The following is a 115,343-nucleotide window of genomic DNA, read 5'->3' as shown; positions in this document are numbered from 1 at the left end:
CTATCCAAATTTACAGCACAATAACTGTGCATACTTATACAGCCAAATATAATGATAAATGTTAGTTTCATATCAAACGCTTATACTATCTAATTTACAAAGGTTAAAAACTTATGACTCTTGACATAGAGTTAAAGAATTAATATTACAAAAAAATCTAAATTATAATTCTGGAATTTCTTTAAAATAAACTTTTTCCTTATCAGTACAAACACCATAGAACATCCCAGAAAGATTATTTTTTGGATCTAGATCTTGCATATAGCTCTTACAATCAAGTAAAAGTTGCTTATTTTTCTTTATAAAAGTTAATTTTTGATATTGTCTAAAAGAATATCGATCATAGAAGTCATTAAGCACATACATATTACTTCTATAATTTTTTGATGGAATGTACTCAAAATTATCACCATCACCTATAGAATTATAATTTCCTAAAGTCTGAAATATCTTATTAGTTTCCATAACCAGCTTTTTTTCATTATTAGTAATTACTTTCATTTGTGCCCAGCCTACTTCAACACCTTCCATAAAGATATTTTTATATATCACATAATATTTATCATCTTTTATTTTAATATAGAACTCATCGACAGGAGGTTCATATGCATGTAAAACATAACTCCCCTGATTCAATGTGTATTTCAGTTCTTTACATTTATTCTGAATAGTACAATACTTATAAGAATAAAATGCAGCATTCGATATATTTGAGCACACTAAAAGGCTAAAGCTCAGAAAGATAAAGGAGGCAATTTTCATTTATTAAACTCTATATTCAATATATTTTCAAAATTCTTATAAATAGTTAGTTATATTATAGGAAACTCTTATTAACTGCCAATTTAAAGAAGATTAAAAAACACCCATTTAGATATTAGTAAAACCATTACTATTCAATTTAGAGAAGTACATGAAAGAAATTGTTATTTTTGACTTAGATGGAACATTACTATCAGGTGACTCTACAAAGGCATGGTTAACAGATAAATTGAAATCTAATATTTTTAGATTTATCGCTGCACTTATTGTTACGCCCATCGCTTTACCTCTTATGAAATTTAAGAAATATAAATCTAAAGGTGCTTCATTGTATTTATGGATTGCAACGTATAGCTTGAACGAAGAAGAATTAGAATACAGCTTTAAAAATTTCTCTAAGAATATCAATGAAATTACTTCCGGTTCATTATATTGGTTTGAGCAAGGTATAGCCGAAGTTAAAGATCATTTAGACAATGGAAGAATTGTGTTTATTGCCACGGCTGCACCAGAAAAGTTAGCGAATGTTTTACTCGAGTCTATCAATCTAGATGTACGAATTATTGGTACTCCTCTACAAAACAAGCTGGGAGGATGGATAAGTGGGATACATTGCAGGTCAGAAGAAAAAGTAAGAAGATTGAATAAGCTTGATATCAAACAACCTTGGTTTGCAACATACAGTGATGATATTGATGATGACTTACCTATTTTAATTGGTGCTAAACTTCCCTATTTAATTAACGGGAATAACAACAAAATTAAAAATATAAAAATCAACAATTTAAAAATATTAAATTGGGTTTAAAAGTTATGATATGAATATAGTTTATATAACCGTCTAACAACTAAATAAAAATGGTATAGGCTAATATAGGCACTTTTATCAATAAAAGTGCCTATATTACTCAAATCTTACTAATAATCTTTATACTTATTTCTTAAATCCAACAAACCTTTACTATATATTTCTTCATTTTCAGTACATGAGGCTTGTAAATTCATATCTAGGTAGGTATAACGATGTAATAATTTTTCTTCATTATTATACCCTCCAAAAATATTAAAATGAGCACCTTCATTTGAAAAACATTCAGTTACAATATTAGGGATTCCATTCCCTATCAAATCAACGCCTCTAATTTTATTATTTTTATATAGAATCTGATCCTTATTTAATTCAAAACCATAACCACGAACTAACTCCTTACTTCTTTTATTAATATTATAAAAATAATTAGGCTCATCTGTAACAAAAGCTAATTCTGAAACACAATCACTACTATCTTTTTTCAATATTGGATTCACAATATCATATTTAAATTTTTCGTCCTCTTTATAGATAATTACGATATCCTTATTAAGAGGTTTTTCACTTACTATACAGCCCTCATCAGAATCTAATAATAAATAAATTTTATTATCTAAACTCTTTTTTATTTTTTTAATTTTTTCAGTAGATTCAATAAATTGGCTATTATTTACTTTCTTTATTTCAAAAGAATTTGCATAAGCTCCTTCAATTAGATATTGAATAGTACATACGTTTAAACCTAATAAACATACAAAAATTAATTTTTTATAAATCACTCGTATTTTCTCGCATCACTAATGAAATTAATATTTATAGCCATTCATAACTTTACTATATTAATTTTATCAAATTTCAACTTTCCAAGCGTTATTAGAAACTAATTTTCCATTCTTTACATTTAAAACAATATTGTAAGCTGCTGTACCACCATCGTTAAAAGTATTTAAAATAAAAATATTATTATTTAAGTAATATATTTTAAAATCAGCAAGCTCATTCTTGCCCCCATCGATACCATCTTTAGGGAAAAAATATTGCTCGAGCTCAGCCCTACTAATTTCTATTCTGTTATCTTTGTCTTTAACAATAATTTTATCAAGTTGTAAAAAATTATTGTCAGGTAGACTACCATCTGTACCAAAGAATTTTTTATCATTAAAATACTTATATTCACCTTTAAAAGTTTTATAAAGTTTAGGATCTAAAATAGCCTTTTTTGCATACGCTTCTACTATTATATTTTTATCCCTATAGATAACCTTTTCTCTAGAATATTGAGATAGCTTAATAGAAATATAACCACTGAAATTATTTATTCTATTTTTATAGACAAATCCTGTTACACCATTGCTTGCATTAACTAAACAAAAATTATTAGTTTCTTCATCCATCACACAAGAAACAATTTCATTATTATTTAATTTGGATGTAACTTTCGAACTTAAACTTGAATTTTCCCTTACATTCACATACCCATCTTTATCTTGAATAAAACCAAAATCAGCATATGAAGTCTCAATAGATCCAATCATGAAAGAAGTAAAAACTATAAATTTAAGATATTTATTCATTTAAGCTAAGCTCATTATTTACTTTGAATGATCTCTTTTATAATAATATCATCTTTCAAAATGATATTATTATAAAATATAATCAAAATTTAAAAATTCATAGTTATTCTTTATCACAATGACAATCATTTTCATATTTCTACCAAGCCGTAATTTATGTACTACATTGACATAATCACTAAATAAAAAAATTATTGCTGCAAGATCTTAATCAAATTAGTATTATTATCGTATTTTATATTCTTAATAAGCTTGCATTTTCCTTTATTTTCTATCAAAAAATCAATAAACTCACCATGTGTAGGCGTATTAAATTTAACAGTAACAATATTATCTGTGGCTTGTAATATACTAAATTTACCTATATCATCTTGTGCATTACTTAAAATATTAAAATCTATACTGCATACACCATTTAAATTACTTCTACAAGCATAATCTTTTACTAACATATTTGTTAATTGATTAGAAAAAAACCTAGAAATAGTTTTTCTATCAGCACTCTCAATAATTTTATTTCCATCTACAGGATAATTTTTATACAAGTTTGTGATTAATTTTTTTGAGTCTTTAAAACATTTCTCATCATTACTTGCATTTGTAACACTACATAAAATAGATAGAAAAATAAATGTAAATAATTTGTATTTCATAAATTATACCTAAGCTGATAGCCTATTTTACAAGAAAAAATTATAAAAAACTTCGCAACATTTTTATTTTTCATTTACATTTTTTTGAAACTAATAGGGAAAGCATTTGCTATTTAAATATCTTCCTTGTGAAAAATACTTTTATATTTATGTAACAATAAAAAATATTACTAATTTTTCAAAAGGTTCATTAAAAATTTCTCTCTGTACCCCAACTATTGGGGTACAATCAAAGTATATATTAGTCTAATTTAAGTCCTTTTTTTATTTTAAATTTTTCTTTAAAATTTTACCATTTTTATCTCTATAACTTATTACGCCTGAACTATCAATTGAGTAGTAATCTCCTATTTTTTCCACTTTTAAATCAGGCTTTATTTTTATTAAATAAAATTCAGAACTAGAACTTTCATCTGTATCAATATATTTTTCAGCAATAGAATAAAAGCTATCTTTGAATTGAGGAAGGAATCTAAATGTATTTACATTTAACGAATCCACTTTTGTGTCATTAAGTACATTTATAAAATCAGGAGATATTTTTTCTAATTCAGAGAAAGAGTAAGCCCGATTATTAGAATTTTCAAGTTGCGTGCATTTCTTAGCTGAGTTCTTCTCTCTACATTTAGAGAAAAAATCTGAGGAAATTGGTAAATTGAGTTTTTTTATCACATTATTAGAATTATTTATATCCTTATCTAATTCAACTCTAGATTTAAAATCAAAACTTCCATTATTATATGTATAACAAGTTTTTACTGCTCTATAAGAGTTTTGATATTGATTAAAGTTACCATTTAAACAAAATGAATTACTATCAGATGAGAATTCTATAGGTTTAATATTTGACATTACACTTAATGAAGCTGGGAATGTGAAAACCTTAAGCTTTTCTAAATCAATAACTGCAAAATATAAATAGTTTTTTTCTTTAAAATTCATTAAAAACTTGTTTTTATCAAAATTTGATACTTTGTTTTTTAAAGTATTATTATAATCTTTTAATCTTTCTTTGGAACAAAAATCTACCTCATCATAGTCAATTGAGCAGTCCTTGACATCTATTTTATTGATACCCTTAGCTATAGATGTATTACTTGAGCATCCTAAAATTGATAAAACTATAAGTATAGTTGAGCTAACAGACGTATTTTTCATTTTTTCACCACTTAATCTATTTACCATCTTTATGAAATTTATGAATTTTCTCTAAAATTTCTAAAACCATTTTAGTCGACTCTGGAGAAGAAGAATTTTGTCCAGGTTTTTCATAATAAGATTTATTTCCATCGGATATCTTCCCATTTTTTAAAGGAAGGCCTTTTGGTACTGCTACTGATGCCCATTCTTGAGCAGCATCATATTGAGCATCTCTTAAACTACCGATACCCTTTCTCACAAATTGAGAAAGTTTTGTTCGTTTACTAATTAGAAATTCTCGAAATACCTGTTCTTGCATATTTGCATCATATACTTCACTTCCAGTAAAATATCCCTGTTTAATCCCTTCCTGAAGAGTATAGTAGGTCGTCTGATATTTACCTGTTGCAAATAGACGATTTTTATCATTACCATCTTTTGCTTCTGCATTATCAATAATTTGCTGAATTCTTTTGCTTGTTACGGTGCCTTTCCCAGGGTTTTTAAATGAATAGCCAACTTTATCACCTTTAACATTTTTTGTTCCAGTATTATAAGATTCATAATTACCTTCACCATGAGAGATAACACTACCCAACTGCCTAATCAGATCCTCTAAAGAACTATCATTTAGATTAGGATTTTTATTTGGGGAAACAACTATTCCGGAACATCCTAATATTTTATTAGCTTTCTCATCAGCTTTAAATAAATTTATTAGATAATCTCCATTTAACCCATCTTTACTAGTGCTAAATAACTTGTCAATTTTATATTTTTTATTAAATTCACGAACATCTAAATGAACCCATGTTTTTGCACCGTCTGAGATACGTTCTAAACCAAATTTATCTGGTGACCATCCTAGACTAGTATTTAAATACTTACCAAACCATTTTATTCTTACTTGATTCTCAAGTTCGCTCATACTAACCACTTGATTATTCTTATTATGAACTACAATATCTAAAGCACACCCCATATGATTAGTCGTTGGACGTCTATTTTTCCAATTATTATTAATACAACGATATCCTGAAGAAATTTTTACAATTTTATATCCTGCTGAGTTAGGCATTTTTTTAAAATAAAATAGCATTGCTTTAAGTGCCCAGATCAAACTTCTATGCATGCCATTATATTCTTTCGCATCTCGATAGACCTCAACGTATTGTCTCGTAGTTTTGTTATACATCTCAAATCTGAAATTACCACTTCTGCTACGACCAAAACCCGAACATTCCCCACAAGGACATTTCATTGAATCAAAGAAAGAAGCTATTCCATATTCATCTCTGAATCTATCTAAAGCAGCTAAAACAGAACCACAAATCTTTCCAGTGTCTGAAACTCCCATATAATCCCGTTGGAATTGTTTAATACATGTTGCAGTTAGTTCTGTAAATTCATCTGTTGGTAATGCTCCACCAAAACCTGCTAAGCGAATATTAACTTCTCTGATTAACTCACTTTTACCACTGGAAATACATTGAGGATTGGTTTTACAAATATTTGTAGTATTTGCTTTAGGAGTACCTCCATCTTGACTACGATCATCAATAGTCAAAATTTTAGAAACTGAACTTGCAGCTTCATTCAGTGCTTTTTTAGTATCTTCATAAAGTTGATGTGCTTTTTCTGGAAGCCCATTTTCTTTTTTTGTTTGAGAAGCAGGATTAGCTGGCCTTTTTGCTGCTGGAGCTGGGGTAGTTTTTGTACTGCTCGCAGTAGGTTTATTTATAGCTTGAGCTGAGTGCTTGTGCTTAGGTTTGTCTTGGTGTGAATGATTTCCAGAAGCAGGAATATGAACAGGTAATTTAATGACTTGTCCAATACTAATCTTATTTGGATCGTCTATTTTATTTAAACGTTCTAGTGCTCGAACGGTCGTATGATTTTTTTGTGCTATTTCAAAAAGCGTATCACCCTTTTTAACAATATGTGTTTTTCTTTTATATTGCCCATTATTACCTTGATTTGTTAATGTTTTTAAATCTAAAAGGACTTTAGGACTTGTAATTTTTACGACCATTCGGTCTTTAGACATTACAAAACTTTGTACTTTAACCATTGAACCCTTAAACATACTTTTAATATATACATCTAAAGTAGTTCCTTTATCTTGGCTGATTTCAACAATACATCCAGATGAGTTTGTTGGTCCCGCCGCGATAACTTTTCCAGTTCTCTGATTTTTTACTTCATATTGTGCTTTTGAAATTGGGCTGCCAAATAAATCTAAAATTTGTATTGTAACTAATGATTTTTTATTCATTTTCAGCCCCTATCTTCAGTATTATTATCAATTCCAGAGTTACTACCATTTATGCTTTGATCTTCTAAAAAGTCATCTTCATCAAAGCTATCAATTAACAGCCCCCATTCATCATCAGAACCAATTAAAACTTGAACATTTGTTGGATCAGCACTACTGATTTTTCCTGTACGTCCATGCTCATCTACAGCCCCTGAAGTAAATGAATTTGTCTCTGGAATGAATGCCTTATAGCTAAGCTTACTAAAGTCACTTTCCCAAAATAGATCATATATATCTAAACGATTACTAAAACTTGGTGTATTAGGCATCTTAGGAACCTCATAAGAAACCTTGGCGCCACTCGTAAACAAATGCTGCCCAGCTTTACTTTCAAACTTACCGCCTGTTGTTGAAAACACGCCATTGGCATTAATTTTGAGCTGTGACCCACCAGCTGTTAATACAATTTCTTTTGGACTCGTAAGCTCGATTTTATCTTCAGTAGAAATGAGCTTGATGACTTTCTTGGCAATTGCTTCAATAGCATCATCTTGTGCTTGTAGTTCGAGCTTTCCTTTTGCTGCATAAGCACGCAAACCTTTTTGCGCAGCGAACAAACTAATTTTGTCTTGTGCATGCCCAATAATATTTTTCTGTGCACTTAAATTAATAGAACCGCTGGCACTTTCAGCAATATCTTGCGACGCTTGCAGAATAATATTTTCAGGTGTCGTCAAGGCAATGCCATTTGGTGAAGCTAATAACATCAAGGCTTGTCTAAAGATTTTGCCTTGTTCTTGCTGTTTAGTATCGGAACTACTTTCTAAACCTTGGGTATAGCCCTCCATAAAGCCTTGCAAAGAGCTCAATGCTTTAGAAGGTGATATTTCTAATTTGCTGCCTTTACTAAAAGTTCCGCATACACTCATCATGTCAAAGTCTTTAGTCTCAACATTGGCTAAGACTTTTCCGACCTCTTTAATACTCTCAAATGGATTTTTATGAATGCGATCTTTAATGCTGGCAAGTTTACCTTTAACGATGTCGGCACCATGTTCTTCAACGTTTTCGATGAACGCTTTTAAGTTTTCCACTGCATCTTTGGCATCGGTAAAGAAAGCATTAAATTCATCTACAACGCCTTTTGCATTGCCGCCTAGTGCACCAATGTCTTGAATAAAGCCGCCACAGTCTTTTAAAGCATGAATAGGGTCGTTATTAATACCTTCTTTAAATAGGTTCACCGTACTATCTAATGCCTGTCCTGTGGTTTTTAGCTCAAGCGACTGGATGAATTTGGGTAAGCGATTAATTACGTTCAAAGCATCAGTTTGTTGCTTAGCTGCAACTTCACTGAGCATTTTCATGCTTTCATAGCCTTGTGAAAGTAAAGATTGTGCTTGTGCAGCCTCTAAATGGTCTGCAATCGCCTGCTCTTGTGCATAGGTACTAATCAGCATACCTTTACCCGCACGCACAGCACCCCAAGCGTCTGTTCTCAGCTCAAAGCCTTCACCACGGCCTTGGCTCGTCTCTTGTTCTTTCGGATGGCTTAAATTACCCAAATTCAGCTGTGTTGCTGCATGGCTACTTTGGAGCTGGGTACTAATTTGTCCGGTTGTGTCATCAAAGCGTAATTGGTTGAAGCCGCTACCATTGATTTCCTGACTGCGAATCCCGCTCAGTTTTTTAGTTGCAGGAAGTTGCCCTTTTACATCGAACTTGGTTGGTGAGCGCTGCGCTTCATGGATGCGCCCAGTCACAAATGGACGGTCAATATTGCCGTCAAAGAAGTCAATGACAACCACTTCACCAATACGTGGCAAGAAACGTGCGCCATAGCCTTCTCCTGCCCAAGGAGTCAGCACATCCACCCAAGCCGAGTCGGTATCGTTATCATTACTACCTGCGCCACCATCATGGCCATGATCATCACTACGGGTAAATAAAAAACGTACTTTAATGCGCCCCCATTCATCGACATGAATGGTTTCTCCTTGTGGTCCCACGACTTTCGCTCTTTGTGGGTAGGCAATTGGTCGATGCTGCTCTGGATTATATTCAGGCGCAGTTTTAATTTGACGGCGTATTAGAGTCAGTTCATTACCTTGACGCTCTATATCATCATAACCCTGTTGATCCCAACGGCTTTGGGTTAATAACTGGCTAACCTGCTGATGTAAATCTTTAGGTAAGTTATTTTGGTTATAGAAGTTTTTAGCAATGATCAGGAACTCTTGATCTGCCCCTTCATGCTGATCAATTTCAGGGTGCTCGCGTAGATTAAACCAATAGCCGACTTGGCTATCGCGGACACTACTATAGGCTTTAAAGTATTTAGCCCGACTCGCATGCATGTCGGTGAAGTGTTGATTTAATTTTTCTAACTGACTACTGCCCGAAGCTGTTGCCTGATCTTCCCCTTTTAAATCTTGCATCCAAGCGGGGCTTACGTGCCATGCTTGCTCAAGACTTAAAGTGGCGGAGTCAAAGTTATCTGAGTGTGTATGCGTCGTAACAACCGAACCATTACCCTCTTCTTGTGCTAACGCATCGGGTTGCCAGCGCTGCACATGTACCGCTGTCGGTTGTAAACTTCGCACTGCAACAAAACCAGTAATACTATCTTGATATTCGGTTGCGCTACTTCTGTGATAGCGAATACTACGACGCTCTAAAGCCTGATACTGGCTATTGTCATCAATGAGTCTTAGTTTTTGAGCTTGTATTGGCGCAGTAAAATGCGTAGCAAAAAGCTCTGACTCATCAATGAGCCAACTAATGCCTTCACTTCGCCATAAACGCGTAAGAAAGTCATAGTCAGACTCATTGTGCTGCATGGTGAAAGGTCGAATATCATAGTTTTGACTTAACCCACCCAAGTCTAGACTTAAACTCGCAGCAAACAGTGGACTTTTTTCTTGCCACTCTTTAAATAAAACTTCGGTAATTTCTACGATACTTTTATTCATAAAAACACGACTATTACGGCGTTTGTGCCATAAATTTGTCGCATCTTCTATAGTCAGCTTATAAAGCGTTAAAGCACCATCACTTTGTCCATAACTGGCTTCAGTCACAATACCTGTTGTTCGGAACAATTGTCCCGAATCTGTGACCTGATCAATAGCGACTTGAACACCAATAAATTGCTTCAATGCAATTTGGGCATTGGTTGAAAGGCAAATCAACTCTGCCATTAGGCCACCATTCAGCTGATGTTGGCCTTCTATACGTTGTAAGAATATTTGGTTATTGAGTAGTTCATTAGAGAACTGTACATGGATAGCACGTTTCTGAGCATTTAGCCCTATTTTTTCCAAGACACTAAATATATTAAAAAGCATTTTTTTATAATCGTAAGGATATATAAACGGGTGCACTTTATAAAAAACAGAACTATCTGTCTACAAAATTATGCGCTATTTTTATCAATTTTTCTTATATTCTCACTTATTCTAAAGTGATTAAAAAAAACCCAACTTGAGTTGGGCTTTTTTTAATCATATTAAACTTAGTTTTTAGCCGTCTTAAATACTGGATAAAAACGGAATAATTGCCATAAACAAACCAGTAATAGCAAAACAAAATACACTAATGACCAAACTGGCAAAGACTGACCTAAAAAGGTCCAATCAATAGCAGCACATTCACCTGAACCAGAAAGCACTTCTTGTAAAACAGCTTTCATCGGTAAAGCATCAATCAGGTAATTTAAACCCGGTCCACAGCTTGGTACTTGGTCTGGTGGTAAATGTTGTATCCAAACATGACGGCCTGCCACGCCTACAGACCATAAAATTGCAATGCCTGCTAAAAATGCGTAGAAGCGTTTAATCGCATTGGAAACTGGGTTATGCAAAAATGCAATGAGCGCCACAAAACCCATTGCCATTAAGCCAACACGTTGAAAAATACAGAGCGGACATGGCTCTAAGCCTTTTACATGTTCCAAATATAACGCAAAAGACATGCCGACAATGCTTGCCAGTACAAGCAGTCCACTCACCAAACGGTAACTTAATCGCATGTAAAACCTCGTTTTTATCTATATTGTTCAAGATACTGATCAAAACTGATGTGACTATCTTGTTCAAGTTGTTCTTGCTGCTGTAAAGATTGTGCAGCCAATTGTTCAAAATATTGTAAAGTCTCTGCACTGATTTCATGCTTTTCATAACTTTCAGCATGCATCTGTGCCATATGACTGCCAAAGCTCCAAGTTCCACCATGCTTTAACGTGTCATCAATCACATGTGCAGATAATGTTTCATCTACTTCATCAATGCGTTCTTGCATTACGGTCAAAGCCGAGCTGTACAGATTTGTCACATAGGTCTGATCGAGTAACTTGGCACAAGCCTGCATGTTTGAAATATGCTGACGTGCCCAGTCCTCAATATGATAAGACCCGTTTAAATCAGTAATGGTTGCGTTTGGCGCTCGACCACGGTTAACCACTTCTGTCTGGTTCTTCTCAATCAAATCTTGCTCAGCACATAACAACTCAGGGCTATCACTGAGTAAGCAATAAAGCGCCAATGCCTCAAGGAAACCAGCCGTTGTTTCATTTACACCAATTGGTGAATATGGATTTACATCTACTGCACGGAGTTCAACATAACCCACGCCTCGATTTTGCAAGGCTTGAGATGGTGTTTCACCCGCATGCGGTACCTGTTTTGGACGCACGAGACTGTAATATTCATTCTCGATTTGTAAAACATGGTCATTAATTTGCAACGGTTCACCAGAGGCATCATTTAACCCTAAACGGCTAAATGGCGGGTAAGGAGAATGTACTGCTTTTTGTAAACCAGCCAGATAACCAGATAGGTTGTTGTAGTGAATACCTAAACTTTTTTGTGCCGAGTTTTGGTAGCCTAAACGTCCCATACGGAGTGCTGTAGCATACGGTAAATAGTATGACCCTTTGATTAAAGGCAATAAATGATGTTGATGTCCGGTCAAAAAACAACGACAAACCGAAGGACTTGCCCCGACTAGGAACATTACCAGTGGCGTTAAACGAATAAAGTTACGAATAAGTCCAAAATAACGGTGACTACGATAATCTTGCAGACTGAGTGATTTTAATTTTTCGTCAGTTTCATGTGCCTGCAAAGCAGAAAAAAGAGAATCTGGAAAAGATAAATTATAGTGTACACCCGAAATCGTCTGCATACGGCGACCATAACGGATCCCCAAACCACGGCGATAAAGCGTTTTAAAGCGACCAATATTAGAAGTACCGTATTGAGCTAAACGAATACGCTCTTCGTTGTCATCTAGCATACATGGCATAGACAACGGCCATAGCTTTTCACCATTTTCTAAATGACGGTGTACAACCGCATGAATATCGGTGAGTTCATGCAAGGCATCACCAATCGTTGGCTGTGGTGAAGTAATAAACTCCATCAACGCTTCTGAATAATCAGTTGTAATTTTTGGATGTGTTAAAGCTGAACCTAATGCCTTTGGATGTAACTCTTGTGATAAGAACCCATTACTTTGCATACGTAGGCTTTCACGTTCTATTCCACGTAACATGCCTTGTAGTAGCGACGAATCCACCCAAGCAGGAATAACTGATTGAGATGGTGTAGTGGGTTGACTCATGCATTTGCTCGCTTATAAAAGATCACTATATACAAAATCGTGACATGATATGGATGTTGATATGATCACATCATTTCAGTTTGGCAATTTTTATCACAATCTTGTTATTTAAGACACGAAAGAATTGTGATTTTATTGAAGAATAATTGCTAAAGAGTTGTCAATATCATGAACGATCAAGACATTTTAAACTTCTGGTTTTCACCTGAACACCGTTCACTTTGGTTTGCAAAAAGTGATGATTTTGACAAAAAAATCCGTGATCAATTTGCAGACATTCATCGTCAGGCGACTCAAGCAGAACTTTGGTCTTGGCGAAAAACAGCAGAAGGTCGTCTTGCAGAGATTATTGTGCTAGATCAGTTTTCTCGCAACATTTATCGTGATCAACCTGAATCTTTTGCTTATGACAGCCTCGCTTTAGCTTTGTCACAAGAAGCTATTAGCTTACAACTCGATGCACAGCTTAATCCTGACCAACGCTCATTTTTATATATGCCATTTATGCATAGTGAATCAAAATTGATCCATGAGTTTGCTTTAAAGTTATTTCAACGCCTCGGCAATGAAATTAATTTAAGCTTTGAGAAAAAGCATAAAGTGATTATTGATCGCTTTGGACGTTATCCTCATCGCAATGCCATCCTCGGACGTGTTTCAACACCAGAGGAAACCGAATTTTTATTAGAACCGAACAGTAGTTTTTAAGACTGCTCTATTTTTTAATGCTGAGTTATCCATTCTTCCATGCTCAGCTGGGAGTTCACCATGAAATATCTCTCTCTTTTTTTAGCTTTAGGCACTGCCTTAACTCTAGGTGCTTGTTCTACCATACCTAGCAAACCAAAAACTTTCGATCAACTTGGCCAGTTTTCAGCCTATCCGTTAAATGCACAAACGTTCCGAATCAGCTTCCAAGCTGACTCAAACATGAGCTATGGAACAGCTGAAGAAATTACCTTGGTGAAATCAGCACAAACGACTGTACAAAAAGGCTTCCGCTTTTTTAAAGTACAAAATGACCCAAGTAATCAAAGCCAAAAACCACCTCGTCAGGCTGTGGTTTATCCAGCTGCACCGAGTTTTTATCCGTATGGTTATGGGCGTCGTTATCCAGGTTTCTGGCATGACCCGTTCTATGATTTCCCTCAAGTGGTCAATATCGACCCTGTTCAAGTGTCGTATACTATTGAATGTTATCGGGATCAAAAGCAGGCTCCGCAAGACGCTTTTGATGCAACATTAATCCTCAAATCTATCGGACAAAAATATGGCTTAAGTCCGACAGGAGAATTGTTGCCACCGCCTGAGCCGCCAGTAAAACAAAAATGAATAGGATGACCGTATGAATATGGCAGAAGAAGTACACCATGCACCCAATCTGAAGCGCAGCAAATACTTTGCGACGATGGCGCTGGTTATTGTTGTAGTGTTGTGGATTGGGTTATTGGTTGCCAATCGCTTTCTGCCAGAGTACACCAACTTAATTCATATTTTAATGTTAGGTGCGGAAGCTGGCGTAGTGGGTGGACTCGCAGACTGGTATGCCATTACCGTTCTGTTTCGAAACCCATTTGGTAAGCTTCCTATCCCTAAATTTTTGCGCGATCATACCGAAATTATTCCGCGCAATAAGGCTCGTATTGCAGAGTCAATGGGTCGATTTGTGCAGGAAAACTTCCTGTCACCTCAAGTGGTTGAACGAAGCTTAGAAAAAACCGACCTAAGCCTTGCCATTGGTCAATGGCTAGCAAGCCCACAAAACAACACACAAGTGGTACAGCTCATTCAACAAACGGTACCGAAAATTTTTGAGTTTGTGAGCCAAGAGCAAATTGCTAATTTCGTGCAAAACAACAGCGTGCAATGGGTACGCAATACGCAAGTCAATAAACTTGCCAGCGAAATGTTACGTGCAGTCTTGGAAAATGACTTCCACCAAGACGTATTGCAGCGTGGTCTCGATATCGCGCATGAGTGGGTCGTACAGAACCCTGATAAAACTCGTGAATTGACCCGAAAAATGTTTAAAGCGCTGGGAGTCTGGTCACTGGCAAAGGGTGCAAGCTGGATTGGTATTGATGTTCAGCAGCGCACCATCGACTCACTGATTGAAAAAGTAGAATCAATGCTAGCTGACCCTGAACACCCATGGCGGCAAGAAATTGAAACTGTTGCTCACTCTCTCATGCTTGAGCTGGCAAAACCAGATAGTGTTGCGAGCCAACGTCTAAATAGCGGTAAAGATGCACTGTTAGATAGTCCTCAAGTCCTGAACTTCATTAGCGGTGCTGTCACAATTTTATGTGATGCCATTAAAGAAGATTTAATGAAAGAAGACTCTGGCATTGCAATGAACCTACGTGCAGCAATCCAGCAACTCGGTGAAAACCTTGTTCAAAATACCAAAGTACGTGAAGTTCTCAATAAAGAAATGACAGGGCTTGCATTGACTTTTACCGATCAGTATAGCCATAAAATCATACGCTATGTGAGTGAACGCATTCATGAATGGGACTCACGTGAAATGATTGGAAAAATTGAAAATGAAGTCGGTGGCGACTTACACATGATTCGCGTAAACGGCGTTGTAGTTGGCGCATTTATCGGTTTAACTCTAGGTGTAATCCGCGCAGCGATTGAATCAATTTTATAACCCTAATCATTTCTTTAAGAGAACAACATGCTACAGCTTCAGTCAAAATTGCCCGCACAAGGGGTAACTATTTTTAGTACCATGACGGCAATGGCACAGCGCTTGGGTGCACTTAACCTTTCACAAGGTTTCCCTGACTTTCCTGCACCTCCTGCTTTGCTCGAAGCCCTCTCACAGGCAACTTTAGCTGGACATAATCAGTACCCACCTGGTGATGGCATTCTCGCTCTGCGTGAACAACTTGCTTTACAGTTTCAACAGCGCGACCAACTTCAACTTGATCCTGTCACACAAATCACGATTACACCTGGCGCGACCATCGCTATTTTCTGTGCCATACAGGCATGTATTAATGCAGGTGATGAAGTCATTATTTTTGACCCGAGTTATGACAGCTACAGCCCTTCTGTTCAGCTAGCAGGTGGCAAAGCTGTTCGTATTGCCCTGCAAGCACCTGACTTTAAGGTTGACTGGCAGCAAGTTAAAGATTTGATTAATGACAAAACCCGTATGATTGTGGTGAACACGCCCCACAATCCAACTGGCACCATATGGGAAAAACAGGACTGGTTAGAGCTTATTGAACTGATTCGAGATAAAAATATTGTGGTTTTATCTGATGAAGTGTATGAACACTTAGTTTTTGACGGTCAGCAACACTTTAGTGCGTTGCATTTTCCAGAGCTTAGAGAACGTAGTTTTGTGATTGGTTCTTTTGGGAAAACCTTTCATGTGACAGGTTGGAAAACAGGTTACTGTGTGGCTTCACCCGAATTAATGCGTTTATTCCGTCAGATTTACCAATATGCGAATTTCTGTGGCACGACACCTTGTCAGATTGCCCTAGCGCAATATATGCAACAGCATCCGGAACATATTCGGGAACTTTCACAGTTTTATCAAACTAAGCGGGATCGATTTAATCAGGCAATTCACAATAGCCGTTTTTTACTTAAGCCATCTCAAGGCACTTATTTCCAAAACCTTGACTACAGCCAGATTAGACCCGATTTAAACGATGTTGAAATGTGCCAGTTTCTTGCCGAGCAACATAAAATTGTGGCTATTCCAGTTTCGGTGTTTTACCAACAAGCGCCTGAGTCTTTACGCCTCATTCGTTTCTGCTTTGCTAAAAATGATGAAACATTGCAAAAAGCAGGAGAAATCTTGAATGAATGTTAATAAATTTAGAAACTTAGCATAGCAAAACACTACAAGAAATTTCCTCTAAATATGCTAAGTTGAATATCTGCCCCGCTCATCAAAGAGATGGGCGATGGAGAATACATGCCACCAAGACAGTCTTTAATTCATCAGCAAAATCTATGGAAAACATTTTTTGTTTTCTTATTACCACTCATTGCAACCAATATTTTGCAGAACTTGTCTGGCACCATTAACACCATTTTTGTTGGCCAAATGATGGGGGTCGATGCAATTGCCGCAGTTTCTGTATATTTCCCCATTTTGTTTTTACTGCTGGCTTTTATTATCGGAATTTCAACTGGTACGACTATTTTAGTCGGGCAAGCATGGGGTGCGCAGGATATAGAAAAAGTTCAAAGTGTCGTAGGGTCTACTCTGTTTATGACCATTATTGGCGGTATCATTACTGCAATTATTGGTGTGTTTTTTGCCCACGATATTTTAGAACTTTTAGGCACCGACCCAAAGGTCATGCATCTCTCATTGCCTTATGTGCAGTGGATGTTGGCAGGTAGTCCACTTCTCTTTGTCTATATTATCTATACCTCAATTTTACGCGGTGTAGGTGACAGTACGACACCTTTACTGGCTCTTGCTTTAACTAGTGTAATTGGCGTAATTATTACCCCTATATTGCTTAAGGGTTATTTTGGTTTTCCTGCTCTCGGTATTATTGCACCGGCTATAGCGTCTATTATTAGTTATATTGCGATTCTAATTTTTCTGGCAATTTACCTAAACAAGAAAAAGCATCCGCTTCGACCGAACCGCCAACTTTTGCAGCATATTCGTCATAACCCAGACTTAAGCAAAATCATTTTGCGCCTAGGTGTGCCAACTGGTATTCAAATGATTACCACCTCTATGGCAGGACTCGTGATTGTAGGTTTAGTCAACCGTTTTGGCGCTCATGCGACAGCTGCATATGGTGCTGTGAACCAAGTACTCAACTATATTCAGTTTCCTGCTTTATCAATCTCAATTGCAGCTTCAATTTTTGCAGCACAAGCCATTGGTGCAGGTAAATCAGACCTACTTGCACGTGTTACCCGCACGGCTCTAGGTATGAACTTTTTATTTACAGGTACCCTAATCGCACTGGGCTATCTATTTTCAAAATATTTAATGGCTTTATTCATTACCGACCCAACTGTGGTGGTGTTAGGGCAGCAACTTTTATTTATTGTACTTTGGGCAATTTTGTTCTTTGGTGCAGGTGCCATTTTTGCATCCATAATGCGTGCCAGTGGTACCGTAACAGCCCCAATGCTATTAAACATATCGGCTATTTTATTTATTGAAATTCCATGTGCTTACTGGTTTAGCTCAATGTGGGGACTTAAAGGGATTTGGTTTGCTTATGCCTTGGCATTTGTCAGCCTCTGTATTGTTCAAGGCTTGTATTATCAGTTTATTTGGAAGAAAAAGAAGATCAAAGTTCTTATTTAGAATGCATTAAGCCTTATAAAAAAAGCCATCAAATGATGGCTTTTTTTACATTAAAAGTTATTTCATTAATTTGGTCACAATGGTTGAAGCACGTTGGTACCCTGTCGGGAATAAACGTTGGAATGCATCCAGAATTTTTGCATCACTACCAATGAGTAAACGACGCTTATTTTTCAAAACTGCATCCAAAATTTGACGAGCCGCTTCTTCTGGTGGGGTACGCAATAACTTGTCAAAATTTTGAATCGATTTTGTCGGATCCATACCCAAGGTGTTCAAGCTATCACTCATTTTTGCAGCTTTAGCAATATTGGTGCGGATACCACCCGGATGTACGCACAACGAGCTTACGCCACATTTTTCAATATCTAGCTCTTGGCGTAATGACTCGGTAAAACCACGCACCGCAAATTTAGTGGCATTATAGCCAGACTGAGTAGGTTGAGCAGTTAAACCAAATAAGCTCGAAATATTAATAATATGACCATCTTGAGTTTGCTTAATAAACGGTAAAAATTCTTTAGTACCGTAAACCACACCCCAGAAGTTAATTCCAACGATCCACTCTAAATCTTCATAGGTCGCGCCTTCTACAGTTGAACCTAAGGCAACGCCGGCATTGTTAAAAATGAGATTAACAGAACCATGATCTTGCACAGTTTCCTGTGCCCACTGTTTTACCGCTTCACGGTTAGAAACGTCTAACTTTTTAGTTGTTACGCTAATGTTGCTGTAGGGTTTTAACAGCTCAACAGTTTTCTCTAAGCCCTTTTCATTAATATCACTCAAAGAAAGATGGCAGCCTTGTTTTGCCAAGAGAATTGCTAGTTGTTGCCCAATGCCAGAACCTGCGCCCGTAATTGCAGCGACTTTGTTTTTAAAATTTTTCATTGTCCATCCTTTGTTTTTCGATTTGCACAATCGGTTCATTGCATGTGCACTTTAGACTCTTTTAATATAATTTTGACAATATTCATTGTCAATATAGTACACTGTAATTTCAGATAGATTGGCACAATTCTGCTGACGGCTTTATCATAGGCCCATATTTGCCGAAAAACCGATAAATCAGGAAACCATTTTTTATGGCGACAAACGACTCAACCAGTAAAAAGAAAACAAAAACTGTGAGTAAAGAACGTCAGTTCAAAGGGTTATCTCTTACTGAGCGTAAAGAGGCACGCCGCGAAAAACTGATTGAAGCAGGTATTGCAACTTATGGAACTCTCGGCTTTTTTTCAGTGACGGTAAAAGATGTTTGCCAAGAAGCAAAACTCACCGAGCGCTATTTTTATGAATCTTTTAAAAAGAGTGAGGATTTATTCCAAACTATCTTTTTAAAAATGATTGAAGAGTTACAACAAAACTTAATGCAGGCTGTGATTAAAGCTGCGCCAGATCCAGAAAAAATGGTCGATGCGGGCTTAAGAGCACTGCTGACAACCTTAAAAGATGACCCGAGACTAGCTCGTATCATCTATGTTGATGCAGTTCTGGTTCAAGAATTACATAATCAGGCCACCATTCAGGAAACACTTGCTCAGTTTGACCGTATGATTCAAGCTTTCGTTATGCTGACCATGCCGCAAATTCAACATCATGAAAATGAGCTATCTTTAATCGCAACTGGCTTAAACGGATACGTGACACAAATTGCGATTCGCTGGGTGATGGGAGGCTTTGAGCAGTCTCTAGAGCAAGTTTTGACAGCTTGCCGTATTGTTTTCTTATCTTTATTGGCACAAGTTTCAAAATAATATTAAAGTTTTTTGACACGACTTTGACCTAAGAAACCTATAGGAAAGCAAACTGGTAACACCTTGAATGATTTTAAGAAAATTTATGTTTTCCTGTCATCATTCGGTCATGTGCTTGCCGTATTTTTGTCACAAATTATTGCTAAATTCGATTTTATAGACTTTTCTGCAATGAAATTGTCATAATTAATCTTTGTAATAAGCCTGTCATAACTACAAAACGGTTCACCGTTAAAATCTACAAGGTATTACGCTGTGAAAGATGACTACATTTTAATTGTCGATGATGAGCTTCCTATTCGTGAAATGATCCATACTTCTTTGGACATGGCAGGCTTTCAATGTTTACAGGCTGAAGATGCTAAACAGGCTCATCAAATTATCGTCGACCAACGTCCGGCGCTTATCTTGCTCGATTGGATGTTACCTGGAGGGGTGAGTGGTGTCGACTTATGCCGCCGCTTAAAACGCGATGAAAATTTAGCAGAAATTCCAGTCATTATGCTCACCGCTCGCGGAGAAGAAGACCACAAAGTACAAGGTCTAGATGCCGGTGCAGACGACTATATGACGAAGCCATTTTCAACACGTGAACTGGTTTCTCGTATTAAAGCAGTTCTACGCCGTGCAAATGCATTAAGCGGTGAAAAAACGATTGATGCCAATGGTTTAATTCTTGATCCTGTAAGCCAGCGTGTAAGCTTTGGCAACAGTATTTTAGATATGGGACCAACTGAATATCGCTTGCTTGCATTTTTTATGACCCATCCAGAGCGTGCATATACACGTGCGCAGTTGCTCGATCAGGTATGGGGCGGTAATGTATACATCGAAGATCGTACCATCGATGTACATATTCGTCGTTTACGTAAAGTCTTAGAACCTTTTGGTGTTGACCGATTTGTTCAGACAGTACGTGGTACAGGTTATCGTTTCTCAACACGTGCAGATTTAGCCGCAGGTTAACCAAAATTTATGTATGAACCCTACCCCGTCCCTGAACAGGTACGTGAACAAAAACTTTCTCGTTACAGTAGTTTATGGACGTTTGCTAAACAAGATTTACGGCTTTTATTATTTTTCCTGATTATTGCGGGTTTAGTCGGTTTAGGGGTTGGGTATTTCTGGAGCTGTATTTTTATCGCCTTCGTGGTGTTTTTTGCACTCCAGTTACGTTCTTTATATTTGGTCAATGATTGGATTGCCAACAATCCTTACGATGTTCCTCCCAACTTAAGTGGTATTTGGGGGGCACTATTGTTTAATGTGTATCGTGCTCAGCGTCAGGAACGTATTGTTCAAGCCGAAATGGTTGGGCTGATTGACCGCGCTCAATCCTCTTTAGTTGCGCTAGCTGAAGCCGTTGTACTCATTGATGATCAACATCAAATTGAATGGTGGAACCCTGCCGCAGAGCGTTTATTGGGTATTAGCCCACTCGACCGTGGTCGCAACTTATTAACGATTTTGCGCCAGCCTACTTTTATTGAATATTTTAACAACATTGATCAGGCACCTGACGGCATTAAGCTACATTCCAACTTTGATGATGATCGTTATGTGCAAGTCAAACTCACACGGTTTGGTGGTGAAAGCCGCTTACTTGTCGCTTATGACGTGACTCGTATGCATAACCTTGAGCAAATGCGTAAAGACTTCGTCGACAATATTTCGCATGAACTACGTACTCCATTAACTGTACTCAGTGGCTACATCGAAACATTTACCGATCAAGAAGATATTAGCCCACGCTGGAAACGTGCATTTGACCAAATGCAATCACAAACCAAACGTATGAATGCGTTAGTGAATGATTTATTGCTGTTATCGAATTTAGAAAACAACAAAAAAATTGCAAAAAATCAGATTATTGAAATGCCGAGTTTAATGAATCAACTCTTTGATGATGCTCAGGCTTACAATGCCGATTATGGACACACGCTCAATTTACATATTGATAGCCACTGTGACCTCATTGGTTCAGACATGGAAATTGCTAGTGCATTTAGTAATTTAATTACCAATGCCATTAAGTACACACCAAAAGGTGGAACGATTACCATTGGTTGGCACGACGATGGTGAACATGCTTACTTTAGCGTACAAGATACAGGCATTGGGATTAACCCAAAACATTTGCCGCGACTGACTGAACGCTTTTACCGTGTAGACAGCGACCGTAGTCGTCAAACAGGTGGAACGGGTTTAGGTTTGGCGATTGTAAAACACGTATTGATGCAACACGGCGCTTATTTAGACGTGCAATCTAAAGAAAATGAAGGGTCAACATTTACCGCAGTTTTTCCAAAAGAAAGACTATATAACATGACCTAAAATTACCCCTCATATATAAAAAGCCGACTTATGAAAAGTCGGCTTTTTTGTGAAAATCACACTCTGTCTATTTAGAAGTCGAGCAATACGACTTACTTTGGTTTTTCTGTATAACATTTAAGAAATTAGTGGCAAAAGTATTACTTTGACGCAGTGCATCACGATGATCTCCACCATCAATCGTTTGATAAATCGTTGGTTTTTTTAATTTACATAACTGTTGGTAATAAGCATATGTTCCTCTCGGGTCAACTAAATGGTCTTTAGAACCCTGCACGATCATTAACGGTACAGTCGGCACCATATTTTCAATGGACTGCTGTTTTAGATAAGCCAAAAGAGGTTTTAAGTCTGCATCAGCTTTAAATATGCTCGAAGGAGATTTCTTCAAATCAGATTGAAGTTCAGATAAACAGTGGCTACGTCCTTGAGTCAGCACAGCGTTCATTTCAGGACTGACTAAGTTTTCAGGAACAATGCTTGGTTCAGCTGCTTGTGCGCCTAATAATACAATCGGGAAAAAAGCAGCCACACTAGGTTCTGGGTTCGGATTAGTTTTCACATATTCTGCAATACCTTCATATTGATAACCGCCTGGCGCAAGCGCAATCGCTCCTTTTAAATCCAGTTCAGGCGCATCTTTTTGGCCATAAGCAGATACTGCAATTGCCGCAGCCCCACCTTGGCTATGTCCCATGACTAACCACTGTTTATTGAAATCTTTTGGCTTCAACACATGTAATGCTCGTACGGCATCGACCACCGTATGCAGTTGGCTTTTTGCATTCATATAAGGATGCCCACCCGGTGTACCTAAACCCTGATAATCAGGTGCAACAACTGCGTAGCCTCGTGCAAGCCAACTATCTAAAGCTTTAGAAGCAACTTCTTGATATGAATGAACTGGGCCACCTACATAGTCACCCGAAGGTGCGCAGGTGTCAGCAACTCCTGTCGTACCATGTGCCCAAGCAAGTATAGGCCAGCCATTTTTAGGCGGTGTTCCTTTCGGTAGTAAAATAAATGCTGAGGTAACGATAGGTTCACCGTTCACACCTCGACTACGATAATTTATTAACAAACGCTGATCGGCGTGAGGAAATAAATTCGTTACATCTTGCTGTGCTATAGACAGTATTGAACCTGGTTTATCGTTCACAATTTGCTTGTTCAAATCTGTAATTGACGCAGCCATAGCAGAGCCAGACACTAAACAAGCACTACTAAATAAAATTTTAAAAAACGAATTACTTTTTTTAATCAAGGGATTACTCCTCTACTTTCTAATCAATTCAAGTTGAACTTATAAAAAATATGCCCCTATTGCATATAACGAACCCAACAAGAGGCAAATGAAAGAACTTATATACCAAAATAGATCACTATTCCCACTAAATCTAGCCTTTAACCACGGAAATGCCAAACCACGCAAAATAAATATAATCGCAACGAGAGAAATAATAATTTTTTCAAACGGCAAACTGATAAAGACACTTGCTGCACAAAAAGCATAAAAAGAAAAAATACAAAGAATAAAACCAACCGAAATTGCCATAAAATTCGGATACCAATCACCTCTTTCAACCATCTGGACAATACTTTTTCCGGCCCCTAAAAACCGAAAACCATTTGCTCCCCAGAACACACAAATAAAATGAAGTAATGCAGCGCAGAATGTTAATATCGCAGCAAGATATAGTGAGACGTTCGGAAGTAAGTTCATTAGATTTTATAGTAATAAATATATGTGAGACTTATTATACTCAACTATAAAATATATAAAACTTATTAATAGTTGAAATGAGATTTAGCTTGATATTTAAAATATTAAATACCAAGCACAGATCATATAATTATTTGCTCTCAAACTCTTTAAAATCAGCTTTTCTGATTTTTGCGTGAATACCTTTAGTTTTATCTACAACTTGTGAAACTTCAAAATCTGTTGCAGCACTTAAATACGCATATGCCGTCGCTTCATCAATACCATATTCTTGGTTTAAGAAACGAATAGCTTCACGTGTAGATTTCCTCATCGCCTCATCTAGATCTTCGTCAAGTCCCGGCGTAATCCAAAACTCAGCATTTTCAGCTAAAGGTTGTTTTAGCTCCTTGCCCGGTATTTTGTCTTTACCAGCTTTAAGCAAGGTAAATTTTAGTGTTGCACGTGCTGAAGCTTCGAGTGCAGTTAATGCGACTTCACCATCCCCTTGCGCGAAATGGCTATCACCCGTATAGAATAATGCGCCTTTGACCTGAACAGGATAATAGGCTGTTGAACCTGCACCTAGTTCATTAATATCAATATTTCCGCCATACATTGCAGGTGGTACAGAGTGAACAGGCTCAGACGTATTGGCTGCTACCCCCATAATTCCCATAAAAGGATACAGCGGGAAACGTATTGATTTACCCGATTCTGTTTTTAATACACCTTCGTACTCACCTTTAGCATTTTTTTCAATTGGGGTGAAAATCGATACATTTCCATAACGTTCAGGATGCTCAGCCGATGCATTTTCTTGCTTTGCTTTCTTAGGAAACTCACCCACTAAAGCACCTTTACCATGTCGATTTGAAATAACACCGTAAGGTACACGCGGCTCAACTTTAAGTACTTCAACTTTTAAAATATCGCCAGGCTGTGCACCTTCAATTGCAACAGGACCTGTCACAATATGTGGCCCATCTTTATGAAAATCATGCTTTAAATTTGACTGGGTAATTGTTTGTGCTTCTTCCAATATTTCATTAGATTTTACACCTTTCGATTTAAAGAACTTTTCAGCATTACGCCCTTGGTCTTCAAGCAAACCTTCATGAGAAACCGTATCAAACGTTACAACACTACCCGACGGAACAGTAAGCACAGGTTTAGCATCTCGATTTGGTAAATATCCCCATGTAATCGTATTTAAAGTAGAAGGAACATAATAATTACCTTTATATTCTCCAGTTTGAATTTGAGTAGGCTGTTTTGAAATTTGGTTTAAAACTTTAAAATCATCTGCATGAGTGAGTGAAATGCAAAGTACAGATAAAACCGAAGCTGTCAGCTGTTTAACATTTAACATGATTTCAGAACCTAAATATATGAAAGTTAGAGTAAAGTCCTGAATAGTTAGCAAACATTATGCCAAAGCTAATTTTTTTATAATATGTAAAAGAAACTTAATGTTTATAAAAAAATAAATAATTTTTAGATTTAAACACTTATCTTCAAATAAAATTAAAAGTACGACTTAAGTCTAAATCAAATATCTATTTTCATTTCTATTTACTAACGTTGAATATTCTTGATCATTTCAATCATACATAAATATATCTAGTGCATATAATGTCCTAATTTAGACCACTTAATAATATTATTTCAAAATAATATAAACAAGAACATAATAATATATTATATTTTTACATCACTTAAATTTAAAAACCCTGAATAACTTTATTCAGGGTTCATATTTTATATAAGTTATATAGCTTATTAAACTGTATGACCCATACGCTCGCCCATCACAACAACAGACTCAGCTTTAAAACGCTTTTCCCACTCGACCTTATCTTTTTCAAATAAGATAACCGCAGTAGAACCTAAATAAAAACGGCCAAGCTCAGCACCTTTTTCTAGCTTTAACTGATGATGTTGTAATTCGATACGACCTGAAGGCTTTACCTTGCCTGTTGCTACAGTTTCAATACCAGCAACAATCATAGCGCCGACTAAAACAACAGCCATACGTCCAAGTTCAGTATCAAACAAACACACCATGCGTTCATTACGGGCAAATAATCCCGGTACATTTTCAGCGGTCACCTGATTTACTGAAAATAGCTCACCCGGTACATACAACGTTTCAGTTAATGTACCTGCAAATGGCATATGAACACGGTGATAGTCGCGTGGTGAGAGGTAAACTGTTGCAAACTCACCTTCTTGGAAAGGTTGAGCAAGTTGTGGGTCGCCAATGAGTTTCTCTACAGAGAAGCTTTGGCCTTTTGCCTGAAAAACTTCGCCAGCAGTAATTTTACCAATTTGTGAAATAGCGCCATCTGCTGGTGAAACAATGCTATCTGCATTTTCGTCGACCAAACGTACGCCATCTTTTAAAGCACGGGTAAAAAAGTCATTAAAAGATTTATATTTCAATGCATTGCCTTGTTCAGCAATCGATAAATCAATCCCATACTTAGTTTTAAATGCTTGAATAACAGCAGTTTTTATAACTGGATTTTCACTCGCAGCAACTTTACCCACTACACGGCTCAATTGATGTTGAGGAACAAGATTTTGTGCCTTAATAAATAATTCTTTTTTTAATCGAGATGTGAAACTCACGACGGTGATTCTCCAGTAATAATAGGACTATCGAGGCGATTGCCCCATTCACTCCACGCACCATCATAGGCTTTTGCTTCCCACCCCAAAAGTCTAGTCAAAATGTAGGCCAGACCGGAACGGTGATGTGACTGGCAGTACACGACTACAGGTTGCTGTAAATCGAACCCAAGTTGTTCAAGGCGCTGCCGCGTGCGTTCAAGCGGATGCAATTTTAGATGATTTTGACGATTAAGTGCAGTACTCCACTCAAAATGAAGGGCATTTGGAATGTGACCACCGCGTCGCGCTGCTAAGCGGATACCACTATATTCATCAATTGTTCTACAATCCCATAACTGAATACTTTCTTGCTCGACTTGCTTTCTTAGTTCCTCATAGTTCACTCGGTACTGAGCAGCGTGCGATAAATCAATTTGAATTAAATCGGCAACAGGAGAAACTTTTTCGACTTCTGCCGTTGTGGGTAAGCCTGCTCCTAACCATGCATGAATACCGCCATTAATTAAACTGGTACGCGTAAATCCTAAGCAATGTAAATTCCAGATTAAACGCCCAGCCCATGCCCCACCTTCATCGTCATAGACCACCACATGATGATTTGGTGAAATATTCAATTTTTCAATCAGCGCTTGTAAACCCGATTCATCAGGCAAGATGCCAGTGGCTTCTTCATGTTGAGCCACCAACCATTTAGGTTGTAAATGAATTGCATGTGGAATATGAAGTTGCTCATAAACAGATGCACGGCTTAAATCCACAATACGGATATATTCATTGCCTAAATAAGGCACTAACTCTTCGGCTTCTATGAGTAAATCAAGTTTAAAATCAGGAGGGGTCATCGTCATGGTTACTTTTTATACCAGCTTAATTTCATCTTAGCATAAGCTTATATCTATCAAACTCTGATTTTCTGCTACCATTTAGCAAAAAATCAGATATAAACATTCTTAAGCACTGAGTCTTTGCCAAGTCGTCAAACGACATTGTCATTAAACAGCTTCATCAAGCTCTTCAATTTGGAAAACCTGACGCAAATAGGCCAAGAACGTATCGTTGTCGGTCATGGTCTTTCCTGGGCTATCCGAAATTTTGGCAACCGACTGACCGTTACACTCAACCAGTTTCAACACAATATTGAGCGCTGTTTGCCCCATATCGTTGGTCAAATTGGTTCCAATACCGAAACTTACCTGAAAACGATCTTTAAAGTATTGGTGAAGCTCCCATGCCTTTGGCAAATTGAGACCATCACTAAAGGTGAGCATTTTGGTTTTAGTATCAATTTTTAACTTACGATAATGCGCGTAGGCTTTATCTCCCCACTCATATGGGTCACCACTGTCGTGACGTAAGCCATCAAATAGTTTAGCAAAATACAGGTCAAAATCTCTTAGGAAAGCATCCATTCCAACAACATCAGTCAAAGCAATTCCTAAGTCTCCACGGTACTCCTGTACCCATGTTTCTAAAGCAGCTTTTTGAAAGTCACGTAAGCGCACATCAAGGGCCTGAAACGCTTGTAGGAATTCGTGCGCCATGGTTCCAATTGGCGTGATATTTAATTCTTTAGCAAGCAAGACATTACTTGTACCACGGAACACATGTGGGACAGTTTTATGAAATGCAGCCACGACATGTTTTTGCCATTCAAAGCTATAGCGACGGCGTGTACCAAAGTCGGAAACTAAAAATGGAGGATCATTCGGCTGTTGAGATTTTTCGTATTGCTGAATTAATTCGAGTTTTGCTTTTAAACGGCGTTCGCCCTCAGCCCAAACTTCATCTGTTCGAATGCGGCTAAAATATAACTCGTTTACAATCGCCAGCACAAAAATCTCGAACATCATGGCCTGAACCATTGGCCCCTCAATACGAATATCTAGACGGCCTTCGGCATCTATACTGGCTTGAATAAAACGACGTTTGAGTTGGAATAATTCTAAATAATCGACAAAATCACTTTTAATAAAACGCAATTTTCTTAAGTATTGCAATTCGTCTTCTTTATATTTGAGATTACATAAATGGTCGAGTTGCTCATTTAAGTCATCCAAAATATCCACTAATGGATAAACCGTATCTTCTAAGTTTCTGCAACGAAAATGATAGACGCTATGAGTTTGCGGAAATTTGTGCAAAACCACTTGTAGCATCGTAAATTTGTACAAGTCTGTATCAAGTAAAGAATGGATAATTGGAGACATAGTCAATGATTATTCGCTTGCTTCTTTGCATTAAAGCATATTTTTATAGATGAATTATGGGCTTTTATACCATTGTTGCAACTCCATGAAATTTCCTTTTAAAAATCATTTAAATTAATTTCTGCTAAACTGCATCAATTCAAACAATTGCAGAAAATCTCTCTAACAATGCGCGCTTTAATACAACGAGTTCTTGAAGCTAAAGTGGTCGTAGACGGTGAAACGACTGGCGAAATCCAGCATGGCTTATTGGTTTTTTTAGGAATAGGCCGAGATGATACCTTCGCCATGGGTCAGAAGCTTATCGATAAAATTTTGAAATATCGTATTTTTGATGATGAGCAAGGCAAAATGGGCTGGAACGTCTCTCAGGCAAATGGTGGGATTCTGCTTGTTTCTCAGTTCACCCTGATGGCTCAAACCCAAAAAGGTTTACGTCCGGACTTTGGTCCAGCTATGCCACCTAGCGATGCAAAAGCACTCTATGAACAGTTGGTTGAATATACCCGTTCACAGTTTCAAGAAGTTCAAACAGGAATTTTTGCAGCCGACATGAAAGTACATCTCATAAATGATGGGCCAGTCACTTTCAATCTGGAAGTTGAAGCATAAATATAAAAAAACTCCCAAATGGGAGTTTTTTTTATTTCTGGCAATTAACGTCCAGTTTTCTCTTTAATGAAAGCACGCGCCTGACGTACTTTTTCTTTTACTGGTTTTGGTAATTTTGGTGGAATGAGTTTAGCTGCTTGGTTAAACCAAACAAGCAAGCTGAAATCGCCTTCCATTTTAATGCTGCCGTTTTGCATACCTGTCATAAATGCAGTTGGATCGCCTTTTAATAATGTTTTTACACCTTGTTCACTATCTGCAAATTGCAAAATAAAGTCAGCTTTTTCAGGTGAACCCGCGACTGTGTCGATGTGACCATGGTTAATAATAATTTGGCGAGCAACACCTAAGTCAGTACCAATTTGAATACGGAATGCACGGTCATGAACTAGTTCAATAAACTTAGGACTTGTACGTGCCAACTGTTTCATACGAAGTGCCAAACCTGCTACCAATAAATCTAACGGGTCTGTACTAACATCAACAAGTGGTAACTTAACTACAGGTATAGAAGAAAGTTTCATGAACATTCACGCCTATTGTATTTTTATGAAAATCTTGGGGCAAAACTCGACAAGGGCTTCCCTTTGACTGTTTTGTGCATCGACTGATGATATTCTAATTGGCAACGCAATCTATATATGAAACGTCAACAGACCACGCTATCGTAGCATAACTGGCTATTTTTTAATAAATGCTTTGTATAATAAAAATCATGTTTTCGTAAATAAAAAAGGCATGCTGTGCATACCTTTTTAGCGTTAGATAATACTTTAATTATCGGCTAGAACATTGCTGTTGGTCATCTTCATATACTGGCGTATGTTCTATATATTGGCGATTTGCCAAAGCCTTTTGTGCCTGTTTATCCTCACGTAATAAAACAAATGTGACCATTACCATCGCTAGACTTAGTGCAGTTAAATAACTATATGTGACTGGCATTTCAAAAGTGACTTGAACTCCAAAGCGGACCACTTCCAATAGCCCCCAAAAAAACATCCCTGCAAGCATAAAACCAAGCCAACGACGGTAAGGAGAAAAGAAAACAGCAACAAGCGCGACAGCAATTAAGCTGAATCCGGCGATAGCGGCAAAATTCGCTGTTACCATAGAAACCTCCGTCTTAATGAAAACGTCTAAAAACATTCGGTCTGAACTTCAGACCTCATTCCAAAAACAACTTTAATTCATGATTTGTGTTGAAGCTTAGAAAGCATTATGGATGTTTTTTTTTAGAAAAAAAGACCTGTTATTTGTCGATGCGACACACTTTGTCGCAACATTCTTTTGTCATTACATTTTTCTAAATTTCAAAAAGTTCTACGTCCTATATGGCATCAATTCTGGCGTGTCATTACAAAAAACTATGCTGTTTTTTTACCTGAAAATAAGTTTTTTTCAGTTTTTTTTATTGCCTTTTTTCTGTGCATAATTTTGTCATAACTTGCTTGTTTTTATGACTATTCTGCATAAAAAAAGCGCTACTCTTGAGCAGCGCTTAATGATTGTTCAGTATTATTTAAGCACGGTTCAAATCTTTGTCATGCATACCGAGTAAATACAGTACACCATCTAAACCAACGCTTGAAATCGCCTGATTCGCATTTTGGCGAACAAGCGGTTTAGCGCGATACGCTACGCCAAGTCCGGCAATCGCAAGCATTGGTAAATCATTTGCGCCATCACCGACAGCCATTGCCTGCTCTAATGAAATATCAAGTTTGTTGGCAAGCTCACGTAATAATTCAGCTTTACGTGCGCCATCAACAATTACACCTTTTACTTCACCAGTTACAACGCCATCTTGTACGTCTAAAACGTTGGCATGAACTTCATCAATACCTAATTTACCTTGTAAATATTCAGCAAAGTATTGGAAACCGCCAGATAAAATAGCCGTTTTATATCCAAGTGCTTTTAACGTTGAAATGAGGCGTTCTGCACCTTCGGTAATGGTTAAACGCTCAGCAATTTTAGGTAAAACAGCAGCATCCAGACCTTTTAATAAAGCAACGCGTGCGCGGAAGCTTTGCTGGAAATCAAGTTCACCTTGCATTGCTCTTTCAGTAATTTCAGCAACTTGTGCGCCTACCCCTGCTTCAATCGCCAATTCATCAATCACTTCTTGCTCAATTAAGGTTGAGTCCATATCGAAGCACACTAAACGGCGGTTACGTCGATAAGCGTTGTCTTCTTGAACAGCAACATCAATATTTAATTCGCTTGAAAGAAGTAAACATGCAGCACGCATTGCTTGTGCATCTAAAGTTGGACCACTGCTTAAACCGAACTGTACACAAGCGCGACGAGGCAATGTACTGTCCTTTTCAATGTCTACACGACCTGATAAACGGGTTACAGTTTCGATGTTAAAGCCTTGGCTAGACACAATTTGTGTAACGGCTTGTAAGTGTGCAGCAGTAAGCTCTGGTGCCAAAGCCGTGACGATATAACGGGTTCGCCCACCTTCACTTACCCATTGATCGTATTCTGCGCCCGAGATTGGTTTAAAGCGCACTGTTAAGCCAATATCATGTGCTAAAATCAAAATCTCTTTCATTGCCAACGCTGTCGCAGTTTCATTATCTGAAGCGACCACGATGCCCAATGTCAGTTGATTATGAATAACGGCCTGACCTACATCCAGTATTTGCAATGAATGTACGGATAGTACTTGCATTAATCGGGTAAACTGGTTTGGTTGGTCCGGTCCTAAAAAGGATATAAGAATGATTTCTCGCATGAATTGACTCTAGTCTGAGTGACAACTATTGTAAGAATCATAATCGAATTTCAATATAATTGCCTTGGAAGTTTAACTTGATTGCGCCTAGACAAGGGCTATTTGCTAGCCTACTGATCATTAGTTTTGCATTGCATACCTTTTTATTGGTGATTGCAACGACACACCAGCTCAATGAAAACCGTGCGAGCCAAGGTCAGCTCATGACCAGCCAACTCGTAGCAGACAGCTTATCTGAGCTTGAACCTGCCAATACGGTATCTTTGGCTCTTATTGCCAATCGCTATGCGACCAATCCAAGTGTGGCATCTATTCGCATTCTTGATGCCAATAAACAAGTCCTAGCGACAAGCGGCATGTCAAAAACTCGCGAAGGCGAAGTTTTTGTTCGTGATGCTCTTCAAAACGAGAAGAAAGTCGGTTCTATTGAAATTACGCTTATTCAACCAAGTATTGGCGAAATCCTTCGTACCCAATGGCTTGCGATTTTAGCTTCGTTATTCTTACATGTTTTATTATGGCTTGCTTATCGTGCCATTGCTCGTCCAACCCGTAGTGAATACCTAGCACGTATTAACGAAGAAAATCGTTTAAAACATGAGATTCAAGAGTTAACACAAGCTCTCGCGCTTGAAAAACAAAATACAGTAACTTTGGTTGCACAGGCTCAGCAACAAGCTAAAGCGAAACCACTTGTTCGTCCACAACCAGAAAAAAGCACAGAATCTACAAACCAAGACAGTTTGGCACTCAACATTCAGTTTTATGACCCTAAACAGTTATTAAGTAGTGTTAACCAGTCTGTTTCTATACCTTATTTTAAACTTTGCCAGCTCTTCTTAAATAAAAGTATCGAGCTATGCACAAAGCATTATCATTTAAAGACTACAGATATTGAGGTCGTAGATGAGTTTCATGCAGAAGGCGCAACACTCGCAATCTCAACCTCACATTCACACGCGGTAGAATGCCTGCTCATGGTGGGAACAGTGTTCCAATTACTATCAGACGTTTTATATAAACGTTACCGTGAAGATAAACGCTTTGCACTACAAACGCGTAGTGCTGTGTGTCATGCCGTAGAAGCAATGCAAATTGATGCCAAAGAAGCAGCTCAGCGTTTAGCACAACATCTGCATGCTAAAGAGTCTGCGCTTTATCTAGATAATGATCAGCTTAAAGCAATTCAAGACAGTTATCAGCTTGTTGCAATGCCAAACCCGAGCAATATTATGACTCGTCATGCATTTATGATTAATGGTATGAATGCTGAATGTGCAGAGCTTGCCCAAAATATTCGAACTGAAATTTTGATGGGCAAAAAGTCAATTCCACAAAATGATAGCCCGAGCAGTGCAGCATCTTAAAAGTCATTATGCGCATTCAAACCTAGCCTAAAGGCTAGGTTTTTTTATTTAAATTCATGGTATTTATAATCAAGAATTTTATTTTCTTATGCTTTATTGAGATAAGTAAATCCAGATCTATTATGTTGAGTTGTAAATTTGGATAAATCAGAATCATAGGCAAAATTCTCTAAACAGCGTAAACTATGCAAAATTTATTAAATAGAAATTGTCTTACGACAAAAAAAGGTGAAAGCGAATGCCGCTGAGTCGTGTTGAAGATCTTGTCGCCGATATTCGTGCAGGCAAAATGGTTATTTTGATGGATGACGAAGATCGCGAAAATGAAGGTGATCTTGTCATGGCAGCAACGCATGTGCGTCCTGAAGATATCAACTTCATGATTACCCATGCACGTGGTCTAGTTTGCCTAACGTTAAGCCGTGAGCGCTGTAAACAGTTAAATCTACCTTTGATGGTTGATCAAAACGGCGCTCAGCACAGCACAAACTTTACGTTATCAATCGAAGCTGCCGAAGGTATTACAACAGGTATTTCAGCAGCAGAGCGTGCGCATACAATTCAAACAGCTGTCGCAGCGCATGCAAAACCAAGCGATATTGTACAGCCGGGTCATATTTTCCCACTCATGGCTCAACCAGGTGGTGTGTTACATCGTGCAGGCCATACCGAAGCAGGCTGTGATTTAACACGTTTAGCGGGCTTTGAACCAGCTTCAGTCATTTGTGAAATCATCAATGAAGATGGCACAATGGCACGTCGTGCAGATTTAGAAATTTTTGCTGAGAAGCATGGTCTAAAAATTGGTACAATTGCCGACCTAATTCACTACCGTATGACCAATGAGCAAACGGTTGAACGTTTGGATCAAAAAACCATTCAAACTGAATATGGTGCATTTGAACTTTACCGTTATCGTGAGATTGGTAATCCGGACATTCATTTGGCTTTGGTTAAAGGCGAGCCAAAAGAAGGTGTTACAACAGTACGTGTTCATGGTTTCAGTCCAATTCGCGATTTGCTTAAGCTCAATAAAGCTGATGGTGAACCTGCGTGGAATCTAGACCGTGCACTACAGACAATTGCAGCGAGTGATCGCGGTGTTTTAGTATGGATCGGCCAAGATCATTTGCAAGACTTGGGACCAGCGTTGGATGATTTAAATAAGCCAAAACCGGTGAAATCCAATGCAGCACTTTCACATCAATATCAAACGATTGGTGTCGGTGCTCAAATTTTGCGTGATTTAGGTGTTGAAAAAATGAAGCTTCTTAGCTCACCATTACGTTTCAATGCTTTATCTGGCTTTAATTTAGAAGTAGTGGAATATATCACTGCTGATCAAATCACAACGAAATAATCGAGGTTGCTATGGCAATTCGCCGTATTGAAGGTTTATTACATCTCGCAAGCGAAGGTCGTTATGCGATTTTAGTGGGTCGTTTTAACAGCTTTGTTGTTGAACACTTATTAGAAGGCGCGATCGACACATTAAAACGTCATGGCGTAAATGAAGATAACATTACTGTTATTCATGCTCCTGGCGCATGGGAACTCCCGATCGTTGCTAAAAAATTAGCTACATCAAACCAGTTTGATGCGATTATTGCACTTGGTGCAGTAATTCGTGGCAGCACACCACACTTTGACTTTGTTGCTGGTGAATGTGCGAAAGGTTTAGGTGTAGTTGCGTTAGAAAGCAGCTTGCCTGTTATCAATGGTGTATTAACTACTGACAGCATCGAGCAAGCAATCGAACGCTCAGGTACAAAAGCAGGAAACAAAGGTAGCGAAGCTGCTTTAACTGCAATTGAAATGGTTAATTTATTAAAGGCAATTTAAAGCATGTCTCAAACACTGCAAGCCGCTTATGCAGCAAAACGCAAAGCACGTCGTTTTGCTGTACAAGGTATTTATGAGTGGCAAATGAGTCACAACCCTGTACATGAAATTGAAGCACGTACACGTGCGGAAAATGCAATGCACAAGGTCGACTTAGGCTATTATCACGAACTACTGACTCAAGTCATTGCTCAACGTGAAGAACTTGATGCATTACTTATTCCGGTACTTGACCGGGAACTTAGTGCACTTGATGGCGTGGAACTTGCGACTTTACGTTTAGGTGCTTACGAGTTACGTGATCATTTAGAAATTCCATACCGTGTGGTACTTGATGAAGCAATCGAGCTCGCTAAGCATTTTGGCGGAGCAGACAGTCATAAGTACATCAATGGTGTATTAGATCGTCTGAGTTCGACACTGCGTAGCGCAGAAAAACAGCAAGCAGATTAATAGGCTTGATGTTCTATGGCTGAGTTTTCAATTATTGACCAATATTTTAATCGACAATCAAATCCAGATGTCGCACTTGGTATCGGTGATGACTCAGCCTTAATTACTCCCCCTCCAAATCAACAATTAGTGATCTGTGCAGATACACTGGTTGCTGGCCGTCATTTCCCTCTAGACACCTCTGCTCATGCTATTGGTTGGAAAAGCGTTGCTGTAAATCTTTCAGATATTGCTGCAATGGGTGCTAAACCCCATAGTATTTTACTTGCAATCAGCTTACCTCAAGTTGACCATGAGTGGCTTGAAGGTTTTAGTCAGGGAATCTACGACTGTTGTAATCAGTTTGGTGTTGCCTTAATTGGTGGAGATACTACCCAAGGTCCACATCTCACTATTACCGTTACCGCAATGGGCTGGATAGAAACCGGACAAGCCGTGTTACGTTCAGGCGCAAAAGTCGGTGATTATGTTTGTGTAAGTGGTCAGGTGGGTGATGCAGCTTACGGTCTTCAGCATTTGGGACATCCGCTGCAGCAAAGACTCGATTATCCGACACCACGTTGTCAGCTTGGGCAAGAGCTAAAAGGTCTTGCCTCTAGCATGATTGATGTTTCAGATGGTTTAGCGCAAGATTTAGGACATATTTTAAAAGCATCTAAGGTTGGAGCACGACTTGCCTTAGAAAAATTACCTGTTGACCCTGTATTGCAACAATTAAAAGAACAACAACGTTGGCAATATGCGCTTGCAGGTGGTGATGACTACGAATTATGTTTTACAATAACACCGCAAAATTATGGAAAACTTTTGCAAAAACAACTGGACGTTAAGATTACAATGATTGGACAGATCGTTGAACAAACAAAACTAACTTTTGAGCATTTGGGTTCAGATTACCCGTTGCAAATTCATGGATACCAACACTTTGCATAAACCGCCGATTCATTTTAAGAACATGTCTTGGTTCAACCGCTGCATCGTTTTCTGTGGGGTTGGTTTTGGATCTGGTCTCGCCCCTAAAGCACCGGGTACTTTTGGCTCTGCTTTTGCCTTACTTTTCATTCCTATTTGGCTATCTCTCGGATTTAACTTAAGTTTAATCGCTATTATCATCATGTCTTTGGTGGGTATTTATATTTGCGGTCAAACAGCAAAGGTTATAGACGTACACGATGATGGTCGAATTGTGTGGGACGAATTTGCAGGTCAATCTATTACCTTTCTTCCTCTTCTTTATTTACAACAAATGAATTGGATATGGGCGATTACAGGATTTATATTATTTCGAATTTTCGATGTTTGGAAACCTTGGCCTATACGCGTCATTGATCGCCAAGTGCATGGTGGTTTTGGTATTATGCTTGACGATATTATTGCTGGTGTATGGGCTGCTCTTTGTACACTAATTATTATCCATTTGAGTTAAATCATTCGAGTTATTCATGTCTACTACTGTCATTATTCTTGCTGCTGGCAAAGGAACGCGAATGCGTTCTCAGCTCCCTAAAGTATTACAACCTTTAGCTGGTCGCCCTCTACTTGGACATGTTATTAAAACAGCAAAACAACTATTAGCAGAAAATATCATTACCATTTATGGGCACGGCGGCGATCACGTAAAGCAGACGTTTGCACAAGAAAACATTCAATGGGTTGAACAAGCAGAACAATTGGGTACAGGTCATGCAGTACAAATGACTTTACCGGTACTTCCTAAAGACGGTATTTCATTAATTTTATACGGTGACGTTCCTTTAGTCCGTCAAACAACGCTAGAACAACTTGTTGAAGTATCAAGTCAAACTGGTATTGGCATGATTACTTTACATGTCGAAAACCCAACAGGTTATGGCCGTATTGTTCGCCAAGACGGCAAAATTCAAGCGATTGTTGAACATAAAGATGCAACTGATGCTCAGCGTCAAATTCAAGAAATTAACACAGGCATTTACTGTGTAAGCAATGCAAAACTTCATGAATGGTTGCCTAAGCTTTCAAATGAAAACGCGCAAGGCGAATACTATTTAACTGACATCGTTGCGATGGCGGTTGCAGATGGCTTAGAAATTGCCTCTATTCAGCCAGAACTTGCTTTTGAAGTTGAAGGGGTTAATGACCGCTTACAACTTGCGGCACTTGAGCGTGATTTTCAGCAACAGCAAGCAAAAGAACTTATGCAACAAGGCGTAACTTTTGCCGACCCTGCACGTTTTGATTTACGTGGTTCTGTGAAAGTTGGACACGATGTTCGTATTGACGTAAATGTCATTATCGAAGGTGACTGTGAACTCGGTGACTTTGTAGAAATCGGTGCTGGTTGTATTTTGAAGAATACAAAAATTGCAGCAGGAACCAAAGTTCAAGCTTATAGCGTTTTTGATGGTGCAATTGTGGGTGAAAACACTCAAATTGGTCCTTTCGCACGCTTACGCCCGGGCGCAAAATTGGCGAACGAAGTCCACATTGGTAACTTCGTTGAAGTCAAAAACACAACCATTGGTCTTGGTAGTAAAGCTAACCATTTCACCTACTTAGGTGATGCCGAGATCGGTGCTGACTCAAATATTGGGGCAGGTACAATTACCTGCAATTATGATGGTGCAAATAAACACAAAACCACTATTGGCGATGCAGTGTTTATCGGTTCTAATAGCTCGCTGGTTGCGCCTGTGACTATTGGAAATGGAGCAACAGTCGGTGCGGGTTCTGTGATTACGAAAGATGTAGCTGAACAAAGTCTCTCCTTTGAACGTGCTCAACAAATTTCTAAGGCAAATTATCAACGTCCCCAAAAGCGTGAAAAATAAGAGGATTGAATTATGTGTGGTATCGTCGGAGGCGTTGCAGAACGTTGTGTAACTGAGATTTTAATCGAAGGTTTAAAACGTCTTGAATATCGCGGTTATGATTCAGCAGGCGTTGCTGTACTGAATAATGAAGAAGTTTTACGTGAGCGTCGTGTAGGTAAGGTGATTAATCTTGCCGATGCAGTTGCTGATCAGCAGCTCACTGGGGTAGTTGGTATTGCTCATACACGTTGGGCAACACATGGTAAACCAACTGAAAATAATGCTCACCCGCACATGTCGGGTAAAGTGGCAGTCGTTCACAACGGTATTATCGAAAACTATCAAGAGCTTAAAGATGACCTTCAAGCTTTAGGATATGTATTTACCTCTCAAACAGATACAGAAGTTGTCGCTCACTTAGTTGCAGAAGCACTAAAAAGCACTGACAGCTTACTTGAAGCAGTACAATCTGTTGTTCCTCAGCTTAAAGGGGCATATGCACTAGGTATTATCCATAGCGATTACCCAGATGAGTTAATCACTGTACGCGAAGGTTCACCACTTGTGATTGGTGTAGGTATTGGTGAAAACTTTATTAGTTCAGACCAACTTGCGCTTTTACCTGTAACTAACCGTTTTATGTATTTAGAAGAAGGTGATATTGCTCGCCTGACTCGTACTTCAATTGAAGTATTTGCAAACGGTGAACTTGTTGAACGTCCAGTGAAAGAGCTTGACGCAACAGTAAGCAATGCTTCAAAAGGTGAATACAAGCACTACATGCTCAAAGAAATTTATGAGCAACCAGAAGCAATTAAACAAACGATTTCTCAAGCACTTGACGGCAACAGCTTACGCGAAGACTTCTTGCAAAATGCTGAAGCAGACTTTAGCAAAGTTCAAAGCGTACAAATTATTGCATGTGGTACAAGTTATCACTCAGGCATGATTGCGAAATATTGGTTTGAACAACTGATTGGTGTGCCTTGCCAAGTTGAAATCGCAAGTGAATTCCGCTACCGCTCACCTGTAATTGTTGAAAATACGCTTTATGTCTGTATTTCTCAATCAGGTGAAACAGCCGATACTTTAGCTGCATTACGTGAAACTCAAAAACGTGCTAAAGCAAACAAGCTCAGCATTCAAACTTTGACTATCTGTAACGTTGCTACGTCTTCAATGGTACGTGAAACTGATCACCACTTATTGACCCTTGCTGGGCCTGAAATTGGTGTTGCATCAACGAAAGCGTTCACGACTCAGCTTGCTGCGCTTATGCTACTCGTCTTAAAAATTGGACAAGTAAAACAGCGTATTAGCAATGTCATGATTGAAGAAATTGCTCGTGAATTGTGGCACAGCCCGAAAGTCATTCTTGATACGCTTAAAAATAACGATGAAATTTTACGTTTATCAGAATTGTTCGTTGAAAAACAACACTGTTTATTCTTAGGCCGTGGCACACACTATCCAATCGCTTTGGAAGGTGCCTTAAAGCTTAAAGAAATTTCATATATTCACGCAGAAGGTTATGCGGCTGGTGAGTTAAAACACGGCCCATTGGCTCTTGTTGATAACGAAATGCCAATCGTGATTCTTGCGCCAAACGACGAAATGCTTGATAAGCTTAAGTCGAATATGGAAGAAGTTCAGGCGCGTGGCGGTGAATTATTCGTTTTCGCTGATGAAAATAGCGGCGTAGTCGAAAAAGATCGTCAACACGTTGTACAAATTCCAGCAGTAAACGAATGGCTTGCTCCAATCATTTATAGCGTACCAGTTCAGTTGTTGTCTTATCACGTTGCTGTATTACGTGGTACAGACGTTGACCAGCCACGTAACTTGGCTAAGTCAGTAACTGTAGAGTAATAATCAGACACGCTATCTATATGCGTGTTTGAACAATAAAGTTGTGAACCAGATAAACCCAGCCATGCTGATTAAAAAGCAGGCCGGGTTTTTCTATGAGTGAAAAATAAATTTTCATTTCATGCAGTAGACATTTTAAATAATCTTTCTGCTCCTCGGTTTGAGCTTGCTATAGCTTCTATAGCCCACGCTCGCATTTGCTTCTCGTAATCATTGAGAGCATTTGTAATTTCACCATTTTCTGAAGCTATTTTGGCAAACATGCTGCCTAATAGACTCGCATCTTTAAGTGCTGTATTCGCTCCTACTCCTCCTGCGGGGCTCATTGCATGTATAGCGTCTCCTAACAATGTTACAGAACCTGTTTTCCATGCAATTTCTGGACGACCATTTCGTATTGGTAGCATAGCGACAGCGGATAAGTCTGTTTGACGTATGATCTGCTGAAGGGTGAGATGCCAGTCTTCTGTGACATCAAACATGACTTTGTGAAGGACTGCCTGTAATTCTTGCTGTGAAACCGTTGAGTGACCAATGCCAAAGCGTGATTTTGGGCCAATAAGTGCCCAGTATAAATAGTCATCTATGGGAGTAAGTGAACATCGAGGCTCAATACATGCGGCAATATCTGGCAACGGAGCTTTAAAGCATATGTCATCAAAAATGGCGGTAAATCCATTTGCAAAAATGACCCTCATACCGTTATCCAGTGCATGGTCATTGAGTTTTTTGAGTTGTGTTTTTCCGTAAATACAAATTGAGCCGGTATCCAAAGGTAGTGCATCAGGAGCTAATTGTGATCGAACTGCCGAATTTACTCCATCGGCACCCACTAGCGCATCTGAAGAAATTGGACTTCTATTATCAAAATAAACCTCGACACGACCATCCTGTTTTAAAACATAGTGATCGAATGCGTGATTGAAGTGAATGTGGTCTTCAATGCCCGTCATAAGGATCTCTCTTAAAGTTTGGCGATTGACTCTAAGATCTTCATCTTTAATGGGGTTTTCTTCGTCTGTATTTGATCGCCAACTCTCCGGTATGCGTTCCTCTAGAGTACTTTCAAGTTGCGGCGTTAAAAATTGCCCAGCCGATGCAGCAATAGACGCTGTCTCGCGGAACAAGGTATAGAGTGATTCGGGAAGACTAGCAGCTAGAGCGCGTTGACCATCAGCATCAATGCGTATCCGATACCCTTGGGTTCTGCTATTTGGCGCAGGATCCCGTTCAAAAACATCGAATGCAATATGAGCCCGTTTAAGCATTTGAGCCAAGCATAATCCACCAAGCCCAGCCCCAATAATCGATATATGTAGTTGTTTCATATATGTTATTCCTGTTGTTTCTATCAGGATAAATAAATCTTGGTGCTAAAAAGTATTGCATAGAGGAATTTGGCAGTGATAACGTAATTTGGCCAATAAATACAGAAATCTGGCCAATATGAGTGATAGTACGGATGTAGATATTGATTACAGTGAATGGTCCGAGGGGCCTTCATTGATAGCAATTCGCGGTGAAGATAAACCGAATAATCAATATCGGTTAGGCACGCGGGAATATGATTGGCACCACCATGTCCGTGGTCAATTATTGTGTGTTGATACGGGATTTATAGAAGTAAAAACATCTCATGGTTCATGGCTTTTGCCACCATCAAGAGCAAGTTGGATACCCCCAGGCGTATCGCATAAAATTAAAGTGAGCGGCGCTCTGAGTGGTTGGACGCTTTTCATGACCCCGATATTGTGTTCAGATTTGCCACAGTATCCTTGTGTGATTGGAATCAGTGAGTTATTACGGGCTTTGGCAAAGAGAGCTTCTGAGTGGAATAAGTTGAGTGATTTAGCACTCGATCAAAGAAATATAATTGCAGTCATTCAAGATGAAATTCGTCTTTCTCCCCATGAAGCACTCCATCTACCCATGCCTCAAGATCCTCGTTTAGAGCGAGTGCTCAGAACTATGCTGGCAGAACCTGATTGTCAACGTAGCCTTGATGAGTGGGCCTCGTACGGCGCAATGTCTTCTCGAACATTGCGACGACTCATTCTTGCAGAAACTGGTCTCAGTTTTGCGCAGTGGCGTCAACAGGCTCAATTAATGCATAGTCTGGAATTACTAGCGCGAGGCACTTCAGTTGCAGAGGTTTCCGAAGTGTTGGGCTATACATCACCCAGTAGTTTTATTGCTATGTTTCGAAGAGCACTAGGTGACCCTCCAGCACGTTACTTTTCAAAACGCAGACTCCCCTAGGCCCCTATGTCACAACGGACTTTTACTTTTGCGCTGATTTAAAGTTTGAGAGATCATTGCGACACAGAGATAAAAGAGCTAAGCGAACTTAGCCCATTTCAGTTTTATCGCAGCGTTGAATACTGCTAAACAAGTTAGGGGCAAAGTCCTGTGGGAGAACAGGACTTTGCAAACTGGTGCGTTTTAAACGTTGTACGGTTTGAGGTGAACAAATTCTTTTAAATTCCTGCTAAGCATTGGCATCATCATTTGTAATACTGTAAGCACCAACCAAAAGGTTTAAAACTAATATAAATTTATAAAGCTCATATTATTCTCATTATTATTTATAAATTTAAATAAAATAAAAATATGATTCGAATAAATATTAAAATAATTTTTCAAATAATAATTAATCCTCCCACAAATATAGGAAAATAAAATAATTAAAATTTTAAAATATAAATAATTTATAAATTTAAAAAAACAGGTCGCAAAAACCTAAATTTTAAATAAATAAAATAGTTAACTAAAAGAGAAAATGAGTTTAAATAATGGCATGACCAACTCCTTAAAAAATGGAGTTCTACCACCAAATCACCGCGAATTAATTTAGGGTGGTAGAACGAAAGAGGGTTGACAGACTGGTCTAGCGATCAGCACGCGCGTACGCGTCCCCCTTCCGCCCTACCATAGAGAAAAAGGGGGCACAAAGGTTCCATAAGGGAAATACTGAGGAAGTATAACCCATACGCTAGACTCGGTCTGTCAAAACCGGCTGGCAATGTAGGCCAGCAACGAGATAATAATCGGTATAATAAAGAACGTCAATTTATTTTAATGAAAAAATTTAAATATAATAATTTTATTCATATTTAAATAATATTACCCCTCTTATTATATTTATGGCTTTTAATTAAATTTAAAATATAAACTTGGGTTATATATATTTAGTTAATAAAATAGATTAATCGTTAATTCTAATTTAATAGTTTATATAAATACGTCTAAGATGAAGAATATCTAGGGATAAAACATCTTATAGAGCGCCCTACTCCATAAGTCGATAAGCGAGCACTTCTAGCATCTTTTCCAAAACTTATTTCTCTATCGCTCTATTGAATTTATAAAGCTCTAAAGCATAGTCTATGCCTTTTATTAAGACACTCTAATAAATATAAATAAATCAGCATGTTATGTACAAAAATCAACAAAAACACCTGTCTTTTTACATGAAAAATCATGATATAAATCACGCTTCGAAATTTGCCTAATAACTATAAATTTCGACTATTACAAAAACTTTCTAATTATAAGGAGCGACTTATCATGGCTAATGGCTTTCCAGGTGGAAACTTTAGAATCGTTAACAAAGAAACAGGTGCATGTATCGCAAGCGCATACGGTGGACAAACCCATGGCTTACAAGATGCTGTAAGTTCACTTGGAGAAACGGGTAAGATAGCTTACTCGCATACAAATGATCGACTATTTACGGTACATGACAAAGTTAAAAACATAGACGAAGAGCTTTGGTATTTTGACAGCCGCGAATATCGGAGTGGACGTGAGAATAAGCTATATAACAAAGTTAAAGATATTCGTTCAAGTTGGGTGCTCGGTGCTTACGTTAAAACAAAAGTGATTGGATTTAAACTTAAAGACCACGACTTAGAACATTTTATTAGTCTTTTACCACAGCAAGATGAACAAACACTAGCTCATTTAAGAACCAATGATGGTCTGGATATTATTCGCTTATTAGAAACATTCATTGATATTAACGGCGAAGAAACCATTAAATTGGAACTCATTGGCAAACCTGATGAGCCTAAGCTAAATGATCTGTTAAATCCAGTTCTCGCTCATAAGTCAATTCGTAGCATTGAGCAAAAGTTCTATAAACTTGCTTCCGCTCCTTGGCTAGGTTTAAATATTCCTGATTTTAAAGGTATTTCTGAACTTGATGAACAACTCTATAAGATCATTCTTGCCTCTGTGCAGTTAGATGTCTTGGATCAAAAAGATTGGCAATCAGATTCAGTCTTCCGATTGTATTTACGCCATTACAATATTAATGAACTTCTAGAAAAAATTAAAAAAGAGCAACTTGGGAAACTCCAAGAAAAAGTATGGACAGAGCTTCAAGATGTAGAAGACCCTCAAAAAGAAGCCGTAAAAATTATTCTAGAGCTTAGAAAAACTCTAGATTTACATACTGATGAGAAAAATATGGATACGGCAAAAAAGATTTTGCAGACATGTTTAAAGTCAAATGAATCTTTTGAACAACTGCAAACAGCATTAAAAAGTACAAAAGATAAAGAAAAGCAAGCAGTTCATTGGCATAGTGGCGATATTTTCTTACAAGGCGCTGGCCGTCAGTACCAAACTAGTTGGGCATTTGAAGATGGTTATATCTTTGTAGAAGGCCAACCAGATGCGGTATTGACACATCTCTGGGATTCACATGCAACGATCAGTCAACGCTCTACTAATGATCCGAGACAGCGCTGGGAACTTAAAAGAGCTTAATAGGCAGTGACTCCAAAAGCTAAATAAGCTTATTTTCAATCATCCAAAGAATTTAAATCATTCTTTGGATGATTTTGAGTTTGATAGAAGTAAATCTGATTATAAAATTGAAATACTTATAAATTTCTTATACTTTAAATTGTTTAAAATTCATTCAAAAATAGCAACAATAAGATAGGTAAAACATGATTTCTTTAGAGTTATTCATTACATTTTTAATTACTACCATTATTTTTGCTTATATTCCGGGTCCAGCAATGCTGTATACCGCTGCGCAGACGCTTTCACGTGGTAGAAAATCTGGTTTGATGGCTGCATTTGGAATTTTCTTAGGAGGCTGTTTTCATATCATCGCAGCCTCTTTGGGCCTAACAACCATCTTTCAAATTATTCCAAAACTCTATGATCTTATTAAAATTTTAGGTGCTTTGTATTTAGTTTGGCTAGGCATTAAGTTAATTAGATCGACCTCGTCCCCTACTGTTCAGCAAAATGTTGAAAATGGTCAGTTATCTTTGAAGCAGAGCATTTTGGTCGAAGTTTTAAACCCTAAAACCGCTATTTTTTATATCGCCTTTTTACCCCAATTTATTAATACCTCATTAGATTTTCCAGTTTGGTCTCAGTTCATTATTTTAGGACTGATTGTGAATCTGATCTTTGTTTCTGCTGATGTGGTTTGTGTGTTTTTAGCCAATTATATTAGCCAAAAATTAACTAAATCGAAGACGCCCCAAAAATCTATGTCAGTGATGGGTGGACTCATTTTTATGGGGCTAGGCGTTTTTCTTGGCTTTAAAAATCAGTAGTTTCTACGGGTAAATGCTTACCTAACAAAGAAAAAGTAACATCCGCAACTTCCAACGGGTCTGAACTGGTCCAAATAAGATGGTTCCCCTCATTTGGACTTTCAGAACTTAAATGATATTGATTGAGCTGCCGAATTAATTGCGCTGTTACAGCCTCCGAAGGCTCAATAATTTGAATATCACGACCTACAATTTCCTGAATCGTATCTGTGACAAACGGATAATGGGTGCATCCTAAAATAATCGTATCGACTTTTTGCTCGACCAGCGGCGCCAAAATATTTTTTAAATAATCTTTAACCTCCGCTGTATGTGCTTTGCCCGTTTCAATTTTTTCAGCCAAACCAATACACGGCACCAAAGACACTTTAATATCTTGCGCATACGTTTCAATTAAACTTTTTAAATTTTTGCCCTTCACCGTGGTTGCCGTTGCCAAAACAGCAATATGCTTGCTCATGGTCATGCCCACAGCAGGTTTTACCGCTGGTTCTATCGCAATAAGTGGGACATTAATTTGCGCTCTAATCGTTTCAACCGCTACAGCTGTCATAGTATTACAAGCAATCACGATCGCTTTGCACTTACCTTGAGCCACTAGGTTTGAAATTAAATGCGTGGTTCGTGAAACAATCCAGTCGCTATCCCTGTCTCCATACGGGACATATTTCGAGTCAGCGAAATAGATAATATCTTCATTCGGAAGGGCCTGCCGAATGTGCTTAAAGAGAGACAGCCCACCTAAACCAGAATCAATCATTCCAATCGGATTGTTATTATTATTCATGGTTTATCCTGCATTTCATATATTTAGAAAAATTCTTTCATGGTTGCTAAGTCTTTTAGCACGACTTTGGGCTGAATGGTTTTTAATTTTTCAGCCGATGTATATCCCCAACCTACCGCAGCAAAATCAATACCTGCTTTATGTGCAGCTTCGCCATCCGTGGTTTGGTCGCCGACATAAATGGCATGGTTCTTACTTACGTCCAAAATGTTGAGAACACGCTTTATTCGCTTCGCTTTGCCAAATATAGACGAGCCGCCATCAATATGGCTAAAAAGCTCACAGAGTTCTTCACCCAGTACATTTTGACAGTTTTCTTTAGAGTTAGAGGTAATAATTGCGAGCGTATATCCCTGCTTATGCAGTTCAATTAGGTGGTCACGCATACCTTCAAACAAATGAATTTCTTCATCTCTTTCTTTCATTAACCGAATAAAGTCTTTCGCAATCCAAGGCAGTTTCCACCGAGAAACATTCATCTCTTTCATAATTTCTCTAGGCGTAAGTTGTTTGTAGTACTCAACTTCGTGAAGGCTTACCGTTTTAAACTTATACTTTGCGGAAAGTTGATTTAAAACGTTTAGAAAAAAATGAAAGGAATCGACTAAAGTGCCATCTAAATCAAAAATAATAGCCTGATATTCTTTTAGGTTTTTTTCCATTTCTAGTTTCAAAAATATATTTTTCATTATTATATTATGTTTTCTATTGGTTTTTAAATCAGGCCCAACGAGGACCTGACCTAAATTTCGAATTTTGTTTTAAGCTGCTGCTTTTTGTTCCTTTATCCAATTTTTAATACGGGCATCGAGTATATTTAAAGGCAATGTTCCTGCATTTAAAACCATGTCATGGAATGCTTTGATATCAAAACGGTCTCCAAGCTCCTGTTTCGCAAGCTCCCGTAGCTCTAAAATTTTGAGTTGTCCCATCTTGTATGCCAATGCTTGGGCAGGAATAGCAATATAGCGGTCTGCCTCTGCCTGAATATCAGGTTCATCTAAAGCTGAGTGTTCACGCATAAAATCAATCATTTGCTGACGCGTCCACTTTTTATAATGTACGCCAGTGTCCACCACTAAACGACAAGCACGGAACAACTCACTCGAGAGTCTTCCATAGTCCGAAAGCGGGTCTTTATAGAAACCAACATCTTTGCCCAATTGCTCGGCGTAAAGTGCCCATCCTTCAATATAGGCAGTGTGGTTGGGTTGCTTACGGAACATCGGCAAATTTGGCAGGTTTTGGGCAATATCAATCTGCATATGGTGGCCGGGAATTGCCTCATGGTAAGCGGTTGCTTCCATTGATATTTTGGAACGTTCAGAGAAGTCTCCAGTATTCACATATACCTGTCCGGGGCGTGAACCATCAGGCGTGCCTTGGTGATACTCCGCACCTGCCGCTTCTTTTTCTCGATATTGCTCTACAGGTAAAACTTCGACTTTATTTTTGGGTAATAAACCAAATAGCTTCGGCAACTCTGGTTGCATTTGAGCAATATACCCGCGATAAATCTCTAAAATTTCTTCACGAGATTTTGGGAAAACAGTGGGATTTGTTTTTAAGGATTGTTGGAAACTTTTTAGGTCATTAAAACCTTGTGCTTTAGCAATTTTCAGCATTTTCGCTTCTATACGAGCAACTTCTTTCAATCCGAGCTGATGAATATTTTCAGGGCTCTCTAGTGTGGTCGTATTATTTTCTACATAAAAACGATAAAGCTCGTCACCGTTTGGCAAGCTCCAGATACCCTCGTGTTGTCGTCCATGAGGTAAGTAATCTTTCTGAATAAACGTTCCAAGTTTTTGATAAGCAGGCCGAACATTTTGATCTATGGCCTGTAGGATTTCACGGCTTAAACGTTCTTGTTCTGCTTTCGAAATATTTTTTGGAAATTGCTTTAATGGAGAAGCAAATACACTGTCTTTCCCTGCTGGAGTTGCAATACTGTTAATCTGCTTTGCCACCTTTTCAATTAAATACTTGGGTGGCATCAAGCCATCTTTTTGTCCTTGTTTCGCTAACTGAATACCTTGATCAAGAATAATAGGAATTTGTTTTAAACGAGCAATATAGTCTTGATATTGTTTAGCATTATCAAAGGGAATCGAACTAATAAATCCCGGAAATTGTAAATGCAGCCCCCACATTTGATTGAAAGGCATCTCATAGAGTTTCAAATCATAATTTTTAAGTGTCTCTTTCAACTGATAAATCATTAAATCTTTATTTAATTGATCGGTTGCTGAAAACCCTGTGCTATCAATCGCTTCAAAACGTTTTAAAAAATTTTGAGTAGTTTTTTTATCTTTCTCAATCTGATTTTTTGAAGACTCGGTCCATCGATCGTTGTAGCGTAAATCGCCTAATGTCGTGGCAGTTTCGGGGTTATTTTTCAAAGTATATTCCCATTGTTCTTGTAAAAGCTGATTTAAAGCTTTCACCCGAACAGAGACATTACTGTTTTGTTTAGCTTGTGATTTTTCGGTGGTATTTGTACTTATTTCGGGGGTTGTAGCATTAGACGAATGAGACATCCAAAATAAAACACTGATACAAGCAAAATGTAAGGTTCTGTTTTTCATTTAATTATCCAAACATATTTAACGAAGTTTAAAATATAGACAAAACAAATTACGTGCCAAGCAGCCTATAAAATAGTGTAAAAATCGAGTATTTTTTTAACTCAATGATTTTATAAATTAATTTTCTTTTTAATTAAATTATTTATAGTTGCTATCTATATTCCATATTTGACTTTAATTTACCAGAAAGTCAAAAAAAGCGCACATGAGCGATCTCAGTGCACTTTTTCATTTCTACATTAAAAATTGTTTCTCAAGAAAACAAATATTGATAAACAATATAGGCAGCCAGTTTTGCTGTTCGATTGTCCAAATCAAATTTTGGATTGCACTCGGCAATATCTAAAAGTTTGATTTTGCCAGTCTCTTGAATATGCTTAAAAATTGCTTCAAAAGTGGCTAAATCAATTCCTTTTACGGCTGGCGCACTGACCCCCGGTGCAACCGCAGCCGCGAAGACATCTAAATCAATCGTAACGTACAGGCAATCTACTTTTGCAATAAAAGCATCTACCGCTGCAAGCACGTTGTTTAGGTTAAAAATATTAACCTCATGATCGCGTAAATATGAACAATTTAAAGCATCGGCCGTATCAAACAAAACTTTAGTATTGGCATGGTTAGCAACCCCAATACATAAATAATTAAATTGTTTTTGATGCTGTTCTGAAAGCCTTGCTGCTTGTAAAAAAGGTGTTCCAGAGGTGGCATGCTCTGCTTCACGCAAATCAAAATGGGCATCGAAATTAATAATGCCTATTTTTTTATCTGGCGCGTGGGCTTGTACATATTGGAACAGACCACTAAAGCTACCAAATGCAACTTCATGTCCACCGCCCAACACAATCGGCTTTAAACCATTTTGCAGGCTGTTTGCGACTTGTTCTGCTAACTCGGTTTGGGCTTGCTCTAAATTCTCATATTCGCAGGTCACCGTACCCAAATCGACCAGACTCACTGGGCGATGTATCGGTAAGTTAGCCAGTTGTGTGCGAATCGCATCTGGCGCATCGGCAGCACCAACTCGGCCTTTGTTACGTTTCACGCCTTCATCAGAGCTAAAACCAATCAGGGCAAATTCGGCATGTTGGGTTTTATTCATAATATGGTGAATACGTTGATGTGCTTCACCCTCGCCATCATGTCGGCCTTGCCATTTAAATGTGTGATTCATGTGACACCGTTTAAAAAATAACTTCTTGTCCATGCTGAACGACTCGCTTAGGCAAATCTCCGCCAAGCCAGTAAACAATTTCAGATGGATGCTCAATATCCCAAGCGACAAAGTCAGCGACTTTACCCTGCTCCAAACTGCCATGCGTTTGCTCTAAACCGAGCGCTTGTGCCGCATGAATGGTGACACCCGCTAATGCTTGCTCAGGTGTTAAGCGGAATAACGTACTGCCCATATTCAGCATTAAACGTACAGAAAGTGCTGGAGATGTACCCGGATTTAAATCACTCGACAGCGCAATACGCACGCCATGCTTAATCAGGCTTTCAATTGGTGGATATTGTGTTTCACGTAATAGGTAAAAGGCACCCGGCAATAACACAGCAACCGTACCCGACTCTGCCATAGCTTTGACATCATCTTCGGTCATGTACTCTAAATGGTCAGCCGACAATGCATGATAACGTGCTGCCAAGCTTGAACCGCCTAGCGATGAAAGCTGTTCAGCATGAAGCTTAACAGGTAGACCCAATGATTGTGCCGTTTTAAAAACACGTTCAACCTGAGCTGGTGAAAAGGCCAAATGTTCGCAGAACGCATCTACTGCATCGACCAAACCTTCTGCATGTAGTTTAGGCAGCATTTCTGTACAGATATGCTCGATATAAGCATCGCTTTGGTCTTTGTACTCTGGTGGTAAAGCATGTGCAGCTAAACACGTACTTTTGACCGTCATTGGTAAAGCTTCACCAATTTGACGGATCACACGCAGCATTTTGCGCTCGTTTTCGTAGTTGAGTCCGTAACCAGACTTAATTTCGATGGTGGTTACACCGTCTTGCTGCATGCAGCGAATACGTTTAAGTGCTGAGTTTAATAACTGTTCTTCGCTGGCTTCACGCGTTGCGCGTACTGTACTTGCAATGCCACCACCGCTCGCTGCAATTTCAGCATAACTTACGCCTTGTAAGCGCTTTTCAAACTCAACACTACGGTTGCCACCAAATACACTATGCGTATGACAGTCGATGAAACCCGGGGTTACCCAAGCGCCATTTAAGTCAACTGTTTCGGAGTAAGAGTCGGTGGGAAGTTGTTGTTGTTTTCCAATCCAATGGATGAGATGCCCTTCGGTAACAATTGCAGCATCTTCGATATAAGAATATTGCCCATTTTGCATGGTCGCAATATGGCAGTTCTGCCAAAGTTTTTTCATTAGCCTATCCTCGAAACTGCCCAACAGTTAAACCATTGGGCAGTTGATTTGTTAGCTTTCCATTTCTATGTTTTGCTGGACAGGCTCACTTTCCTTTCCCAAGCTTTGCTCCGGCTTTACCCAAATGCGATACGCAATGGTTAACAGAGCAAGCCATGCCGCACCTACATAAATTGCAGGACGCGAGTCCGGGAAGTAGCCCATCATCACTAAAATGAACACCATAAACCCGATTGCAAAAGCAGGTGCATATGGCCAGCCGAATACAGGGAAATCTAGTGCCTTAATTTCAGCAGTAGATAATTTACGGCGCATCGCCACTTGCGAAAGCAAGATCATGAGCCATACCCAAACGGTTGCAAACGTTGCAATTGATGCAATGATGACAAATACATTTTCAGGAATTAGGTAGTTCAACACTACGCCAATTAACAGCACGCCAGCCATAACCACAACAGTCATCCAAGGCACACCATTACGTGAAAGTTTCTTAAATACTTGCGGTGCTTGACCACGATTTGCCATACCGTACAACATACGGCCTGCGCCAAATACATCACTGTTAATTGCTGAAATTGCAGCGGTTACCACTACAACGTTTAGAATATTTGCAGCAGATTTAATGCCTAAGTTTTCAAAAATTTGTACAAACGGACTGCCTTGGCTACCAATCTGGTTCCATGGGAAAATCGACATCAGTACAAAAATAGTCAGTACATAGAACAGTAAAATACGGACTGGAACGGCATTAATTGCTTTTGGTAAGGTGGTTTTCGGGTCTTGTGACTCACCTGCGGTTAAACCAATAATTTCGATACCGCCAAAGGCAAACACAACTACAGACAAACATCCAATCAAACCTGCAATACCATGCGGCATGAAACCATCATAAATCCATAGGTTTTGAAGCCCCGGTACAACATTGCTATGGTCAACATGGAAGCCATAAAACATAAGGCCTAAACCACCGACAATCATGGCAACAATGGCACTGACTTTAACAATTGAAAGCCAAAATTCGAGTTCACCAAAGACTTTTACATGAATAAGGTTAATTGCACCTAGAAACATAATGAGAGACAAAATCCAGATCCACCGCGGTACATCGGGATACCAGAACCCCATATAAATACCAAAAGCAGTGACATCGGCAATTGCAACAATCACCATCTCAAAAACATAGGTCCAACCTGTGGTAAAACCTGCCAACGGACCAATGTACTGAGATGCATAGTGGCTGAATGAGCCAGAGACAGGGTTATGGACAGCCATTTCACCCAGTGCGCGCATAACGATATAAATTGCAATCCCTGCAACGATATACGCAAGTAATACTGAAGGCCCTGCCATTTTGATAGCAGTAGCCGAACCATAGAAAAGCCCAGTTCCAATTGCTGAGCCCAATGCCAAGAAACGAATATGGCGGGTGTTCAAACCCCGCTGTAGTGTGGAGTTTTGTGACATTTTAATCTCCAATCCTTGAGGAAATTTAGTTGGATTCGGCCACTCCATGTGACCGTTTTATCAATCACACTTCAGATAAACTAGGGAGTAGTTTTGGAATGAGTAACTCGTTTAGGCAACCACTCGCAAGCAATTCGCTAGCTTGTTCGATATCCGGAGCAAAGAAACGATCTTCGCTGTAGTAAGGAACTTGATCGCGCAAGATTTTACGAGCTTGTTCAAGTTTAGGCGAGCTTTTTAAACCTTCACGGAAGTCTAAACCCTGACAAGCGCCTAACCATTCAACAGCTAAAATGCCACGAACGTTGTCAGCCATGTACCAAAGACGCTTACCGGCATTCGGAGCCATCGATACGTGGTCTTCCTGATTGGCAGAAGTTGGTAAACTATCAACACTTGCAGGATGTGCTAATGCCTTATTATCGCTCGCAAGTGCAGCAGCTGTCACTTGTGCAATCATAAAGCCTGAGTTAACACCGCCATTTGCAACCAAGAATGGTGGAAGTTGTGACATGTGGCGGTCCATCATCATCGAAATACGACGTTCAGACAGTGAGCCAATTTCAGCGATCGCCAATGCTAAATTATCTGCCGCCATTGCAACAGGTTCTGCATGGAAGTTACCACCAGAAATCACGTCACCTTGTTCAGCAAAAACAAGCGGGTTATCCGATACAGCATTTGCTTCAATTTCTAATACTTCAGCAGCCTGACGGATTTGGGTTAAACATGCACCCATCACCTGTGGTTGGCAACGTAAAGAGTACGGGTCTTGAACTTTGCTACAGTCTTCATGTGAATGTGCAATTTCACTTGAGTCTGTTAATAGGTCACGATAAGCCGCAGCTACATCAATTTGACCACGTTGGCCACGTACTTCGTGAATACGAGCATCGAATGGGGCACGTGAACCCAACATTGCTTCAACACTTAAACCACCACAAACCGTTGCAGCAGCAAACAAGTCTTCAGCTTCAAACAAGCCACGTAATGCATAAGCAGTTGACACTTGTGTACCGTTTAAAAGTGCCAAACCTTCTTTAGCAGCTAAAGAAATTGGTTCTAAACCTGCAACTTTTAAAGCTTCAACGGCTGGTAACCATTCACCCTTATAACGCGCCTTACCTTCACCAAGTAACACTAAAGACATGTGTGCAAGTGGTGCCAAGTCACCTGAAGCACCTACTGAACCTTTTAGTGGAATGTGTGGGTAAACTTCGGCATTAATTAAAGCCAACAAAGCATCAATTACTTTACGACGAATACCAGAGAAGCCACGCGCCAAGCTATTTGCTTTTAATAGAATAATTAAACGAACCATTGCATCATCAAGTGCTTCACCTACACCTGCTGCATGCGAAAGAACCAATGAACGTTGTAACTTTTCTAAATCTTCAGGAGCGATTTTGGTTGACGCGAGTAAGCCAAAGCCTGTGTTAATACCGTAAGCTGTACGCCCTTCATTTACAATTTTCTCAACGCAAGCCACACTTGCATTAATTGCAGAAGAAGCACTTTCATCTAATTTCACTTTAATCGGATTGAGATACGCTTGACGTAAATCGGCTAAGGTCAATTTTCCCGGTTGGATAAGTAATTCCATGTTGGCTTCCTAATTTTTTGCACTATATTCTGCTGAGACGGTGCTTTTCACAATTGCAAAAAGCACCGCTTGTTCTTCCATGTATTTTTATTGCGTGATCATTGGCAAGTGTAAGCCTTGCTCTTTCGCACAGTTGATCGCAATTTCATAACCTGCATCGGCATGACGCATAACACCTGTTGCAGGGTCATTGGTGAGTACGCGAGCAATACGTGCAGCAGCTTCATCTGTACCATCACACACAATCACAACGCCTGAGTGTTGAGAGAAGCCCATACCTACACCTCCACCGTGGTGTAAAGACACCCAAGTTGCGCCGCCTGCTGTATTGAGCAATGCGTTTAATAAAGGCCAGTCTGATACAGCATCTGAGCCGTCTTGCATTGCTTCAGTTTCACGGTTTGGACTTGCAACCGAACCTGAGTCTAAATGGTCACGACCAATCACAACTGGTGCAGACAATTCACCGCTACGAACCATTTCGTTAAATGCCAAACCAAGTTTTGCACGTAAACCTAAACCAACCCAGCAAATACGCGCTGGTAAGCCTTGGAAGCTAATGCGTTCACGAGCCATGTCTAACCAGTGATGTAAATGCTCATCATCAGGAATTAACTCTTTAACTTTGGCATCTGTTTTATAAATATCTTCTGGGTCACCAGAAAGTGCTGCCCAACGGAATGGACCAATACCACGGCAGAACAATGGACGGATGTAAGCAGGTACGAAGCCTGGGAAATCAAAAGCGTTTGCTACGCCTTCATCTTTCGCCATTTGACGGATGTTGTTGCCATAGTCAAATGTTGGGACACCCATTTTTTGGAAATCAAGCATCGCTTGTACGTGCTTCGCCATCGACTGTTTTGCAGCTTTTACCACAGCTTCCGGTTCAGTTTTCGCGCGTTCACGGTATTCGTCCCAAGTCCAACCTACTGGTAAGTAACCGTTAAGTGGATCGTGTGCACTTGTTTGGTCAGTCACCATGTCTGGACGTACACCACGGCGAACAAGCTCAGGTAAAATTTCAGCAGCGTTACCATGAAGCGCAATTGAAATTGCTTTACCTTCTTTTGTATAGCGGTCAATACGCGCTAAAGCGTCGTCTAAATCAGTTGCTTGTTCGTCTACATAACGGGTACGTAAACGGAAATCGATACTTGCTTGTTGGCATTCAATGTTTAAAGAACATGCACCTGCAAGTGTTGCAGCTAGAGGCTGAGCACCACCCATACCACCTAAACCAGCAGTAAGCACCCAACGACCTTTTAAATCACCGTTGTAGTGTTGGCGGCCTGCTTCAACGAAAGTTTCATATGTACCTTGTACAATGCCTTGGCTACCAATGTAGATCCATGAACCTGCTGTCATTTGACCGTACATTGCGAGTGCTTTTGCATCTAACTCGTTGAAGTGTTCCCAGTTTGCCCAGTGTGGTACAAGGTTTGAGTTTGCAATTAAAACGCGTGGTGCATCTTTATGAGTTTTAAACACACCTACTGGTTTGCCTGATTGAACCAATAAAGTTTCGTCAGTTTCAAGATTTTTTAGCGTATCTACAATTTTGTCGAAACATTCCCAGTTTCGTGCTGCACGACCAATACCGCCGTATACAACTAACTCTTTCGGGTTTTCTGCAACGTCCGGATCAAGGTTATTCATCAACATACGTAATGGGGCTTCAGTTAACCAACTCTTAGCCGTTAATTCAGTGCCGCGTGGTGCACGAATTTCTACATCACGAAATTTTGTTGTCGTTGTTGTCACAGTCGGACTCCTTCCTTTGAGCTTACATCAGCAGAACATCACTTGTCTCTGCATTTGTATAGTAATGTATTAACTTGTATATACATCCATATACTACACAAATATTTTTCGGCGTGAAGAGGGTGACTCATATTTTTTTAAAAAAAATGAATAAGCCTATGAATTAAATTAATTTATTTTTATATTAGGCATAAAAAAAGCACATATCCTCTAACAAGACATGTGCTTTTTAAGTCGTAAATGATGTCTTTTTATCGTTGAATTAACTCAATGACATAGCAGCTTTTGAGTTGTTTTTTGGGAAAATTGATTGATGTGATACCAGATTTTTTCTCAATTTTTAGCGTCTCGTAAGCAGCAAGTTGAAAGAGACCACCCTCAACGCTTACTTGTGTCTCATCACCCAGATTAAAAATAAAAATCAGGTCTGCCGAGCTGATAAATGCCTGCTCCGCTGCATCATTCAACCACTGAAAACGGGCATGAAACTTTGCAGGATCATAAATTAAATTTAAATCTCGAATTGCCCCATCGACCAGTTCACTTTGAAGCTGACTCTCTCCATGAAAAGCAAAAATATCGCCTTGGTTTAGCGTTTTGGCAGGAAGCTCATCGACATGCAGTACTATGCCCTGTCCATCGAGTACGCTAATAATGCGTTGCTTATTGGGAAATAACGAAAATGGCCCAGAAGTGGTCACATCAGCCATCGAAATGCGCCAATCGAAATCGGCTTCACCTTGGCTTCGAGCAATTTCTAAAGTGAAACCCGCACCGTTTTTCCAAAGCATTTTTGTATATTGATCGGCCTTGATCAATTCAATCATGGGTTAAATTTCCCTTCGAGATAATAGCGGCTACCTGGATAAATCAAACGTGCGCTTGAGATCAACTGCTTGTTTGACCACGTACGACGACGGATCAGTAAACATGGTTCAGCTTTGGTAATCTTCAACCATTTACACTCTTGAGGAGAGGCTAAAACTGCCTCGACAATGTGCTCACCTTCTGAGACAGGAGCTTTTGCCATGAGGTAAGCATTTGGGGTAATGGTTTTAAAATCTTGTTGTAGATAATCTGGTATCAGTGCTGCATCGACTAAACGATCTTCGACCTGAACAGGTACATCATTTTCATAATGCACAATAATCGAGTGAAATAATCTTTGCCCTTCACGAGTCTGCATTAACACGCTTTGCTCTGCATTTGCATAAATTTGTTCTAAGACTAAAACTTCAGCGTGGTGCTTATGGTTTCGTGCAATAATCTCATCGGCAATATTATTAATCTGAAAAAGTGCAGTTCGGCCTTGCCCTTCAGCAACGAAAGAACCAACGCCTTGAATTCGAACTAGTAGGCCCTCAGTCGTTAACTCACGAAGCGCACGGTTTACAGTCATACGGCTACAACCGAGTTGATTAACCAGTTCACTTTCCGAAGGAATTTTTTTATTTACAGCCCATGAACCTTCATAAATCTTTTGTGAAATCAGTTGTTTTACGCGTTGGTATAAAGGAACTGGACTATCAGCTTCAATCGAAAGCTCAGCATGTTCTTGTTTTGATGTTCTGGGCATAACAAATACTCAAAAAAGGCGGCAGGCAAAAAGGTATTTTAGTTGACATGCTATGTATATACAACCACATACAACATGTTAATTTATGAATTAAATAGATTTTAAAAAGTTTAAAAAACAAACATATCTCGATAAGAGCTAATTTAAAGTTTTATGTAGAGAAATTCAAATATATAAAGGCTTTATCAATATTTATTTAATAGTTATTTCTGCTATGCCTGTGCTCAATTCAAGGATGTAAAAAGTATCGTCTTTTCTAGTTTACGAAATGCTGCTTAAAATTTTTATTTAAAATAACTGATCAATAGTATTCTTCTGCCACACAGTATATTAATAAAGCTGGAAGCACATCGAATGCGTAATTATAAAATAGATATTCTGCGTGGAATGTCTATCCTGTTGGTTCTTTTACATCATTTTAATATTCCTTATAAACTTAAAGATACATGGTTAGGTTTTGATTTTTTAGGTGAAGCATTTAGCACAGTCATCGCAAGAAATGGAAATTATGGCGTCACCATGTTTTTTGTGATTTCGGGTTTTTTAATTACCCATCACACGTTAAAACGAGACAAACAGTTTTCCGCAATTAACCTCAAGCATTTTTATATCCGACGGGCGGCGCGTATTTTACCGTGTCTGATATTACTCATTTTAGGGGTCAGCATACTTGGTTCATTTGACTTAAAACCCTTTATGAACCAAGCCCCCAATGGCATTGAGGTTTCCTATCCCTTAACCATATTTGCAGCTCTAACCTTCTGGATGAACATCCTGATTATTAAATTTGGTTGGGTAAACTATGCTTTGGGTGTGTTGTGGTCACTCTCTGTAGAAGAAGTTTTTTACTTTGTTTTTCCATTATTGTGCCTGTTCACACGTAGTAATAAGGTCTTTTTTACTGTACTTGTTGGAGTGATTTTATACGGGCCTTATTTTAGGTCTCTGCATTTTGGAGAAGAAAGCGGCGCCTATTTATATCACTATTTTTCGAGTTTTGATGGCATAGCAATTGGCTGTTTAACGGCGATATTTTCTCATACCTACCGACCAAACTGGACTTATAAAAAGCCTTTTTCTTGGTTGCTTATTTTGAGCATGACCGCGCTATATTTATATACGCCAATTAAAGAAGTCAGCACATGGGGTATTAGCTTATTTGCTTTTGCTACAGGCTTACTCATTTTGTGTTTTCAGCATCCTTCCGAAACACAGGCGCATAACCTATTGACTAAAGTGATGGTCTGGTTGGGGCAAAGAAGTTATGAGACTTATTTGTTTCATCTGGTTGTGCTGGGTCTTATGAAAGTTGCCTTTGTTCCGGCTCAAACCGACGCTAGCATCAAAATTATGCTTTTAATTGGCTATCTAGTTCTAACTTTTGTTATTAGCGCAGCGATTGAAAAATATTATTCGACACCGCTTAACAGCTATATTCGAAAGATTTTCATTAAAGACAAATCATAAAAATAAGCCCCTTTAAATCAGGGGCTTTTGTTTTATTAAGCGATCAACATAGTTTCATCATCTTGCTTAAAAGGGTTCGACCAGTTCTGCCAAGCTTGTGGTCCTAAAGCCATTTCTTCATCACTTAATAAACAACGGTCTAAGCGTTCTATTAAGGCTTGCTCATCCATTTGCATACCAATTAAAACCAGTTCCTGACGTGCATCACCTGTACGAGCGTCCCAATTTTTCTTAATTTGCTCAATGCTGGCGAGGTCACTCGGCCAATCTTCTTCTGAAACAGCAGCCCACCAATAACCTGCTAGGCCATGTCGAGCCATTGCACCCGCTTGCGACCATGAATAGGCCAAGGTAGGGTCAGCAGCCAACCAGAAAAAGCCTTTAGAACGCACGACTCCTGGCCATTCTGACTGAACCAAATCATAAAAACGCTCTGGATGGAAAGGTCGACGCGCGTGGTAAACAAAGCTACTAATGCCATATTCTTCAGTTTCTGGCGTATGCTCGCCGCGTAGTTCTTTTAACCAGCCCGGTGCTTGCGCGGCTTCATCAAAGTCAAATAACTGTGTATTTAAAATTTTATCCAAAGCGATCTTTCCAAATTGAGCAATTTCAATTCGGGCACGCGGGTTTAACGTTTTTAAAATTGCGATGAGCTGGTCTTGCTGCGCCTGATCAATCAGGTCAATTTTATTCAGCACAATCACATCACAAAACTCGATCTGATCAATCAGAAGGTCAACCACAGTTCTTTCATCTTGCTCACCCAAGGACTCGCCACGTTGTTGCAGTGAGTCGACTGAGCTGTAATCTTTAAGAAAGTTAAAAGCATCGACTACCGTAACCATGGTATCGAGTCGAGCAAACTCATTGAGTGAGTTTCCATCTTCATCTTCAAAGGTAAAGGTTTCTGCTACTGGTAATGGTTCTGAAATACCTGTCGACTCAATCACCAATTGGTCAAAGCGACCTTCATCGGCTAAACGTCTCACCTCAACCAGTAAATCTTCTCGTAGCGTGCAGCAGATACAACCGTTACTCATTTCAACCAGTTTTTCATCTGTCCTTGAAAGCTCCGCCCCACCTTCGCGTACTAATGCCGCATCAATATTTACCTCAGACATATCATTAACAATCACGGCAATACGGCGGCCTTCACGATTATTTAAAATATGATTGAGTAATGTGGTCTTTCCTGCACCCAAAAAGCCAGATAAAACGGTAACTGGAAGCTTGGCAAATGAGTTGGCGATTGCAGTGTGCATGGCTTGATCTCTTCGAATAATATTTAAACTGATCATGGCTGGCCATTGAAATATAGCCAGATCACAGGCGTAATCTATTTCTAAACCACAATAATGTTATGTTATAACATAACTATTGATCAAGTTTTTATTCTGCTTTTATTCAAACCAACTCATTTAGTCTTTGAAAGAATTGCTTTTATAGTCACTGACAAATCGAGGTTCTATAGTGATGGTCAGGTCCCCATGATCGGAAACCTTGGCTATCAATATGAATTTGTCCCGAAGCATAAACACCCAGACCCATATTAAGAGCTTGCCCCTTGGTTTCCCAGAACTGACAAAGTTTAGTTTTGGTTTGCTGAATATTGAATTGGTCTAAGTCGCTAGGCTGTTCTGGTCCAATTCGAAAATCAAGCGCTGCATTAAAGACATGTCGAGAAGCATCTGCACCACCGGCACAGCGGTTTAAAGATAAAGCTCGATAGGCTGATGTCACTTCAAAATCGTTAATCACGCCATCGTCAACCAATGCTTTTAAAATACTAAGCGTAGGAACGATGTTGGACCAAATCTCTCTCGGTGGCACCGCATAAGGCTCCACTCCACATTTTTGCCAGTCACGAGCTGAACGTAATAACTCATAATCTGGCACTAAATTCGCAAGTCCTTTCTGCTTCAGAAATTGCTTATAAGCCTGCACAGACTGCGCGTGATCTGCGGTTGCGATCCAAACAATATAATCTTCGGGTTGTTGTTTTATTCTTACCACTGTTTTAGATGGCTGAGGCAAAGAGTGAGGATGCTTAGAAACCGTTGGCTTAGGTGTTTGAGTCGTACACGCGGTAAGAGAAAGTAAGATTAAACCTAAATAGGAATATTTCATAAATATGTTGTTCCTCCCTCAACATCGGGAAGCCTTAGTTATTCATTCAACAGATGTTATAATATAACAATTATAAAGTCCTTTCATTTCTGTTGTAAATTTTAAAAATAAAAAAGGACGTATCAATACGTCCTTTCTAACTTCCAACTCAGACCTGATTACATATCTGCTTCTAAAGCATGAACAGGCTGCTCAGCTTTTAACTTACGGCGTTTAAATTGATAAGCCACCATCAAACACAAAATCCATCCCGGAATCATCATCACCGCCACACGCATATCTGGCGTTAGCGACATGACAACTAAAATTCCGAGCATAAACACCATGCAAAGATAGTTGCTAAATGGGTACATGAAACTTGGGAATTTCGTAGTTTGACCTTGGCGCATCATGAATTTACGGAATTTTAAATGTGTCCATGAAATGACTACCCAGTTAATCACAATCGCTGCAACCACGAGCATCATGAGTAAACCAAATGCTTTTTCAGGGAAAATGTAATTTAACAACACACATAAAATAGTGACTGCCGCAGAAAGGATCACTGCATTGGTTGGAATACCGCGCTTATTAATACGTGCAAATAATTTTGGTGCATTTCCTTGCTGAGCAAGGCCTAACAACATACGGCTACTGCAATAGCTTGTACCGTTATAAACTGAAACCGCAGCAGTCAAAATCACGAAGTTGAGTAAAGTCGCAACGCCTTGACTGTCTAAAGAAGCAAACACCATTACAAAAGGACTGCCGCCTTGTGCCATTTGATTCCAAGGGAATAATGAGAATAAAACAAGAAGCGTTGCAATATAGAAAATCAAAATACGATAGATAATCTGATTTACCGCTTTAGGTAAGGTTTTGTCTGGGTCACGTGCTTCAGCCGCAGTAATACCGAAAAGCTCGATACCGCCAAAAGCAAAAATAATGACTGCCATTGCCATCACCAAGCCTTCAACACCAAACGGAAAGAAACCGCCTAATGCCCAAAGGTTACTGATACTTGCTTGTGGTCCTGCTGTACCGGTTGCAAGTAAATACGAACCGAAAGCAATCATGGCTAAAATTGCTAAGATTTTAACAATGGAAAACCAAAATTCCATTTCGCCAAAAAACTTAACATGCAATAAATTAATACCATTAATGAGAATAAAGAACGTTAGCGCGGATGCCCACGTTGGGATTTGCGGCCACCAATATTGAATATACAGACCAATTGCACTTAACTCTGCCATACATACCAGTACGTTAAGTACCCAGTAGTTCCATCCTGACATGAAGCCTGCAAATGGTCCCCAATATTTGTAAGCAAAATGACTAAAAGAACCACTTACTGGCTCTTCGACCACCATTTCACCAAGCTGGCGCATCATTAAAAAAGCAATAAATCCTGCAATCGCATAACCCAAGATTACCGATGGACCTGCCAATTTAATCGATTGTGATATACCAAGAAACAGCCCTGTACCAATCGCTCCACCCAATGCAATCAGCTGGATGTGACGATTACTCAAACCGTGTTTCAGGTTTCCTTGCTCTTGTGTTGACATATGATTATTCTCATCCTTGTCACGTAATTTTTTTCCAATAAATTACGTATATCATAAATTGATCAGATTTTCATAGAGATTGATGAAAAAATAATTGCGTTACTTTTCTCATAACCGCGCATGAAAACAGAAAATGCAAGAAATAACAATTATTATGCAATGTGTAATTAAATTATGTATTGCGTAATTTTATGAATTCAGTATTATAAGAACCATGAAGCAATTGGTTGTGCTCGGTCTATATCAAACTCATAAGTAAAAAAATGATCTAACCAAGGTTAAAACTTATTGAGTAGCTCAGTCCCTAGACCGAACTTTTATTTGTATAAGACACGAGATGAAGACAAGGAAGCGAAAATGGAACAAAAACTAAACTCTTTTATTGAAGTTTCACCTCAATCTGATTTCACTATTCATAATTTGCCTTATGGTATTTTTAGTAGAACAGCCGAAGGCGAGCGTCAGGTCGGTGTAGCTATTGGTGATTGGGTCATTGATCTCGCTGCTCTTGAAAAGCACGGTCTTTTAAAACTTTCAAATCAAGACACATACTTTAACCAGCCTACACTGAATAAATTTATTGAATCGGGCAAAGCTAACTGGTCTAAAGTTCGTAAAACATTACAGTCTCTTCTTTCAGTTGAAAATTTAACGCTTCAAGAAAACGAAGCATTACGTCAGGAAGTTCTAGTTAAGCAAGACAGCGTGACTTTACATTTACCTGTTCGCGTACCTGGCTATACCGATTTTTATTCTTCTAAAGAACACGCGACCAATGTCGGCTGTATGTTCCGCGACCCTAAAAATGCCTTGCTTCCAAACTGGACCGAATTACCTGTAGGTTATAACGGTCGTGCTAGCTCTGTTGTCGTGAGCGGAACTCAAGTGGTACGCCCATCAGGTCAAATCAAACTTCCAAATGAAGAACGTCCGGTTTTCTCAGCAACGCGTAAACTCGATTTCGAACTTGAAACAGCATTTATTGTAGGAAAACCAACTCAGTTGGGGCAGCCTATCTCGATTGAAAATGCTTGGGACCATATTTTTGGAATGGTGCTGCTAAACGACTGGTCAGCACGTGATATCCAGCAATGGGAATACGTTCCTCTAGGTCCATTCAACTCAAAATCGTTTGCTAGCGCTATTTCACCTTGGGTGGTAACGCTTGAAGCACTTGAACCATTTAAAGTTGAAGGCCCAAAAAAAGAACCAAAACCACTGGCTTATTTACAAGAAAATATCGCCAACAGTTACGACATTAATTTGAGTGTTGAGATTCAAACACCAAAATCAGCACAAACTGATGTGATCTGTAAAACTAACTTCAAATATATGTATTGGTCTATGGCTCAGCAGCTGACTCACCACACCATTGGAGGCTGTAACGTTCAGGTGGGCGATTTAATGGGTTCAGGTACTATTTCAGGTTCTACACCTGACTCTTATGGTAGCTTGCTTGAGCTCACTTGGAACACCACTAAACCTTTAACACTTGCTAACGGTGAAACTCGTGGTTTCTTACAAGACGGCGATACGCTCATTATGAAAGGCCACTGTGAGAAAAATGGTATCCGTATTGGCTTTGGTGAAGTTCGAAATACTGTACTTCCTGCATTAGATTTTGATTTTGCAGAAACTTCGGAGCCTGACTATGAAGCTGTATAGTTACTTTCGTAGCTCTGCAGCTTACAGAGTACGGATTGGCCTAAACCTTAAAAGTCTCGCTTATGAAACTGCACCAGTTCATTTAGTTAAAAATGAGCAGCAAAGTGAAGACTATTTAAAGTTAAATCGCAGTGCCTTAGTGCCAACTTTAGTGGACGGCGGTTTAACCTTGTCACAGTCATTAAGTATTTTGGAATATCTGGATGAACAATATCCAGAAACCAAACTACTTCCAAATGATGTGAAAGAGAGAGCCAAAATCCGTGCTTTTGCACAAGCAATCGCTTGTGATATTCACCCCTTAAACAACTTACGCGTTCTGAAATATTTAAAAAATGACTTAAATGTCTCGGACGAACAAAAAAATTATTGGTATCAGCACTGGATTATTGAAGGCTTTCAAAGTCTCGAACAGCAACTTCAAGATTCAAACGGGCAATTTTGCTTTGGACAACAAGCAACGATTGCCGATTGCTGCCTGATTCCACAGGTCTACAATGCGAAACGCTTCAAGATAGATTTATCTGCGTTTCCAAAAATTGAATCAATTTATCAACATTGTTTGTCTATCCCAGCCTTCTATAACGCGGCACCAGAACAACAACCAGATTGGGAATAGTAAAAGGAGTTTCAACATGACATTTGCCATTAAAAAAATACATCACGTTGCATATCGTTGTAAGGATGCGAAAGAAACTGTTGAGTGGTATAAAAAAATGCTCAACATGGACTTTATCTTAGCTTTTGCTGAAGACCATGTGCCGTCAACGAAAGCCTTTGACCCTTATATGCATTTATTCCTAGATGCTGGTCAGGGCAACGTTTTGGCATTTTTTGAATTACCAACTCAACCAGAAATGGGTCGAGATGAAAATACGCCTCAATGGGTTCAACATATTGCTTTTGAAGTTGAAGACTTAAATGCCCTAATGGCTGCGAAACAACATTTAGAAGAAAATGGCGTGAAAGTGTTGGGCGTGACGAACCATGGAATTTTCCACTCAATTTATTTCTTCGACCCAAATGGCCATCGTTTAGAACTAACTTATAACGATGTTCATGCTGAAGAAAAAATTGCAAAAATTACTGAAGAAATGAAAGCTGAAATGTTAGATGAATGGAGCAAAACCAAACGCGCTCCACACCACACTCACTTCTTACATGAAGAAGAGTTAGGAACCTAATTTTAAAACAGCAAACTAAAAAATCGGCATTGATTAGAATTGTTTGAATGAACGGTTCTATATCAATGCCGATTTATATTATTTAAAAACGCTAAATTTCTAGAAAATTGCGCTATAAATGAGAGCATAGTGATTTTAGAAAATTGTTGATTATTAAACATGCCAATTTCGCTAATAGAAAAAGGTGATTTCTATTTCTCGCGAGGCTCAGGCATGATGTAAATCGCAGCAATTTCAATTTATGTTTTGATCGTCACTGTTTAACAGCTGAAGTAAATTTATTAAGGGTATTTAAATGATTGAAGAAAAAGTATCTGGGGGGGTTCAATCACTTGAAGTCGGTTTATCTGTACTAAACGCCCTCTTGGAACACAATCAACCTATTATTCTCAAAGATCTATCTAGCAAGCTAGAAATGCATCCGGCTAAAGTACACCGCTATCTGGTTAGCCTTATTCGTATGGAATATGCAAAACAGCTTGATGATGGTCAATACGCCCTAGGCGATCAGGCATGGCGCTTAGGTCTAAACTGTGTTCAACATAGCGACACACTACAGCTCGTACAGCATTTAATTTACGACCTACAAAACAAAATTGGTTGCGGCATACAAATTAGTAAATGGTCCCCGAAAGGGCCTGTCGTGGTTCAGTCAATTGAGTCTAACCACCCTATTTCGATTGTCACTAAAGTCGGCTCGATTATGCCTTTAGTTAATTCTGCTGCAGGACGTTTATTTGCTTCTTATCTTCCAGAGCATTTTGTTCGCCCCTTAATGGAAGCCGAATGGCAAAAGCATCAGGAACTGGGACTAAACATTGCCCCACACAACTGGCAAGAATTTTTAGAACTTAAAGAAACCATTCGCCAGCAACAAATGTCAGCAGCGAAAGGTGATTTACTCACAGGTATTAACGCAGTAGGTTTACCAGTATTTAACTCAAACCAGAGCATTGAGTTTTGTATTGTGGCACTAGATAGCGAAATGTTTTTACCCGTCGACCCACAAAGTAAAATTATTGAAACGCTTAAAAATGAGATTAATTTAATTAATCAATATATTAAAAGCCGCTAATCATTAGCCATAAAAAAACCAAGAGCATTGCTCTTGGTTTTTTAGATTAGAGACAAAGCAAAACTTATTTTGCTTCGAGAACACCACGGCGAATTTGGTCACGTTCAATCGATTCAAACAGTGCCTTGAAGTTACCTTCACCAAAACCGTCGTCATCTTTACGTTGAATAAATTCGAAGAAAACTGGTCCAATCATGTTTTGAGAGAAGATTTGTAATAAAAGCTTCTTCTGACCATCTTTAGTATTACCGTCAAGCAAAATACCGCGCTGCTGTAATTCACTAGTCGGTTCGCCATGCTCAGGTAAACGGTCTTCCAACATTTCATAATACGTGTTTGGCGGTGGAGTCATAAATTGTAGACCCAAGCCTTTTAACTTATCCCAAGTTGAAATTAAGTCATCACAAATAAACGCAATATGCTGAATGCCTTCGCCATTAAAATCAGCTAAGAATTCTGCAATTTGACCGTTACCCTTGTCTGAGTCTTCATTTAAAGGAATACGGATCATGCCATCTGGTGCAGTTAATGCTTTAGATGTTAAACCTGTATATTCACCTTTAATGTCGAAGTAACGAATTTCTTGGAAGTTAAAAATCTTCTCGTAGAAATTTGCCCAGTACTCCATACGACCTTTGTAGACGTTATGAGTTAAGTGGTCAATCTCATTTAAACCCGCACCTTCTGGGTTACGCTGTGCATCATCAAAGAAAACAAAGTCATTTTCATAAATGTCACGGTCAACCAAGAAGATTGGCATGCCACCAATACCTTTAATTGCCGGAATGTTAAGCTCCATTGGCCCAATATTAGATTGCATTGGTTCTGCACCAAGCTCAACAGCCTTTTTAAAAGCTTTTGCCGCATCACGTGTTTTGAATCCCATTGCGCAAGCAGATGGGCCATGCTCATTGAAAAAGAATGAAGCATAAGATTCTGGCTGATAATTCAGGATAATATTGATATTTCCTTGACGCCATAAGTACACTTTTTTCGATTTATGCTTGGCTACTTTTGAAAAGCCGATCGTTTCAAAAATTGTATCTAATTCATTTTCTTTTGAAACAAACTCAATAAATGCAAAACCGCATAGTTCTAATGGGTTCTCTAAAATATCCATCTAGTTTCCCTCTGGTGATTACCTGATCCGTTTATTTCTGCTGATCTGGTCAGCTCCTTTCTCTATAGAATACGCATTTGCTGGGAGAGTGTTTGAACTGTCAAAATGCCTTAGCCCAACGCATCCTATGAGAAAAAAACCAATAATTAAAACGATGATTGAGTGAGCACGAAGCCGATGATTAATTTCCCTTCTATATGGTGTTTATTTTCCATACACACAGTCCTTTCTTATCTAAAAGTACGATTGAGATTTTTCAATAAACCTTTAAAAATCGCCTTTTCCTAAAGTCATTCCTAGATTTATGGAGGCCAACATCCTTGTTGGACCTCCAATGGCCATTTACCTTAAAACAGATGCTACTAAAAACAATTAAATTATGCAATACATAATTTAATTATGAATTGTGTAATTTATTAATCAAATTACGCCGTTTGTTTGTGCTTGTTTTAGATTTCATATTTTATAAATCTTTGGGTACACTCACATGGCTTTTAAAGTTCTAATGACGGAAAACCCATGCTTTTAATCAGTGCCTGTTTAATTGGGGAGCCTGTACGCTACGATGGGCGCTCTTGCTTGCACACTACACTTCAGCAGTTATTTTTAAATAAAAAAGCCCATGCACTTTGCCCAGAGTTATTAGGTGGATTTAGCACGCCTCGCTTACCCGCAGAAATTGTAGGAGGAACAGGTCAAGATGTGCTTGATGGTAAGGCAAAAATTACTGACTCATCTGGTTTAGATGTGACAGCGCTCTATTTAAAAGGTGCTCACCGCACTTTAGAAATTGCACAACAAATAAAAGCAAGCTGTGTGGTTTTAAAAGAAAATAGCCCATCTTGTGGCAGTCAAAAAATTTATAACGGAACTTTTCAAGGCGAGAAGATTACTGGTGTTGGGATTACCACAGCACTGTTACAGCGCCATGGTTTTAAAGTGATTTCTGAAAATGAAATTGAAGATTGGTTAGCTACCAATCCTCAAGCCTAACCTGCTCAATCAAAGTCCTCTTAATTGTTTTCTAAAACGGAAACATAAGGCACTCATTAGACAAGCCACTAAATAACTTATGGCAGCCATACTCCAGAAACCATAAATTCCCATTGCAGAAATCGAATGACTCCCCCAATACAGCCCTTTATAGGCCATCCACCAACCACCACCCAATCCGAAACATAACACCACGACTAAAAAAATCAGCATGGGTAAAATTGAGACATCCCAACAGCGCAGCAAAGAGGTGAGTAAGGTCATGAAGCCATCTAGAAAATGAGATATACAGACAATTAACAGCAGTGATGCAGCCAAAACCTGCACAGCTAAATCATCTGAATAGAAGGTGACAATTAAGTCTCGCTCCAACCATAAACCTAGGGACAGACTGCCACTTACTGCCATAATTACCCATATACTTTGTCTGGCAATTTTGTTTGCTTCTTCCATGTTGCCACTGCCCATAGATCGCGACACCAAAATGCTATAAGCCGAGGCAATTGAGGAGGGAAAAATAAACATGAAACCGCCAGTGCTCGCGACAATTTGATGGGCTGCTGACACCACACTCCCAAAAGGCAAAATCAAAATAGCTACCGAACAAAATGCAACAACATCCATCAACGCCATGATCGCGGTAGGTATCCCTATTTTTAAAATCATACGCAGACTTTGTCGGCCATCTTCAACCGACCGTTCTGATTGCTCAATAAAAATGTAGCTTTTCTCTAGGAAAAACAGGTAATAAACAGCCAACATAAACCACCGTACAATGAGAGTGGCTAACAAAGCCCCTATGGCACCGAGTGGCGGAATTGAAAATAAAGCGACCCCATAAATCAAAAGATAGGACAAAATAATTTTAAGAATGAAAAAAATGCTATCTGATAATAAAACCTTATGCGCATTTTCAGTGACCTGAGACAAAGCTGTACATAGGCGCATCAGTAAATGCGCAGGTAAAATAAATACCAAGACCCAAATACAGTTTTTAGTAATTGAAACCACATGTTCAGATGCACCAAATAATTTTGGTAAATCACGAAACAAGTAAAGCAAGCCAATACTCACCAATGCCGAACATAACATCAGCCAAATGCCTTGAATAAAGATTTGACGAATATGGGGTATGTCATGGCAACCATAAGCTTCCGAGAGCTTGAGGATCACACCTTGCAAAATTCCCATCCCAATGACATAAATCACTGTATATAAAGATAAGGTTACCGATAATGCGGCGACATGGTCATTGCTAAAATGCCCAACATAAGCAATATCAATCAATCCACTTAAAACTAGAATTAAATTGCTTGAGAGCATAGGAATAAATAATTTAAAAATCTGGTTCATCAAAAAAAGCCTTATTTTTTTCTTTGCGATTTATGTTGATATTCATGTTATTTTTAGTGCATCAATTCAAAGCAAAAGACATACCAGTTCTAAATTCAGCTTCCTCTAAAATGTTCTTTAAATAAAAAAGCCAAACTATTCGTTTGGCCTTCTTTTGTAATGTATGTTTTTCTACAGTTATTCTTGTTTGTGTTTACTTGCCCAATAAGTCGCAAGTGCAGGCCCAGAAATATTGTGCCAAAGGCTGAAAATCGCGCTTGGTACTGCTGTAATCGGAGAAGCAGCAAAATGTACTGCTGCAAGTGCCACACCTAAACCTGAGTTTTGCATACCGACTTCTACCGCAATTGCTTTACTGTCTGCATAAGGCAATTTAAAGAAACGAGCTGCGGTAAAACCTAATAAATAACCAAACCCATTATGCAATATCACTACCGCCAAAATGAGCAAGCCGGATTGAAAAATAGCTGCTTTACTCCCACCAATAATAGCTGCCACAATCGCGACAATTGCAATAACTGAAACTAACGGCATGACTTGAATATAGGACTCGACCTGACGTTTAAGCCAAGTTCGCAAAATCAGACCAATCACAATAGGCAGTAGCACCACCTGCAAAATCGAAATAAACATCGAAGCTGCATCAATCTTTAACCATTGGCTGGCTAGCAGATAGAAAATTGCAGGTGTTAATACAGGTGCTAAAAGTGTTGATACCGATGTACAGGCGACTGATAAGGCCACATTACCTTTGGCCATATAGGTAATCACGTTTGAAGCTGTTCCGCCTGGGCAACACCCCACTAAAATAACGCCGACTGCAATTTCAGGCGGTAAATCAAATAATTTACACAGAACAAATGCCAAACCGGGCATCACCACAAACTGGGCAACCACCCCAATTAAGACGGCTTTAGGGCTTTGCAATACCCCTTTAAAGTCATCAACGGTCATGGTCATTCCCATACCGAGCATAATAATCCCCAAGATCCATGGGATGTACGCTTTAAGCCAGACAAAAAACTCAGGTTGCCATAGCGCTAGAGCCGCAAAAACGATGACCCATAAAGCAAACGTTTTCTGAACAAATTGAGTAAAATGTAATAATGCAGACATGCTGTTCATCCATATCAAATTGCAATTAAAGCCCAAACAACATGAGCACTCTCTCTAACATTCACTCAACAAGTCAGTCGATTGAATACGGACAACACCCTGTTGCTGCATCGCTTGCCATGCCTGTTCTAAAGAGCCGTTCAGATTAATACCCTTACAGGCATCTTCAATCACTAAAGTTTTGAAGCCGAGTTGAACTGCATCTAAAGCAGTCCATGCGACACAAAAGTCCGTAGCAATTCCGACCACATAAACCGTATCAATGCCACGCTCTTTTAAGTAACCCGTTAAACCCGTCATTGTGCTGTGGTCTGCTTCCATAAAAGCCGAGTAGCTATCAATATGAGCATGAAAGCCTTTTCGGATAATCAGCTGGGCCGTTGGGATATTCAAATCTGGATGAAATTCGGCATCATGGCTACCTTGTACACAATGTTTAGGCCAAAGCACTTGTGGTCCATAATCGAGCTCAATGGTTTCAAATGGCTGTTTACTCAAATGGTTAGTGGCAAAAGAAATATGATTATCTGGATGCCAATCTTGTGTCAGAACGACATTTTCAAAACAACGTGCCAATTGGTTAATGGTTGGAATAATTGTATCGGCATCGGCAACTGCTAAATTTCCACCCGGTGTAAAACCATTTTGTACATCAACTACGACTAAAGCCGAATTTTGTGGTTGTTTCTTCATTTTCATGCCATCTTAAGTCCCATTCGGGAAAAATATGCATTTTATCTTGCCATAAAAAAGACCGTAGCAAGTAAGGATTCGCAGAATTGAACCATATTGTCATATTTACTGTCTTTTACTTGAAATGATCAAATTGGCATTCTATGTTTTGCTCAAGTTTACATAGGGTTTATCAGTTAAGCATATTGTTCTTATGCGTCTGATCAGTCATAATTTGCATAATTGTCATTCAACAATCTGTTATTGTTAGAACTGGACAATCAAAATACTGCAACCATCCCACATTTTGTTTTTCTTACCTCAGATTCGGATGGATAAATAGGATATTTTTTAAAATGACTCAGCAAGCACAGACCATTCAAGGCTCAATCGTCGCAATTGTCACTCCCATGTTGAAAGATGGCGGTGTAGATTGGAAGGGTCTTGAGAAGCTGGTTGAGTGGCACATAGAACAAGGTACAAACAGTATTGTAGCCGTCGGTACAACCGGCGAAGCCTCAACATTGAGCATGGAAGAGCACACACAGGTTATTAAAGAAATTATTCGTGTAGCCAATAAACGTATTCCAATTATTGCCGGTACTGGTGCAAACTCAACCCGCGAAGCAATCGAATTAACTAAAGCAGCTAAAGACCTCGGTGCTGATGCCGCTTTACTTGTAACACCATACTATAACAAACCAACCCAAGAAGGCCTTTTCCAACACTATAAAGCGGTTGCCGAAGCTGTTGAATTACCTCTTATTCTTTATAACGTACCAGGTCGTACAGGCGTAGACTTGTCAAACGATACAGCGGTACGTTTAGCAGAAATTCCTAACATTGTAGGTATCAAAGACGCAACAGGTGATGTGCCTCGTGGTAAAGCTTTAATCGATGCTTTAAACGGCAAAATGGCTGTTTACTCAGGTGACGATGAAACTGCATGGGAACTTATGCTTCTTGGCGCAGATGGTAATATCTCGGTTACTGCAAACATTGCACCTAAGGCAATGAGCGAAGTATGTGCGGTTGCAATTGCTAAAGATGAGCCACAAGCGAAGACACTTAACAATAAGATTGCAAATTTACACAATATTCTATTTTGCGAATCTAACCCAATTCCTGTGAAATGGGCACTACATGAGATGGGACTGATTGATACTGGTATTCGTTTACCACTCACTCCTCTCGCTGAGCAATATCGCGAACCTCTCCGCAATGCCCTAAAAGATGCGGGAATTATTTAATAAGAGCAATTTATGATGCAATTACGTCTTGGTTTAGTCCTTGCAGTTTCAGCCTTAAGTTTAGCTGGCTGTGGTCGCTTCGCACTCAATAATCACTCTTTAGATTATAAAAAAGCAAAGCAACTCGCCCCGCTTGAGTATCCTGCCGATGCAACTGTACGACCAGCGACGCCTTTGTATCCTGCACCAACAGTAGACCAGCTCGCTATCGATCACGCACCGAAGTTTGAAAACAAGCGTGGCAATCGTTTTGCATTGCCTCGCCCTGAACAAACTCAAGGTGATACAGCAGATACATCTGCTCAATCAGGTAGCGCGCTTAGTCGCCCTCAACTTGTAACAGATGGTAATAAAAACCCACTGTTAAAAATTGATGGAAGTACCGCTGAAATTTGGCAATACACCAAAGCAACCCTAAGCACGTTAAATTACAACATCATCGCTCAAGGCAGTAATCAAGCGACGATTAAAGTAAATGACAAAACTTATGTGCTTAAACTGACTGGTGTTGGCTCTAGTCATAGCCTTGCTCTCTTTAATCCAGACAACACTTTTGCAAGCCCTGAAGTTGCGGCAGAAGTGTTAAACCAGATTTACCAAAATTGGCCAGCCTAGTCGTTTACTAGGCATTTTTTTTTAAAAGGTTCCCTCATGTTAAAACAAACCTTGCTCTATACTGGTAAAGCAAAATCTGTATATGAAACAGACAATGCCGACCATCTGATTTTAGTCTTTCGTGATGATGCCTCTGCGTTCAATGGCGAAAAAATCGAACAACTAGATCGTAAAGGCAAGGTGAACAACCGTTTTAACGCCTTCATCATGGAAAAACTTGCTGCTGCGGGTATTGAAACGCATTTTGAAAAATTGCTTTCTCCAACTGAAGTTCTTGTTAAAAAACTTCAAATGATTCCTGTTGAATGCGTAATTCGTAACTACGCAGCTGGTTCTCTATGCCGTCGTTTAGGTGTAGAAGAGGGTAAAGAACTTACTCCTCCTACATTTGAATTGTTCTACAAAGATGATGGCCTAGGCGATCCAATGGTTAACGAATCTCAAGCGATTGCTTTAGGTTGGGCGACTGCTGAACAGTTAGAACAAATGAAAGTGTTAACTTATAAAGTAAATGATGTATTAAAAGCATTATTTGCTGAAGGCAACATGATCTTGGTGGACTTTAAACTTGAATTTGGTGTTTTCCATGACCGTATCGTACTTGGTGACGAGTTCTCTCCAGACGGTTGCCGTTTATGGGACAAAGACTCTAAGAAGAAACTCGACAAAGACCGTTTCCGTCAAGGTTTAGGCGGTGTTGTTGAAGCTTATGAAGAAGTTGCAGCTCGTTTAGGCGTAGATTTATCTGACATCTAATTAGCCAGACTTTAGTAAGAAACCGAGCTGAATTGCTCGGTTTTTTATTTTCTAGGCACTAAAATTCAGGAAAAGTAGACAGATTTGTATATTTAATTAAATTATTACTTGCACAATATAAAAGCAAAGCACTAAAATCTAAAAAAACATTAATTGCATCACAATAATTAAATTTAAAGTATGGTGAACCCTATGGAACTACTTAAGCCTGAAAAGAGATTAATGAATCACTCGATACAGTTTGGTGAAAATCCATTAGTGATTTTATCTAATTTTAGCGACTCTGCTTTGAAACAAGGTTGGAGCGAAGCTGAAGTGGAAACCATCATTTCTGAAGCTTCTCAAGGTGACTATATGAAACTCATACGGACTTTGAGAACATATACCTTACTTTAATTATTGTTACTGATGTTATCTGATTTGCCGTAAATCTTTAGCGTCAACCCTATACTGATTTCTGACTTCTTCATCATAATTGCTCCCCTTTGACTCAGGCGGCAATTCGTCTTGTCATGCAAAGTTTTATCGACCTCTTCTTATATTTAGCTGTCCTATCTGGTTAATTGCTTCTATTTGCATACTATTTTGCTTAGCGTCGTATCTTTCAATTTATAAAAAGATACATAAAGCTGTTATGAATCAACTAGATTTATTCTGAATGCTGCCTTAACAATAAACAAAAATAATAAGTAGAAAATATTTATTCTATGAGGAGTAAGCATGATGGACCATGAAATAGAGGAAAAAAAGGTCGAGCAAACCTTAAGTTGGCGTGAAAAAATGGCAGTTGAAGAACATGAAAAACTGTCACCGCGTTTAGTCTATGAAATTATCCGCCGTGATGGTGCAGAAGAGCTGGATCGGCCAACAGCTGCACTGATCTTTTCAGGAATTGCAGCAGGTCTAGTCATCAGTTTTTCTTTTGTGTTTAAGGCGATTATCGCTTCTTATCTTCCAGCTGATGCAGTCTGGATCGATTTAATCACCAATGTCGGTTATACCATTGGTTTTTTGATCGCTATTTTGGGCCATATGCAACTCTTTACCGAAAATACCATCACCACAGTTGTACCTCTATTCAAGCCCTTTACTCTCGAAAAATTACAAGCTGTAGGCCGATTATGGGGGATTGTGATTTTATGCAACATCATTGGAACAGCTTTAGCGAGTTTATTTTTCCTCACTACTCACCTGTTTACACCCGATATTGACAAGGCACTAGACGAGCTAGCACATCATGTTGCGTCTTTTTCTGCGACCGAAAACTTGCTGAAAGGTATTATGTCAGGGCTGTTAATTGCTGCACTAGTCTGGATGCTGCCTTCAGTTAGCAATAAATTCCTACTCATCTTTTTCATGACATATTTGATAGGACTCGGTGACTTTACCCATGTAGTAGTAGGTTCTACCGAAATGTCTTATCTAGTTTGGCAAGGAGATGCCTCTATTAGTGAATATATTTTTAATTTCCTGATTCCAACGACTATCGGAAATATTATTGGTGGTACAGGCGTGTTTACCCTGCTGATTTATGGTCAGGTTACTGAGGAATTGGAACAATAGCAGGACTCAATAAAACTATTGTTCCTGCTGCCATCTGCGTTGCTGTAGGCGTTCGCCTTCAACCTCACGCTTATTTCTCGCGGACTCGTAGAGTTTGGTTCCCTTCAACTCAGGTGGCAAATAGTCTTGCAACACAAAGTGCTCTGGGTAATCATGCGGATAGAGATAATTGATGCCATAGCCTTGCTGTTTCATCAGCTTGGTTGGTGCATTTCTCAAGTGTAAAGGCACTGGTAAATTTGCCGTTTTCTCGGCAAGTTCCAATGCTTTGTTAATTGCTAAATAAGTACTATTACTTTTTGCACTTGTTGCCAAATAAACCGCGGTTTGGCCCAAAATAATTCGACCTTCAGGCATACCCACTGCTTGAACAGAGCGGAAACATTCACCTGCAAGTAAAAGCGCATTTGGATTCGAATTCCCAATGTCTTCTGAGGCTGCAATCAACATACGTCTTGCAATAAAAACAGGATCTTCTCCGCCTTTAAGCATACGAGCCATCCAATACAGAGCTGCATCTGGATCACTACCACGAATCGATTTAATAAATGCAGACACGAGGTCGTAATGCTGCTCACCCGATTTGTCATAACGTGCAATGTTTTGCTGGGCAACTTTTACCACCACAGCATTGGTAATGGTATTTTCAATTTCTGGCTCAAAAGTACTCGCAATTAAGTCTAGTAAATTAAGCGCTTTACGGGCATCGCCTGCTGCAAACTGCAAAAGGGCATCGTACTCTTCAATATGAATGTAACGTTCTTTTAAGAATTTATCGGCTTGGAGAGCATTGTTGAGTAGCGTCTGAATTGCTTCGCTGTCTAAACTGTTTAAGGTATAGACCTGACAACGAGATAAAAGCGCACTATTGACTTCAAAAGACGGGTTTTCTGTGGTCGCACCTATTAAGGTAATTTTTCCTTTTTCTACAGCCCCTAGTAATGCATCTTGCTGTGATTTATTAAAGCGATGGATTTCATCAATAAAAACTACAGGTGTCAGTAAATCCCCACTTTCTGCAATCACTTCACGTAATTCTTTTACGCCCGTATTCAGAGCAGACAAACTCACAAATGGGCGGTCTATTGCTTGCGCCAAAAGTAAAGCAATTGTTGTTTTACCAACACCTGGCGGTCCCCAAAAAATAATAGAAGGTAAATGCCCCTGATCAATCATTTGACGCAGTGGTGCGTGTTCACCTAACAAATGATCTTGCCCAATTATTTCAGACAAATCTCTCGGGCGCAGGCGTTCAGGAAGTGGAATATGGGTGTCTGACATCTCAAATAGCTTTATCGTCTTTTCACTATAGTCTATTGCGTCTCACAGAAATCTACAATTTGAATCTATGAGACACGTTCTTTATTTACAGGCTAACTCGTGGCATTAAGATGGTTTATTACTGAGTTTCAGCAAACGTGCATCCGGGCCATCTTCAATTACCCAAATTGAACCGTCTTGTACTTCATGTAAACCACGAATACGTTGCTTCATCTCTAATCTTTGTATTTCTTTTACAGGTTTATGCTCTAAATCTACAACCACAATGGCTTTGGAAGATAACCCACCAATTAAGGCTTTATTTTGCCATGCAGGAAATTGTTGGCCTCGATAAATAATTAGGCTCGACGGTGAAATGACAGGTGTCCAATCAATCTCAGGTGCTTTAAATTCAGGGCGAGTATGGTGGTCTGGAATAGGCTCACCCGAGTAGTGGTCACCATTTGACACGATTGGGTAACCATAATTTTCACCTTTGGTAATAATATTAAGCTCATCACCACCTTTAGGCCCCATTTCAACTACCCAGAGTTGTCCTTTGCGGTCAAAAGCCATACCTAAGGGGTTACGGTGTCCAAGTGACCATATTTCCGCAGTAACCCCACCTTGTTTATAAAAAGGATTACCTACGGCTGCTGAACCATCCTCATTTAAACGCAAGACTTTGCCCAAATTACTCTTCATGTCTTGGGCAGGATCAAACTTTTGGCGCTCACCTGAAGTGACCCAAAGCTTACCATCTGCATCAAAGAGCATACGATGTCCATAATGGCCTTGTCCTGAGACTTTAGGCACCTGCTGCCAAATCTGTTTCACCTCTATAAGTTTTGGCTGATTAGGGTTAGATAAGTCTAATTTCGCACGTGAAATCACTGCACCAGATCCGCCTTGCCCTTTAGCTGCATAACTGAGATATATCCAATGATTTTTGGCAAAGTCAGGATGTAAAACAACATCGCCTAAACCACCCTGTCCGCCATAGTTCACCGCTGGAACACCTTGAACATCTAACATTTGTTTATTTTGGGGGTTAAAAAGTTTTAACTTACCTTGTCGCTCAGTGACTAATAAACGATGGTCTGGCAAACTGGTAATCGCCCAAGGTTCATTAAAATGTGCGACTGTCTCGACCTGATAAATTTGTTTGGCAGCACTAGTTTGCTCTATTTTTGCAGTTGTATTTTGTTCAGGATTTTTTGAGTTGGTATTGTTAGAACCACAAGCCATTAACAAGAAAAAGCTACTACATAATAAGGGGGCTGCTAGTCGTTTCATCATTTTTATCTCCTTCGCTTTTATTTTTATATAACGGAGATGGTTAAAAACTTTACGATTAAAATGTTACTTTATTATACGCTGTAATTAAAAATGTCCATTGGGAGCGTATTAACGCACCCAACGTACCACATAATCTTCAAGATCATCTTCATGTACATCAGTTTCAGGAATACAACGCCCTGCAACAGACTTTTTCGCCTTAACTACGCTTTGTCTCGTACCCGTATTTAAATAATGCCAAGAAGGTAAATTTTTACCCTCATTCAAACGTTTATACGCACAACTTGAAGGTAACCAATGAATTGTTTTTAAGCTTTCTGGCGTCAACTGTAAACAGTCAGGCACTTGCTGCTGACGATTTGAATAGTCTGAGCAACGCCCTGTACCACAATCAAGCAATTTACACGCTACCTTGGTGTAAGCAACCTCATGAGTATCTTCATCTTCTAGCTTGACCAAGCAGCATAAACCACACCCATCGCACAAAGCTTCCCACTCAGCCTGAGTAAGCTGCTCTAGCGTGTAATTTTTCCAAAATAATGGACGAAGTGAGGTCTCGGTAGACATAGGTTTTAACGGCTGTATACATAAAGCAAAATCAGATTATAGCATTGAAGGCACTGTGCTTAAGGAAAGAAACTGTATTTTTAGCATCACAAAATGATTGTTTAATATACATTTCAACCACATAAACGACACATTCCGTGCAAAAAAGCCACTATATAGTAAAAACACAATGAAAAATAAGGAGGACAACATTATGTTCCGTTGGGCAATAATTTTTGCAGTGATTGCACTCATTGCCAGTCTATTAGGGTTTGGTGGTGTTGCAGGGTTATCTAAAGACTTTGCCGTGATTTTATTGGTTGTGGCTGTAATTCTCGCAGTTATTGGTTTTATTTCGCGAGGCCGAACCTAATTCAATCATGACTACATAAAAAGAAGGAACTTGTTTCCTTCTTTTTTATTGCCTAAATGTTTCTATCTTTTTCTTTTGACGTAGATTTTTACATAGTTATTAATATGAATTTTAATTTTTTATGCTTTAATCAAGCGTGTTTAAACCAAGTTTAATTTCAGGATTAATGTCATGAGTACAGCAATTAAAACCCGTGAAATTCAATATACTGCACCAGACGGCAGCCATTTAATTGGTTATTTTGCAGCTCCAGAAAGTGAAACACCTGTACCAGGTATTATTATTGGTCCTGAATGGTGGGGCCGTAATGAATATACTGAACAACGCGCACGTGAACTTGCTGAACACGGCTATGCGGCTCTTGCGATTGACATGTATGGCGATAAAAAAGTCACATCAACCGCAGCTCAAGCATATGAATGGATGATGCAGACATTTGAAGAGTTAGACACGGTGACTGATCGTGCCAATGCAGCACTTCAGACACTTGCTGCACAACCAGAAGTAAATAGTGAAAAACTGGCTGCAATTGGCTTTTGCTATGGTGGTAAAGTTGTATTAGACCTTGCGCGCTCCGGTGCACCACTTAAAGCAGTTGTGACAATCCATGCTACATTAGCACCGAAAGCACCTGCTCAAAAAGGCAACATTCAAGGTGAGGTTTTAGTTCTACATGGTGAACAAGACACCATGGTCACCTTAGAAGATGTTGCTAATTTTGAAAAAGAGATGCAAGCTGCTGAAGTTAAACATGAGGTAGTGGTTTTAAAAGGTGCTAAACATGGCTTTAGTAACCCGCTTGCAGATGAAAAAGCGAAAGCGAATGGTGTAGACCTTGGCTACAACAGCGAAGCGGAGAAACAAGGTCTTGCTAAAATGTACGCTTTGTTAGAACGTACTTTAAAATAAAAGAAGCAAATTTGGAGCAAATGTTTTTGCATTTGCTCCCTTAAATGTTTATGACTTTGCAATATTTTTACTGTATTTTTTAAACCATACTTCAATAACTATACTCCCGTTGAGCTAGAGCAAAGCCTAGTCTTATTTCCCGCACTCGGGGTTTAATGGAATAACATGAGAGGATACAACAATGGCTGACAAGAAATGTCCGTATTGCGAATTTGATGAATATGACATCATTGATAAGAATGAATTTGCTGTAATTTTACCTGACCCAAATCCGTTGTCTAAAGGCCACTGTGTCGTAACTCCATTACGTCACGTCAACTCGTTCTTTGATATTACCTCTAAAGAACATCAAGGCTTACTTACACTTCTTGAAATTGCCCGCCACGAAACCCAGCTTCGTCATCAGCCTGCTGGTTTTCATATCGGCTTTAATGATGGTGAAGTGTTTGGCCAAAGCTCTGACCATTTCCACATTCATGTCATTCCATACTACAAAAACCAACCGTTGAAACTTGATCAACGTTGGGGTGTAAAAGAGGATTAATCCTCTTTATGCTTGAAGCAGAGACCACTTATTTTCAAGTGATCTCTGTTTTAACAAGCTCGTTCTGGTTGCTTGCTTTAAACAAAACTTCTCTCCAATTTCAGCTATAATTTAGCCCTTACTTTTCTTCTATAGCTGTTCATGCCTGAATTTTCTTTTTCTGATGCCCTCTTAAACTGGTTCGATCAACATGGTCGTCACGATTTGCCTTGGCAAGTTGCAGATGATCCATACAAGGTTTGGGTTTCTGAAATTATGTTACAGCAGACTCAGGTAAAAACAGTTCTGCAATATTTTGATCGCTTTATGGAGCGCTTTCCAACGGTAGAAGCTTTAGGTCATGCAACTTGGGATGATGTCGCTCCTTATTGGGCTGGCCTTGGCTATTACGCTCGTGCTCGCAATTTGCATAAAGCCGCTGGCCTTGTAGCACAACAAGGTAAATTTCCTGAAACCCTAGAAGAATGGATTGCTCTACCCGGCATTGGGCGCTCTACAGCAGGCGCACTTATGTCTTTAGGTTTGCGTCAGTACGGTGTGATTATGGACGGCAATGTGAAACGTGTTCTAGCGCGTTTCTTCGCTATTGAAGATGACTTAAGTAAGCCGCAGCATGAACGTGAAATGTGGAAACTCGCTGAAGAGCTTTGCCCTACGCATCGTAACCATGACTATACTCAAGCCATAATGGACTTAGGTGCAACTATCTGTACGCCTAAAAAACCGCTGTGTTTATATTGCCCAATGCAAGCTCATTGTCAGGCCTATCAACAAGGTTTAGAACAAGAACTACCTTTTAAAAAACCAAAAAAAACTCCGCCTGTTAAAACGGCAGACGTTATTATTATTCAGTGTGAAGATGAATGGTTCTGGCAACAACGCCAAGCCCATGGTCTATGGGGTGGTTTATTCTGTTTACCTATTTTAGAAAATGAACATGAACGACTGAGCATAAGCCAGCAATTTAAATTACAGCCTCAAGCACAAACTTTTCAGATTAGTCATAGCTTCACTCATTTCACATGGCTACTTAATGCTCACACGTTCCACGTGGAACCTGATCAAAAAGAACATCTGTCGATTGAGCTTGAAGGCCAATGGTTGACTCCAGAACAAGCAATTTCCAAAGGTGTACCAACTGCAATGAAAAAATTGATCTCGACTAGCCGTTCATGACATAGTGGTCAAAATAATTTTGATATAACTATGACAGGGAGTATTTCGTGCGACGTTTTGTTTCTCATCTCTCACTTGGTTTTCTCATTATTCTATTGGCAGCTTGTGCCAGTGCACCTAAAAGACCTACACCACTTTCCCCCACTCAAGTCAGTAAGCTCAAAAGTATGCAGCTTCCAAATCGACTACCTGTACCTGTAAAAGGTGTCGATCGAGATGAACTAAAAGACACTTGGGGAGCTGCTCGTAGTCAAGGCCGTAGCCATGAAGGAATTGATATTTTGGCTCCACGTGGAACCAAAGTGTATAGCACAACCGAAGGACTCGTTGCTGATCTTCGTAATAATAACCTCGGCGGCAAAGTCATCTGGATTTTAGGTCCAGCAGGAACATGGCATTATTATGCTCATCTTGACGGTCATAAACGTGGCCTAAATGTAGGTGACTATGTCAAAAAAGGCGATTTAATTGGATATGTCGGCAACACGGGCAATGCACGTTATACTTCACCTCATCTCCACTATGGTCTTTATCTAGATGGTAAAGGACGTGGTGCCGTTAACCCTTATTCATATTTACGCTAGGAACATTTTATGTCGGAAGCGCTGATCAATCGCTTAGTAGAGTTTGCCGAGTCGGGCAACCAGCAAAAGATCATTTTAAATGGCAATAGCTATCAAGGCTGGATCATGGAAATCAGTGATGATGCCCTGCTAATCAGTACCGGTTTTTCAGATAAAGTAGGCAAAGACTTTTGGCTAAAGTTTGAAGACTTAACTCAAGCTGAACTGTATTATTGGGATACTCGCCCAAATGAATGGGTGTTATTTAAACTTTAAAATTCTAAGATAAATATAAGGAGCATTATCATGAAAACTCAACGTTGCGGATGGTGTTCCGACGATCCCCTATATATTGCCTATCATGATGAAGAATGGGGTAAGCCAGAACACGACGAAGCACGGTTATTTGAAATGCTTTGCCTCGAAGGTCAGCAAGCTGGCTTATCATGGATTACCGTACTAAAAAAAAGAGAAAGCTACCGTCAACACTTTTTTAATCATCCGATCGTAGATATTGCTTCATTTACTGATGACTTTTTAGAATTAAAATTATCCGATGCAGGCTTAATTCGTCACTTGGGTAAACTCAAAGCCATTCGTGATAATGCGATTGCTTGGCAAGCGCTCAAAGCACAAGTTGGTGATGTACCGACATGGCTTTGGCAGTTTGTAGATGCAGTTCCACAAAACAATGATGTTGCAGACTACCGTCAGGCTCCCGCACAGACTGAACTCAGTGTAAAACTTTCCAAGACTCTTAAAAAGAATGGTTTTAAATTTGTCGGCCCAACCACTTGCTATGCGTTTATGCAGGCTGTAGGTATGGTCGATGATCATGAAAACGATTGTCAATTTAAAGCTTCATAACCCACCAGAACGGTTCAAATCCGCTTAAGGAGTTTCCGATGAGCAACAATACGATTCAGGCCTATGCTGCAATGCAAGCAGGTGAAAAACTGGTTCCTTACCAATTTGACGCAGGTGAATTACAGCCGCATCAGGTTGAAGTAAATGTTGAATACTGTGGTTTATGTCATTCTGATATTTCAGTTCTGAATAATGAATGGCGCTCGACTGTCTACCCTGTGGTTGCAGGTCATGAAATTATTGGAAGAATTGTAGCTTTGGGTTCAGAAGCCAAAGGTCTACAAATCGGGCAACGTGTCGGTATCGGCTGGACAGCTGAAAGTTGCCAATCGTGTGATGAATGTATTGGTGGTCAGCAAGTACTTTGTACGGGCAAAAATGTTGCAACAATCGTCGGGCATGCTGGTGGTTTTGCCGATAAAGTTCGTGCTGGCTGGCAATGGGCTATTCCCCTCCCTGAAGATTTAGACCCAGAAAGTGCCGGTCCTCTACTTTGTGGCGGAATTACCGTGTTTGATCCACTCCTCAAACACAAGATTCAGGCAACCCATCATGTGGGTGTGATTGGCATTGGCGGTTTAGGTCATATGGCGATTAAGCTCCTTAAAGGTTGGGGATGTGAAATCACGGCATTTAGTTCTAACCCAGACAAAACAGAAGAGCTTAAAGCAATGGGAGCCGACCATGTCGTCAATAGCCGCGATACCAACGCAGTAAAAGCTCAAAAAGGTAAATTCGATTTATTGCTGAGTACCGTGAATGTGACTCTAAATTGGTCTGCTTTTATTGCAACACTGGCACCAAACGGAACCTTACATTTCTTAGGTCTTACGCTTGAGCCTGTTCCTGTTTCTGTTGGCTCTCTTATTGGTGGTGCTAAGTCAGTGACTGGTTCACCTACAGGCTCACCTGCTGCACTACGTCAGCTTTTAAAGTTTGCTGCACGCAAAAAAATTGCGCCTCAAATTGAGCTGTTTCCAATGTCACAGCTCAATGAAGCAATTGAACGTCTACACTCAGGTCAAGCACGTTACCGAATTGTACTTAAAGCAGACTTCGCAGAATAAACCTAACTTACGGTTTTCATCTGTTGTCGTGACCAGTTCGCCAAGTGTTTAATCGCTTGGCGGACATCTACTGTTAACTCATGACCTGCATTTAAACGAATAAAATGCCGATAGCGTTCATCTTCACCAAAAACATGCCCGGGAACTACGGTAATTCCGTGAGATTTTGCAGTGTAATAGAGCGCCAAACTATCTACAGTTTTAGGTAACTGCATCCATAAGGCATAACCTCCTTCTGGTTGGCTCAATGCAATTGGAATACCTTCGAAAGCATTTAAAATACAACTACGATACTCCTCGACTTGCCGCATCAAATTCGGTCTTAACTGCTCTAAGTGCTCCCTGTAAGCACGACTATAAATAAAATCAGCTAAGCCTAATTGTAGCGGTGTATTAACCCCAATATTACTGGCTACCAGCTCAAGCCTTAAATGCTGTAGCTTCGCGCTTAAACAGAACCACCCTACGCGATATGCACTCGATAATGACTTAGAAACCGATCCACACCAAATTACATAGCCTTCACGGTCCCAATAGCGAATAGGTAATGGTCGCTCACCACTGTAGCCACACTCTCCATAAATATCGTCTTCAATAATAAAACACTGATACTTTGCTGCTAATTCGGCAATCTTTTGTTTTTCTGCATTACTTAAACAGTATCCCAATGGGTTCTGATAGTTGGCTGTCATTAAACAAACTTTAGCTAAACCCTGCTTCATAAATGATTCTAAGCGCTCAAGATCGATACCACGATGATGCGCTGGAATTTCAATAATCTGTCGTTTTAAACTGGCTATAAGCTGTAGTTGTCCATTAAAAGTAGGCGTCGGAATTAAAATACTATCGCCTACTTCTGTTAGATGTTGAATTACCAAAGATAAAGCAGGCATGCAGCCATTGGTAATAAAAATATCTTCTGCCGCGATAAAAATCCCATCTTCACGCCAATGATCAGATAGTGCTTTTCTTAACTGCTCATGACCCTGTTTATTACAATAAAGAAAATCTTGGGGCTGACAATTTTTTAAAGCGCGTTGAATAGAACGGCGTAAACCCTCAACAGGAATAAAATGAGGCGTCAACTGAATAGAGCCTAATGGTACAAGATGACTTTGTAAGGCAGCCTCCTGAATTTGGTTATGTAACTCCAGATTGGAGACTTGTCGCGGCAAAGATAAGAAATCTGGACTATCTGGAATAGGACTAGATTGGGTACGAGCAACCACAAAATAACCTGACTTTGGCTTTACATAAATGAGTCCCCTCGCCTCAAGCAATTCATAGCAACTTTTTGCCGTACTTAAGCTAATGCTGTGCTGACGGGCAAAATCTCGTAACGAAATAAGCTTCTGATGCGGTTTCAACTCATCTTGATAAATACGATGTGCTAATTGATTGGCAAGAATCTGATATTGAAAAGTCATTCTGTGCTGCTTTTTTAAAAATTTCTGTATCTGTACTGCTTTATAGAACACCTTTAGGCTATAGAAATCAACTCCAAGAGTAGTAACATAATGAAATTAAAAGCTATATTATTATTTACCATTGTTTTGACAGGTTGCCAGTCACAACCCAAAACTGAACAGCACAGACATACGGTTTGCCAAAGCCTGATTGAAGGTTATTTAAAAATAACCAATCAACAAGACTATAAATTGGAGCAGCGCACTGATGATGAGTCTAGTACGATTTCTCATTATCAATATAAGCGTAATAGCTCAAATGAAGTTGTAATGGTGAACTCGGCCTATTCCAAATTATATTTTACTTGCCGACAACAGCAGAAAAGCTATTTTCTGGCACAGCATTCATCAGAGGGACAAATCACTCCAATTTTAGAAGTTCATTTTCCAACGGATGGCTATGCTACTTTTAGAGAGCGTTTTTAAAACCATCTTTTAATTGTTCTGCCAAAAACTCAATGAATAAACGGATTCGTTTTGGTAGATGCTCTTGTTGATAATACACAGCATGGATGCTTTGATATTGATGTTCAATTTGATCTTCAAATAATGCAATCAATCGCCCTTCTTCAATATCTTTCCAAATTTCAAATTCAGATAGCCGTGCAATACCATGTCCTCTAACTGTGAGCTGGCGCACAGTCTCACCACTTGAAGCTTTAATGTGTGCTTGTGCGAAAAAATATTCATCTCCGACTTTAATCGGCCAGTTATTAATATAATCAGGTCTGGTAAAACCAATCAAATCATGATGCTCAAGTTGTTCAGGTTGAGTCGGTGTACCTTTGATCGCCAAATATTCTGGACTTGCCACAATATATAAACGGCTCTTGCACACTAACTTGGCATGAAGACTCGAATCATTGAGTTCCCCAAATCGAAATGCCACATCGGTCTTATGTTGTAACAGATCAATCACCTGATCATTACTATTTATTTCGATTTCAATGTCGGGATAGCACTTACGAAACTTATGCATTAATGGTGCAATCACGTGCAAAACAAACGGCGTTGCAGAATCAATACGAATCAGTCCCGCGGTACCCTGATCAGACTTTTGCAAATCTTCTTCAGCAGCATTTAGCTCATTTAAAATTTTACGAGCCTTGATAAGAAACTGCTGCCCTTCTTGTGTGAGTTTTAACTTACGTGTTGTTCGCTCTAATAAAGTCACGCCTAACTTTGCTTCTAAACGTGTAAGAGAACGACTCATTCCTGAAGGTGTTTGTTTTAAGTGTTCTGCTGCGGCTACAAAGGAGCCTGTATCAACAATTGTGATAAAGGCAACCAGTTCTTCAATTGTTGATTTCATGGCTTATTCTATTATTGACTAATCATCAAAGATATTTTGCTTATTCATCTATTTTTTCGCAACAATAAAAAAAGCAAAATGCACATCAAGTTAAATGATTATTCAAATTCAGGTAAACACATGAATATTCCACGTTTTGGTCTAGGAACTTTCCGTCTAAAAGAACAAGCAGTCATTGATTCTGTGAAAACTGCTTTAGACGTAGGTTACCGTGTAATTGATACTGCTCAAATTTATGACAATGAAGCAGCGATTGGTCAAGCGATTGCCGAAAGCGGTGTATCACGTCAGGACTTATTTCTAACCACAAAAATCTGGGTAGATAATTTTGCGCAAGATAAGTTTATTCCGAGCTTAAAAGAGAGCTTACAAAAACTTCGTACTGACCATGTCGATCTTACTTTGATTCACTGGCCAGCACCAGATTTAGGCGTTTCGATTCCTGAAGTTATGAAGCTTTTACTTGAAGCAAAGCAACAGGGCTTAACTAAACAAATTGGTATTTCAAACTTCAATATTGAGCTTACCCAACAAGCCATTGACACCATCGGTGTAGAGCATATTGCGACAAATCAGATTGAGCTAAGTCCTTATCTTCAAAACCATAAACTTGTAAATTTCTTACAAGACAAGAACATAGATGTCACTTCCTACATGACACTGGCATATGGCAAAGTGCTTCAAGACCCCGTTCTAGCTGAAATTGCAGCAGCGCATAAAGCAACAACAGCACAAATTGCATTGGCATGGGCATTGCAACGAGGTTTTGCAGTCATTCCATCTTCGACTAAACGTGAAAACCTGATTAGCAATTTAAAAGCACAGGATATCGAGTTAACTTCAGCTGAAATGCAAATGATTGCTGAACTCGACCGTAACAGTCGTGAAGTTAGCCCAGAGCCATGGGCACCAGTTTGGGACTAAACTCATGAACACTCAATCAAATACGGCGTTCTCGTTATTGGCATTGGCAATTGGTGCCTTTGCTATTGGGACCACGGAATTCTCTCCAATGGGATTACTTCCGAATATCGCTAATGATTTAGGTATTTCAATTCCAACAGCTGGAATGTTAATTACGGGTTATGCACTTGGCGTGATGTTAGGTGCTCCATTCATGACTCTATGGTTTGGTGGTTTTGCTAGACGTAATGCTCTGATTTTTCTTATGGCGATCTTTACGGTCGGGAACCTGCTTGCAGCATTTGCCCCAAGCTATATGAGTTTATTAGGTGCACGTCTCATTACTAGCCTTAACCACGGCGCCTTCTTTGGGATTGGTTCTGTTGTAGCAGCGAGTATTGTACCCGCACATAAACAAGCCAGTGCTGTCGCCACCATGTTTATGGGTTTAACCATTGCTAATATTGGTGGTGTACCGTTGGCAACATGGGTTGGACAAAATATTGGCTGGCGTATGTCTTTCCTTGCAATCTCATTGCTTGGTGTGATTACCATGCTCGCTTTATGGAAGGCACTGCCACAAGGTATGGTTGCCCAAAAACCAAATGTGAAAGCTGAGTTAAAAGTATTAACACGTACTCCTGTAGTACTGGCTCTACTCACCACAGTGCTTAGTGCGGGTGCAATGTTTACGCTATATACCTATATTGCGCCAAGTTTGACTGAGTTTACCCATGCTTCACCGACCTTCATTACGTTCATGTTGGTATTAATTGGTGTTGGTTTCTCAATTGGTAACCATTTAGGTGGTCGTTTTGCAGACTTGTCCATCAACAAAACTCTAATCGGTTTTTTCATTCTGTTGATTGTCATGATGGTGACTTTCCCAGTGCTTGCACAAAGTCAGGCTGGAGCAGCCATTGCCTTAGTAATCTGGGGTGCAGCAACCTTTGCTTTAGTACCGCCATTACAAATGCGTGTAATGTCAGTTGCTCATGAAGCACCAGGACTTGCCTCTTCTGTAAATATCGGTGCGTTTAATCTAGGTAACGCAGTCGGTGCGGCAGCAGGTGCGGTAGTACTCGATTTAGGTTTGGGTTATAACGCAGTATCATTTGCTGGTGCATTACTGGCTGGGTTAGGTTTGTTGTTAGTTTTATTTCAAATCAAACGCGAAAGCAGCTCTGCACAAAGTTTGCAGCAATGTTCCGACTAATAAAAAAAGCGCCTCATCTCAGGCGCTTTTTTATTGCTTATTATTTTAAAATATCGGGCAATTTAGGTTGCTCATAAATCGGGTTCATTACTTCCCGCTTCATTTTAAGCAGCATCTGATATGGTTGCTGCTGAACAAACATATTTACAAAGCTTAAAGGAATTGAACCTGCTGGGTCAGCATAACCACTCGTGGTTACTTTAACTTTGTTATTCGCTAGTTTCTGGAATGTCCATTCACCTTCATAACGAGTTAAACGAACCACATCGGGCTGAATCGGATAATTACTATTAATCGCTGTGTTCTTAATCGTAATAGTGCCATTAGCGGCTTTACTCATTTTCCCTTTCACCACAACATCGCGGTCTTTTAGCGGAAAAGGAAAATCCAACACCATATATAATGTAAATTCGCCCTTCTTCTCATCCTGAGAAAGCATTTCAACTTTACCCATATAAGGCACCCACTGCGCTGCGCGATTTACATCTAAAATCACCGCCACCGCACGCTCAATGGGTACATCAAATGTTGTTTCAGCTTTGTACTGAAAGACGGGGTTATCAGCCTTCTGATAGGTCCACACTTTAATATGGTTACGGTCAAGGCTGAGTTTCGCCTTGTCTGTAGAGGCAGCCCCTGCATAGAGGCTGCTTAAGCAAAGAAGAGTGGTCAAAGCAATTTGTTTTTTATTCATGTTCTGCTCTATCTTGTTTTTCTCGCCACATGTAGGACATGTACAGATGGCTTACACCTGTACGTCGTTCAACCCTAAAACATCTTTCATGTCATATTTACGCGCTTCACGACCTACAACCCAAGCAGCAGCTCGTACTGCACCAGCAGCAAAGTTCATACGATTCGTGGCTTTATGAGTGACTTCAACACGCTCGCCCTCACCAATAAACATAACAGTGTGTTCACCTACAATATCGCCACCACGGATGGTTTCAAAACCAATGGTTTGGCGGTCACGTGGCCCTGTATGCCCTTCACGACCATAAACAGCAACTTCTTTTAAGTTACGGCCTAAAGTATCAGCAATCGCTTCACCCATCATTAACGCTGTACCAGATGGTGCATCTACTTTATGACGGTGGTGAGCCTCAATCACTTCAATATCTACTGTATCGCCAAATACTTTAGCTGCAAGCTCAAGTAACTTGATTGATACATTTACGCCAACAGAGTAGTTCGCCGCATATACTACAGGTGTATGTGTTGCCGTTTCATCAAGCTCAGCTTTTTGTTCATCGGACATACCTGTTGTTCCAATCACCATGGCTACCCCAGCTTCACGGCATAGCTTTAAATGCTGAGCAGTTGCAACCGGTGCAGTAAAATCAATGATGACATCACAGTCTTTAAGAACTTCTGTCAAACTTCCTGAAACCTTTACCCCCACTGAGCCAATTCCTGCAAGTTCACCAGCATCAGTGCCGACCAAACTACTCTCTGGACGTTCTACTGCTGCAGCCAATTGATAACCTGCTTGTTGAACTGCCTGAATAAGTGTGCGACCCATACGGCCACCTGCGCCCAAAATACCAATGCGTGGAGCTGCTGACATAATCCTTCCCAATCTTGTGTTTTACGTAATTGGCTTACTATATCAAAACTCTTTGCTCACAATAAAAAGTAAAAAATATTTTTTAAGATGAACCGAAATTTAATCAGTTTTCACAAAAGTTAAAGAATTGATCTGCACACTACCGAGCCACGAATGAAAAAAAGATGACTATAAGGAGTTCAGCATGCATTCGAAAATTATGGGCTTAATAGCCGTTATGGGGATGATGAGTTCAATGGCATTTGCAGAGCCTGCAATCCAACCAGGGGACACACTAGAAAGCTTATCTAAAGCACGCATTATCACGAATGTAAATGCGAAAGCGGCGATATCTACAGCTCAAACAAGCATAGCAAGCAATACTACTGCTGAAGTTAAAGTTGAAGATATTGACCCAATCATTGAAGAAAAAACTGCCGATGTAGAAACAATAAAAGTAGCTGTAAAACCAGTAACTCAAGCTGCTGTAGTAGCTCCAGTTGCATCAAACGAACTTATTGTAAGTGTTGACGACATCGATGTTGCTCACCCTACAGAGTAAGCAGACGTAATTTTCTTTTAAGCAGAATAAAAATAATAAGATGAATCAGCGCAATAAAAAGGCGGATATTTTTGAATATCCGCCTTCTTTTTAATTTACGATCTAATCAAGCATTAATCGAATAAACGATCAAAGAATGATTTTTTCTTTGGTGAAGAAGCACTGTCCTCGCCATCGAAAGATGCTTGTAATTCTTTGAGTAATTCACGTTGACGAGACGTTAAGTTGACTGGTGTTTCTATGACGATACGGCAAAGCAAATCACCCACCATGCTGCTACGTACAGGACGAACACCCTTACCACGTAAACGGAATAATTTACCTGTTTGAGTTCCCTCAGGAATCTTCAAGCTAACGCGACCTTCTAAAGTCGGGATTTCAATTTCTTTACCAAGTGCAGCATCCGCAATGCTTACTGGTACGTCCATATATAAATCAGCGCCATCACGTTGGAAAATTTCGTGTTCACGAACAACCACTTCAACGTATAAGTCACCCGCTTGACCATCACGGATAGCCTCGCCTTTACCACTTAAACGAACGCGGTCGCCATTATCTACACCGGCAGGAATAGTAACTTCTAATGTTTGCTGGCGATCAGCTACGCCTGAACCATGACATGCATGGCATGGGTTTTTAATAATTTTGCCTTGGCCACGACATGTGCCACAAGTTTGTTGTACAGAGAAGAAACCTTGCTGCATACGTACTTGTCCTGAACCATGACAAGTTTTACAGGTTTCTACATCTTTTGGATTTTGAGAGCCTTTACCATCACACACATCACATGGTGCCGGAGCAGTAAAGGTAATTGTTTTCTTAACCCCTTTTACAGCTTCCTCAAGGGTAAGTTCCATGACATAGCGTAAGTCTGAACCGCGACGTTGGCGTTGCTGACGTCCGCCGCCGCCAAACGCTCCACCAAAGATATCACCGAACTGGCTGAAAATATCTTCTGCACTGAAACCGCCAAAGCCCCCACCAGCGCCACCAAAGCCGCCTTCAAATGCATTATGTCCCATACGGTCATACATGCTGCGCTTTTCGCTGTCGGATAAAATCTCATAAGCTTCAGAAGCTTCTTTAAACTTTTCTTCTGCTTCGGCATTGTCAGGGTTTCTGTCAGGATGATATTTCATCGCCAATTTACGATAGGCTTTTTTGATCTCATCATCACTTGCGGTTTTTGAAACGCCTAAAACCTCATAATAATCACGTTTAGCCATGTTTGGCGGTGCTCCTCACGGAAATTTTATCAATACTCTATTGCCGACTAAATGGGGGGCTTTAGCCGAATTTACAAGGGGAAAATGTTTAAAAAATAGATATATTAAAAAACTGCCTTATTTTTTAAATATTTAGACAAGCCTTTTAACCATGCATTTAATAAAAATAACCAAGCAATAGCGCTAAAAACAACACCAGCAACTGTTGATGCCGTTACCCAAAGATTGCTGTTCCATGCAAAAAAGAAGAGAGGAATAAACCAAACAACAGCAAAAACTGACATGAAGAGGAATAGAATACCATTGCGCATAATCCAGAGCGCATGGGCATGAATCCAAACTTCAGCATCATCCACAACAGCTACTTTACGAGCGACCAGATAAGCAAAGGCCGCGAAAATAACCGTAAACAATGCAAGAAACATGAACGCATAAGAAATTACAATATAACGGCGATGCTGTTCGATATGGTCTTGCCCCATCTGTATTTCACCTCAATTCGCTGCACTATGCCTATTTTTTATGCAGCGAAGTAATCCTGTATTTTTTGTGTAAAGACAGGTGCTACTATATTGGAGTTTTCAATATTTCGCACCTTTATTCACAAAAAAATTATGTATTTTATGCGGTTTTTTTCACCTTAAACCACGCAGCATACAATGCAGGTAGGAAAAATAATGTCAGCATGGTCGCTACAATCAGTCCGCCCATAATTGCAACAGCCATTGGACCGAAGAAAATACTCCGCGAAAGTGGAATCATCGCTAACACAGCTGCTAAAGCTGTCAGAATAATTGGACGGAAACGACGTACTGTTGCATCAATAATCGCTTCCCATGTTGGATGCCCTGCTTGCCTATCTTGTTCAATCTGATCAATCAAAATGAGCGAGTTACGCATAATCATACCGGACAAGGCAATCGTTCCTAGCATGGCCACAAAACCAAATGGTTTATTAAACAGAAGTAAGAACAGAACAACACCGATTAAACCTAATGGCGCAGTCAAGAACACAATTGTTGCCCGAGACAGACTCTTAAGCTGAATCATCAGTAATGTCATCACAACCGCTAAAAACAGAGGCATACCGGCATTAACTGAACTTTGCCCACGTGCCGACTCTTCGACAGTTCCACCCACTTCAATCAGATAACCACTTGGTAGCTCAGCGCGTAACTTGTCCATTGATTCGGCTAACTCACCAACAACAGTCGCTGGCTGCAATTTGGTACGAATATCTGCACGCACAGTAATCGTTGGTAAGCGGTTACGATGCCAAATCAGGCCATCCTCAAACTTATATTCAATTTTCGCAATCTGGGCTAACGGTACTGTCGTTCCATTGGCTGTTGGGACTGCTAAACTTGCCAGTGAAGCGACTTCAACACGCTCAGCTTGATCTCCACGCAAACGGATTTCAATGAGTTCACGCTTTTCACGATACTGTTCAATTGCACTGCCTGTAATTGAAGCGTTCAGGAAGTTCGCCAAATCCACACTAGAAACACCCATTTGTCGAGCACGGTCTTGATCAATCTGAATTGCAATAATCTTACTTGGCTCACCCCAGTCCAAATGCACATTGGTGGTATTTGGGTTTTCACTAATGACCTTCGCAACCTGCTGCGCCTCTTTACGTACCAAATTGAGATCTTCACCTGACACGCGATACTGCAATGGATAACCCACAGGCGGGCCATTTTCTAGTAATGACACTCGAGTACGGACTTGTGGAAGCAGCTGTTTAATTTGGGTTTCTAAAGAGCGACGAATTTCATCACGATCATCAAGTGAGGTCGCTAAAACCACAAATTGTGCAAAGCTCGCTTGTGGCAATTGCTGGTCTAACGGTAAATAAAAACGCGGTGAACCTGTGCCGACATAAGCCACATAGTTATCAATACCTTTTTGTTTAGACAAAAACTGTTCAACCTTTTTCACCGCGTGTTCTGTAGCGGTTAATGAAGCCCCTTCTTCAAGTTTTAAATCGACTAAAATCTCGGTACGGTTTGAAGGTGGGAAAAATTGCTGAGGAACCATTTTAAACATCAGCACAGAGAGCACGAATATCCCGACTGTCGTTGCAATTACAGTTTTACGATAGGTCACGCAAAACTCGACCATTTTCCTAAAACGTAAATAGAAACTAGATTGATAAGGATCATAATGATGGTCCTGTGAAATCTCGATCGTTTGTGGTTGCGGTTTTTTCGTTAATCTTGCCCATAAACGAACATACCAAGGTGCTTGATGTCCTGTCTTAGTAAAATCAGGCAGTAGTTTTTCACCCAAATAAGGTACAAATAAAACTGCGGCAACCCAAGACACCAATAAGGCAATGGTCACTACCTGAAAGATCGAACGCGTGTATTCACCTGTACTAGACTGTGCCGTAGCAATAGGTAAAAAGCCCGCTGCCGTAATGAGTGTCCCTGTCAGCATTGGAAATGCTGTGGTTTTCCACGCAAATCCGGCGGCCTTAATTCGGCTATAACCCTGCTCCATCTTAATTGCCATCATCTCGACCGCAATAATCGCGTCATCGACCAGTAAGCCTAAAGCTAAAATCAGAGCACCCAGAGAAATCTTATGTAGTCCGACATCGAATATATTCATGCCGGCAAAAGTCATTGCTAAAACCAAAGGAATGGAAAAAGCGACCACTAAACCTGTACGGAAACCTAAAGAGAAAAAGCTCACTAACAAAACAATAATGACTGCTTCAGCAAGTACTTTCACAAACTCATGAATACTGCGTTGCACAGCTACCGGTTGGTCAGACACCTTCTGTAATTTCATACCTAAAGGCAAAGTCTTTTGCAGCTGGGCAAATTCCGTTTCCAGATTTTTACCCAAGGCAATAATGTCACCACCCTTACGCATCGATACAGCAAGGCCAATACCATTTTCACCCATGAAACGCATACGAGGTTGAGCTGGTTGACTAAAACCGCGGTAAACGTCAGCGACATCACCAAGTTGAATGGTTTTGTTGCCTACCAATAAAGGCGTTTTCTTAATTTCATCAACGCTCTGTAAATGTCCACTTACACGAATTTGAATACGATCCGTACCGGTTTCAAAGAAACCAGCGCTTGCCATACTATTTTGCTTTTGTAAGGCTTCTTGAATTGCAGAAAGAGGAATACCGAGCTGAACGGCTTTAGTGTTTGAAATCTCAATCCAGATTTTTTGGTCTTGTAAGCCAACCAATTCGACTTTGCTAACGTCCTTGACGCGTTGCAGCTGTAATTGCAAACGATCGGCATATTCTTTCAAAAGTGCATAGTCAAAGTCCTTGCCTGTCAGTACATAAATATTACCGAAAGTATCACCGAACTCATCATTGAAAAAAGGGCCTTGTACACCGCTTGGGAGTTCAGTGCGAATGTCATTGACCTTTTTACGAACGTTGTACCAAACATCAGGAATCTGTGCCGACTTCAATGAATCCTTGGCAAAGAAAGTAACCATAGACTCACCCGGGCGGGAGTAGGCCATAATCTTTTCATACTGCCCTGTCGTCATCAGCTCCTTTTCAATCCGGTCAGTTACCAACGTTGAAACTTCTTTGGCAGTCGCTCCAGGCCAGTAGGTTTTGACGACCATCACTTTAAAGGTAAAAGGCGGATCTTCACTTTGTGATAGTTTTGAATAAGAGATTGCACCGATAATGCCAAGCAACAGCATGAAATAAAGGACAATACCTTTATTATTCAGTGCCCATTCCGAGAGATTGAATTTCATGGCTTCGTTGCCCCCTGAATTTTCACCGCACGGTTTTCACGGTCAATCGGATGAATCTTCTGCTTATCGCGTAGCAAATGAACCCCACCAATCACAACCCAATCATTTGGTGTTAAACCAGTTAACACGGGCACACTATCTCTGCCATATGCGCCAACTGTTACAGGTACTTTACGTAAAGTTTGGTTGGCATTGACTACCCATACATAAGCTTGATTATCTGTAGCTGAAACACTCGAAAGTGGAACACTCATGACATTAGTTTGAGTCGAGCTAAAAAATACACGTGCACTTTGTCCAAGCTGAATAGCAGATTGGCCTTCTTTGAGTGCAACTTTCACAGTAAAGGTACGAGACTGATCAGCCGCAGGAGAAACTTCGCGTACATATCCGGCAAATTTTTCATTCGGTTTAGACCACAAAGTAATCCAAGCCACTTGACCAACTTTAATCTCGGCAACTGCTTGTTCAGGTACACCAATGACCACTTCACGCTCACCATCAATCGCCAATTGATAAGCTGCTTGACCTGCTGAAACGACTTGTCCAATCTCAATATTACGCGCTGTAATCACCCCGTTTTTATTAGAAATGAGTTGGTTATAACCAGTTTGGTTTGCAGAAACTTCATAGTTAGAGCGGGCTTGTTGTAACGCTGCTTGAGCCGCGTCGTACTGATTCTTGACCGTATCAAATTGTGAACGGCTTACTGCATTGACAGGTAATAATTGTTGAAAACGTTTAAGTTCATCTGATGCTGTTTTCTCTGCTGCCTGTGCATTTTGTAATTGAGCTTTGGCAGCATTTAATTGTAGCTGAGCATCTGCTACATCGAGCTTTGCTAATACTTGTCCAACTTTAACTCGGTCGCCGACATCGACATAGCGAGCCGTAACTTGTCCACCCACCCGAAATGCCAAGGCAGTTTGTTGTCGAGCCTGTACATCTCCTGCATAGCTTTTTAATTCGTTTAGTGTGGTCGAAGGCTGCGTCACCATCACATAGGGTATTTCTTCTGTTTTGGGAGCCTCTTTACTACACCCCATTAATGTGACCGTGCAAACAATCACCATACTCATGATGAGAGGTTTTAACAGATTCATATCTTATCGCTCTTATTCAAACTGATTTTTTAAGGCACAATATGCTTGCATCATAGTTTGTTTGTTTTTTAATTAATATACCCATGGGTACATTAATTAAAGAAAAACTTATAAATATCTATTTTTTTAAACTTTTATTAGAGGGTTTTGTGCAAACAGTTAATCAGAGTGGTCGTCCTAAAGATCTGGAAAAGCGTGCTCGTATCTTACAAGCCGCTAAAGCTATTTTTTTAAAATCTGGTTATCACGGGACCAGCATGAACCAGATTGCACAGGAAGCCGGAGTTACTAAACTCACGGTTTATAACCACTTTCAAGACAAAGCAAACCTATTTATCTGCGCGATTACAGAAACTTGCGAAGAGACTCTAGGCACTAAACCATTTGAATTAGATGCATCGGCAGATTTTTATCAAACACTGTATATGGTGTGTTCGCGTGCCTTGCAGATTATTTATTCACCTGAAGCATTAAAGCTTGAACATGTGTTATTTGAACTCGCAGCAGAACAGAGCCCTTTAGCTGAACAATTTTTCACGGCATCCCATACTCGACTTCAAAATCTGTTAGCCGCGTTCTTCCAAAAAGCAGCTGAGCTAGGTTTTATTCAAGCCGATGATCCCGTTTATCAAACAGAGCTTCTTTTAACGTTGTTGCTTGGTGTACGTCACCATAAAGTTCTACTTAGGATTATTGCTGTACCGAATGCGCAAGAGTTAGACCAGATTATTCAAGATGCAATTCATTTATTCCTGCTTAAATATCGGAATTAAACCAAAGTCCGATTGCCAAAAGTTGCACTGAGTGCATGTCATCTTTTAAGTCGCTATAAGCGAATTAAATGTTATTTTTTAAGCAAAAATTCACATTTTCTTACGCTCAAAGCTTGGAATGTTTGTTAATCGCGCTATATTCGATAAGAATAAGAACAGGAGAAAAATAGCATGGTTCAGCAAATCGATGCGCCACTGCGTGAGGATGTCCGCTTACTTGGCAATTTGTTAGGTGAAACCCTAAAACAACATGCAGGACAGGAACTGTTTAATCAGATCGAGCAAATCCGTGCGCTTGCCAAAGGTGCACGTGATGGTCAAGCTGAAGCCGAAAAGCAATTAGAACAATTATTTTTAGAACTGCCCGATGAAGAGCTATTACCTCTCACCCGCGCTTTTTCTCACTTCCTCAATTTTGCCAATATTGCCGAGCAATACCATGTCGTGCGTAGCCGCAGACAGGCAGAATTTGATTCGGAGGCTAATTCTCCAAATCCACTTGTTCACTTATTTCAAAAATTTAAAGATAAAAGTATTTCGACAGAAAAACTATTTCAGCAAATTTGTGATTTAAATATTGAACTGGTACTTACGGCGCACCCAACCGAAGTCAGCCGTCGTACCCTCATTCAAAAATATGACGATATCAACGCTTGTCTTTCACAGCTTGATCAGCAAAAGCTTACTCCACGTGAACGCCAAAACGCACTTGCAAACTTAAAACAGCAAATTAGTTCGGCTTGGCAAACAGATGAAATTCGTCAGCACCGCCCGACTCCTGTCGATGAGGCAAAATGGGGCTTTGCAACCATTGAGCAAACGCTTTGGAATGCCGTACCTAAATTCATTCGTGAATTAAATGAGTTAGTTCAAGACAATTGCCAACAAAACTTACCACTCAATATTGCGCCTGTGCGCTTTGCTTCTTGGATGGGTGGAGACCGTGATGGTAACCCGAACGTTACTCATCAAATTACCCAAGAAGTGCTGTGGTTATCACGCTGGCAAGCTGCTGACCTTTACCTGAGAGATATTGAAAACTTACGTTGGGAACTTTCAATTCAGACGTGTTCCGAAGAAATGATTCAAGCGATTGGTAGCCAACATGCAGAACCTTATCGTGAGTATTTACGTGCTACACGCGAACGCTTAAAAGCAACTCGTCACTGGTTAGCGCATCGTCTACAAGGTTTAGAAGCAGATGACAGCAATGTCATTAAAAGCAAAGATGAGCTGTTACAACCATTATTGCTGTGCTATCGCTCTTTAATTGACAGTAATCTTCCAGAAATTGCGAATGGTCAACTTCTCGACTTTATCTATCGTGTGAACTGTTTTGGTATTGAATTACTTAAACTTGATATTCGCCAAGAATCAGGTCGTCATCGCCAAGCCATTTCAGCCATTACCGAATATTTAGGTTTAGGTAATTTTGAGTCATGGACTGAACAGGCCCGCCAAAACTTCCTGATTCAGGAACTCCAAAGCAAACGTCCACTTCTACCGAAATATATTAATGAGCCAGAAGGTAGTTTAATTGGCCACCCAGATGTCCAAGAAGTATTTGCAACTATGCGTACTTTGGCTGACCAACCGCCTGAGTCGTTAGGCGCTTATATTATTTCGATGGCTGAATATCCAAGTGATGTTTTGGCGGTATTGTTATTGCAAAAAGAAGCAGGTATTCAGCACCCTCTACGTGTAGTTCCTCTGTTTGAAACTCTAAAAGATTTAGATGGCGCTGCAACTACCATGAATACGCTGTTCAATATGCATTGGTATAAGCAGCACATTCAGGGTAAACACGAAGTGATGATCGGTTACTCCGATTCTGCAAAAGATGCTGGCTTTATGTCTGCTAACTGGGCGCAATATCGTGCTCAAGAAGAACTGACTGCTATTGCTCGTACACACGGCGTACAGTTGACCCTATTCCACGGTCGTGGTGGCTCAATTAGCCGTGGTGGTGCCCCAACCCAACAGGCACTGTTCTCACAGCCACCAGGTTCAATCTCTGGCGCAATTCGTGTAACAGAACAAGGTGAAATGATCCGCTTCAAATTCGGTCTAGAAGGTATTGCAATGCAAAACCTTGAAATATATACCGCAGCAACACTTGAAGCGACATTATTGCCACCACCAGAGCCTAAAACAGAATGGCGTGAACTCATGAACCGCATGACAGATCATTCTGTGAAAGTTTATCGTCAAACAGTGCGTGAAAACCCACATTTTGTGAAGTACTTACGTACTGTCACGCCTGAGCTTGAGTTACAAATGTTGCCTCTAGGCTCGCGTCCAGCAAAACGTAAAGTGAGTGGCGGCATCGAGTCTTTACGTGCCATCCCATGGGTATTTGCATGGACTCAAATCCGTTTGATGTTGCCTGCATGGTTAGGTACTGGCGCAGCAATTAATGAAGTAATTGCCGATCAGCAAAAAGCAACGCTTGATGAAATGCTTCAGCAATGGCCTTATTTCCAAACGCTCATTGATATGTTGGAAATGGTATTGTCTAAAGCCGATGCCAACATTGCACTCTACTACGAATCTCATTTAACCGAAGATGAAGATTTAAAAGTACTCGGCAACCAGTTGCGTCAGCGACTAAAAGATGCTGTTGAAACATTACTTAAATTGAAAGATGAATCAAAGCTTCTGAGCAACAACGAGGTTCTTGATCAATCTATGCAGGTTCGTAAACCATACTTACTTCCTTTGCATCTTTTACAGGCTGAACTCATGAAACGCCGCCGCGATTACCTAGCGGAGCGTCAGGCAGAACATACGCCTGTTGACCATGCACTGATGGTCAGTATTGCGGGTATTGCTGCTGGTTTACGCAATACGGGCTAAGCTTTTTTACCAATCGTTTGACAAAGCAGCACATCACCGATGTGCTGCTTTTTACTTGCAAAGTTCCTCATTTTTCATAAATTTTCCCCGATTTTTTATTTTTTTAAATTTTTTTTAAAATCATAAAATTAAGCTTTATTATAAAAAAATAACTAATTCCTTATATTTAGAATTATTAATATTATACCAATCGTTAAAAAATAATTACTTTTCTCCCATATACTTCTCTCTAGAGATTAAATGCTTTCCAAAGAAAGAGTATCATTGCACCAATTAAAGAATAATGAGCTTATTTTATGTCCAACTGGTTTCCAAAATGGCAGCCTTACCAAGGTGATGTTGACCATCGACCGGTCTCTACCAATGAATATCTCCCACCAGTTCAAAGTGCCGTTTTAGGTATCCAACATGCATTTGCCATGTTTGGAGCTACTGTTTTAGCGCCGCTACTCATGGGTTTTAATCCTAACCTTGCTATTTTAATGTCCGGTATCTGTACCATCCTGTTTTTCTTAATTACAGGTGGTCGTGTTCCAAGTTACTTAGGATCAAGTTTTGCCTTTATTGGTGTGGTTGCAGCAGCGACTGGGCACATTACAGGTTCGGGTGCCAATCCAAACTTATCTATGGCGTTAGGTGGAATCGTAGCGTGCGGTATCTTTTACGCACTCATCGGTTTCATCGTAATGCTTACGGGTACACGCTGGATTGAAAAACTCATGCCGCCTGTAGTGACTGGCGCAATTGTGATGATTATTGGTCTAAACCTTGCACCTGTTACCATTAAAGGCGTTGCAGGCCAACCATTTGAAATGTGGATGGCATTAATTACTGTGCTTTGTATGGGCAGTATTGCAGTCTTTACACGTGGTTTATTACAACGTCTACTTCTGTTGGTCGGTTTAATTTTGGCGTATGCAATTTATGCCGTCACGACCAATGGTTTAGGTCTAGGTAAACCAATCGATTTTAGCCAGATCTCACAGGCTGCATGGTTCGGTATTCCAAGCTTTTCACATCCTACTTTTGATACTAAAGCTATGCTAATTATTGCGCCAGTTGCGCTTATTTTAGTAGCAGAGAACTTAGGCCATATTAAAGCTGTTGGTGCAATGACTGGCGAAAACCTAACACCACAATTAGGCAAAGCATTTGTTGCAGATGGTTTGGCAACAACGCTTTCTGGTAGTGTCGGCGCGCCGGGGATGACCACTTACGGTGAAAATATTGGTGTAATGGCAGTCACTCGTGTGTACTCAACTATTGTATTTGTGATTGCAGGCGTCTTCGCCATTTTCTTAGGTCTATCTCCAAAATTTGGCGCGGTGATTAGTACCATTCCAAGCGCAGTTTTGACAGGTGCATCTATTGTCGTATTTGGTTTAATTACCATTGCCGGTGCAAAAATCTGGATTGAAAACAAAGTTGATTTTTCTAACAATAAAAACCTGATTGTTGCTTCAGTCACGATTATTTTAGGTGCCGGTAACTTTGAATTATTGTTCGGTAATTTCAATTTAGGCGGTATTGGTACCGCAACATTTGCGGCAATTATTCTAAATTGGCTGTTTAGTTTAAAAGATAAAACTTAAGTTTAGAAAGGCAGCGTAAGCTGCCTTTTTTCATTCCGATTTAGTATGATAAATTTTTGCGCTTCAATACGTTCCTATCATGCGTTTTGATTTTTTTGATTTACAGCTCGTTCTTCATATTGTCTCGACTGGTAGCCTCACCAAAGGTGCTGATCGCTCTGCTATTTCACTTCAGGCGGCGAGTGAGCGTATTAAAAAACTCGAACAGTATTTTGAAACACCTTTATTTATTCGCCAAACTACAGGTGTAGAGCTCACCACAGCTGGACATGCTTTTGTAGAACATGCTCGTCAGCTTTTAGCACAAAAAGATCAACTCGAACAAGAAATGCAGCGCTTTAAGTCTTCTACAATAGAGTCATTAACGCTTTGGTGTAACTCTTCTGCTCAAAGCGAATATTTGCCTCCATTATTACCGCAATATTTAGTGCTTCATCCTGAAATGAATATCGATTTGCACGAAGCAGAAAGCTCAGAAATTGTAGATGCATTAACCCAAGGAATTGCGAGCCTTGGCTTAGTCTCAAGCTTTTTTGATACCCAACATTTGCAAACGAAAGAATTTGCGAGTGATCCTCTAGTTTTGATTTGTCCTGCTACACATGAGTTAGCTCAATATCAAAAGCTAAATTTGGTAGAGGCTTTAAGCTATGGTTTTATTGGCCTTAAAGCCCACCACTCTTTGCAACAGTCCATTGAAACTCAAGCGAAATTATTAGGCTTTAACATACAGTACCGTTTGCGCTTACCTAACTTTAGCGCAATTGCTGAAGTCGTTGCCAAAGGCGTGGGTATTGCGATTATGCCCGCCCGTGCGGCGCATCGCCTCCAATCGGACTATGATTTCCACTCCATCCAATTACTCGGCGCATGGGCAAACCGAAAACTACTTTTGGCAACGCAAAATTTCAGCCAGCTGCCTAGCAGTTATAAGCAATTTGCAGATTTTCTATTAGAGCATCGCCCTTAGAAAGTTGGTTTAGTGCAATATCATATAAAGTCCTAACGACACCAACCCTATAAAAAAGATACGGCGAAATAACTGCTCATTGAGTCGATAACGGATTTTTTTACCGATCCACATTCCAATGAGTGCAGCCAACAACGCAGCAAAAGATAAACGATAGTCCAGTGTTACTCCAGACATCGGGTTATGGTGTAAAAAGACTGCAAGGCAAATGGTAGAAACCGTAAACGTTAGTCCCAAAGCCTGAACCAGCTCGTCACGTTTTAAATGTAAAGACTGCAAATATGGCACGATAGGAATAATAATGACGCCTGTGGCCACGGTGACTGCCCCACCAATATATCCAATAATCGGCGATAACCAGCGCTCATATTTCGCTAAGTTTGGAAGCTTTTTGACACACAATCCATAAAGGCCATATAAGGCCAACATACTTCCTAATAAAATCTCACTACTATGCCCATGGCTTTGACTTAAAGTCGGTAAAAAGCTCCATATTGAACCGACCACAATACCTACGAGCAAAGTCCAGAAACGGCGAATAAAAGTCCAAACATGCCCCTCTGCAAAAAGCTGCCAGACATTAGTGACCATTGAAGGAACAATTAAAAGAGATGCAGCCTGAAAAGGGCTCATTGCGATGGTGAGTAAACCCATTGATACTGCGGGCAAACCTAGGCCAATCATGCCTTTGATCATGCCAGCAAAGACAAACACCATCATAATAATTGCTAAAAAAGTCACTGTTTATCTCCGATTCCCTACATGGTTATGCTACGGAAAAAACAGGCTTTGCCCTATTCTTGTTTTTAGGAGTAGGCCTCAATTAGAAGTTGAGGCCGTCTTGTATTTTTCTTCTAAAACATTACTAAAAATACTTTCAATCATCCAAACTCGGTACAAGCTATTAAACACATAGCTGTGACCATCAATACGTAGCTCTAAAACCGGCAGATCAGGCTGATGCTTGTCTTTGCAAAGTGCATCATTTTGCTCCAAGAGAGAAGGGACATCTTGTTCAGTTAACTGCTCAATGCCGAGTTGCTGCTGCAACTCTTGAAAATGCCTCTGGAAAGATAGGTCTTTTCCTTTCGTCCAAACTGCCTGCAAAATAGTAAAAATTGCATCGAGTTGCTGACTTTCCGGCACACTATAAAAAAGCTTTGCCATCTCAAGCGTACTTTCTTCTGTAGGGCGGCAAAAAGGAGTAAAAGCCACTTCAGTACGTTTAGAAACACGGGTTGCCAAACTCCAGTCAAACCAGTCTCGACCTTGGTAACTGAGCGGATAGACTTTTAACTGAATATCATAATAGTCTGCGAGTTCTTCTTTAATATACGCAAGAAGTAACCAGCTCATCGGATCTTCTAAAGCAATAAATACATCAAGCTCAGGGTGAAGAGCCTGAATTTCATTGAGTGCTTCAGCATCATTAATCAAATGTTCACGCCATTCGATATGATTAATTAAAAAAATCGGAATACCTGTCAGTAACTTTTGTTGTTTTAAACGACGGGTTAGACGTAATAAATCATCCACTGCGTGATATTTACGTCCACCAAATTCAAAGTACGCTGCCTGTACAGGCTCATCTGTAAAAATACGTTCTGGGAAGTGCTGTGGCATCTGATGCTTCACCGCCATGGCATGTAAAGTACGTAACTTTCCATATTGCTGTTGCCAAAGCATGTGAAAGATATCTTCAAGTAAATGGAAGAAGTTCTGACCTTGTAATGGAGTTCTTTTTAGTATGACAGTGGCTTGTTTTAAAGCTTCTTGGCTTGGGATTTCTGGGAACTCATCAAAAGCAAATCGATGCTGATTTGCTAAAATCTTGGCATCATTTAAACAATAATTCTGCCACTCCTCATGCGTCATGCTGTTTGGAGGTTCAGAAGCTGTATGAGAAATAATAATTTTTAAAGGTTTAAGCTCATCACTTAAAATTTCATCTAGCTGAGACAATTGCTGAACAGCCAGATAGCTATACACATCATCAAGTCGTAAATAAATACTTAAACCATTTTCCGTGGGTAACACCGCTTGACGAGAAGGTTTTTGGTAAAACCAGCTCGATCGGATAGGGTCAAACCAACGGCGTAGCAGTGACATGAGTAGTGCCTCTAAAAAATAAATCCTAAGCGAGATCAAAAGTTATTTGATCATAGTGCAAGGTTAAACAGTAGTCGAGATAGAAAAATGACTACCTAAGTTCGCGCAGAAAATATGTCATGTTATTTCGCGAGTTTCTGCGTAGGTGAAGATTTTATCACCATTTTATGGCAAACCCATAGAATGATCTGAAAACACCTTTTTCTACAAGCGGATTTTTTTTACCAGACATAAAAAATGCACCCATAACATGATAGCAATTCATCGTGTTAATGGGTGCATGTTTCCTATTCAATTATTAAAATTGAACATTTTATAGAACGCGTACAGCTCCTTTTGCAGCACTTGTTGTATGCATTGCATAAACTTTTAACGCTTTTGATACTTTACGTTTACGTTCTTCTTTCGGATGCCAGCCTTTCGCTTCCTGAACTGTACGACGGTGCGCCATAGTCGCATCATCAACATTCAAGTGAATCGTACGGTTCGGAATATCAATTTCAATGGTATCGCCATCTTCAACTAAACCAATTGCACCACCTTCCGCAGCTTCCGGCGAAACGTGTCCAATTGAAAGACCTGATGAACCACCAGAGAAACGACCATCTGTCACCAATGCACAGTCTTTTCCTAAACCTTTCGATTTAAGATAGCTGGTTGGGTAAAGCATTTCTTGCATACCCGGACCACCACGTGGACCTTCATAACGAATCACAACAACGTCACCAGCTTTAATTTCATGACCCAAAATTGCATCTACAGCGGCATCTTGGCTTTCAAATACGCGTGCTGTACCCGTAAATTTAAGGATCGATTCATCTACACCCGCAGTTTTCACGATACAACCATCAAGCGCGATGTTGCCGTATAGAACTGCTAAACCACCATCTTTAGAAAATGCATGCTCTGCATTACGAATCACGCCTTTTTCACGGTCGCCATCTAAAGTTGAATAGTAGCGATTTTGAGAGAAAGCAACTTGAGTTGGTACGCCACCCGGAGATGAACGATAGAACTCATAAACATCTGCATCTTCAGTACGAATAATGTCCCACTTATCTAATGCATCTTTTAAAGTTTTCTCATGTACAGTCGGCACAGATACATCAAGTAAATTCGCACGATCAAGCTCACCTAAGATCGCCATAATGCCACCCGCACGGTGAACATCTTCCATATGAACATCTTGTTTTGCAGGTGCTACTTTTGAAAGTACAGGAACTCGACGTGATAATTCGTCGATGTCATCCATGGTAAAATCAACTTCAGCTTCACTTGCCGCAGCCAATAAATGTAGAACTGTATTCGTTGAACCACCCATTGCAATATCAAGGGTCATCGCATTTTTAAATGCAGCCTTAGTTGCAATTGAACGAGGCAAAATACTTGCATCTTCTTGTTCGTAATAGCGCTTAGCCAATTCAACAATAAGCTGACCTGCTTTTAAGAATAATTTTTTACGGTTTGCATGCGTCGCAACAATCGAACCATTACCCGGTAAAGATAAGCCTAAAGCTTCGGTTAAACAGTTCATTGAGTTTGCAGTGAACATACCTGAACATGAACCACAGGTTGGACATGCTGAACGTTCAAATTCTGCAACTTCCTCATCTGTATAACTTTCATCAGCCGCAACAACCATGGCATCTACAAGGTCAATCGCTTTTTCATTACCGCGGAATTTAACCTTGCCCGCTTCCATTGGTCCGCCAGACACAAAAACTACTGGAATATTCAGGCGCATCGCAGCCATCAACATTCCCGGTGTAATTTTGTCACAGTTAGAAATACACACCATGGCATCTGCACAGTGTGCATTCACCATGTATTCAACCGAGTCTGCAATCAAATCACGTGATGGTAATGAATAAAGCATGCCGTCATGCCCCATTGCGATACCGTCGTCCACTGCAATTGTATTGAACTCTTTAGCAACACCACCTGCTGCCTGAATTTCTGCTGCGACAAGCTGCCCTAGATCTTTTAGATGGACATGGCCCGGAACAAATTGAGTAAATGAATTGACCACCGCAATAATCGGTTTGCCGAAATCTTCATCTTTCATTCCTGTTGCACGCCATAAGCCACGTGCGCCAGCCATATTTCTTCCGTGTGTCGATGTTTTTGAACGATAGTCAGGCATTTGTGTTTCCAACAAGTTGTGCTTGAGCGGAATTTCTTCCACTCTGGCTGAATGATACTGATATAGCGTTAGATCAGTCGGAATATTGACTCATCATCATAATTTGATCATTCTCCATTCTATAGAAGCAAATAATATAGGGAAAGCCAATAACGATAATACTCAGTCAATATTTAGCAAAACTTACATGAATAATTTTTTATTTTTTCATAACCTTTTTTTATCAATAAAATTTTTTCAATAATTTTTTGTTCACTATTAAAAAACTAAAACGCTCGATCGCTATGAGTTTAGGGCTTCAAACGTTTTTCACGTATACTACCCATAAACTCTTTTTGGATTGCATTTGTGAAAATTATTTTTGCTGGCACCCCCGAATTTGCTGCAACAGCATTGGCGGCTTTATTAAAAACTTCCCATGAAATTATCGCGGTTTATACTCAGCCAGATCGTAAATCGGGTCGTGGACAAAAACTAACGCCATCTCCTGTAAAACAGCTTGCACTTGAACACAATATTCCTGTTTATCAACCACTCCACTTCAAAGCTTCAACTGAAGAAGGCTTGGCTGCTCAACAAGAACTTGCTGCTTTAGGCGCTGATGTGATGGTGGTTGCAGCCTATGGTTTAATTCTTCCACAAGCTGTGCTCGATACACCTAAATATGGTTGCTTAAATATTCACGGTTCATTATTACCACGCTGGCGTGGAGCAGCGCCCATTCAACGCGCGATTGCAACAGGTGACGACGAAACTGGTATCACCATCATGCAAATGGCTGCTGGTTTAGATACAGGCGATATGATGTATAAAACCTATTGCCCAATCACTGTCGAAGATACTTCTGCGACTTTACATGACAAACTTGCAGATCAAGGTGCAACAGCAATTTGTGCGGTACTTGAGTCAGAAGAAACACTACAAAAATATTTGGCAGAACGCGAAGTTCAAGACGAAAGCTTAACGGTCTATGCTCATAAACTCGTAAAATCAGAAGCTCGTATTGATTGGTCAATAGATGCTGTTCAAATTGACCGAAATATCCGTGCATTTAACCCTTGGCCAGTCGCTTTTGTTCAGCTTGATGAAAACAATGCACTGCGTATCTGGAACTCAACAGTTTCTAGTCAAAGCAAAGCAGATGCCCAAGCTGGTGAAATTATTGCAATTGATAAACAAGGCGTGCATGTTGCTTGCGGTGAAAATACATTTGTTTGTTTGACGAGTGTGCAATGGCCGGGTGGTAAAGCATTAAATGCTCAGCAAATTGCACAAACTCAAAAACTTCACGTAGGACAGATTCTGCCATGAGTCAGGTTACTTCAAATTCTTCACGTTTTAACCTACGTGCTCAAGTCGTCCAAACGTTACTAAAAGTTCAGCAAGGGCAATCACTTGCTAGTATTTTAAATACACAGCTCAATCAAGTTGCAGAGCGTGATCGTGCTTTGTTTCATGAGCTTGTTTTAGGTACATTGCGTCAATGGTTTGCCCTTAAATCAATTAGCTTACCTCTACTCAGTAAGCCTTTAAATAATGAGATAGTAGAAACCTGCCTATACGTTGGTCTTTATCAAGTTTTATGTACACGTATTGCAGCACATGCTGCCATTTCGGAAACAGTAGATGCGACCAAACAACTTGGATTCCCTGCACTCAGTGGCATTGTAAATGCTATTTTACGCCGAGCTACTCGTGAAACTCATGATTTTCAGCAAGGTTTACAGCAAGCACATGGCTTACCAAGTTGGCTCTTTAAGCGACTAAAAAAAGATTGGGGTGAACAAACCGAAGCGCTCTGCCAATCATTAAAACAAGTAGCACCTTTAACTTTACGAGTGAACCAGCGACACATTGGTCGAGATGCTTATTTAGCAAAACTACAAAGTCTAGATACTCAAGCACGTGCTTGTGCTCTGTCTGAGGCAGGTATTGTTCTTGAGCAATCTGTACAAATCACTCAGTTACCTGGTTTTGAAGAGGGGTGGTTTTCTGTACAAGATGAACATGCACAGCTATGTGCAACTCTATTGCCTGATTTAAACAATAAAACAGTGATTGATGCTTGTGCTGCTCCGGGTGGTAAAACAGCTCACTTACTAGAAAAATTTAAACCAGCACAGTTAATCGCGATTGATCAGGACGCGAGTCGTTTAGTCCGCGTGACTGAAAACTTAAACCGACTGGCATTAGATCAAAGCCATACTGAAATTCTGGCTGCCGATGCAACCGAGTGGACTCCAGCTGAACTAGTAGATTGTATCGTGCTTGATGCACCTTGTTCTGCTACAGGTGTCATTCGACGTCATCCTGACATACGCCTATTGCGTCAATCTACCGATATAGCGCAAACCATTGAGCTACAAAAGCAGATTTTGGAACACATGTGGCAACAACTTAAAGTTGGCGGCACATTGCTCTACATCACTTGTTCAATTTTAAAAGCTGAAAATGAACAACAGATGATAGACTTCTTTGCAGAGCATACTGATGCAAAAGAAGTGAAAATCGAAGCAGCTTGGGGAATTGAACAAACTCATGGCAAACAATTGTTGCCACAAGCTCAATCTGGTGATGGATTTTATTATTGTAAAATCCAAAAAATCGCATAAAAAAGCAGGCTTAAAAGCCTGCTTTTTTTCCAGACCAATATCAAAGTGTGTGCTGGTCTTTTACTTCTTCTAAAACTTCATCTAACTCTTCAGGATGCTTAGATAAATGTAAGATGGATAAAGCCAGCCCACCCCACACAAACACCATTGAAATAATCATCATCACGATTGCCGAAGTATTCATTCCTTTATCCTCCTAGCGATCTTTCATTTTGCTTAGCACGATAGCAACGACTGCACAGAAAATTACACTGCCCCAGCCGAATATACCTTGTAAGCTCATACTATAAGTATCATAGCCATTTTTGATCAAATTAAAAACAGTCATAGAAAGTGTTGTTAATAAGATTAAAGAAGTAATGACTGTTAAAGTGAAGTCCCAACCTTTACCCAATTGAATGGTTGAAATTCGGTTTACATGGTCACGAAGCTCTTTAAGTGCTGAACGTTTAAACCAAGCTACACTAATAATTGAGATCAATGCACCACCAATAATCCCAATGTTATTAATAAAGTGGTCAACAATATCAACAAGCTTAATTGCATTTACACTTGAGAATAAAATAATTGATACAAGCGCACTACCACCACCAATAATGGTTACAGCTTTCTTACGCCCCCACTTTAACTTATCTTGCATCGCTGCAATAGGTACTTCTAAAATACTAACCATTGAAGAAATACCAGCTACAAATAATGAAGAGAAGAACAAAAGACCAAATAGGTCAGCACCAGAACCTAAACTTGAAATAATTTTAGGAAATGCAATAAATGCGAGTCCAATACCACCACTCACAACATCTTTAACTTCAGTACCTGCCGCATGCGCCATAAAACCAAGCGCAGCAAAAATACCAATACCCGCTAAAATCTCTGTCGATGCATTGGCAAAACCAACAATAAGACCAGAACCTGTTAAATTGGTTTTTGGTTTTAAATAGGATGCATAGGTCACCATGATCCCGAAACCAACAGAAAGTGAAAAGAAGGTATGACCGTAAGCAGCTAACCAAACTTTATAGTCCATCATAGCAGACCAGTTTGGGGTAAAGAATGCATTTAAACCTTGTGCCGCACCAGGTAAACGCAATGATTGAATCACTAAAATGGTAAACAAAACAAATAATAAAGGCATGAAAATCTTATTCGATAATTCAACACCTTTTTTCACTCCACCATATAAAATGATTAAAGTCAGCGCCCAAATTCCTACAATTGGCCAAAATAGATGACTTACAAACTGCAAATCAAAGCCTGTTGCTTTTGAGGTCTGTAAGTAAGTATTGAAGAAGAAGCCTTCTGGGTCACTTCCCCACATTTGACCAATAGAGAAATAAATATAACTGCCAGCCCAGGTCAGTACACTTGCGTAGTACAAGCCGATGATGATACAAACACAAACCTGCCACCATCCTAAAGTTTCTCCGCCCTTAAACAAAGCTCTATAGGCTTTAGGAGGTGAACCTGTACTACGATGACCTACCGCATAATCTAAAAATAGTAACGGTAAACCAGCAGTAATGAGTGCAAGTAAGTAAGGAATAAGAAACGCACCACCACCATTTTCATATGCAACGTATGGAAAGCGCCAAATATTACCTAAGCCTACAGCCGAACCAACGGCTGCAATAATAAAACCAGATCGTGACGTCCAGTTTTCACGAGAATCTGTCATAGAACACCTAATGTTAAGAGATTACTTATTTTTACTGCTATTGTTGATTGTTATTCCGCATGCAAAAAAAGAACCAAAAAATACTTTTGTGTTTGTAGAAAATAAAATGAACCTTTTGAGTATTTTTCTTCCCTAAACAAACAAGCAAAAATAGAAAATTCTTCCTTAAAGATTTTTGTCCATTTTTTGCCCCTATATAGCTGAACAATACCTGTTTTTATTTCTTTTTACTGTAATTTCCATCTGAAATTTTACGTTTTTTTAGAAATTTTGATCTAGTCTGATCATTTTTTAACTGATATTAGTATTTTAAGGCATATTATTGTGCTGCTATATACAATGATATTTTCTACCATTTAAATTCTTTTAGATTTCACAAAGTGGATATATCAACTAATTTTTCTCATAATAATGAGCAAAACATCATTTTCTGTTTTCACAAAATTTATACTAAGTTCTATAAAATAATTTCCACAACAAAATACATATTTTTATATAAAAATCAAAAACATATAATATTTTAAAAAATTAAAACTTTATTAGCTTTTTATACACTATTTTTCATCAATGCATAACTACCCAGATATCTATATCATGCCCTCAAAGATTTCTTTTACTTAGGATATGATGATGAAGATATTAAAAATGTCTTTTCTAGCACTCGGGATGAGTCTTAGTGGATTTGCTCAAGCGGATTTTATAGGGGTTAAAGGAGACGTGAGTTACTGGTTTTACGATGGTAAAGCAAACATGTCTTCACAATTACCAGATGACCAAGATTTAGATCGAAAAGGTAGTGCTCAACTATCATTAGCTTTTGAGCACCCGATTCCATTTATTCCAAATGCAAAAATTCGCTATGTAAATCTAGATACCGAGACTAAGTCAGAAACCTTAGGCCAAGCTAACTATAAAATTAATTTAGATCATAGCGATTTTATTCTTTACTACGAGTTACTCGATAATATTGTGAGTGTAGATGCTGGTCTTGGGGCAACTGTATTAAATGGTGATATCACTGCTTATACTGGCAAACGTGTGGATATTGATAAAACATATCCTATCGCTTATTTGTCAGGCGAAGTAAAACTTCCATTCACAGGTTTAAGTGCTAAAGGCGAAGCAACCTATACAAACTTTAATGATGCAAAAATTACTGATGCATTAGCAGAGGTAAAGTATAAATTCATCGATAATTTAGCAGTTGATTTAGGCTTGAAAGCTGGCTACCGCGTACTCAATATTGACTTAGATGATTATGATAATAATGACTTAAAATTTGAGTTTAAAGGTCCTTATGTAGGTTTAGAAGCACATTTTTAAATCAGACTTTCAGATATAAAAAAGAACTCTATATGAGTTCTTTTTTATTTAAATCATATCTACATAACCTGAATATTCTCGAATTCTTTGACACCATGCTCGAATATTTGGGTATAAATTTAAATCAAAGCCACCTTCTCCCGCGACATGTGTGTATGCATATAAAGCAATATCAGCAATGGTTAATTGATTTCCAACAAGATAATCATACTCTACTAAAGCTTTATCCATAATTGATAACGCTTTATGCCCTTTTGGTTGTAAATTATGATATTCCTGTATTCTTTCTGCTGGTAAACCTAAATATTTATTAATAAAACGAGCAACTGCAATAAATGGTTCATGGCTATACTGCTCAAAGAACATCCATTGGTACATTTTTGCTTTAATAAAAGGATCTGCAGGAATAAACTTTGTTCCTTCAGCCACATAACCTAAAATAGCATTGGATTCACTCAAAACACGACCATCATCCAGCACTAATACAGGTATTTTTCCATTCGGATTTAACGACAAAAAATCATCTGTTTGAGTTTCATTGTTTAAAATATCAACATGGACCCATGTATGATTAATTTTTAATAAGGAAAGTAATAATTTAATTTTATAACAGTTACCAGAACCTACATCACCATAAATTATCATCGATTCACTTCCCTTATTGTGCTTACTTAAAAGATTAATTTTCTTATTATTTATAACAGAACTCTTTCTTAGAATTAATATATATCTGCTTTTATTGTCTACTTTATTCAGAGTTTTATATTTATTTTAATTTTAGCCATAAAAAACACCCCGGTTTCTTTCGAGACCGGGGTGTTTGGAATAATGAGCTGGCGATGACTTACTCTCACATGGGTAACCCCACACTACCATCAGCGCTAAGAGGTTTCACTTCTG

At 39.4% G+C, this 115,343-nt stretch carries 106 protein-coding genes and 1 pseudogene (1 of these 107 running past the window's edge); 51 read left to right on the top strand and 56 right to left on the bottom strand.

All coding sequences use genetic code 11. From position 1 onward, the window contains the following. Positions 1–71 carry the beginning of a hypothetical protein gene (locus ABFY81_RS10670; protein ID WP_228144408.1) on the bottom strand. It extends 451 nt beyond the left edge of the window, so the window shows 71 of its 522 coding nt (coding positions 1–71); its start codon is at positions 69–71; its stop codon lies off the left edge, out of view. A 91-nt stretch (positions 72–162) separates the two neighbouring features. Then, positions 163–762, bottom strand: a complete 600-nt coding sequence (locus ABFY81_RS10665; protein ID WP_347913752.1) for a hypothetical protein — start codon at positions 760–762, stop codon at positions 163–165. Positions 763–913: 151 nt separating this feature from the next. On the opposite strand from ABFY81_RS10665, the gene ABFY81_RS10660 reads away from it, so the two are divergent. Beyond that, entirely contained in the window at positions 914–1,570 is a 657-nt protein-coding gene (locus ABFY81_RS10660; protein ID WP_347913751.1) for a haloacid dehalogenase-like hydrolase, read from the top strand. Positions 1,571–1,680: 110 nt separating this feature from the next. On the opposite strand, the gene ABFY81_RS10655 is transcribed toward ABFY81_RS10660, so the two are convergent. The 8 genes from ABFY81_RS10655 to gshA all read right to left on the bottom strand — a co-directional run bounded on the left by ABFY81_RS10655 (position 1,681) and on the right by gshA (position 12,819). Beyond that, positions 1,681–2,352 carry a hypothetical protein gene (locus ABFY81_RS10655; RefSeq protein ID WP_347913750.1) on the bottom strand — a complete coding sequence of 224 codons (672 nt, stop codon included), beginning with the start codon at positions 2,350–2,352 and terminating at the stop codon, positions 1,681–1,683. 69 nt (positions 2,353–2,421) lie between these two features. Beyond that, complete coding sequence (locus ABFY81_RS10650) at positions 2,422–3,147, bottom strand: SH3 domain-containing protein (RefSeq protein ID WP_347913749.1); 726 nt, start codon at positions 3,145–3,147, stop codon at positions 2,422–2,424. A 191-nt stretch (positions 3,148–3,338) separates the two neighbouring features. Then, entirely contained in the window at positions 3,339–3,800 is a 462-nt protein-coding gene (locus tag ABFY81_RS10645; RefSeq protein ID WP_347913748.1) for a hypothetical protein, read from the bottom strand. Between the two features lie 264 nt (positions 3,801–4,064). Then, positions 4,065–4,958 (bottom strand): hypothetical protein, encoded by an 894-nt coding sequence (locus ABFY81_RS10640; RefSeq protein WP_347913747.1) that lies wholly within the window; start codon positions 4,956–4,958, stop codon positions 4,065–4,067. A gap of 16 nt (positions 4,959–4,974) precedes the next feature. Further along, a complete protein-coding gene (locus tag ABFY81_RS10635; protein WP_347913746.1) occupies positions 4,975–7,215 on the bottom strand; it encodes a LysM peptidoglycan-binding domain-containing protein in 2,241 nt (746 codons plus the stop codon). 2 nt (positions 7,216–7,217) lie between these two features. After that, a complete protein-coding gene (locus ABFY81_RS10630) occupies positions 7,218–10,544 on the bottom strand; it encodes a type VI secretion system Vgr family protein (protein WP_347913745.1) in 3,327 nt (1,108 codons plus the stop codon). Between the two features lie 167 nt (positions 10,545–10,711). Beyond that, on the bottom strand, positions 10,712–11,227 hold the full coding sequence (locus ABFY81_RS10625; RefSeq protein WP_004704854.1) for a disulfide bond formation protein B: 516 nt from the start codon (positions 11,225–11,227) through the stop codon (positions 10,712–10,714). Between the two features lie 14 nt (positions 11,228–11,241). Beyond that, positions 11,242–12,819: a glutamate--cysteine ligase gene (gshA, locus tag ABFY81_RS10620; RefSeq protein WP_134262649.1), complete on the bottom strand. Its 1,578-nt coding sequence runs from the start codon at positions 12,817–12,819 to the stop codon at positions 11,242–11,244. A gap of 168 nt (positions 12,820–12,987) precedes the next feature. Between gshA and ABFY81_RS10615 the strand changes: the two genes are divergently transcribed. The 5 genes from ABFY81_RS10615 (at position 12,988) to ABFY81_RS10595 (ending at position 18,130) form a co-directional block, all read left to right on the top strand. Beyond that, complete coding sequence (locus tag ABFY81_RS10615; protein ID WP_004704852.1) at positions 12,988–13,527, top strand: DUF924 family protein; 540 nt, start codon at positions 12,988–12,990, stop codon at positions 13,525–13,527. A gap of 60 nt (positions 13,528–13,587) precedes the next feature. Continuing rightward, on the top strand, positions 13,588–14,151 hold the full coding sequence (locus tag ABFY81_RS10610; RefSeq protein ID WP_347913744.1) for a hypothetical protein: 564 nt from the start codon (positions 13,588–13,590) through the stop codon (positions 14,149–14,151). A gap of 13 nt (positions 14,152–14,164) precedes the next feature. After that, positions 14,165–15,475: a DUF445 domain-containing protein gene (locus tag ABFY81_RS10605; RefSeq protein WP_019458561.1), complete on the top strand. Its 1,311-nt coding sequence runs from the start codon at positions 14,165–14,167 to the stop codon at positions 15,473–15,475. 27 nt (positions 15,476–15,502) lie between these two features. Then, entirely contained in the window at positions 15,503–16,657 is a 1,155-nt protein-coding gene (locus ABFY81_RS10600; protein ID WP_077163744.1) for a pyridoxal phosphate-dependent aminotransferase, read from the top strand. A 105-nt stretch (positions 16,658–16,762) separates the two neighbouring features. After that, entirely contained in the window at positions 16,763–18,130 is a 1,368-nt protein-coding gene (locus ABFY81_RS10595; protein WP_223861079.1) for an MATE family efflux transporter, read from the top strand. A gap of 57 nt (positions 18,131–18,187) precedes the next feature. On the opposite strand, the gene ABFY81_RS10590 is transcribed toward ABFY81_RS10595, so the two are convergent. Then, entirely contained in the window at positions 18,188–19,021 is an 834-nt protein-coding gene (locus tag ABFY81_RS10590) for an SDR family NAD(P)-dependent oxidoreductase (RefSeq protein WP_049063310.1), read from the bottom strand. Between the two features lie 194 nt (positions 19,022–19,215). On the opposite strand from ABFY81_RS10590, the gene ABFY81_RS10585 reads away from it, so the two are divergent. From ABFY81_RS10585 to phoR, 3 genes are all read left to right on the top strand, one after another. Beyond that, complete coding sequence (locus ABFY81_RS10585) at positions 19,216–19,887, top strand: TetR/AcrR family transcriptional regulator (RefSeq protein WP_004704841.1); 672 nt, start codon at positions 19,216–19,218, stop codon at positions 19,885–19,887. Between the two features lie 255 nt (positions 19,888–20,142). Next, positions 20,143–20,853, top strand: coding sequence for a phosphate regulon transcriptional regulator PhoB (phoB, locus tag ABFY81_RS10580; RefSeq protein ID WP_000650776.1), 711 nt, complete (start codon positions 20,143–20,145; stop codon positions 20,851–20,853). 9 nt (positions 20,854–20,862) lie between these two features. Further along, positions 20,863–22,221 (top strand): phosphate regulon sensor histidine kinase PhoR, encoded by a 1,359-nt coding sequence (gene phoR / locus ABFY81_RS10575; RefSeq protein ID WP_049066296.1) that lies wholly within the window; start codon positions 20,863–20,865, stop codon positions 22,219–22,221. A 67-nt stretch (positions 22,222–22,288) separates the two neighbouring features. Here phoR and ABFY81_RS10570 read toward each other — a convergent pair whose 3' ends face one another. The 6 genes from ABFY81_RS10570 to pncB form a co-directional block, all read right to left on the bottom strand. Beyond that, on the bottom strand, positions 22,289–23,485 hold the full coding sequence (locus tag ABFY81_RS10570; RefSeq protein WP_347913743.1) for an alpha/beta fold hydrolase: 1,197 nt from the start codon (positions 23,483–23,485) through the stop codon (positions 22,289–22,291). Between the two features lie 39 nt (positions 23,486–23,524). Further along, positions 23,525–23,944: a hypothetical protein gene (locus ABFY81_RS10565; RefSeq protein ID WP_191012327.1), complete on the bottom strand. Its 420-nt coding sequence runs from the start codon at positions 23,942–23,944 to the stop codon at positions 23,525–23,527. A 130-nt stretch (positions 23,945–24,074) separates the two neighbouring features. Then, on the bottom strand, positions 24,075–25,295 hold the full coding sequence (locus tag ABFY81_RS10560; RefSeq protein ID WP_077165319.1) for an acetamidase/formamidase family protein: 1,221 nt from the start codon (positions 25,293–25,295) through the stop codon (positions 24,075–24,077). A 410-nt stretch (positions 25,296–25,705) separates the two neighbouring features. Then, positions 25,706–26,557, bottom strand: a complete 852-nt coding sequence (gene asd, locus ABFY81_RS10555; RefSeq protein ID WP_004704831.1) for an archaetidylserine decarboxylase — start codon at positions 26,555–26,557, stop codon at positions 25,706–25,708. Next, positions 26,554–27,402 carry a rhodanese-like domain-containing protein gene (locus ABFY81_RS10550; protein WP_134262766.1) on the bottom strand — a complete coding sequence of 283 codons (849 nt, stop codon included), beginning with the start codon at positions 27,400–27,402 and terminating at the stop codon, positions 26,554–26,556. The genes asd and ABFY81_RS10550 overlap by 4 nt, the downstream gene beginning before the upstream one ends. Positions 27,403–27,552: 150 nt before the next feature. Beyond that, positions 27,553–28,767, bottom strand: a complete 1,215-nt coding sequence (gene pncB, locus ABFY81_RS10545; RefSeq protein WP_019458569.1) for a nicotinate phosphoribosyltransferase — start codon at positions 28,765–28,767, stop codon at positions 27,553–27,555. 168 nt (positions 28,768–28,935) lie between these two features. On the opposite strand from pncB, the gene dtd reads away from it, so the two are divergent. Beyond that, positions 28,936–29,379: a D-aminoacyl-tRNA deacylase gene (dtd, locus tag ABFY81_RS10540; protein ID WP_004704823.1), complete on the top strand. Its 444-nt coding sequence runs from the start codon at positions 28,936–28,938 to the stop codon at positions 29,377–29,379. Between the two features lie 44 nt (positions 29,380–29,423). Here the strand turns inward: dtd and ABFY81_RS10535 are convergent, their stop codons facing one another. The 3 genes from ABFY81_RS10535 to serB all read right to left on the bottom strand — a co-directional run bounded on the left by ABFY81_RS10535 (position 29,424) and on the right by serB (position 32,125). Next, positions 29,424–29,903, bottom strand: a complete 480-nt coding sequence (locus tag ABFY81_RS10535) for a hypothetical protein (RefSeq protein WP_019458571.1) — start codon at positions 29,901–29,903, stop codon at positions 29,424–29,426. Positions 29,904–30,156: 253 nt separating this feature from the next. Further along, entirely contained in the window at positions 30,157–30,492 is a 336-nt protein-coding gene (gene aciT, locus ABFY81_RS10530; RefSeq protein WP_004704819.1) for a ciprofloxacin tolerance protein AciT, read from the bottom strand. Between the two features lie 409 nt (positions 30,493–30,901). Next, on the bottom strand, positions 30,902–32,125 hold the full coding sequence (gene serB, locus ABFY81_RS10525; RefSeq protein ID WP_004704817.1) for a phosphoserine phosphatase SerB: 1,224 nt from the start codon (positions 32,123–32,125) through the stop codon (positions 30,902–30,904). Between the two features lie 59 nt (positions 32,126–32,184). Between serB and ABFY81_RS10520 the strand changes: the two genes are divergently transcribed. The 8 genes from ABFY81_RS10520 (at position 32,185) to glmS (ending at position 40,445) form a co-directional block, all read left to right on the top strand. Further along, the gene (locus ABFY81_RS10520; RefSeq protein ID WP_077168819.1) at positions 32,185–33,492 is read left to right on the top strand and encodes a hypothetical protein; all 1,308 of its coding nucleotides are present in this window, start codon (positions 32,185–32,187) and stop codon (positions 33,490–33,492) included. A gap of 238 nt (positions 33,493–33,730) precedes the next feature. Continuing rightward, a complete protein-coding gene (gene ribBA / locus ABFY81_RS10515; protein WP_039252405.1) occupies positions 33,731–34,852 on the top strand; it encodes a bifunctional 3,4-dihydroxy-2-butanone-4-phosphate synthase/GTP cyclohydrolase II in 1,122 nt (373 codons plus the stop codon). An 11-nt stretch (positions 34,853–34,863) separates the two neighbouring features. Then, the gene (gene ribE, locus ABFY81_RS10510) at positions 34,864–35,334 is read left to right on the top strand and encodes a 6,7-dimethyl-8-ribityllumazine synthase (RefSeq protein WP_001007829.1); all 471 of its coding nucleotides are present in this window, start codon (positions 34,864–34,866) and stop codon (positions 35,332–35,334) included. 3 nt (positions 35,335–35,337) lie between these two features. Further along, positions 35,338–35,787 carry a transcription antitermination factor NusB gene (gene nusB, locus ABFY81_RS10505; protein ID WP_004704812.1) on the top strand — a complete coding sequence of 150 codons (450 nt, stop codon included), beginning with the start codon at positions 35,338–35,340 and terminating at the stop codon, positions 35,785–35,787. Between the two features lie 15 nt (positions 35,788–35,802). After that, positions 35,803–36,720 (top strand): thiamine-phosphate kinase, encoded by a 918-nt coding sequence (thiL, locus tag ABFY81_RS10500; RefSeq protein ID WP_174735664.1) that lies wholly within the window; start codon positions 35,803–35,805, stop codon positions 36,718–36,720. Continuing rightward, positions 36,698–37,213 (top strand): phosphatidylglycerophosphatase A, encoded by a 516-nt coding sequence (locus ABFY81_RS10495; RefSeq protein WP_347913742.1) that lies wholly within the window; start codon positions 36,698–36,700, stop codon positions 37,211–37,213. Before thiL ends, ABFY81_RS10495 begins: the two co-directional genes overlap by 23 nt. 16 nt (positions 37,214–37,229) lie before the next feature. Then, the gene (gene glmU / locus ABFY81_RS10490) at positions 37,230–38,594 is read left to right on the top strand and encodes a bifunctional UDP-N-acetylglucosamine diphosphorylase/glucosamine-1-phosphate N-acetyltransferase GlmU (RefSeq protein WP_347913741.1); all 1,365 of its coding nucleotides are present in this window, start codon (positions 37,230–37,232) and stop codon (positions 38,592–38,594) included. Between the two features lie 12 nt (positions 38,595–38,606). After that, positions 38,607–40,445 (top strand): glutamine--fructose-6-phosphate transaminase (isomerizing), encoded by a 1,839-nt coding sequence (gene glmS / locus ABFY81_RS10485; RefSeq protein ID WP_191028758.1) that lies wholly within the window; start codon positions 38,607–38,609, stop codon positions 40,443–40,445. A gap of 119 nt (positions 40,446–40,564) precedes the next feature. Here glmS and ABFY81_RS10480 read toward each other — a convergent pair whose 3' ends face one another. Beyond that, positions 40,565–41,773: an FAD-dependent monooxygenase gene (locus ABFY81_RS10480; protein WP_347913740.1), complete on the bottom strand. Its 1,209-nt coding sequence runs from the start codon at positions 41,771–41,773 to the stop codon at positions 40,565–40,567. A 118-nt stretch (positions 41,774–41,891) separates the two neighbouring features. Between ABFY81_RS10480 and ABFY81_RS10475 the strand changes: the two genes are divergently transcribed. Beyond that, entirely contained in the window at positions 41,892–42,704 is an 813-nt protein-coding gene (locus ABFY81_RS10475) for a helix-turn-helix transcriptional regulator (protein WP_347913739.1), read from the top strand. Positions 42,705–42,782: 78 nt separating this feature from the next. Here ABFY81_RS10475 and ABFY81_RS10470 read toward each other — a convergent pair. Then, positions 42,783–42,996, bottom strand: a pseudogene (locus ABFY81_RS10470) (hypothetical protein). A gap of 1,016 nt (positions 42,997–44,012) precedes the next feature. Between ABFY81_RS10470 and ABFY81_RS10465 the strand changes: the two are divergent. Both ABFY81_RS10465 and ABFY81_RS10460 read left to right on the top strand, forming a co-directional pair. After that, positions 44,013–45,218: a hypothetical protein gene (locus tag ABFY81_RS10465; RefSeq protein WP_347913738.1), complete on the top strand. Its 1,206-nt coding sequence runs from the start codon at positions 44,013–44,015 to the stop codon at positions 45,216–45,218. A gap of 185 nt (positions 45,219–45,403) precedes the next feature. Beyond that, positions 45,404–46,027 carry a LysE family translocator gene (locus ABFY81_RS10460; RefSeq protein ID WP_347913737.1) on the top strand — a complete coding sequence of 208 codons (624 nt, stop codon included), beginning with the start codon at positions 45,404–45,406 and terminating at the stop codon, positions 46,025–46,027. On the opposite strand, the gene murI is transcribed toward ABFY81_RS10460, so the two are convergent. The 10 genes from murI to hutC form a co-directional block, all read right to left on the bottom strand. After that, positions 46,014–46,814, bottom strand: coding sequence for a glutamate racemase (gene murI / locus ABFY81_RS10455; protein ID WP_347913736.1), 801 nt, complete (start codon positions 46,812–46,814; stop codon positions 46,014–46,016). The two genes, ABFY81_RS10460 and murI, sit on opposite strands and share 14 nt — an antisense overlap. 23 nt (positions 46,815–46,837) lie before the next feature. After that, positions 46,838–47,476: an HAD family hydrolase gene (locus ABFY81_RS10450; RefSeq protein WP_347913735.1), complete on the bottom strand. Its 639-nt coding sequence runs from the start codon at positions 47,474–47,476 to the stop codon at positions 46,838–46,840. Positions 47,477–47,575: 99 nt separating this feature from the next. Continuing rightward, entirely contained in the window at positions 47,576–49,402 is a 1,827-nt protein-coding gene (locus ABFY81_RS10445) for a DUF885 domain-containing protein (protein WP_347913734.1), read from the bottom strand. 253 nt (positions 49,403–49,655) lie between these two features. Further along, on the bottom strand, positions 49,656–50,576 hold the full coding sequence (hutG, locus tag ABFY81_RS10440; protein WP_347913733.1) for a formimidoylglutamase: 921 nt from the start codon (positions 50,574–50,576) through the stop codon (positions 49,656–49,658). Positions 50,577–50,586: 10 nt separating this feature from the next. After that, the gene (gene hutI / locus ABFY81_RS10435) at positions 50,587–51,792 is read right to left on the bottom strand and encodes an imidazolonepropionase (RefSeq protein WP_347913731.1); all 1,206 of its coding nucleotides are present in this window, start codon (positions 51,790–51,792) and stop codon (positions 50,587–50,589) included. 51 nt (positions 51,793–51,843) lie between these two features. After that, positions 51,844–53,256 (bottom strand): amino acid permease, encoded by a 1,413-nt coding sequence (locus ABFY81_RS10430; protein WP_151818533.1) that lies wholly within the window; start codon positions 53,254–53,256, stop codon positions 51,844–51,846. 64 nt (positions 53,257–53,320) lie between these two features. Continuing rightward, positions 53,321–54,859: a histidine ammonia-lyase gene (gene hutH / locus ABFY81_RS10425; RefSeq protein WP_317857510.1), complete on the bottom strand. Its 1,539-nt coding sequence runs from the start codon at positions 54,857–54,859 to the stop codon at positions 53,321–53,323. Positions 54,860–54,946: 87 nt separating this feature from the next. Then, a complete protein-coding gene (gene hutU, locus ABFY81_RS10420) occupies positions 54,947–56,623 on the bottom strand; it encodes a urocanate hydratase (protein WP_002054061.1) in 1,677 nt (558 codons plus the stop codon). Between the two features lie 251 nt (positions 56,624–56,874). Further along, positions 56,875–57,450: a HutD family protein gene (locus tag ABFY81_RS10415; RefSeq protein ID WP_347913730.1), complete on the bottom strand. Its 576-nt coding sequence runs from the start codon at positions 57,448–57,450 to the stop codon at positions 56,875–56,877. Further along, positions 57,447–58,199 (bottom strand): histidine utilization repressor, encoded by a 753-nt coding sequence (gene hutC, locus ABFY81_RS10410; protein ID WP_005066641.1) that lies wholly within the window; start codon positions 58,197–58,199, stop codon positions 57,447–57,449. Before hutC ends, ABFY81_RS10415 begins: the two co-directional genes overlap by 4 nt. Positions 58,200–58,553: 354 nt before the next feature. Here hutC and ABFY81_RS10405 point away from each other — a divergent pair, with 354 nt between their 5' ends. Next, positions 58,554–59,666: an acyltransferase gene (locus ABFY81_RS10405; protein WP_347913729.1), complete on the top strand. Its 1,113-nt coding sequence runs from the start codon at positions 58,554–58,556 to the stop codon at positions 59,664–59,666. A 35-nt stretch (positions 59,667–59,701) separates the two neighbouring features. Here ABFY81_RS10405 and zigA read toward each other — a convergent pair whose 3' ends face one another. The 3 genes from zigA to ABFY81_RS10390 all read right to left on the bottom strand — a co-directional run bounded on the left by zigA (position 59,702) and on the right by ABFY81_RS10390 (position 63,343). Next, entirely contained in the window at positions 59,702–60,967 is a 1,266-nt protein-coding gene (gene zigA, locus ABFY81_RS10400) for a zinc metallochaperone GTPase ZigA (RefSeq protein WP_347913728.1), read from the bottom strand. 148 nt (positions 60,968–61,115) lie between these two features. Beyond that, a complete protein-coding gene (locus ABFY81_RS10395; RefSeq protein WP_004704772.1) occupies positions 61,116–61,796 on the bottom strand; it encodes a D-Ala-D-Ala carboxypeptidase family metallohydrolase in 681 nt (226 codons plus the stop codon). A gap of 158 nt (positions 61,797–61,954) precedes the next feature. Then, a complete protein-coding gene (locus ABFY81_RS10390) occupies positions 61,955–63,343 on the bottom strand; it encodes an amino acid permease (RefSeq protein ID WP_347913727.1) in 1,389 nt (462 codons plus the stop codon). A gap of 357 nt (positions 63,344–63,700) precedes the next feature. Here ABFY81_RS10390 and fahA point away from each other — a divergent pair, with 357 nt between their 5' ends. From fahA to ABFY81_RS10370, 4 genes are all read left to right on the top strand, one after another. Then, positions 63,701–65,008 carry a fumarylacetoacetase gene (gene fahA / locus ABFY81_RS10385; RefSeq protein WP_347913726.1) on the top strand — a complete coding sequence of 436 codons (1,308 nt, stop codon included), beginning with the start codon at positions 63,701–63,703 and terminating at the stop codon, positions 65,006–65,008. Further along, positions 64,995–65,627, top strand: coding sequence for a maleylacetoacetate isomerase (gene maiA, locus ABFY81_RS10380; protein ID WP_347913725.1), 633 nt, complete (start codon positions 64,995–64,997; stop codon positions 65,625–65,627). The genes fahA and maiA overlap by 14 nt, the downstream gene beginning before the upstream one ends. Before the next feature lie 16 nt (positions 65,628–65,643). After that, complete coding sequence (locus ABFY81_RS10375) at positions 65,644–66,192, top strand: VOC family protein (RefSeq protein WP_004704758.1); 549 nt, start codon at positions 65,644–65,646, stop codon at positions 66,190–66,192. A 295-nt stretch (positions 66,193–66,487) separates the two neighbouring features. Continuing rightward, on the top strand, positions 66,488–67,267 hold the full coding sequence (locus ABFY81_RS10370) for a helix-turn-helix domain-containing protein (RefSeq protein WP_019458596.1): 780 nt from the start codon (positions 66,488–66,490) through the stop codon (positions 67,265–67,267). 64 nt (positions 67,268–67,331) lie between these two features. Here the strand turns inward: ABFY81_RS10370 and hppD are convergent, their stop codons facing one another. Next, complete coding sequence (gene hppD / locus ABFY81_RS10365; RefSeq protein ID WP_107973058.1) at positions 67,332–68,387, bottom strand: 4-hydroxyphenylpyruvate dioxygenase; 1,056 nt, start codon at positions 68,385–68,387, stop codon at positions 67,332–67,334. A gap of 519 nt (positions 68,388–68,906) precedes the next feature. Here hppD and ABFY81_RS10360 point away from each other — a divergent pair. Beyond that, on the top strand, positions 68,907–69,380 hold the full coding sequence (locus tag ABFY81_RS10360; RefSeq protein WP_347913724.1) for a DUF523 domain-containing protein: 474 nt from the start codon (positions 68,907–68,909) through the stop codon (positions 69,378–69,380). Positions 69,381–69,389: 9 nt separating this feature from the next. Here ABFY81_RS10360 and ABFY81_RS10355 read toward each other — a convergent pair whose 3' ends face one another. The 3 genes from ABFY81_RS10355 to pncA form a co-directional block, all read right to left on the bottom strand. Next, the gene (locus ABFY81_RS10355) at positions 69,390–70,733 is read right to left on the bottom strand and encodes an MATE family efflux transporter (protein WP_347913723.1); all 1,344 of its coding nucleotides are present in this window, start codon (positions 70,731–70,733) and stop codon (positions 69,390–69,392) included. 177 nt (positions 70,734–70,910) lie between these two features. Then, the gene (locus ABFY81_RS10350) at positions 70,911–71,849 is read right to left on the bottom strand and encodes a bile acid:sodium symporter family protein (RefSeq protein ID WP_134262697.1); all 939 of its coding nucleotides are present in this window, start codon (positions 71,847–71,849) and stop codon (positions 70,911–70,913) included. Between the two features lie 54 nt (positions 71,850–71,903). Beyond that, positions 71,904–72,548 carry a bifunctional nicotinamidase/pyrazinamidase gene (pncA, locus tag ABFY81_RS10345; RefSeq protein WP_134262699.1) on the bottom strand — a complete coding sequence of 215 codons (645 nt, stop codon included), beginning with the start codon at positions 72,546–72,548 and terminating at the stop codon, positions 71,904–71,906. 329 nt (positions 72,549–72,877) lie between these two features. Between pncA and dapA the strand changes: the two genes are divergently transcribed. The 5 genes from dapA (at position 72,878) to ABFY81_RS10320 (ending at position 76,705) form a co-directional block, all read left to right on the top strand. Further along, positions 72,878–73,771, top strand: coding sequence for a 4-hydroxy-tetrahydrodipicolinate synthase (gene dapA, locus ABFY81_RS10340; protein WP_004704743.1), 894 nt, complete (start codon positions 72,878–72,880; stop codon positions 73,769–73,771). 15 nt (positions 73,772–73,786) lie between these two features. Then, complete coding sequence (locus ABFY81_RS10335) at positions 73,787–74,386, top strand: lipoprotein-34 precursor (NlpB) (protein ID WP_077165362.1); 600 nt, start codon at positions 73,787–73,789, stop codon at positions 74,384–74,386. A gap of 36 nt (positions 74,387–74,422) precedes the next feature. Continuing rightward, positions 74,423–75,142 (top strand): phosphoribosylaminoimidazolesuccinocarboxamide synthase, encoded by a 720-nt coding sequence (gene purC, locus ABFY81_RS10330; protein ID WP_002119240.1) that lies wholly within the window; start codon positions 74,423–74,425, stop codon positions 75,140–75,142. A 192-nt stretch (positions 75,143–75,334) separates the two neighbouring features. After that, positions 75,335–75,538, top strand: coding sequence for a hypothetical protein (locus ABFY81_RS10325; RefSeq protein WP_347913722.1), 204 nt, complete (start codon positions 75,335–75,337; stop codon positions 75,536–75,538). A gap of 327 nt (positions 75,539–75,865) precedes the next feature. Continuing rightward, on the top strand, positions 75,866–76,705 hold the full coding sequence (locus ABFY81_RS10320) for a formate/nitrite transporter family protein (RefSeq protein ID WP_347913879.1): 840 nt from the start codon (positions 75,866–75,868) through the stop codon (positions 76,703–76,705). Between the two features lie 15 nt (positions 76,706–76,720). Here the strand turns inward: ABFY81_RS10320 and ABFY81_RS10315 are convergent, their stop codons facing one another. The 3 genes from ABFY81_RS10315 to ABFY81_RS10305 form a co-directional block, all read right to left on the bottom strand. Then, the gene (locus ABFY81_RS10315; RefSeq protein WP_004704731.1) at positions 76,721–77,986 is read right to left on the bottom strand and encodes a replication-associated recombination protein A; all 1,266 of its coding nucleotides are present in this window, start codon (positions 77,984–77,986) and stop codon (positions 76,721–76,723) included. Between the two features lie 105 nt (positions 77,987–78,091). Continuing rightward, complete coding sequence (locus ABFY81_RS10310) at positions 78,092–79,261, bottom strand: PQQ-dependent sugar dehydrogenase (RefSeq protein WP_347913878.1); 1,170 nt, start codon at positions 79,259–79,261, stop codon at positions 78,092–78,094. A gap of 111 nt (positions 79,262–79,372) precedes the next feature. Continuing rightward, on the bottom strand, positions 79,373–79,831 hold the full coding sequence (locus tag ABFY81_RS10305; protein WP_019458604.1) for a YcgN family cysteine cluster protein: 459 nt from the start codon (positions 79,829–79,831) through the stop codon (positions 79,373–79,375). 193 nt (positions 79,832–80,024) lie between these two features. Between ABFY81_RS10305 and ABFY81_RS10300 the strand changes: the two genes are divergently transcribed. From ABFY81_RS10300 to ABFY81_RS10265, 8 genes are all read left to right on the top strand, one after another. Further along, the gene (locus tag ABFY81_RS10300; protein WP_002053759.1) at positions 80,025–80,183 is read left to right on the top strand and encodes a DUF1328 domain-containing protein; all 159 of its coding nucleotides are present in this window, start codon (positions 80,025–80,027) and stop codon (positions 80,181–80,183) included. Between the two features lie 171 nt (positions 80,184–80,354). Then, positions 80,355–81,092, top strand: coding sequence for a dienelactone hydrolase family protein (locus ABFY81_RS10295; protein ID WP_347913721.1), 738 nt, complete (start codon positions 80,355–80,357; stop codon positions 81,090–81,092). A 181-nt stretch (positions 81,093–81,273) separates the two neighbouring features. Then, on the top strand, positions 81,274–81,636 hold the full coding sequence (locus ABFY81_RS10290) for an HIT family protein (protein WP_039253978.1): 363 nt from the start codon (positions 81,274–81,276) through the stop codon (positions 81,634–81,636). 141 nt (positions 81,637–81,777) lie between these two features. Beyond that, positions 81,778–82,812 carry an A/G-specific adenine glycosylase gene (gene mutY, locus ABFY81_RS10285; RefSeq protein WP_347913720.1) on the top strand — a complete coding sequence of 345 codons (1,035 nt, stop codon included), beginning with the start codon at positions 81,778–81,780 and terminating at the stop codon, positions 82,810–82,812. A 47-nt stretch (positions 82,813–82,859) separates the two neighbouring features. Beyond that, positions 82,860–83,396 carry a M23 family metallopeptidase gene (locus ABFY81_RS10280; protein WP_019458607.1) on the top strand — a complete coding sequence of 179 codons (537 nt, stop codon included), beginning with the start codon at positions 82,860–82,862 and terminating at the stop codon, positions 83,394–83,396. Between the two features lie 9 nt (positions 83,397–83,405). After that, positions 83,406–83,651, top strand: coding sequence for a hypothetical protein (locus ABFY81_RS10275; RefSeq protein WP_001287364.1), 246 nt, complete (start codon positions 83,406–83,408; stop codon positions 83,649–83,651). A 30-nt stretch (positions 83,652–83,681) separates the two neighbouring features. Further along, positions 83,682–84,242 carry a DNA-3-methyladenine glycosylase I gene (locus ABFY81_RS10270; RefSeq protein ID WP_288101362.1) on the top strand — a complete coding sequence of 187 codons (561 nt, stop codon included), beginning with the start codon at positions 83,682–83,684 and terminating at the stop codon, positions 84,240–84,242. A gap of 38 nt (positions 84,243–84,280) precedes the next feature. Continuing rightward, positions 84,281–85,309: an NAD(P)-dependent alcohol dehydrogenase gene (locus ABFY81_RS10265; protein ID WP_347913719.1), complete on the top strand. Its 1,029-nt coding sequence runs from the start codon at positions 84,281–84,283 to the stop codon at positions 85,307–85,309. Positions 85,310–85,311: 2 nt separating this feature from the next. On the opposite strand, the gene ABFY81_RS10260 is transcribed toward ABFY81_RS10265, so the two are convergent. Continuing rightward, positions 85,312–86,736 carry a PLP-dependent aminotransferase family protein gene (locus ABFY81_RS10260; protein ID WP_347913718.1) on the bottom strand — a complete coding sequence of 475 codons (1,425 nt, stop codon included), beginning with the start codon at positions 86,734–86,736 and terminating at the stop codon, positions 85,312–85,314. Between the two features lie 90 nt (positions 86,737–86,826). On the opposite strand from ABFY81_RS10260, the gene ABFY81_RS10255 reads away from it, so the two are divergent. Continuing rightward, positions 86,827–87,201: a hypothetical protein gene (locus ABFY81_RS10255; protein ID WP_240287444.1), complete on the top strand. Its 375-nt coding sequence runs from the start codon at positions 86,827–86,829 to the stop codon at positions 87,199–87,201. Here ABFY81_RS10255 and ABFY81_RS10250 read toward each other — a convergent pair. Continuing rightward, positions 87,185–88,087, bottom strand: a complete 903-nt coding sequence (locus ABFY81_RS10250; RefSeq protein ID WP_240287442.1) for a LysR family transcriptional regulator — start codon at positions 88,085–88,087, stop codon at positions 87,185–87,187. The genes ABFY81_RS10255 and ABFY81_RS10250 overlap by 17 nt on opposite strands. Before the next feature lie 120 nt (positions 88,088–88,207). Between ABFY81_RS10250 and dkgB the strand changes: the two genes are divergently transcribed. Together dkgB and ABFY81_RS10240 are read left to right on the top strand one after the other, a co-directional pair. Continuing rightward, positions 88,208–89,011, top strand: coding sequence for a 2,5-didehydrogluconate reductase DkgB (gene dkgB, locus ABFY81_RS10245; RefSeq protein WP_346790700.1), 804 nt, complete (start codon positions 88,208–88,210; stop codon positions 89,009–89,011). A 4-nt stretch (positions 89,012–89,015) separates the two neighbouring features. After that, entirely contained in the window at positions 89,016–90,206 is a 1,191-nt protein-coding gene (locus tag ABFY81_RS10240) for an MFS transporter (RefSeq protein ID WP_240287438.1), read from the top strand. Between the two features lie 40 nt (positions 90,207–90,246). On the opposite strand, the gene ABFY81_RS10235 is transcribed toward ABFY81_RS10240, so the two are convergent. Continuing rightward, positions 90,247–90,900, bottom strand: a complete 654-nt coding sequence (locus ABFY81_RS10235) for an START domain-containing protein (protein ID WP_004704705.1) — start codon at positions 90,898–90,900, stop codon at positions 90,247–90,249. Positions 90,901–90,951: 51 nt separating this feature from the next. Beyond that, a complete protein-coding gene (dapB, locus tag ABFY81_RS10230) occupies positions 90,952–91,773 on the bottom strand; it encodes a 4-hydroxy-tetrahydrodipicolinate reductase (RefSeq protein WP_004704703.1) in 822 nt (273 codons plus the stop codon). A 184-nt stretch (positions 91,774–91,957) separates the two neighbouring features. Here dapB and ABFY81_RS10225 point away from each other — a divergent pair, with 184 nt between their 5' ends. Beyond that, a complete protein-coding gene (locus tag ABFY81_RS10225) occupies positions 91,958–92,314 on the top strand; it encodes a hypothetical protein (protein ID WP_347913717.1) in 357 nt (118 codons plus the stop codon). A 113-nt stretch (positions 92,315–92,427) separates the two neighbouring features. Here the strand turns inward: ABFY81_RS10225 and dnaJ are convergent, their stop codons facing one another. The 4 genes from dnaJ to ABFY81_RS10205 form a co-directional block, all read right to left on the bottom strand. Further along, positions 92,428–93,540, bottom strand: coding sequence for a molecular chaperone DnaJ (gene dnaJ / locus ABFY81_RS10220; RefSeq protein ID WP_004704700.1), 1,113 nt, complete (start codon positions 93,538–93,540; stop codon positions 92,428–92,430). Between the two features lie 104 nt (positions 93,541–93,644). Further along, positions 93,645–94,022 carry a hypothetical protein gene (locus ABFY81_RS10215; protein ID WP_002053984.1) on the bottom strand — a complete coding sequence of 126 codons (378 nt, stop codon included), beginning with the start codon at positions 94,020–94,022 and terminating at the stop codon, positions 93,645–93,647. A gap of 139 nt (positions 94,023–94,161) precedes the next feature. After that, positions 94,162–97,287 carry an efflux RND transporter permease subunit gene (locus tag ABFY81_RS10210; protein ID WP_347913716.1) on the bottom strand — a complete coding sequence of 1,042 codons (3,126 nt, stop codon included), beginning with the start codon at positions 97,285–97,287 and terminating at the stop codon, positions 94,162–94,164. After that, positions 97,284–98,390: an efflux RND transporter periplasmic adaptor subunit gene (locus ABFY81_RS10205; protein WP_347913715.1), complete on the bottom strand. Its 1,107-nt coding sequence runs from the start codon at positions 98,388–98,390 to the stop codon at positions 97,284–97,286. Before ABFY81_RS10205 ends, ABFY81_RS10210 begins: the two co-directional genes overlap by 4 nt. Positions 98,391–98,539: 149 nt before the next feature. Between ABFY81_RS10205 and ABFY81_RS10200 the strand changes: the two genes are divergently transcribed. The 4 genes from ABFY81_RS10200 (at position 98,540) to ABFY81_RS10185 (ending at position 104,581) form a co-directional block, all read left to right on the top strand. After that, positions 98,540–99,163, top strand: a complete 624-nt coding sequence (locus tag ABFY81_RS10200) for a TetR/AcrR family transcriptional regulator (protein WP_039254035.1) — start codon at positions 98,540–98,542, stop codon at positions 99,161–99,163. A gap of 171 nt (positions 99,164–99,334) precedes the next feature. Next, a complete protein-coding gene (gene ppc, locus ABFY81_RS10195; protein ID WP_347913714.1) occupies positions 99,335–102,019 on the top strand; it encodes a phosphoenolpyruvate carboxylase in 2,685 nt (894 codons plus the stop codon). 296 nt (positions 102,020–102,315) lie between these two features. Continuing rightward, the gene (locus tag ABFY81_RS10190) at positions 102,316–103,611 is read left to right on the top strand and encodes a solute carrier family 23 protein (protein WP_004704691.1); all 1,296 of its coding nucleotides are present in this window, start codon (positions 102,316–102,318) and stop codon (positions 103,609–103,611) included. A 79-nt stretch (positions 103,612–103,690) separates the two neighbouring features. Next, complete coding sequence (locus tag ABFY81_RS10185; RefSeq protein WP_240061852.1) at positions 103,691–104,581, top strand: LysR family transcriptional regulator; 891 nt, start codon at positions 103,691–103,693, stop codon at positions 104,579–104,581. A 9-nt stretch (positions 104,582–104,590) separates the two neighbouring features. On the opposite strand, the gene ABFY81_RS10180 is transcribed toward ABFY81_RS10185, so the two are convergent. The 3 genes from ABFY81_RS10180 to ilvD all read right to left on the bottom strand — a co-directional run bounded on the left by ABFY81_RS10180 (position 104,591) and on the right by ilvD (position 108,833). Next, positions 104,591–105,322, bottom strand: coding sequence for a sulfite exporter TauE/SafE family protein (locus tag ABFY81_RS10180; protein ID WP_347913713.1), 732 nt, complete (start codon positions 105,320–105,322; stop codon positions 104,591–104,593). Between the two features lie 78 nt (positions 105,323–105,400). Continuing rightward, the gene (locus ABFY81_RS10175) at positions 105,401–106,690 is read right to left on the bottom strand and encodes a hypothetical protein (protein ID WP_347913712.1); all 1,290 of its coding nucleotides are present in this window, start codon (positions 106,688–106,690) and stop codon (positions 105,401–105,403) included. 313 nt (positions 106,691–107,003) lie between these two features. Continuing rightward, a complete protein-coding gene (gene ilvD, locus ABFY81_RS10170; RefSeq protein WP_019458622.1) occupies positions 107,004–108,833 on the bottom strand; it encodes a dihydroxy-acid dehydratase in 1,830 nt (609 codons plus the stop codon). Between the two features lie 348 nt (positions 108,834–109,181). On the opposite strand from ilvD, the gene fmt reads away from it, so the two are divergent. Together fmt and rsmB are read left to right on the top strand one after the other, a co-directional pair. Continuing rightward, positions 109,182–110,144 carry a methionyl-tRNA formyltransferase gene (gene fmt, locus ABFY81_RS10165; RefSeq protein ID WP_086496570.1) on the top strand — a complete coding sequence of 321 codons (963 nt, stop codon included), beginning with the start codon at positions 109,182–109,184 and terminating at the stop codon, positions 110,142–110,144. Next, positions 110,141–111,445, top strand: a complete 1,305-nt coding sequence (rsmB, locus tag ABFY81_RS10160) for a 16S rRNA (cytosine(967)-C(5))-methyltransferase RsmB (protein ID WP_347913711.1) — start codon at positions 110,141–110,143, stop codon at positions 111,443–111,445. The genes fmt and rsmB overlap by 4 nt, the downstream gene beginning before the upstream one ends. 40 nt (positions 111,446–111,485) lie before the next feature. Here rsmB and ABFY81_RS10155 read toward each other — a convergent pair whose 3' ends face one another. Together ABFY81_RS10155 and ABFY81_RS10150 are read right to left on the bottom strand one after the other, a co-directional pair. Continuing rightward, on the bottom strand, positions 111,486–111,629 hold the full coding sequence (locus tag ABFY81_RS10155; RefSeq protein ID WP_004704675.1) for a methionine/alanine import family NSS transporter small subunit: 144 nt from the start codon (positions 111,627–111,629) through the stop codon (positions 111,486–111,488). A gap of 12 nt (positions 111,630–111,641) precedes the next feature. Further along, entirely contained in the window at positions 111,642–113,120 is a 1,479-nt protein-coding gene (locus ABFY81_RS10150) for a sodium-dependent transporter (RefSeq protein ID WP_004704674.1), read from the bottom strand. 630 nt (positions 113,121–113,750) lie between these two features. Between ABFY81_RS10150 and ABFY81_RS10145 the strand changes: the two genes are divergently transcribed. Continuing rightward, a complete protein-coding gene (locus ABFY81_RS10145) occupies positions 113,751–114,443 on the top strand; it encodes a TIGR04219 family outer membrane beta-barrel protein (RefSeq protein ID WP_191016175.1) in 693 nt (230 codons plus the stop codon). A gap of 48 nt (positions 114,444–114,491) precedes the next feature. Here the strand turns inward: ABFY81_RS10145 and ABFY81_RS10140 are convergent, their stop codons facing one another. Beyond that, on the bottom strand, positions 114,492–115,088 hold the full coding sequence (locus ABFY81_RS10140) for a glutathione S-transferase family protein (protein WP_347913710.1): 597 nt from the start codon (positions 115,086–115,088) through the stop codon (positions 114,492–114,494). Between the last annotated feature and the right edge of the window lie 255 nt (positions 115,089–115,343).

Origin of the sequence: Acinetobacter sp. WA-87 (assembly GCF_039938935.1) — a bacterium.
GTDB lineage: Bacteria > Pseudomonadota > Gammaproteobacteria > Pseudomonadales > Moraxellaceae > Acinetobacter > Acinetobacter seifertii.
The sequence above is the reverse complement of the archived record's forward strand: the minus strand, read 5'-3'. Positions and strand labels throughout refer to the sequence as shown.

Excerpts from the sequence above, each read along its gene's own strand:
- ABFY81_RS10605 (WP_019458561.1), top strand. The coding sequence starts at position 14,165 with ATGAATATGGCAGAAGAAGTACACCATGCACCCAATCTGAAGCGCAGC.
- ABFY81_RS10660 (WP_347913751.1), top strand. The coding sequence starts at position 914 with ATGAAAGAAATTGTTATTTTTGACTTAGATGGAACATTACTATCAGGT.
- ABFY81_RS10150 (WP_004704674.1), bottom strand. The coding sequence starts at position 113,120 with ATGACAGATTCTCGTGAAAACTGGACGTCACGATCTGGTTTTATTATT.
- pncA (WP_134262699.1), bottom strand. The coding sequence starts at position 72,548 with ATGAAAATGAAGAAACAACCACAAAATTCGGCTTTAGTCGTAGTTGAT.
- rsmB (WP_347913711.1), top strand. The coding sequence starts at position 110,141 with ATGAGTCAGGTTACTTCAAATTCTTCACGTTTTAACCTACGTGCTCAA.
- ABFY81_RS10240 (WP_240287438.1), top strand. The coding sequence starts at position 89,016 with ATGAACACTCAATCAAATACGGCGTTCTCGTTATTGGCATTGGCAATT.
- ABFY81_RS10535 (WP_019458571.1), bottom strand. The coding sequence starts at position 29,903 with ATGAAACTTTCTTCTATACCTGTAGTTAAGTTACCACTTGTTGATGTT.
- glmS (WP_191028758.1), top strand. The coding sequence starts at position 38,607 with ATGTGTGGTATCGTCGGAGGCGTTGCAGAACGTTGTGTAACTGAGATT.
- ABFY81_RS10615 (WP_004704852.1), top strand. The coding sequence starts at position 12,988 with ATGAACGATCAAGACATTTTAAACTTCTGGTTTTCACCTGAACACCGT.
- ABFY81_RS10155 (WP_004704675.1), bottom strand. The coding sequence starts at position 111,629 with ATGAATACTTCGGCAATCGTGATGATGATTATTTCAATGGTGTTTGTG.
- ABFY81_RS10290 (WP_039253978.1), top strand. The coding sequence starts at position 81,274 with ATGGCTGACAAGAAATGTCCGTATTGCGAATTTGATGAATATGACATC.
- ABFY81_RS10395 (WP_004704772.1), bottom strand. The coding sequence starts at position 61,796 with ATGAAATATTCCTATTTAGGTTTAATCTTACTTTCTCTTACCGCGTGT.
- ABFY81_RS10565 (WP_191012327.1), bottom strand. The coding sequence starts at position 23,944 with ATGAACTTACTTCCGAACGTCTCACTATATCTTGCTGCGATATTAACA.
- ABFY81_RS10270 (WP_288101362.1), top strand. The coding sequence starts at position 83,682 with ATGAAAACTCAACGTTGCGGATGGTGTTCCGACGATCCCCTATATATT.
- ABFY81_RS10650 (WP_347913749.1), bottom strand. The coding sequence starts at position 3,147 with ATGAATAAATATCTTAAATTTATAGTTTTTACTTCTTTCATGATTGGA.
- ppc (WP_347913714.1), top strand. The coding sequence starts at position 99,335 with ATGGTTCAGCAAATCGATGCGCCACTGCGTGAGGATGTCCGCTTACTT.
- thiL (WP_174735664.1), top strand. The coding sequence starts at position 35,803 with ATGGCTGAGTTTTCAATTATTGACCAATATTTTAATCGACAATCAAAT.
- phoR (WP_049066296.1), top strand. The coding sequence starts at position 20,863 with ATGTATGAACCCTACCCCGTCCCTGAACAGGTACGTGAACAAAAACTT.
- ribE (WP_001007829.1), top strand. The coding sequence starts at position 34,864 with ATGGCAATTCGCCGTATTGAAGGTTTATTACATCTCGCAAGCGAAGGT.
- ABFY81_RS10215 (WP_002053984.1), bottom strand. The coding sequence starts at position 94,022 with ATGGGGCAAGACCATATCGAACAGCATCGCCGTTATATTGTAATTTCT.
- ABFY81_RS10610 (WP_347913744.1), top strand. The coding sequence starts at position 13,588 with ATGAAATATCTCTCTCTTTTTTTAGCTTTAGGCACTGCCTTAACTCTA.
- ABFY81_RS10465 (WP_347913738.1), top strand. The coding sequence starts at position 44,013 with ATGGCTAATGGCTTTCCAGGTGGAAACTTTAGAATCGTTAACAAAGAA.
- ABFY81_RS10415 (WP_347913730.1), bottom strand. The coding sequence starts at position 57,450 with ATGATTGAATTGATCAAGGCCGATCAATATACAAAAATGCTTTGGAAA.
- ABFY81_RS10635 (WP_347913746.1), bottom strand. The coding sequence starts at position 7,215 with ATGAATAAAAAATCATTAGTTACAATACAAATTTTAGATTTATTTGGC.
- maiA (WP_347913725.1), top strand. The coding sequence starts at position 64,995 with ATGAAGCTGTATAGTTACTTTCGTAGCTCTGCAGCTTACAGAGTACGG.
- ABFY81_RS10360 (WP_347913724.1), top strand. The coding sequence starts at position 68,907 with ATGCTTTTAATCAGTGCCTGTTTAATTGGGGAGCCTGTACGCTACGAT.
- gshA (WP_134262649.1), bottom strand. The coding sequence starts at position 12,819 with ATGAGTCAACCCACTACACCATCTCAATCAGTTATTCCTGCTTGGGTG.
- ribBA (WP_039252405.1), top strand. The coding sequence starts at position 33,731 with ATGCCGCTGAGTCGTGTTGAAGATCTTGTCGCCGATATTCGTGCAGGC.
- ABFY81_RS10185 (WP_240061852.1), top strand. The coding sequence starts at position 103,691 with ATGCGTTTTGATTTTTTTGATTTACAGCTCGTTCTTCATATTGTCTCG.
- ABFY81_RS10625 (WP_004704854.1), bottom strand. The coding sequence starts at position 11,227 with ATGCGATTAAGTTACCGTTTGGTGAGTGGACTGCTTGTACTGGCAAGC.
- ABFY81_RS10210 (WP_347913716.1), bottom strand. The coding sequence starts at position 97,287 with ATGAAATTCAATCTCTCGGAATGGGCACTGAATAATAAAGGTATTGTC.
- ABFY81_RS10640 (WP_347913747.1), bottom strand. The coding sequence starts at position 4,958 with ATGAAAAATACGTCTGTTAGCTCAACTATACTTATAGTTTTATCAATT.
- ABFY81_RS10370 (WP_019458596.1), top strand. The coding sequence starts at position 66,488 with ATGATTGAAGAAAAAGTATCTGGGGGGGTTCAATCACTTGAAGTCGGT.
- ABFY81_RS10480 (WP_347913740.1), bottom strand. The coding sequence starts at position 41,773 with ATGAAACAACTACATATATCGATTATTGGGGCTGGGCTTGGTGGATTA.
- dapA (WP_004704743.1), top strand. The coding sequence starts at position 72,878 with ATGACTCAGCAAGCACAGACCATTCAAGGCTCAATCGTCGCAATTGTC.
- ABFY81_RS10250 (WP_240287442.1), bottom strand. The coding sequence starts at position 88,087 with ATGAAATCAACAATTGAAGAACTGGTTGCCTTTATCACAATTGTTGAT.
- ABFY81_RS10375 (WP_004704758.1), top strand. The coding sequence starts at position 65,644 with ATGACATTTGCCATTAAAAAAATACATCACGTTGCATATCGTTGTAAG.
- fahA (WP_347913726.1), top strand. The coding sequence starts at position 63,701 with ATGGAACAAAAACTAAACTCTTTTATTGAAGTTTCACCTCAATCTGAT.
- ABFY81_RS10645 (WP_347913748.1), bottom strand. The coding sequence starts at position 3,800 with ATGAAATACAAATTATTTACATTTATTTTTCTATCTATTTTATGTAGT.
- ABFY81_RS10145 (WP_191016175.1), top strand. The coding sequence starts at position 113,751 with ATGAAGATATTAAAAATGTCTTTTCTAGCACTCGGGATGAGTCTTAGT.
- hppD (WP_107973058.1), bottom strand. The coding sequence starts at position 68,387 with ATGGATATTTTAGAGAACCCATTAGAACTATGCGGTTTTGCATTTATT.
- hutG (WP_347913733.1), bottom strand. The coding sequence starts at position 50,576 with ATGAATCACACATTTAAATGGCAAGGCCGACATGATGGCGAGGGTGAA.
- dkgB (WP_346790700.1), top strand. The coding sequence starts at position 88,208 with ATGAATATTCCACGTTTTGGTCTAGGAACTTTCCGTCTAAAAGAACAA.
- ABFY81_RS10405 (WP_347913729.1), top strand. The coding sequence starts at position 58,554 with ATGCGTAATTATAAAATAGATATTCTGCGTGGAATGTCTATCCTGTTG.
- ABFY81_RS10560 (WP_077165319.1), bottom strand. The coding sequence starts at position 25,295 with ATGTTAAATGTTAAACAGCTGACAGCTTCGGTTTTATCTGTACTTTGC.
- ABFY81_RS10600 (WP_077163744.1), top strand. The coding sequence starts at position 15,503 with ATGCTACAGCTTCAGTCAAAATTGCCCGCACAAGGGGTAACTATTTTT.
- zigA (WP_347913728.1), bottom strand. The coding sequence starts at position 60,967 with ATGATCAGTTTAAATATTATTCGAAGAGATCAAGCCATGCACACTGCA.
- glmU (WP_347913741.1), top strand. The coding sequence starts at position 37,230 with ATGTCTACTACTGTCATTATTCTTGCTGCTGGCAAAGGAACGCGAATG.
- mutY (WP_347913720.1), top strand. The coding sequence starts at position 81,778 with ATGCCTGAATTTTCTTTTTCTGATGCCCTCTTAAACTGGTTCGATCAA.
- ABFY81_RS10225 (WP_347913717.1), top strand. The coding sequence starts at position 91,958 with ATGCATTCGAAAATTATGGGCTTAATAGCCGTTATGGGGATGATGAGT.
- ABFY81_RS10295 (WP_347913721.1), top strand. The coding sequence starts at position 80,355 with ATGAGTACAGCAATTAAAACCCGTGAAATTCAATATACTGCACCAGAC.
- ABFY81_RS10495 (WP_347913742.1), top strand. The coding sequence starts at position 36,698 with ATGGATACCAACACTTTGCATAAACCGCCGATTCATTTTAAGAACATG.
- pncB (WP_019458569.1), bottom strand. The coding sequence starts at position 28,767 with ATGTCTCCAATTATCCATTCTTTACTTGATACAGACTTGTACAAATTT.
- ilvD (WP_019458622.1), bottom strand. The coding sequence starts at position 108,833 with ATGCCTGACTATCGTTCAAAAACATCGACACACGGAAGAAATATGGCT.
- dtd (WP_004704823.1), top strand. The coding sequence starts at position 28,936 with ATGCGCGCTTTAATACAACGAGTTCTTGAAGCTAAAGTGGTCGTAGAC.
- ABFY81_RS10260 (WP_347913718.1), bottom strand. The coding sequence starts at position 86,736 with ATGACTTTTCAATATCAGATTCTTGCCAATCAATTAGCACATCGTATT.
- ABFY81_RS10475 (WP_347913739.1), top strand. The coding sequence starts at position 41,892 with ATGAGTGATAGTACGGATGTAGATATTGATTACAGTGAATGGTCCGAG.
- ABFY81_RS10335 (WP_077165362.1), top strand. The coding sequence starts at position 73,787 with ATGCAATTACGTCTTGGTTTAGTCCTTGCAGTTTCAGCCTTAAGTTTA.
- dapB (WP_004704703.1), bottom strand. The coding sequence starts at position 91,773 with ATGTCAGCAGCTCCACGCATTGGTATTTTGGGCGCAGGTGGCCGTATG.
- aciT (WP_004704819.1), bottom strand. The coding sequence starts at position 30,492 with ATGGTAACAGCGAATTTTGCCGCTATCGCCGGATTCAGCTTAATTGCT.
- dnaJ (WP_004704700.1), bottom strand. The coding sequence starts at position 93,540 with ATGGCTAAACGTGATTATTATGAGGTTTTAGGCGTTTCAAAAACCGCA.
- hutI (WP_347913731.1), bottom strand. The coding sequence starts at position 51,792 with ATGAAAAAACTTTGGCAGAACTGCCATATTGCGACCATGCAAAATGGG.
- ABFY81_RS10305 (WP_019458604.1), bottom strand. The coding sequence starts at position 79,831 with ATGTCTACCGAGACCTCACTTCGTCCATTATTTTGGAAAAATTACACG.
- hutH (WP_317857510.1), bottom strand. The coding sequence starts at position 54,859 with ATGGAATTACTTATCCAACCGGGAAAATTGACCTTAGCCGATTTACGT.
- ABFY81_RS10255 (WP_240287444.1), top strand. The coding sequence starts at position 86,827 with ATGAAATTAAAAGCTATATTATTATTTACCATTGTTTTGACAGGTTGC.
- ABFY81_RS10320 (WP_347913879.1), top strand. The coding sequence starts at position 75,866 with ATGGACCATGAAATAGAGGAAAAAAAGGTCGAGCAAACCTTAAGTTGG.
- ABFY81_RS10315 (WP_004704731.1), bottom strand. The coding sequence starts at position 77,986 with ATGTCAGACACCCATATTCCACTTCCTGAACGCCTGCGCCCGAGAGAT.
- ABFY81_RS10355 (WP_347913723.1), bottom strand. The coding sequence starts at position 70,733 with ATGAACCAGATTTTTAAATTATTTATTCCTATGCTCTCAAGCAATTTA.
- ABFY81_RS10590 (WP_049063310.1), bottom strand. The coding sequence starts at position 19,021 with ATGAAAAATTTTAAAAACAAAGTCGCTGCAATTACGGGCGCAGGTTCT.
- ABFY81_RS10585 (WP_004704841.1), top strand. The coding sequence starts at position 19,216 with ATGGCGACAAACGACTCAACCAGTAAAAAGAAAACAAAAACTGTGAGT.
- ABFY81_RS10630 (WP_347913745.1), bottom strand. The coding sequence starts at position 10,544 with ATGCTTTTTAATATATTTAGTGTCTTGGAAAAAATAGGGCTAAATGCT.
- ABFY81_RS10595 (WP_223861079.1), top strand. The coding sequence starts at position 16,763 with ATGCCACCAAGACAGTCTTTAATTCATCAGCAAAATCTATGGAAAACA.
- ABFY81_RS10460 (WP_347913737.1), top strand. The coding sequence starts at position 45,404 with ATGATTTCTTTAGAGTTATTCATTACATTTTTAATTACTACCATTATT.
- ABFY81_RS10325 (WP_347913722.1), top strand. The coding sequence starts at position 75,335 with ATGGAACTACTTAAGCCTGAAAAGAGATTAATGAATCACTCGATACAG.
- ABFY81_RS10300 (WP_002053759.1), top strand. The coding sequence starts at position 80,025 with ATGTTCCGTTGGGCAATAATTTTTGCAGTGATTGCACTCATTGCCAGT.
- murI (WP_347913736.1), bottom strand. The coding sequence starts at position 46,814 with ATGAATAATAATAACAATCCGATTGGAATGATTGATTCTGGTTTAGGT.
- purC (WP_002119240.1), top strand. The coding sequence starts at position 74,423 with ATGTTAAAACAAACCTTGCTCTATACTGGTAAAGCAAAATCTGTATAT.
- ABFY81_RS10350 (WP_134262697.1), bottom strand. The coding sequence starts at position 71,849 with ATGTCTGCATTATTACATTTTACTCAATTTGTTCAGAAAACGTTTGCT.
- ABFY81_RS10430 (WP_151818533.1), bottom strand. The coding sequence starts at position 53,256 with ATGTCACAAAACTCCACACTACAGCGGGGTTTGAACACCCGCCATATT.
- ABFY81_RS10390 (WP_347913727.1), bottom strand. The coding sequence starts at position 63,343 with ATGTCAACACAAGAGCAAGGAAACCTGAAACACGGTTTGAGTAATCGT.
- ABFY81_RS10265 (WP_347913719.1), top strand. The coding sequence starts at position 84,281 with ATGAGCAACAATACGATTCAGGCCTATGCTGCAATGCAAGCAGGTGAA.
- nusB (WP_004704812.1), top strand. The coding sequence starts at position 35,338 with ATGTCTCAAACACTGCAAGCCGCTTATGCAGCAAAACGCAAAGCACGT.
- ABFY81_RS10140 (WP_347913710.1), bottom strand. The coding sequence starts at position 115,088 with ATGATAATTTATGGTGATGTAGGTTCTGGTAACTGTTATAAAATTAAA.
- ABFY81_RS10445 (WP_347913734.1), bottom strand. The coding sequence starts at position 49,402 with ATGAAAAACAGAACCTTACATTTTGCTTGTATCAGTGTTTTATTTTGG.
- ABFY81_RS10235 (WP_004704705.1), bottom strand. The coding sequence starts at position 90,900 with ATGAATAAAAAACAAATTGCTTTGACCACTCTTCTTTGCTTAAGCAGC.
- ABFY81_RS10665 (WP_347913752.1), bottom strand. The coding sequence starts at position 762 with ATGAAAATTGCCTCCTTTATCTTTCTGAGCTTTAGCCTTTTAGTGTGC.
- ABFY81_RS10550 (WP_134262766.1), bottom strand. The coding sequence starts at position 27,402 with ATGACCCCTCCTGATTTTAAACTTGATTTACTCATAGAAGCCGAAGAG.
- ABFY81_RS10275 (WP_001287364.1), top strand. The coding sequence starts at position 83,406 with ATGTCGGAAGCGCTGATCAATCGCTTAGTAGAGTTTGCCGAGTCGGGC.
- ABFY81_RS10190 (WP_004704691.1), top strand. The coding sequence starts at position 102,316 with ATGTCCAACTGGTTTCCAAAATGGCAGCCTTACCAAGGTGATGTTGAC.
- ABFY81_RS10175 (WP_347913712.1), bottom strand. The coding sequence starts at position 106,690 with ATGTCACTGCTACGCCGTTGGTTTGACCCTATCCGATCGAGCTGGTTT.
- ABFY81_RS10450 (WP_347913735.1), bottom strand. The coding sequence starts at position 47,476 with ATGGAAAAAAACCTAAAAGAATATCAGGCTATTATTTTTGATTTAGAT.
- ABFY81_RS10205 (WP_347913715.1), bottom strand. The coding sequence starts at position 98,390 with ATGAATCTGTTAAAACCTCTCATCATGAGTATGGTGATTGTTTGCACG.
- ABFY81_RS10310 (WP_347913878.1), bottom strand. The coding sequence starts at position 79,261 with ATGAAACGACTAGCAGCCCCCTTATTATGTAGTAGCTTTTTCTTGTTA.
- serB (WP_004704817.1), bottom strand. The coding sequence starts at position 32,125 with ATGCGAGAAATCATTCTTATATCCTTTTTAGGACCGGACCAACCAAAC.
- hutC (WP_005066641.1), bottom strand. The coding sequence starts at position 58,199 with ATGCCCAGAACATCAAAACAAGAACATGCTGAGCTTTCGATTGAAGCT.